Here is a 114,243-nt window from a genome sequence, read left to right as displayed (position 1 = left end):
ATCACGCCGTCGAAGAGGGACTGCACCTCCACGTCCAGACGCGCCGCCGCCTCGGCGGGAACGATCCGCCAGCCGGCGCCGTCGGGCTGGAGGCGCACCTCGGGCTGCTGGACGATCTCCCACGTCGGCAGCGACACGATGCGGTCCTGCAGGACGTAGCCGAAGGGGCATCCGGTGGGCTGGAGCACTTGTTGGCCGGCGCACCCTGTGAGGAACTCGTCCACGCGCTCCTGCACGACCGCGACGAACTCATCGGTGGCGGTGGCCTGCAGCTCCACCGGGATCTCGTGGAAGGGGATGTCGGAGAGCACCGCGATCCCCGGGGTCGCCGCGATCGCGGTGTCGACCGAGACCGAATAGACCCCGGGCGAGAACACGAGGAGGGGGAGGGGTGCGAGGGGGTCGGCATCTGCGCCGTCCGGGGAGACCTGCCGCTTGTCGATGCGGAAGCCGTTGACGTCGAAGCTCATCGATCCCTTGACCGTCAGCTCCATCACCGCCAGCGGGCTCGTCGCGAAGCGCCAGGTCGGGGCGAGGCCGATGGTGCCCTCGCGTTCCACGTCGAAGGTCGTGGAACCGGGGTAGGCGCCCGCGCGGTACTCGGCGGTGACGCGGTGGCGTCCGTCCTCGAGCTGCTCCTCCGAGACGACGGCGATGTCGGTGAGCGAACCCAGCGCGGCCGGGCGCAGGAGCGCCTCGTCCGAGGTCACCGGAAGCCCCGCGGCCTCGAGCTCGAGGGCGTCGACCGCGACGCCGGGGATCTGCAGCGCGTCGGCCGCGCGCCCGTCGGCGAGGAGGCCGAGGTACCGCTCCACGAACGCGGACGGGCTGTAGACCGCACGCTCGAGCACCGCCCAGCCCGCGACGGCCGCGCCGAGGACCACCACGAGCGCCACGCCGATCAGGCCCAGCTCGAGTCCGAGGCGCGGTCGACGACGCTCCCGGCCGCCCTGCGCGCTCTGGTCCACGAGTCCAGTCTAGGAAGCACGGGGCGATCCTCTCGTTAGCATGAGTCGGTGACCACGCCCGCCCTCTCCGCCGAGCAGGAGGCGCTGTTCCGTCTGATCGAGGACACGCGGGAGCACGTCTTCGTCACCGGCCGGGCGGGGACCGGCAAATCCACCCTCCTCCAGCACCTGGCGTGGAACACCTCCAAGCAGATCGCGATCTGCGCGCCGACGGGGGTGGCGGCGCTGAACGTCGAGGGCCAGACGATCCATTCGCTGTTCCGTCTGCCGATCGGTCTGATCGCGGGGAGCCCGATCGACCAGACCGATCCGACGCGACGCATCCTCAATGCGATCGACACCCTCGTGATCGACGAGATATCGATGGTCAACGCCGACCTCATGGACGCGATCGACCGGTCGCTCCGTCAGGCGCGCGGGCGCCGGGCCGAGCCCTTCGGCGGCGTGCAGATCGTCATGTTCGGCGACCCTTACCAGCTCGCGCCGGTGCCGCCGCGCGGCGACGAGATGCGATACGTCCGCGATCACTACCGCTCGTTCTGGTTCTTCGACGCGCGGGTCTGGGTGGGGGAGCGCGCGGCCGACGGCATCCTCGACATCGGATCTCACGGCGCCGCCCTCCACGTGCGGGAGCTCGTCGACATCCACCGGCAGAGCGATCCGGCGTTCAAGGCGATGCTGAACGCGGTCCGGTACGGGCGGGTGACGGCCGACATCGCGCAGATCCTCAATGACACCGGGGCGCGGACGCCCCCGGATCCGGCGGACGGCGAGCATCCGATCATCACCCTTGCCACGCGCAACGACATCGTGAATCAGATCAACCGGCGCCACCTCACCGAACTCGTCGGTCGCGAGCAGACGGCGACGGCCGACATCTCGGGCGACTTCGGGCGAGGGGATGCCGCCTATCCGGCCGACGTCGAGCTGAAGCTGAAGGTCGGCGCGCAGGTCATGTTCCTCCGCAACGACACCCAGGGGTTCGGCGGAGAGCCCCCGCGCTGGGTCAACGGCACGATCGGGACCGTCACCCGGATCGCCGGCGAATCGGTGCGCGTGGAGGTCGAGGGCGAGGAGTTCGACGTGGAGCCGGCGGTGTGGGAGAGGTTCCGCTACGCCTACGACCCCGGGTCGAAATCGCTCACGCGCGACATCGTGGCGGAGTTCACCCAGTTCCCGCTGCGCCTGGCGTGGGCCGTGACGATCCACAAGTCGCAGGGGAAGACCTACGAGCGGGCCGTGATCGACCTGGGGTCCGGCGCCTTCGCGCCCGGGCAGACCTATGTGGCGCTGTCGCGGCTCACCTCCCTCGACGGGCTCTACCTCTCCAGGCCGCTGCGTCCGAGCGACATCCGCGTCGACCCCGATGTGGCGCGATGGATGGCGGAGGCACGCTCCCGCGCCGCTTCCGAGCGCGGCTGAGCGCGTCTCAGGCGGGACGGGGGTTCAGGCGACCGCCACGGCTTTTGCGGCGGCGAGGTCGTCGAACAGGTCGGTGTTGAACTGATACGCCAGCAGCACCTCGTCGATCACCCGGGCCTGCTCGTCGGCGTCCCAGGGGGCGGCATCCAACTGCTCGCGATAGACCTCCTTGAAGGCCTTCGGGTCGGCGATGTCGTCGAAGACGTAGAAGCCGATGCCGTTGGTGTCGAAGCCGAAGCGGCGCGCCATGAGGCGGCCGATGAACTGACCGCCCGAGAGGTCGCCGAGGTAGCGCGTGTAGTGGTGCGCGACGAAGCCGCCCGGCCACGTCGTCCCGACCTGGGCGATGCGCTCGACGTACCGCTGGGTGGTGGGCAGCGGGGCGATCTGCCCGCGCCAGTCCGGGCCGAGGAGGTAGGCGAGGTCGGCCTCCAGGGCCGGGAGGCGCGTGAGCTTGTCGGTGATGAACGGTGCGGCGACCGGGTCGTCGCGCATGCGGTCTGCCGCGGCCTCGAGGGCCTCGTAGATGAACCAGTGCTGGGCGACGAGGGCGATGTAGTCCTCGCGGGTGCCCTCGCCCTTCATCAGGTCGGCCATGAAGCCGGCGTGCTCGCTCGTGGAGTGCGCGCCGCTGGAGCGCTCGCGCAGGGCGATGGAGAACGGAGTCGGGTCGCTCATGCGCCCCATCCTAGCGACTTAGGGTCACCTAACCTAGAGGCGATCGCCGGGCTGTCGATACCCGCCGCGCCCGGGAGGGTCAAGCGTCTTCTCCTGGGCGCGGCGGGCGGGTAGCGTCGCTGTCACCCGCGCCGGACGAGCCGGGAGAACGGATGCCGGGTGGACGAGCAGGCCGCACACGAGACGACCGCACAGGGTGAGCGCGCACTGAGCGAGGGAGCGCAGGGCGAGCAGGAGCCGATCGAGCACGACCCGGCGGAGATAAGCTACGACGAGCAGCGCTATCCCGCGCGTCCGCGCCGCCTCCGACCGCGCGATCAGATGCGCGGCGGGAGCCTCCGCCGCTTCGCGTCGGACCCGCGGACGGCCAACGGCACCAACCCCGCGTACGTCGAGTGGCTCGTGCGGCAGTCGATGCTGAAGGACGCCGACGTCCTCGGCCGCCAGCTGTCCGGCCAGCCGTCCATGTGGCGGAACCCCTACGCGCGCCCGGACGCCCGTCGCGCGATCGAGACCACCGACGTCTGGTTCACCGCGTACCCGATCTCGCTCATCACGCGGCCTGGGGAGTCCTTCCTCCAGGCGCTGGGCGAGGACGCCCTGTGGCGCACGTTCGAGCGCATCGGGATCACCGGCATCCACACCGGTCCGGTCAAGCGTGCCGGCGGCATCACGGACTGGCAGCAGACCCCGAGCGTCGACGGCCACTTCGACCGCATCAGCACGCAGATCGACCCGGAGTTCGGCGACGAGACGGCCTTCCGTCGCCTCGCCGACGTGGCCGAGTCGCACGGCGGAAGCGTCATCGACGACATCGTCCCGGGACACACCGGGAAGGGAGCCGACTTCCGTCTGGCCGAGATGGCCTATAAGGACTACCCGGGGATCTACCACATGGTGGAGATCCAGCCCGAGGACTGGAACCTCCTCCCCGACGTGCCGGAGGGGCGCGACTCGATCAACCTCGATGCCGAGCGCGAGCGCGAGCTGAGTGCGCGCGGCTACATCATCGGCGAGCTCCAGCGGGTCATCTTCTACACGCCGGGGGTGAAGGAGACGAACTGGAGCGCGACGGCGCCGGTCACCGGAACCGACGGTGTCGAGCGCCGGTGGGTGTACCTGCACTACTTCAAGGAGGGACAGCCCTCGATCAACTGGCTCGACCCCACGTTCGCCGGCATGCGTCTCGTGATCGGCGACGCGCTGCACTCGCTCGGCGACCTCGGGACGAGCGCGCTGCGACTCGACGCCAACGGCTTCCTCGGTGTGGAGAAGAGCGCGGAAGGACTCCCGGCCTGGTCGGAGGGGCATCCGCTCTCCCAGGCGGCGAACCACATCATCGCCGGCATGGTCCGCAAGGTCGGAGGCTTCACCTTCCAGGAGCTCAACCTCACGATGGAGGACATCCGCGACACCGCGGCGGTCGGCGCCGACCTGTCGTACGACTTCGTGACGCGGCCGGCCTACCACCACGCCCTCGCCACCGCCGACACGGAGTTCCTGCGGCTGGCGCTGACGACCTCGCTAGAGACCGGGGTCGAGCCCGCGCAGCTCGTGCACGGGATGCAGAACCACGACGAGCTGACCTACGAGCTCGTGCACTGGGCGACCACGCACCGCGACGACGTGTACCCGTTCCGGCACGGCGAGATCTCGGGGCACGACCTCGCCGCGCTCATCCGCGCGGAGCTCACCGAGGTGCTCACGGTCGCCGCCGACTACAACCTGCCCTTCACCCAGAACGGGATCGCCTGCACGACCGCGTCGCTCATCGCCGCGACCCAGGGGAAGCCCCGGCTGGAGGACATCACGGACGCCGATGTGCCCGGCATCCGTGATGCGCACCTGCTGCTGGCGAAGTACAACGCGTGGCAGCCGGGGGTCTTCGCTCTGTCGGGCTGGGACCTGACGGGTGCGCTGACGCTCCCCGCGGACGACGTGCGCTCCCTCATCGCCTCGGGGGACACGCGCTGGATCGAGCGGGGTGCGCACGATCTGCTCGACGTCGCACCGGAGGCGACGCGGTCGGCGGCCGGCATGCCGCGCGCGCGGTCGCTGTACGGGCCGCTCCCGACCCAGCTGAAGGATCCGCGGTCGTTCGCGAGCGGACTTCGATCTCTGCTGCGCGTGCGTCGCGAGCACGGGATCGCCACGGCGTCGCAGATCGATGTGCCGTCGGTCGGGCACCCGAGCATGCTCGTGCTGGTTCACCGCCTCGACGGAGGCGACCGGCGGATCGAGGATGCACCGCTCCAGCTGACGGTGCTGAACTTCTCCGGCGAGAGCATCGATGCGACGGTGCGGTCGGAGTGCCTCGTGCCGCGGAGCGGAGTGACGGATGCCGAGACCGGCGAAGCCGTGGCCCGTGTGGACGATCTGCAGAGCTTCCCGCTGCACCTGGGCCCGTACCAGGGGCGGTTCTTCCTCCTCGCCGACCCCGACCCCGAGGACGACGCGCACCCCGTGACCCGCACCATGCCGATCATCCCCCGGGCGGCCGGGTGACCTCGCGGGGAACGGTGCCGTTCGAGATCCGGACGGCACGGCTGGTGCTGGATCAGCCCCTGCCCGGCGACATCGACGACATCGCACGCTACTGCGTCGATCCGCTGTTCGAGGAGTACCTGTCGATCCCGTGGCCCTACCGCCGCGAGGACGCCGTCGGGTTCGTCGCGGAGTTCGTGCCGAAGGGCTGGCTGCGCGGCGAGGAGTGGACGTGGGCGATCCGCGAGTCCGTCGGCGGGCCCCTGCTCGGGGTCATCGGCGTGCGGATGCCGAGCGGCATGGTCGGCTTCTGGCTCGGCGCCCCGCACCGCGGGCGCGGCATCCTCCCGGAAGCGCTCGGCGCGGTCATCGACGAGGTCTTCGCCCGCGCGGACCTCGAGCGGATGCGGTGGGAGTGCGTGGTGGGCAACACCGCGTCGATGCGCGTGGCCGCCAAAGCCGGTTTCCGCTACACCGGCGAGCAGGACGGCATGATCCGCGCGCGCGACGGGGCGATCACCCGGGCGTGGACGGGGGAGCTCCTCCGCGGCGCGGACCGGGTGGAGAAGCCCGGGTGGCCTTCCGCGGGCTGAAGGGCGCCGCGCTATCCGGACGAGAGCCGCGCTGCTCAGTCGTGCGGGCGTGGCTCGATGCCCAGGCGCCGGCAGGACTCGTCGTAGAGCGCGACGATCTCGCGGCGGAGGTGCGGGCGCTCGCTGATCGGGGCGCCGGGCCACGGGACGGTGACGTCGATCTCGCGGCCGCCGACGAGCGTCGCCCGCCATGTGCCGGTGTCGCCGTCGAGGTCGGTCATGACCGATCCGACGATGTCGGCGGGCTCGATGTCCGCGGGCGCGTGGGCCCGGGCGATGAGAAGATTGTCGTCAGCGTGGTCGCCGTTCATGTGGCCGAGAACGCCCGCTCGCGCGGCGTCGTCGAAGCGATGACTCATCCCTCAACCATAGGGATCTCGGGCGGGTGTGTTTGAATGCAAGTCACGATCAGCTGGGGGTGAGGATGCACGGTCGATTCAGCGTGCGCCGGGGCGTCGTCGCGGCTGCGGCGGTCGTCGGCATGGTGCTGTCGCTCGCGGCCTGCACTCCCGATCGCAGCGTCTCGATCGATGTGCCGCCGCAGGTCGAGGGTGCATTCCCCGCGGAGACCCAGGAGCAGCTCGAGGCCGCTGTCGCGAACGCCATGTCGGCCGCCGGTGCATCCGGTGCGATCGTCGGCGTCTGGGCGCCGTGGAGCGGCTCGTGGGTGTCAGGGGTCGGCACGCAGACACCGGGCGGCGGAGGCGAGGTCACGACGGACATGCAGTTCGCCGCGGCGAAGTCGACGCGGTCGATGACCTGCGACATCCTGTATCAGATCGCCGACGAGGGGCTGGTCGACCTCGACGACTCCATCACCGAGTACGTCGCGGCTGTGCCCGACCTCGAGGGCATCACGCTGGATCAGCTGTGCGACGGAACGTCGGGCATCGGCTCGTACTCATCGCAGCTGCTGCGCATGTGGCTCGACAACCCCGACCGCCGCTGGGCGCCGCGCGAGCTGGCGGCCTTCGGCCTCGGCCAGGAGCGCACCGCCGAGCCCGGTGCGCAGTACCGCGATTCGGATGCCGGGTACCTCCTGCTGGGTCTCGCTCTCGAGCGCGCGACCGGGAAGAGCGCGGGGACGCTCGTCGAGGAGTACGTTGCCGACCCGCTGGACCTCACAGCAACCACCTTCGGTGCCCCGGACCCCGAGATCCCCGTTCTCACCGGGCTCTTCGCCCCGCAGGACGGAGATCGTCGGAACTGCCTCGACTCCCTCGACATCACTGATCTCTCCCGCACGACCGGCTTCACCGACGCCGGCGTGACGACCGACATCACCGACCTCGGACGCTATGCGCAGTCGCTCGCCACGAGCACCCTGGTCTCCGCCGAGGAGCGCCTGGAGGGCGCGCTGCCCGAGACCGGTTCGTCGCCTTCGTGGCTGACGATCGGAGGTGGCGTTTTCCAGGCCGGCTCCCTCATCGGCCAGCACGGTGTGTTCCCCGGGTACACCACTGCGGCGTACTCCGACCCCGAGTCCGGACTGACCGTCGCGCTCGTCCTCAACCAGTCCGCGGGCGGATCGGGCTTCGGTGCGCGACTGGCGTGGGAGCTCGCCGCGATCGCCTCGAAGGCTCCGGCGGCCGCCGGCCAGACGGCTCCCGCCGCCGGCCTCCCCTGGACGCCCGAGCAGTACCGCCAGGAGATCAGCGAGCGCGCAATCTGCGCCGAGCCCATCTCGTGATGCGGTGAGAGGGCCTCGGAGCGCCGCTCCCGCGGTCCTCTTCGTCGTCATCGGCCTGTCCTGCCAGGAGATCGGGGCCTCCCTCGCCGTCCTCCTCTTCCCCGAGGTCGGTCCGCTCGGCATGGTGATGCTGCGGTTGGTGTTCTCCGCCGCACTCCTCCTCGCCATCGCCCGGCCGGCCTTCCGCGGGTACGGCCGGCGGGACTGGCTCGCCGTGGCCGGGTTCGGTCTGGTCCTGGCGACCATGAACGGTCTGTTCTATCTCGCGCTGGAGCGCCTGCCGCTCGGGATCACCGTCACGATCGAGGTGCTGGGTCCGCTCGTGCTGTCGATCGTGGCGAGCAGGCGCGCGTCGGCGTGGCTGTGGGCGCTCTTGGCGCTCGTCGGAGTCGTCGCGCTCGCCGGCGGCGGCTGGGATCGTCTGGATCCGATCGGGGTCCTCTTCGCTCTGGGGGCCGCGGCCAGTTGGGCGTTCTACATCCTGGCGTCCGCGCGGGTGGGGAGAGCATTCCCGCGCCTCGACGGACTCGCGTGGGCGATGCTCGTCGGTGCGGCGATCGCGCTCCCCTTCGGCATCCTGGATGCCGGGTCCGCGCTGCTGCGGTGGGACCTCGTCGCGCTCGGTGCGGCGGTCGCGGTGCTGTCCTCGACCATCCCCTACGCGCTGGAGCTCGTCGCGCTCCGGCGTCTGCCGGCCGCCGCGTTCGCGATCCTCATGAGCCTCGCGCCGGCGACGGCCGCGCTCGCCGGCTTCGTGCTCCTCGGTCAGGAGCTGTCCCCCTGGGAGCTGGTGGGCATCGCCCTCGTCATCGGCGCCAGCATCGGTGCGGTGCGAGCCTCCGCCCGCGCGGCACGGGAGGCGGCCGAACCGCTGCCGTGAGCGCTGGCGGGGGTGCTGGAGCGCCGGCGCTGACGGGTCGGCCTCCGCGTACGCGCGGCCCGGCATCCGTGGGTCGGGGAGAATCGAGGGAGCGCGCGTCCCCCGGCGCGAGCGGATCGACGTGGAGGAGCACCATGAGCGACGTCCCCCAGACCCAGGCCCGACCGGACGAGAGTGTGCGGGCCCGCGAGTGGTCGTCGGACGAGATCGCCGGCGCGTTCGCGCGGCAGCGCCGGGCCTTCCTCGCCGAGGGGCCGCCGTCGCTCGCGGTGCGGCGTGACCGGCTCGACCGGCTCATTCTGCTGCTGACCGAGAACGCGCAGGAGTTCGGCGAGGCGATGGATGCGGACTTCGGCCACCGACCGGCGTCCGTCAGCACGCTGACCGACATCACCGGCATCCTGCTGGACATCGAGATCATCCGGCGCCGCCTCGGAGCCTGGTCGCGTCCGAAGCGGCCGCTCGCCGCGCTTCGCCCTTTCGGGCTCGCGGCGAAGGTCGAGCGCGTGCCGCTCGGTGTGGTCGGCGTCATCGGTCCCTGGAACTTCCCGCTCGGTCTCGTGGCGCAGCCGGCGGCGGCGGCCATCGCCGGGGGCAATCGCGTGATGGTGAAGTTCTCCGAGATCACGCCCCGCACCGGGGCTCTGTTCGCCGCCAAGGTCACCGAGTACTTCGGACCCGATGAGCTGATCGTCGTCACCGGCGGGTCCGCGGCGGGAGCGACGTTCAGCGGGCTCGCCTTCGACCACCTGTTCTTCACCGGGTCGCCCAAGGTCGGAGCGCTCGTCGCGGAGGCGGCGGGGAAGAACCTCGTGCCGGTGACGCTCGAGCTCGGCGGCAAGAACCCCGTCGTCGTCGCCGAGGGCGCGGACGTGGCCATCGCGGCCGAGAAGACGATGGCCGGGCGTCTCATGAACGGAGGGCAGGTCTGCCTGTGTCCGGAGGTGGTCTACGTGCCCGAACCGGTACAGGAGCAGTTCCTCGCGCGGGCGCTGCGCCGCGGGCGGGAGATCTGGGAGTCCGAGGACGGGCCGGTCTCGATCGTGAACGACGCGAACTTCGCACGCGTGAGCGCGCTGGTCGAGGATGCCCGCGCGAAGGGCGCCGAGGTGCACGAGGCCGTACCCGGTGCGATGCCGGATGCCGCGTCGCGCCGCATCCCTCCGGTCGTCGTCACGGGGGTGACGGCGGAGATGGACATCGACTCGGAGGAGATCTTCGGTCCGGTGCTGATGATGCGCACCTACCGGACGACGCGGGAGGTCGTCGAGGACGTCGCAGGGCGCCCGTCGCCGCTCGCGGCCTACTGGTTCGGGCCGCGCGGGGAGGACTTCGCCGAGTTCACCGCCCGGACGCGGTACGGAGGCATGACCGTCGACGACATCGCCCTGCATGTCGCGGTGCCGGGACTGCCCTTCGGCGGCGTCGGACAGAGCGGTTCGGGCGCGTACCACGGCCGCGCCGGCTTCGACACGTTCACCCACGCGCGCTCGACCGTGCGCACGCGGCTCGGCATCTCCATGGGGGAGGCGCTCAATCCGCCGTTCACGCAGAAGCGGGGGATCTCACCCGACCGGATGCTGGAGCGGGTGGCCCTGTCGGCGCGCCGTCGGGTGTCCGGGCGGGGGAGGAGCTGAGCACGCCAGCACCTTCGGTGCCATCGTGAGCCGTGGAGGGGATGACGGGAATCGAACCCGCGCTCTCAGCTTGGGAAGCTGATGTTCTGCCATTGAACTACATCCCCGACAGAGCGTCATCGGCGAACCGATGCAGCGCGTGGCAAGCATAACAGGGCGTCAGAACGGGGGTGGATCGCCCCCGCTCCCACACGTCGAGATCGACGTCGCGCGTCCGGCGGTGTCTCCACCCGGGAGTAACCTCGCCCGCATGCACCGCCTGAGCAGAGACGACGCACGCCGCCTCGCCGTGCGCGCGCAGCTGCTGGATGCCGAGCGCCCGGCCGACATTGTGGAGGTGGTCGAGCAGCTCGGGTCCATCAAGATCGATCCGACCGCGCTGATCGCCCCCGCCGAGCAGTTCCTGCCGTGGTCGCGCATCGGCTGGGCGTATGAGCCGGGGCACCTGCGAAAGGCGGTCGAATCCGATCGCACGATCTTCGAGTTCGACGGGTCCTTCCACGCCGCGAGCCTCCTTCCGGCGCTGGTGAGTCTCATGCGTCACCGCACCCTCCGATCCGCCGCCGCCCAGTACGTCGAGGCGAACGCCGCGTTCCGGCGCGACATCCTCGCCCGTCTCACCTCCGAAGGTCCGCTCACCGCCGCCGCCATCCCCGACACCAGCGTCGTCCAGGCGAACAACGAGAGCGGGTGGTACGGGTCGAATCAGGTGCCGCGGATGCTGGAGCTCCTGGCCGTGTGCGGCGAGGTCGCCGTCGCCGGGCGGCAGGGCCGACAGCGCGTGTGGGACGTCCCCGAGCGCGTGTGGCCGCGCGACCTCCCCGAGATCGCGCCCGACGAGGCCGAGCGGATCCTCGCCGAGCGGCGCCTGCAGGCGCACGGCATCGCGCGACAGAGATCGGCGTGGACGCGCGTCGGTGACGCCGGCGAACCCGCCGAGGTCGAGGGAAGCGGATGGAAGTGGCGGGTCGATCCGGCCGCGCTCGCCGCCCTCGACGACGATCCCGGCGGTCGCGCGGCGATCCTGAACCCCTACGACCGCGTGCTCTTCGACCGCCCACGCCTGGCGGAGCTGTTCGACTTCGCCTACATCTCCGAGCAGTTCAAGCCGAAGGCCGAGCGGCTGTACGGCGCCTTCGCGCATCCGATCCTGATCGGCGACCGCTTCGTCGGACTTCTCGACGCGCAGCTCGACAAGAAGAAGGAGAACCTCGTTGTGACCGCCGTCCACGAGCTCCTCCCGTTCGACGACGAGGAGCGCGCGATGGTGGATGCCGAGATCCGCGAGCTCGCCGACTGGCTCGGCGTAGGCTGGCCCCGTGCTGCTGAGTGATCGCGACATCCGCCTCGAAGTCGAGTCCGGGCGCATCGGCCTGTCCCCGTGGGATGCGCAGATGGTTCAGCCCTCGAGCGTGGACGTGCGGCTCGACCGCTACTTCCGGCTGTTCGACAACCACAAGTACCCCTTCATCGATCCCGCGCAGGATCAGCCGGACCTCACCCGGCTCATCGAGGTCGACCCGAGCGAGCCCTTCGTCCTGCATCCCGGCGAGTTCGCCCTCGGGTCCACCTTCGAGCAGGTGAGCCTCCCCGACGACGTCGCGGCGCGCCTGGAGGGCAAGTCCTCGCTCGGACGTCTCGGGCTCCTCACGCACTCGACCGCGGGCTTCATCGACCCGGGCTTCTCCGGGCACGTCACCCTCGAGCTCTCCAACGTCGCGACCCTCCCGATCACCCTCTGGCCGGGGATGAAGATCGGTCAGCTCTGCTTCTTCCGGCTCTCCTCTCCGGCCGAGAACCCCTACGGCTCCGGCCCCTACGGCAACCGCTATCAGGGCCAGCGCGGACCGACCGCCTCCCGCTCGGCGCAGAACTTCCACCGCACCGACGTCGGCGAGACGGATGCCGGATCCCGCGGGGCCTGAGACTGACGCCCCGCGCGAGTACTCAACCCGCGCTGACTAGTCAAGCCGTTGCTCGCGGCCGAGGCGAGGCGAAGGATGAGGGCATGCCCGCACTCTTCATCCTCATCATCGTCGTCGGTATCGTGCTCCTCCTCCTGGGTCTGTTCGTCGAGGCGGTGAAGTTCCTGCTGTGGCTCGGAATCGTGATCGTCGTCATCGGCGTCATCGCGTGGCTGCTGCGCTCGATCACGGGTCGCAATCGCGCGTAGACGGCCCCCGGCTACTCTGGTGCGGTGAGCAGCCAGACGCACGATCCGACGTCCGACATGCCCGCCGACCAATCGGCGGCTGCCGATCCATCCCCCGAGGGAGCAACGGCAGCCGATCTTGACGCCGACGTCGCCGACCCCGTCATCCCTGCCGAGGTCGCGACCTCCGGTCCCCGCGCCCGCGCCACCCCGTGGGTGATCTGGCCGGCTGCGATCGTCGTCGCGATCTTCAGCGCCTTCGCGATCAGCTTCCCGGCGGCCGCGGAGGCGGCGTTCGGCGCGATCCAGACGGTCGTGGTCAACACCTTCAGCTGGTACTACGTCCTCATCGCGGCGTTCTTCGTCGTGTTCGCGCTGTTCATCGGCTTCAGCCGCTACGGCGACATCAAACTCGGGCGGGATGACGAGGAGCCGGAGTTCTCCTTCCTCAGCTGGGTGTCTCTCCTCTTCGCCGCGGGCATGGGCATCGGCCTGGTCTTCTACGGCGTCAGCGAGCCGCTCAGCCACTACGTCGACCCGAAGCCCGGTGTCGAGGGCACCCCCGCTCAGCTCGCGCAGTTGGCGCTCACGCAGACCTACCTGCACTGGGGTGTGCACGCGTGGGCGATCTACGTCGTGGTGGGCCTCGCTCTCGCGTACGCGATCCACCGCCGCGGACGCCCCCTGTCGATCCGCTACGCCCTCGAGCCCCTCATCGGCCGCCGGGTCAAGGGCGGCTGGGGCAACACGATCGACACCGTGGCCCTCGTCGGCACGCTCTTCGGCGTCGCGACCTCCCTCGGCCTCGGTGTGCTCCAGATCGGTGCGGGCCTCAGCGCCGCGGGCATCATCGACGAACCCAGCCTCGTCGTCCACATCGCGATCATCACCGTCGTCACCGTGGCCGTGCTCGGCTCAGTGCTCTCGGGGCTCACCCGCGGCATGAAGTGGCTCTCCACCGCGAACCTGATCCTCGCCGGCATCCTGCTCCTCTTCATCCTCATCGCGGGCGACACGACCTACCTCCTGCGCGAGTGGGTGCAGTCGATCGGCGCCTACCTGCAGAACTTCATCGGCCTCAGCTTCTCGGTGAGCGCGTTCCAGGGGGAGGCGGGCCAGGAGTGGCAGGCCGCCTGGACGGCGTTCTACTGGGGCTGGTGGATCTCGTGGGCACCCTTCGTCGGGGTCTTCATCGCGCGCGTCAGCCGCGGGCGCACCGTCCGTCAGTTCGTCATGGGCGTCCTCATCGTCCCCACCCTCGTCGGCATCCTCTGGTTCGCCGTCCTCGGCGGATCGGCGATCAAGATCGAGATGGACCAGCCCGGGGCACCGACCCCCGGCGGCGAGGTGGATGTCGAGGGCAGCCTGTTCGAGCTGTTCACCTACCTCCCCGGCACGCTCGCGCTCACGATCGGGGCGATCGTCCTGGTGGCGATCTTCTTCGTCACCTCGGCCGACTCCGGCGCCCTCGTGATGGGCATGCTCGCCACGGGCGGCAACCCCGAGCCGTCGCGGCCGGTCCGCACGCTCTTCACCTTCGCCACGGCCATCCTCGCGGTCGCGCTGCTCATCGCCGGTGGGCTCAACGCGTTGCAGACCGCGGCGATCCTCATCGCCCTGCCGTTCAGCGTCGTGATGCTGCTGATGTGCTGGTCGACGATCATCGCCTTCCAGCGCGAGCGCAGGCTGTACGAGCGCGCACGTCGGCGGCAGTTCGTCGATGAGATCGGCGACCACTACGGCCTCGAGGTCGAGTCGCCGAACGAGTCGGGCCTGCGCTTCCCGTCGTGGCTGCGTCGGTCGCGGGCCCCGAAGTAGCGCTCAGTCCTTCAGGCGCTCCTGCGCGGCGCGCACGGGCAGAAGCATCACGAGGCCGAGCAGCAGCACCAGCACGATGCCCAGGATGCCGAAGGCCGCCGCGCCGCCAATGGTGACGAAGAGGGCGAACATCGTCGGGGCGAGGAACGACACGGCGCGGCCGGTGGTGGCGTAGAGTCCGAACACCTCGCCCTCCCGGCCCGGCGGGATGATGCGGGCGAGGAACGTACGCGATGCCGACTGCGCCGGCCCGACGAAGAGGGTGAGTGCGAGTCCGGCGGTCCAGAAGACGATCTGTCCGCCGTCCCGCAGGAAGAACACCAGGAGCCCGGAGATCACCAGTCCCGTGAGCGCCGCCACGATGACGGGCTTCGCGCCGAGCCGGTCATCGAGCGCGCCGACGGCGATCGTCGAGATTCCCGCGACGACGTTCGCCGCGATGGCGAAGATGATCACCTCGCCCGGCGAGAACCCGAAGACGGATGCCGCGAGCACGCCGCCGAACGTGAAGACGCCCGCGAGCCCGTCGCGGAAGACGGCGCTCGCGAGGAGGAACCAGACGGTCGGGCGCGACTCGCGCCAGAGGCGCGCGACATCGCGCCCGAGCCGCGCGTAGGACGCGAAGAATCCCACCTTCTCGCGGCGCGCACCGGCACCGCGGTACTCGGGCACGGCGAACAGGACCGGAATGGCGAACAGACCGAACCATGCGGCCGACACGATCATCGCGATACGCACCGGGAGGCCGTCCTCGTCGGGGACGCCGAAGAGGCCCTGGATGAAGCCGAAGTAGACGATGAGGAGCAGCACGATGCCGCCGATGTATCCCATGCCCCAGCCGAAGCCGCTGACCCGCCCGATCGAACGCGGCGTGGACACCTGCGAGAGCATCGCGTTGTAGTTGACTCCGGCGAACTCGAAGAACACGTTGCCCGCCGCGAGCAGGAAGAGGCCCAGCCAGAGGAAGGACGGGTCGGGGCGGACGAAGAACATCGCCGCGGTGAGCGCGACCACTAGGTAGGTGTTGACCGCCAGCCACAGTTTCCGGCGACCAGAGGTGTCCGAGCGCTGACCGGTGATCGGGGCGAGGAGCGCGATCAGCAGACCGGCCGCAGCAAGGGCCCAGCCGAGCTGAGCTTCGACGGTGCCCTCCGGCCCGAAACTCGAGCTGGTCAGGTAGACGGCGAAGACGAAGGTCGTCACCACGGCATTGAACGCCGCGGACCCCCAGTCCCACAGCGCCCAGGAGAAGACCTGCCTCCGCGGCACGGGGGTGTCGTCGAGGCCCTCGGTCTGCAGCGCCGCGGTCGACAGGATCGGCGTGTTCACGGAGGGCTGCTCACCGTCGGGCGCGGAGTGACTCATGTCGGCACGCTAGCGCGATCCGGTGAACGGGCGGTAGACCGTGGGCCCCGCGCGCGGATGCGGAGATGCGCACGATGACGGACCGGGTTGGCCCGCGGCATCCGTGATCCTGCACATCACCGTGATCCTGCACGGGGTGGCAACGCCCGTCGTGGTGCGCGCACCAGGTCAGCTGAAGTTGAGCCGACTCATATCAAGTTCATTTGACATGCCGAACGGGCGGGAGTAACGTTGAGCCATCGCGACTCAGGTTCCTCGGAAGAGGTCGGAGAACGCGAGCGGACTTCCATCAACCCGGACCCGTGGGTCCACACAGAAGGAGAGAAACACATGGCACGTGCTGTGGGCATCGACCTCGGAACGACGAACTCCGTCGTGAGCGTCCTCGAGGGTGGCGAGCCGAAGGTCATCGCCAACGCCGAAGGCTTCCGGACCACCCCCTCGGTGGTCGCCTTCACCAAGGACGGCGAGGTGCTCGTCGGCGAGACCGCCAAGCGCCAGGCCGTCACCAACGTCGACCGCACCGTCTCGAGTGTGAAGCGCCACATCGGCACCACCTGGGGCTTCGACGTCGACGGCAAGAAGTGGACGCCGCAGGAGATCTCCGCGCGCATCCTCCAGAAGCTCAAGCGCGACGCCGAGCAGTACCTCGGCGACACGGTGACGGATGCCGTCATCACCGTCCCCGCGTACTTCAACGACGCCGAGCGCCAGGCGACGAAGGAGGCCGGCGAGATCGCGGGCCTGAACGTCCTGCGCATCATCAACGAGCCCACCGCGGCCGCCCTCGCCTACGGTCTCGACCGCGGCAAGGAGGACGAGCTCATCCTCGTCTTCGACCTCGGTGGCGGCACGTTCGACGTCTCGCTGCTCGAGGTGGGCAAGGACGACGACTTCTCCACGATCCAGGTGCGCTCGACCTCGGGTGACAACCGCCTCGGCGGTGACGACTGGGACCAGCGCCTGGTGGACTACTTCATCAAGCAGTTCAAGGACACCACCGGTGTCGACGTCTCCGGTGACAAGATCGCGCTCCAGCGCCTGAAGGAAGCGGCCGAGCAGGCGAAGAAGGAGCTGTCCAGCTCCACCTCGACCTCGGTCAACCTCCCCTACCTGTCGCTGACCGACTCCGGCCCGGTCTCGCTGTCCGAGACCATCACCCGGGCGAAGTTCGAGGACCTCACCAAGGACCTCCTCGACCGCACCAAGAAGCCCTTCGAGGACGTCATCCGCGAAGCCGGCATCAAGGTCGGCGACATCGACCACGTCGTGCTCGTGGGTGGATCGACCCGCATGCCCGCCGTCGCCGAGCTCGTGAAGAAGGAAGCCGGCAAGGAGCCCAACAAGGGCGTGAACCCGGACGAGGTCGTCGCCGTCGGCGCCGCCCTCCAGGCCGGTGTCCTCAAGGGCGAGCGCAAGGACGTCCTCCTCATCGACGTCACCCCCCTGAGCCTCGGCATCGAGACCAAGGGCGGCATCATGACGAAGCTCATCGAGCGCAACACCGCCATCCCGACCAAGCGGAGCGAGACCTTCACCACCGCTGACGACAACCAGCCGTCGGTCGCGATCCAGGTCTTCCAGGGCGAGCGCGAGTTCACCCGCGACAACAAGCCGCTCGGGACGTTCGAGCTCACCGGCATCGCCCCCGCCCCCCGCGGCATCCCGCAGGTGGAGGTCACCTTCGACATCGACGCGAACGGCATCGTGCACGTCTCGGCGAAGGACAAGGGCACCGGCAAGGAGCAGTCGATGACGATCACCGGCGGTTCGTCGCTGCCGAAGGACGACATCGAGCGCATGGTCCGCGAGGCGGAGGAGCACGCCGCCGAGGACAAGAAGCGCCGCGAGGCCGCCGAGGTCCGCAACCAGGCCGAGACCCTGGCGTACTCGATCGACAAGCTCATCAAGGAGAACGAGGACAAGCTCCCCGCCGACGTCAAGGAGTCGGTCCAGGCCGACGTCGACGCGCTGAAGACCGCGCTCGCCGGTGACGACGACGACGCCGTGAAGACCGCGTTCGACACGCTCAACGCCTCGCAGGGCAAGATCGGCGAAGCCATCTACCAGGCCTCGCAGGCACAGGGCGAGCAGGCGGGCGACGCGCCGGCCGGCGAGTCCGCCGACGGCACCTCCTCCACCGCGGATGAGGATGTCGTGGACGCCGAGGTCGTGGACGACGAGGACGAGAAGAAGTAATCATGACGGACAAGGACTTCGACAACGAGGTCCCCGGCGGCGAGGACCCGGAAGCGCAGGCTTCCGGGTCCGACCCGCAGGTGGGCCGGAACGACGACGACACGGGCGCCACGAGCGTGCCGGGCGACCTCGATGGTGACGAGCTCACCGTCGATGACATCCTCGGCGCCGACCAGAACGTGGACGCCGCCGCGGAGGACGCGGTGCTCGCCGATCTCGAGTCGCAGCTGCTCGGCGACCTGAAGCGCCTGCAGGCCGAGTACGCCAACTACCGTCGGCGCACGGAGGACCAGCGGGAGATCGAGATCGCCCGCGCCAAGGGATCCGTCGCCAAGGGGCTCCTGCCCGTGCTCGACGACCTCGACCGCGCCGCCAAGCACGGCGACCTCACCGAGGGGACCCCCTTCGCTGCGATCGCCGAGAAGCTCCGGGGCGTCGCTGAGCGGATGGGACTTGAGACGTACGGTGCCGCCGGCGAGGTCTTCGACCCGCAGCAGCACGAGGCGATCTTCCAGGCGCCGACCCCCGGTGCGACCGAGGCGACGATTCTCGAGGTGGTCGAGATCGGCTACCGCCTGGGTTCCGTCGAACTGCGACCGGCCAAGGTCGTCGTCGCCGTTCCCGCGGAGTAGACCGGAGGATCCATGGCCAGTCAGGACTGGTTCGAGAAGGACTTCTACGCCACGCTCGGCGTGGCCAAGGATGTCACGGCATCCGACCTGAAGAAGACCTACCGCAAGCTCGCCCGCACGTACCACCCGGACTCCAACCAGGGGGATGCGAAGGCGGAGGCGAAGTTCAAGGAGATCAGCGAGGCGTACGCCGTGCTCTCCGACCCCGAGCAGCGCGAGGAGTACGACCAGATGCGCGCCATGGGGTCGGGCGCCCGCTTCACCGCGGGTGGCCAGGGCGCGGGGGGATTCGAGGACGTCTTCAGCCAGTTCGGTCAGGGCCGCGGCGGCGGTCGCTACCAGACGCAGGACTTCGAGGACATCTTCTCGATGTTCAACCAGGGCGGGTCGGGCTTCGGCTCGGGCCGGTTCGGGCAGTCCACGGGCGGGTTTCGCGGCTACGGGGGCCCCACCCGGGGCGCCGATGTGACCGCGCGCACGACGATCGACTTCGTCACCGCGACAAAGGGTGAGACCATCTCGCTGCAGGGCGAGGACGGCAAGCCGTTCAAGGTCAAGATCCCCGCGGGGGTCTCGGACGGTCAGAAGATCCGGCTCCGCGGCCGCGGCCGTCCGTCGCCGGACGGCGGCGAGAGCGGCGACGTCGTCGTCTCGGTCACCGTGCGACCGCACCCCGTCTTCACGCGCGACGGGCTGAACCTGCGGGTGACGGTGCCGGTGACCTTCACCGAGGCCGCCCTCGGCGCCACGATCGAGGTGCCGACGCTCGGTGGCGACCCGGTGAAGCTCCGCGTCGCGCCCGGTACCCCGTCAGGTCGGGTGCTGCGCGTCAAGGGGCGCGGGGTGGAAACCGCCAAGGGTCACGGCGACCTTCTCGCCGAGGTGCAGGTGGCGGTGCCCACTCACCTCGACGACCGTGCCCGCGAGGCTCTGGAGAAGTTCCACGAGCTCGAGCCGAAGGAGAACCCGCGCGCCGACCTCATGGCCAAGGCGCGCGGCTGAGATGACCGCTCCGCAGCAGGCGATCCGGCGAGAACAGGACGATTGTGCCGCGATCGTCCTGTTCTCGCCGGATCCCCTGTTCTGACCGATCCGACACGAAGGAGGCGGCGTGACCGACCACATCGACGACGAGGCCCCGATCTTCGCGATCGCCGTGGCCGCGGAGCTGTCGGGCATGCATCCGCAGACCCTCCGCCAGTACGATCGGCTCGGTCTCGTTGTCCCCGCACGCACGCAGGGCGGGTCGCGTCGGTACTCGCTCCGCCACGTGGAGCAGCTTCGCGAGGTCGCCCGTCTTTCCGCGGACGGCATGAGCCTTCCCGCGATCGCGCGCCTCATCTCGCTCGAGCAGCAGGTGCACGACCTGCGTCGCCGCGTCCGCGACCTCGAGCAGCAGCTCGACCGCGAGCGCCAGTCCCGCCCCGGTGCCCGCGTCTTCGCCGCCGGGCCGTCCGGGTCGGTGGTCACCCTCCGTCACGGCGCGCGGGTCCGCCGCGCCACCGAGCTCGTCGTGTGGCGCCCGCGCCCGGCGCCCCTCGAGGAGGACCCGCGCCGCGAGGGCTGAGCGGGTCAGGCCGCTCTGCGGTGCTTACGAAGCGTGACATTGTCTGCGTATTCTGTTAACAGTCGACAGGAGACGAAGATGACCCTCACGGTGCAACGCGCAGCGTCGCTCGGACAACAGATCGCGGATATCCTGCGTCGTCGCATCGTGCGCGGCGAATTGCAGCGGGGGGACAGGCTCACCGAGGAGGGTCTCGCCGAGGAGTTCCGCGTCAGCCGGGGCCCCGTGCGCGACGCCATCACGCAGCTCAGCTTCGAGAAGCTCGTCGAGGTGCACAAGCCCAGGGGCATCTACATCACCGGCCTCACCGATGACGATGTCGAGCAGCTGTACAGTCTGCGCGCCGCGTTGGAGCAACTGGCCGTGCAACGGGCCATGAGGGTGGTCGACGACACGCGATGGCGCACGGTGCGCGAAGCGGTGAGCAGGATGCTCGACGCTGCCGACCGCGGCGATCACCCCGACTTCCTCGCCGCCGACCTCGAGTTCCACTCGCAGATCTACCAGCTGTCCGACCATCCGCGTCTGGTGGCCGCGTGGGAGCAGTACCTGCCGACCTTCACGGCTCTGCTGGATGTGACCATCAATCACGACGAGGACCTGCACGACTCCGCCGCCGATCACGACCGGCTGTACTCGGTGATGCGGTCGGGAGACTTGAATGCGGCGTCCGCAGTGATGGCCGAGCATCTGGAGGGTGCGGCGGGACGCATGCGGGATGAGATAGCGGCACGTCAGCGCGCATAGTGTTGACTGTTAACAGTCAACACTGATACGGTCGGTTTCGTCGACAACAGGGTCGACCACGCACCCAGAGGAGCAACGATGCCCCGTTCGCGCATCTCACGCCTCGCCGGCACCACCGCCGCGATCGTCACCATCGCCGTTGCGTTGTCGGCCTGCACCAAGGTCGACGAGTCCGGCGACGCAGCGACGAGCTTCCCCGAGAAGGATCTTCGCCTGATCATCCAGGCCAATCCCGGCGGCGGTTCCGACCTGTCGTCGAGGGCGCTCGCCAACGAGCTCGAGGACATCCTCGGGGTCAGTGTCATTCCCGAGAACATGCCCGGAGCGGCTGGCGCGCTCGCCATGGAGTACGTCGCAGCACAGCCCGCCGATGGCTACGTGATCGGTTTCGCCCCGGTCGAGATCGCGATGCTGAACACGACCCAGGGTGCCGATGTGCTCCCCGAGAACTACTCCATGCTCGGGCAGATCATGCTTGCCCCCGGCGTCGTGACGGTCGGAGCGAACAGCGACATCCAGACGCTGGAGGATCTCGTGGCGTCGGCATCGGATGGCAGCGTCACTGTCGCGAACTCGGGCGCGGGTTCGATCTGGGAGGCGGCGACGCTCGGGCTCGCGGCAGAATCCGGCGGCTCGTTCACTCCCGTCCCCTACGACGGTGGCGCCACCGCCGTTTCCGCGGCGGCCTCCGGCGAGACAGACGCCGCGGTGTCCGGTCTCGGCGAGGCCCTGGCGCAGGGCGAGGCAGTGCGCATCCTCGCCGTGCTCAACGATGAGCGTCATCCTGACGCGCCCGACGTCCCCACGGCAGAAGAGGCGATCGGCGCCGACGTCATCTTCGGCGGATGGGGCGGCATCTACGCGCCCAAGGACCTCCCCGAGGACGTGAAGGCGACCCTCGAGTCCGCCGTCAAGGAAGCAGTGGAGTCCGAGTCCTACCAGGCGTTCCAGGAGGACGCCGGGAACCTCGTCGTCTACCGTGACTCGACGGAGTGGACGGCATTCGTCGATGAGCAGTTCGCGCTCTTCAAGGACCTGCTGGGCTGACCCCGCTTCGGGGGCCGGACCCGGCCCCCGAAGCACCTCCCCACGGCGGAAGAAGCGGAAGATGACTTCACCGGATTCCCGTGTCCCGGCGGCGGCTGATCCCGCCACGGGCATGCACGACGACCACGCACCTGCTCGGGCTTCCCGCCCCCTGGAGATCGCCTTCGCGTTGGTGGCCCTGGCCATCAGCGGCGGCTACCTCGCCTTGGCGACGAGGATCCCGCTTCGTCAGGAGGCGGCGGCGGGACAGATCGACGCACGATTCTGGCCCACCGTTCTGGGGGTGAGTGCAGTGGCGGTCGCCGTCGCGCTCCTCGTGATCGCGCTCCTGCGTCCACCGCTCTCGCGGGAGGACATCGAGGCGATTCAGCCGTACGGGGTGGCCCGCGTCGTCCTGACGAGCGCGTTGACCCTGCTGTACGTCGGCGCATGGACCGTGTCATCGGTCGTGTTGCTCGGATATCGCATCGAGCTGTTCCCGATCGCGACCGCTCTCTTCATGATCGCTCTCATGCTCGTCTACGGGCAGCGGAAGTGGCTCGGTCTCATCCTGTACCCGGCTCTCGTCACCGGATTCATCTATGTCCTGTTCGGAATGCTGCTGAGGGTCCCGCTATGAACGCACTCTTCGACGGGGTTGGAGCGCTTCTCGACGTCTCCGTCCTCCTGTACATGCTCATCGGGCTCGCGCTCGGGTTCCTCGTGGGCGCTTTCCCGGGGATCACCGCGACAATGGCTGTCGCCCTCGCTGCCGGCTTCACGATGACCCTCGAACCCGTGCAGGGCCTCGCGGTCCTGCTGACGATCTACGTCGCAGCGAACTTCGGCGACCGAGTGCCCGCGATCCTCGTGAACACCCCGGGGACACCCGCATCGATTGCGACCACCCTCGACGGGTACCCGATGGCGAAGCAAGGGCGTGCGGGCCTCGCGCTCACGATCTCGGCCATCGTGTCAGCGATCGGCATCCTCGCCTCCCTCGTTCTCTTCGCCGTCGCTGCCGTCCCCGTGGCCTCGTTCGCTCGGGACTACTTCAAATCCCCCGAGCTATTCGCGCTGGTCGTCTTCGGCATCGCGATCATGATCGGCATCTCGTCGAAGTCGATGCTCAAGGGCATCCTCGCGGGGTTGCTCGGGCTCATGCTGGGGACGGTCGGAACGTACGCGGCGACAGCGGATCAGCGGTTCACCTTCGGTGTCCTCGAGCTCGTCGAGGGATTCAACTTCATCGCAGTCATCATCGGGCTCTTCGGCATCGCCGAGCTGTTCGACCAGCTCTTGACGCACGCGCCGAGCAAAGTACGCCCGATCTCCAGCCTCGGTCGCTGGTGGCCCAACCGCGCAGAGATGCGACAGACCCGGCGCGCACTCGCCGTCTCGGGCGGAGTCGGCCTGGGTGTCGGTCTCGTACCGGCCGCCGGTGGCGACATCGCCGGTCTCATCGGCTGGGAGCGGGCTCGCAAGGTCTCCAAGAATCCCGATCAGTTCGGTAAGGGATCGATCGAGGGGATCACCGCGTCTGACACGGCCTCCAGCGCGACGCTCGGCGGCTCACTGACGACGACCATGGCCCTCGGCATCCCGGGGGACTCGGTGATGGCGGTGATGATCGGCTCGATGATCATCTGGGGCATCACCCCGGGCCCCACCCTGTTCTCGCAGCGACCCGATCTCGTCGTCTCGATCACGGGGATCATGCTGATCGCCACCGTGTTCGCGCTTGCGCTCAGCCTCGTGCGGATGCGTGGAATGGTGAAGCTCCTCGACGTCCCGCGGCCGTACCTATGGAGCGGCATCCTCGTCTTCTGCATCATCGGCACCTACGCAACCTCCAACAGCCTGTCGACGGTGATCACGATGCTCGTCTTCGGCGTGATCGGTCTCCTCCTCAAGCGCCTCTCGGTGCCGGCGGGGCCTGTCGTGCTGGGGTTGCTCCTGGGGCCGCTCGCTGAAGAGAACCTCTCGCGCACCCTCGCGATCCTGCCGACGCGACCGTTCTTCGAGGTCGTGAGCCCGATCGCGATCGCGCTGCTCATCCTCGCGGTCCTGTCGATCGTGGTTCCAGTCATCAGAAAGGCCCGGACCGGGACGAAGGGATCGTTCGCCGACTCGATCCTGGACGACGCCACCGTGGCTGACATCGAGGAGAAGCATCGCGTGTTCGACGCCATGCCCGACCCCAAGACCGGGATCGTGCGCACGTACGAAGGCGACGAGGTTCCCTCGCCTCGCCGCACGAATAAGGAGAAGAAGAAGTGATCCGTCGTGACATCGTCACAGCCATCCCGACGAGCTTCCGCCGCGACGGCTCCCTCGACGCCGAAGGGACGGCGGAGATCTTCCGGTACGTCGCCGCGTCCGGAAACGAGGGCGCCTTCGTCCTCGGCACCACCGGGGAGTTCCCCGCCATCGATGACGCGGAGTTCACTGAGATCACCAAGGCGGCGATGGATCACCTCGCTCCTCATATGCGTGTCATCGTGCACGTGGGTCAGCCGAGCTCCTATGAGGCGGTGCGCCGCGTCGAGGTCGCGCGCGAACTCGGCGCGACCGAGTTCGCGGCTCTCACCCCGTACTACCTCTCCGTATCGGAGGACGCCGTGTATGACTACTTCGTCGCGATATCGGAGGCCGTGGGCACCGGAGATCTCTACGTGTACATCTACCCGAAGCGCAGCGGCATCGCCGTGAGCCCCGCGCTGCTGGGTCGTCTCGCCCAGCTGCCCAACGTCGTCGGAGCCAAGATCAGCGAGATGTCGCTGGAGGACATCGCCGCATATCGCGAAGTCGTTCCGCAGGAGTTCATCATCTACACCGGTGCGGACAAAGACCTCATCGCAGCAGGAGCGGTCGGCGCGCACGGGGTGGTCTCCGGCGTGTCCTCCGTCCTCCCACGCCCGTTCCGTGCCCTCGCCGCTGCGGCGGCGACCGGATCCGCCGAGGAGGTCGCCGCTGCTCAGAGCGCTGTCGACGATGTCGTCGCCGTCATCGGAGGCGACATGGCTCGAATGAAGGCGGCGTACCGAATCATGCGCATCGCCGACGGCGTCTGCCGAATGGCGTTGACGGAGCCCGACGCGAGGGCCATGCAGGAGATCGAGCGTGTCGTCGCCGAGTACCGCTGAGGTGAGCTCCCCCGCGGTAGTCGTGCTGGGCAGCGCGAACATGGACCTCGTCATCCGGCAGACCCGGGCCGCGCGTCCAGGCGAGACCGTCTTCGGCAAGAGCTTCGGCTCGGGAGCAGGCGGGAAGGGCCTCAATCAGGCTGTCGCTGCCGCCCGCGCAGGGGCGAGCGTCGGGCTTCTCGCAGCTGTCGGCGACGATGACTTCGGAGTGCGCCTGCGGACATTCCTCGCAGAGCAGGATGTCGACACCCGCGGGGTGTCGGTGGTGACGGAAGCGACGGGCGTCGCGTCCATCACGGTCACGGACGACGGCGAGAACTCCATCGTGGTCGTTGCAGGGGCGAACGCGGCGTCCGAGCTGAGTGAAGAGGATCGAGCGGCGATCGCCCGCGCGACCTACCTGGTCGTACAACTCGAGCGCCCGATCCGACTCGTGGAGGAGGCGCTGAAGGTCGCCCGTGCTCATGGCGTCGCGACCGTCTTGACACCGGCTCCTGTCGTCGAGGGCGTGCGAGACCTTATCGAGCTCTGCGACATCCTGATCGCCAACGAGATCGAGGCGGTGTCGCTCGCGGCTACGGACGATCCGCACGTTGCCGCGCAGATTCTGAGTCGGGAAGCCGGTCGCGTGGTCGTCACCCTCGGCGCACGCGGCGCGCTTCTCGCGCAGGATGGGGTGATCGCCCGGGAGATCCGCGCAGTCGCCGTGGACGTGGTCGACACGACCGGCGCGGGCGATACGTTCGCAGGAGTCCTCGTCGCGATGCTCGCTGAAGGTCGTGACTTCGGCGACGCTATGGATGCGGCGACACGCGCCGGCGCTCTCGCCGTCACCCGCGAGGGAGCAGCCGCCTCGATGCCGCTGCGCGCCGAGTTCGACGGAGCACCGGCACCGATCCAGACCGATCGATGAGCGCCCCCGTCACCCTGGGCGTCGATATCGGCACGTCCAGCAGCAAGGGTGTCCTCGTCGACGGGGCCGGGCGGGTCATCGCGTCGGTGAGCGTCCGCCATGCTGTCGAACGTCCCCGCCCTGGTTGGGTCGAGATGGAGGGGCTGACGTGGTGGGCGGAGTTCGTCGAGCTCGTACACCGGCTTATGGAGCACCCCGCGTCTACTGGGCGTGAGATCGCCGCCGTCGGCGTCAGCGGTATGGGACCATGTGTCCTCTTGACCGATGCGAGGAACCGCCCCGTTCGACCGGCCATCCTCTACGGAGTGGACACGCGTGCCGCCGCGCAGATCGACCGGCTCACGGACGAGATCGGCGAAGACGAGATCGTGCGCGTCGGCGGATCCCGCCTGAGCTCTCAGGCTGCCGGCCCGAAGATCAGCTGGATCGCCGAAGAAGAGCCGCAGGTCTACGCGCGGGCTCGAAGACTCTTCATGCCCGCGTCCTGGCTGGCCCATCAGCTCACCGGTGCATATGTGCTCGACCATCAATCGGCCAGCCAGACCACGCCGCTCTACGACGTGGAGGCCGAGGGTTGGCATGACGGGATGTGGGCTCGCTATGCGCCCGGCATCGAGCAGCCCGAGCTGCGGTGGTCGGGCGAGACCGCCGGGGTGGTCAGCCCTGAGGCATCCGAGCAGACCGGCATCCCCGCCGGGACCCCGGTGATCACCGGGACGATCGATGCCTGGACGGAAGCAGTGAGCGTCGGAGGGCACGGCGAGGGCGACCTCATGCTGATGTACGGAACGACGTTGTTCCTCATCGCGACCGGCCCGGTCGCTCTGCGCACCCCGTCGATGTGGACGACCGCAGGAGCATTCCCCGGTACCCGGAACCTCGCCGGAGGACTTGCCGCGTCGGGTGCCCTGACCGATTGGGTGAAGGACCTCACCGCATCCGACTACGCGCGCCTCCTCGCGGAAGCGCAGGCCTCAGGTATCGGTGCTCGAGGTCTCCTGATGCTGCCCTACTTCTCCGGCGAGCGGACGCCGATTCTCGATCCCGACGCTCGAGGTGTGGTCGCCGGTCTCACTCTCGACCATGGCCGAGGCGACCTGTATCGCGCGGCGCTGGAGGCGACGGCGTTCGGTGTGCGACACAACGTCGAGACGATGCGCGCCGCGGGTGCCGACATCCGCCGCGTCGTCGCTGTCGGCGGCGGGACGCAGGCTCGGCTCTGGCTACAGATCGTCTCGGACGTGACGGGTCTCATTCAGGAGATCCCGACCGTCACGCTCGGAGCAAGCTACGGTGCCGCCTTCCTCGCCGCGGGCGTGGTTGCGTCCGAGAGCGGGCGTCCGCCCTGCATCGACGCATGGAACCCGACGGCTCAGAAGATCATCCCGGATCCGGCTTCCCGTTCCGCCTATGACGAGCTGTACGCGATGTACCTCGACCTCTACCCCGCCACAAGGCACATCACCCACGCCCTCGCTGCCCGCCAGCGCGGCTCCGCCCCGATCCGTCTGGAGACACCATGAGCTACACCTTCCCCGCCGTCGCCGAACGTCCCGTCAGCGACCCGAGGACCGCATACCTCATCGCTTCGGGCGATCTGCGCGAGTCTGCCAACGTGGCGGGCTGGCCCACACAGGTCGAACTCGAGTCAGCGGTCACCGCAGTCCTGGTCGAACTCGGCTGGCGGGTCATCCGCGCGAACGATGTCGACCCGGAGACGGGCCATGGCTTCATCTCGAGTCAGCGGATGGGACTCGAGGTGTTCAAGAACATCCCCGACGATGCCCCGTTGATCGTCGCTGAGGCGGTATGGCAGTACTCGCATCATGTCCTTGCAGGTCTGCGCACCCACCGCGGTCCGATCCTCACGGTCGCGAACTTCGCTGGGGAATGGCCGGGGTTGGTGGGCCTCCTCGGACTCAACGCGGGTCTGACGAAGATGGGCAAGGGCTACTCCACCCTCTGGTCTGTCGACTTCACCGACGAGTGGTTCAGGAGCGGCCTGCGCGAATGGACCGAGACCGGGCGCATCCGCCACGACGCGTCGCATGTGCGTGCGCTTCCTCCCCTGCCGGACACCGCCGAGGTCGCGCTCGGCCAGGCCCTCGGCGATCAGATGCTCCGGGACAAGGCGATCATCGGGGTGTTCGATGAGGGCTGCATGGGAATGTACAACGCGATCTTCGACGACGAACTCCTCAACGCGACCGGTATCTACAAGGAGCGCCTCTCTCAGTCGGCCCTGTACGCCGAGATGCTCACGGTGACCGACCCGGAGGCGGACGCCGCGCACGACTGGCTGATCGACCGTGGCATGACTTTCGTCTACGGGAGTGATTCCGCCACCGAACTGACGCGTGACCAGGTCCAGTGGCAGCTCAAGATGTACATCGCCGCCCTCCGGATCGCCGACGACTTCGGCCTGGATGCCGTCGGCATCCAGTACCAGCAGGGGCTGAAGGATCTCGTGCCGGCATCCGACCTCGCCGAAGGCATCCTCAACTCCACGGAGCGCCCTCCCGTCTTCTCCCGCGACGGGCGGCGCGAGCTCTTCGCGGGCCGCGCGTTTCCGCACTTCAATGAGGCGGACGAGGGTGTGGCCGTCGATGCCTTGGTCACCGACAGAGTGTGGACGGCGATGGGTCTCGTCCCCGACAACACGTTGCACGACGTGCGATGGGGGGAGCAGTACGGGGACGATTTCGTCTGGGTCTACGAAATCTCCGGTTCGGTGCCCGCGTCCCACCTGGGCGGCTGGGACAAGGCGGAGGGGTGGCGTCAAGGTCACGTGTTCTTCCCCGCCGGCGGGGCGACGATCAACGGCGTCAGCATGCCGGGGGAAGTCGTGCTGTCGCGCGTCTTCATCGCCGATGGCATCCTGCAGGCTGATGTGTTCCGTGCTTCCGTCATCGAACTCCCGGAAGAGGAGACACAGCGTCGCAAGCAGGCGACGAACCCGGAGTGGCCCATCGCTCACGTGGTTCTGCACGACGTGAGTCGCGACCAATTCATGGCGCGACACAAGGCGAACCACGTCCAGATGGTCTACGCCCCCAGCGCAGACCTCGCTGACCGGGCCCTTCTTGCCAAGGCGGCGATGTTCGACCGGATGGGGATCGTGGTGAATGTGGTCGGCCGGGTCTCGATCTTGGAGGAGGACCCGCGCCGCGAGGGCTGACCTCACCTTCCTTCCCCGCCGCCGTCATCACGGTTAGGTCACGAAAAGTCGCGCGGATGTCGTGCTCTCGACAGTCCATGCGGCAGAAACGACCGATCGTGCATCGACCGCGGTCGGCGACCCGCGTCCGTGGAAATCTCGTGTCGTCTCCCGCGAACGTACGGCGTGCGATCGCATCGCGATCCGGCACTTACGGGGAGACGGGGCCCCAGTGTCGGGGCTCGCGCTCGAGCGCAACTACGCGCGCGGGTGTTGTCGATGAGGAAGGGATTGGCCAAAGATGGCCCTGCCAAAGAAAGGCATCGCAACGATCACGGCGGTCGGCGTTGCGGTCACACTCACGGGATGCACGTTCGGATCCGAGAGCGCAGAAAGCGCGGACTACACCACGCGTGAGGCGTCGGACGGCACGACGGACTTCGTCGTGGTGTCCAACCCCGGTGGCGGCGCAACACTCTCCTACGCCGCTGACGGACCGATCGAACTGGTCGAGGTGGACGACAACGGTTCGACCCTCGCCTTCAAGGATTTCAACGGAAACGGCGAGCTCGACGACTTCGAGGACTGGCGACTCGACGCGAGCGAGCGTGCGGCTGCCTATGCCGAGACCCTCTCTGCCGAGCAGATCTCGGGGCTGATGCTGTTCAGCTCCCACGAGCGTTCGCCGGGAGACGGGCTCACCGACGCCCAGAAGACCTATCTCGAAGATTCCCACCTGCGGAACGTGCTGAACGCCGGCGGTTCCGACGTCGAAGAGAACGTCACGTGGGTCAACGAGGTCCAGGCGCACGTCGAGACTCTGACGAGTGCGGATGCGCCCTATATCCCGGCGAACTTCTCCTCGGACCCTCGGTCGGAGGCTCAGTCGGGCTCGAGCTATACGGGTGAGTCGACCGGAGTCTCGCTCTGGCCGTCGGTCCTGGGGCTCGCCTCCACCTTCTCGCCGGAGACGATCGAGGAGTTCGGTCGCGTCGCTTCGCAGGAGTACCGCGCGCTCGGCATCTCCAACGCCCTCAGCCCGCAGATCGACCTCGCCACCGAGCCCCGATGGCTCCGCGTCTCGGGCACCCTCGGGGAGAATGCCGAGCTCGCCCAGTCCCTCGCGGCAGCGTATGTCGAAGGATTCCAGAGCACCTACAGCGAGGACGGGGAGAACCTCGGCTGGGGCCTGGACTCGGTGCCCACGACCATCAAGCACGCGCCGGGCGACGGCGCTGGCGAGGGCGGCCGCGAATCGCACACGAACGTCGGCAAGTACGCCGTCTTCCCGGGCGGCAACCTCGACGAGCACGCCTCAGTGTTCGCGGCCGCCAAGGACTCCCTCGGCATGATGACCAACTACTCGATCGTGCTGGATGCCGACGGCAACCCCGTTCTCGGCGACGAGCCCGTCGGCACGGCCTACAACGGCGACGCGTTGTCGTACATCCGCGATGATCTCGGTTTCACCGGTGCCATCGTGACCGACTGGGGGGTCATGGTCGGCTCGAACGACCCGGAGGCCTTCATCGCGACCGCGTGGGGCGCGGAGGACATGGAGCCCGTCGAGCGCTACTTCGCCGTGCTGAACAACGGCGTGGACATGTTCGGCGGTGTCAACGACGCCACGAACATCCTCGCGGCCTACGACCTGTGGCAGGAGCGCTTCGAGGCAGGCGAGCTAGAGATCGATGCGGACACGCGGTGGACGGAATCCGGTGCGCGGATCCTCACTGCCTACTTCGCACCGGGCCTGTTCGACAGCCCGTTCGTCGATCTCGATCGGTCTCTCGAGGTCGTCGGCAGCGATGCGAACGTAGAGGCGGGTTTCGCCGCGCAGCTCGACTCGGTCGTCATGCTGAAGAACGACGGTGTCATCGCGGCGGATGCCGACTGGTCCGACAAGACCGTTTACATCCCGCACACCTTCGATCTCGGTCACGCGGGCCTGTTCGGTCCGCCCGCCTACACGGAGGGCGCGACGCTCAACCTCGAGGTCGCGGAGGAGTTCTTCGGCACGGTCGTCACCGACACCGTCGAGTACGACGACGAGGGCAAGGTCATCTCGATGACGGCACCCGACCTTTCGGACGTCGACGGTGTGTTCGTCGGTCTGCGTTCACCCAACAACGGGGAGCCCTTCTCGGCGGCGGGCGTGGATGCGGAAACCGGCGAGTGGTACCCGTTCTCGCTCCAGTGGGCGCCGTACACCGCTGACGGTGAGAACGTGCGGATCACCTCCATCGGCGGCGACATGATGGCGGACGGAAGCAAGGAGAACCGCTCCTATGTCGGGAACACGTCCCGCATCTCGAATGCCGCGGACATCGACGCGTTCAACCGCGCGATCACCGCGATCGCGGATGCCGGCGTCGACATCCCGGTGATCACCGTCGTCAAGGCGAACAACCCGGTCGTTCCGGCCGAGTTCGAGGCGCAGTCGGATGCGGTGCTGGTCGGATTCGGCGTCAGTGATCAGGCCACCCTCACCGTCGCGACCGGCGGCTACGAGCCCCAGGGACGCCTGCCGATCGGATTCCCGATCGACATGGATGCCGTGGAGGCTCAGCAGGAGGACGTCGGCGAGGACATGACGACCTACGTCGACGCGGCAGGAAACGACTGGAAGTTCGGCTTCGGGCTGAACTACGCGGGATCGATCGCCGAGTAGGGCGAGACGGCCACCGGACGCCTCGTGCGTCCGGTGGTCCGGAGGCCTCAGAGGCGCATGGTCGCCCCTGAGAAGAAGGAACAGAGGAGCAGAGAAATGAACAGCAGCAAGATCCGCGCCGGCGTGCTGGCAAGCGTCGTCTTCCTCACGGGAGCGTTCGGGCTCGCCGGATGCTCGAGCGACGGCGGCCCGACCTCGGACGGTGCCGGTACCGCCCAGTCGGCGACCAGTGATGTCGCCACGGACCTGGAAACCGCCCGTCAGGCCGTCGAAGACGCCCTTGCCGAGAACCCGGACTGGTCGCAGGTCATGCTCGCTGGGGATGTGACGCAGCCCACCCAGAAGTACGGGCTCCTCGTGATGCCGTTCGTGAAGTCCGATGCGGCTGAGAAGGTCACCGGAACGGTCACCATCGATGACGGACGCTACGTGATCGAGGCCGAGTCGGCTGCGTCGGGTGAGACCTGGCAGATCGATCAGGACGGCGCCATCTCGCAGGTCTCCGACTGATCGATGTCCCGCGCCGGTCGTTTCGCTCGCCCGGCGCGGGACCTTCCCTCCCGGCCGAATCGCATCCCCCAAGGAATCACACCGTGAAGACAGGACCCTCCCCGGACGGAGCCGCCGTCAAGGCGCCGATGTCCAACAAGAAGTACCTGGCGATCTGGATCCCGATCCTCGCTGTCGTCGTCATCCTGACCGTTGTGGTCAATCTCGCGCTGAACATCGCCGGCGGGTGGGTTGCATCCCAGCTCGGCTCCGGCACCTACACCTTCACCAACTCCGAGGAATCGGAGGGTTGGGACACCACGTACTACTCCGCGGACTACGACGACATTGACGCCGTCAACGCGGCCGCGGTGGACCTCGTCGAGGACATCGGCGAAGGCGGGATCGTGCTCGCCAAGAACGAGGGCGCGGCTCTGCCGCTCGCCGCGGGGTCGGCTGTCACGATGATGGGGCGAGCGGCAGCGGATCCTGTCTTCGGCGGCTCGGGCTCCGGCTCGGTCGACACGAACTCCGCCGTCAATGCGCGTCAGGGGCTCGAGAACGCGGGACTGCGGGTCAATGATGCGGTCTACAGCGTGATCGCGGGGTTCGCCGCGGAGAACCCGCGGGGCTACATCGAGATGGACCGTCCTGACATCTCGACGTACGACATCGGCGAGCTCCCGGCCGCGCAGTACGCGACCCAGGCCGACTCCTTCAGCGAGTTCGACGACGCGGCAGTGGTGGTGATCGGCCGCCCGGGAGGCGAGGGCGGTGACCTGACGCAGGACATGTCGGGATGGGACGACAACGCACAGCCGGGACAGCACCAGCTCGAGCTCAACCAGGACGAGCGTGAACTCCTCGAACTGACGAAGGAGAACTTCGAGACCGTCGTCGTCGTCGTCAACGCCTCGACGACCCTCGAGCTCGGCGACCTCCAGCGCGACCCCGGCATTGACGCGATCCTCCTCGCCGGCTCGCCCGGTGCCAGCGCCTTCAACGCTCTGGGCAGCATTCTCGTCGGAGACGTCAATCCGTCCGGTCGCACCGTCGACCTCTGGGCGGCGGACTTCACCGCCGACCCGACCTTCGCGAACTTCGGGTCCTTCCAGTACACGAATCTCGCTCCGTCGTATCCGGTCCCGGTCACGGAGTCGGCCACGTCGAACGCAGACGTCACCGACGAGGCGACCTTCGTGGACTACGCCGAAGGCATCTACTTCGGCTACCGCTACTACGAGACCGCGGCGGCGGAGGGGTTCATCGACTACGACGAGGCCGTGGTCTACCCCTTCGGCTACGGGCTGAGCTACACCGATTTCACCTGGTCGATCGTCGACACCGTTGCCGGTGATGTCGACGGCACGATCGCCGTCACCGTCGAGGTGGCCAACACGGGGGGCGTCGCCGGCCGGGACGTCGTGCAGCTGTATTACTCCGCGCCGTACACGCGTGGCGGCATCGAGAAGGCCTCGGTGGTCCTCGGCGGGTTCGCCAAGACGGGGGTCATCGAGCCCGGCGCGAGCGAAGCCGTGACCATCGAGATCGCCGTCGAGGACATGGCGTCCTACGACTACCTGGATGCGCGGGCCTACGTCCTCGAGGCGGGGGAGTACCAGATCACCGCGCGGACGAACTCTCACACGGTCGCTCCCGGGACCGAACCCTTCGTCTACCCCGTGACGGAGGACGTCGTCTACTCCGGTGACGATCACCGCGCATCGGATCTCATCGAGACGACCAATCAGTTCGACGACGTGTCCGATCGGTTCACCACCGAGGGGGAGTCGGGCAAGGTTCCGGTGTTCTCCCGCGACGACTTCGCGGGGACCTTCCCCACGGCGCCGACCGGCGATCTGCTGGTCGCGGACGAGGCGGTCGCGGCCGCGTTCGAGCCGTGGGACCACGAAGCCGCGGCGGCCGAGTTCGACGGAGAGATGCCCGCGACCGGTGCCGGGACGGACCTCTCGCTGATCGACATGCGCGGTCTCGCGAAAGACGACCCCCAGTGGCAGGAGCTGCTCGACTCGATGTCGGTCGCGGACATGTCTGCGATGCTTCTGAACGGCGCCTACCAGACCGCCGCGATCGGATCCATCGGAAAGCCGCAGACGTTGGAGCCGGACGGCCCGGCGGGGTTCTCGTCCTTCATCAACTCCTCCATCAACGGCACCGCCTACCCCTCCCAGGTCCTCATCGCGCAGACGTGGGACGTGGAGCTCGGCGCGCTGATGGGCGTGATGCTCGGCAACGAGGCGATCTTCAAGAACATCAACGGCTGGTACGCCCCGGCGGTCAACTTGCACCGGTCGCCCTTCGGCGGGCGCAACTTCGAGTACTACTCGGAGGACCCGGTGCTCTCGGGCGCGATGCTCACGGCAGTGGCGAACGGCGTCGGCACCAAGGGCGTCTACACCCTCATCAAGCACTACGCGATGAACGAACAGGAGACCAATCGGGTCAACAACGGCATCGCGACGTGGGCCACCGAGCAGACCATCCGAGAGATCTACCTGAAGCCCTTCGAGATGGGCGTGAAGAACATCACCATGGATGTCGGCTACCTCGCGGACGACGCGGGGACCCGCGCGGAGACCACCATCGGCGCTGCCGGAATGATGAGCTCGTTCAACCGGATCGGCGCGGTGTGGGCCGGAGGTTCGGTCCCGCTGATGGACACCGTTCTCCGCGGCGAGTGGGGATTCGAGGGCTTCGCCATCACCGACTTCAATCTCTACCCCTACATGAACCCGAACGAGGGCATCCATGCGGGGTCGGATCTGATGCTGACCTTCCAGCCGTCGAAGTCGTTCAACGACACATCCTCGGCCAAGGCTGTCACGGATATCCGCACGGCAACCCACAACATCCTCTTCGCAGTCGCCAACTCCAACGCCATGAACGGTCTTGCCCCGGGTGCCACCGTCGCCTACACGCCGCCGGCATGGGTGGTGTGGCAGTACATCATCACCGGCGTCGTGGCTCTGCTCGTGCTGGGCGCGATCGTCATGATCACGCTCCGCGTCCGCCGCCACGCGCGCGCACGGGCGGCCTCCTGACCGTGGGTGCCGGGTCGGACGTCTGCTCGCCCACCCGGCACCCACACCTCCCCTTCGAGAAAGATCCCCTGTGAACGACACCCGCGCGATCGTCGCCGAGCTGAGCCTGCTGGAGAAGGCCGCTCTCCTCAGCGGCGCGAACACCTGGCAGACCCGTGCCGTCGAACGGCTCGGTCTCCCGCCTGTCTGGCTCGCGGACGGACCGCATGGCGTGCGCAAGCAGGCGGGATCCGCCGACCACCTCGGGATCAACGGCTCCGAACCGGCCACGTGCTTCCCGACGGCCGCCACGGTGGCCGGCAGCTGGGATGAAGACCTCGCGGGGGAGATCGGTGCGGCGCTCGGGGCGGAGGCGGCCGCGCAGGGCGTGGGTGTCCTTCTCGGGCCCGGCCTGAACATCAAGCGCAGCCCATTGGGCGGGCGCAGCTTCGAGTACTTCTCCGAGGACCCTGAGCTCTCGGGGCGGCTCGCCGCCGCATACGTGCGCGGCATCCAGTCCGCCGGGGTCGCCGCCACGCCGAAGCACTTCGCAGCGAACAGCCAGGAGCTGCGCCGGATGGTCAGCGACTCGGTGGTAGACGAACGGACGCTGCGTGAGATCTATCTGACGGCGTTCGAGATCGTCGTCCGGGAGTCGGACCCGTGGGCGATCATGTCGTCCTACAACCTCGTCAACGGTGTGTACGCCCACGAGAATCCGCATCTCCTCAAGGACGTCCTCCGGGACGAGTGGGGCTTCGACGGCGCGGTGATCTCCGACTGGGGCGGCAGCAACGACGCGGTCGCGGCGGTGGCGGCCGGCGGGACGCTCGAGATGCCGTCCCCCGGCTTCGACTCGGCGCGGGAGATCATCGCCGCGGTGGAGTCGGGCCGTCTGCCGCTCGAGGATCTTGATGCGCGCGTGGGCGAGGTCATCGAGCTGGTCCGCCGTGTCGGCGGGGCGACCCGGGCCGTGGCCGACGAGGCCGCGCATCACGCCCTCGCGCGCCGGGCGGCCGGCGAGTCGACCGTCCTCCTGCGCAACGAGGGCGCGATCCTGCCGATGCGCGCGGGGACGAGCGTGGCGGTGATCGGTGCATTCGCCACCGTGCCTCGCTACCAGGGGGCGGGATCCTCCCTCGTCAACGCGACGCGGGTGACCACGCTGTCCGCGGCACTCGAGGCCACGGATCTGTCGGTCGTCGGGGTCGTGGACGGCTTCCGGCGAGACGGAGGCAGCGACCCGGCGCTCGTCGAGGAGGCCGTCGCGTTGGCGAGGACGGCCGAGACCGCGGTTCTGATGCTCGGGTTGCCTGAGATCGCCGAGTCCGAGGGCATGGATCGCGCGTCCCTGGCGTTGCCGCGGGCTCAGGTGGAGCTCCTGCGCGCTGTCCATGCCGTCAATCCCCGCACCGTCGTCGTGCTGAGCGCCGGTGGAGTGGTCGAGACCCCGTGGGTCAGCCACACCGCCGCTCTCGTTCACGCCTACCTCGGGGGCCAAGCGGGCGGCGAAGCAGTGGCCGATGTGCTCACGGGCGCGACGGAGCCGGGAGGTCGCCTGGCCGAGACGATGCCGATCTCCCTCGCAGACACGCCCGCCGACGGTTCCTTCCCCAGCACCGCACGCACAGCGGAGTACCGCGAAGGGCTCATGGTGGGGTACCGCTGGTACGAGACCGCAGAGATTCAGGTCGCCTTCCCCTTCGGCTTCGGGCTCGGCTACACGACCTTCTCACTGTCGGATCTCGTCGTCGACGAGCACGGTGCGAGCGTGACCGTGACGAACACCGGCGGTCGAGCCGGCAGTGAGGTCGTCCAGATGTACGTGGGGCGCCGCGATGCGAGTGGAGTCGTCCGCCCGATCCGCGAGCTCAAGGGCTACGCGAAAGTGCGCCTTGCACCCGGATCGTCCACCCGGGTGAGGCTGCCGTTCGGAGCGCGCACCTTCCGCTTCTTCGACGTCGGCAGCGACAGCTGGCGTGAGGAGCGCGGGACGTACGAGATCGCCGTCGGGCGCAACGTACGGGACCTGCCTCTGCGTGCGATGATCGAGCGGGATGGGGTGGTGCTTCCCCTGCTCGATGCCCCGGACCGGCCCGCGAAGCTTCGCGAAGTCGACGACCGGGCATTCACTCGGCTGCTCGGGCGCACGCTTCCGCCGTCCGGCTGGGGCGACGGGCCGCTCGGAGAGAACGATCCGATGGATCGTCTCGCGGGTGCCCGCAGTCCTCTCGCCCGTTTCGGCTTCCGCCTCCTCGACGGGCGTAGACGGAAAGCGGAGGCGTCGGGCGATCCGGATCTGAACATCCTGTTCCTGCTGAACGGACCGTTCCGGGTGATCCACAAGATGAGCGGAGGCCTGGCGGGCCGCCGGCTGACCGCGGCCGTCCTCACGCTGGTGAACGGCCACACGCTGCGCGGCCTCGGAGGCGTCATCGGCGCCTTCTTCGCCGGCCGCCGGGACGAGAGAGCGACGAAGCGGGCGTTCGAGGCCGCCGTCACGAAGAGGAGCGTCTGATGTTCGCGTCGATCAAGAGTTGGTGGGCGGGCTTCCAGTCACGGCATCCGGAGCTCTCGAAGTTCACGATGTTCCTCCTCCTGTCCAACGGGGTGACGGTCCTGCAGCTCGCGCTGATGCCGCTGTTCCGCTGGGGTTTCGCCACCTTCACCGACCTCACGGACGTCGGCTTCCAGGTGCTGCCCGTAGGGTCGAACATCGACGGCAGCCAGTACTACATGTTCGACTACGCCGCGGGTCCTCTCCCCGGAGGTGGCGGTGGTCTCGCCTACTTCCTGGCCGTCCAGATCACCCTGCTCATCGCCCAGGTGCTCAACTTCTTCCTGCAGCGGAACATCACCTTCAAGTCGAACACCTCGATCTGGGTGGCGGCGATGTGGTACACGATCGCGTACATCGTGATCACCTTCATCGCCGCTGCTGCCCAGGGCTTCTACAAGGCTCCGATCTACGAGTTCTTCATGGATACGCTGGGGTGGGGGTCCACCGGATCGGTGGTCGCCGACGTCATCACCATGATCATCAACTCCGCAATCTCGTTCTGGGTGTTCTACCCCATCTTCAAGGTCATCTTCCGGCAGGTGCCGGTCTCTGTGGAGGTCGCCGACGACACGGTCGACAGCGCGTCGCGGTGACCGCGCCCGCGCAGACGGGTGGGGCGACACCCCTGCTCAGCCTCGTCGTCCCGGCCTACAACGCGCAGGCGTACTTGGACCGCGCGCTCACCGGACTGCCCGCGATCGCCGGCGTCGAGGTGATCGTCGTCGACGACGGCTCGACCGACGGCACAGGCACGATCGCCGATCGGTGGGCCACCCGGCACCCGGAAGCGGTGCGTGTCATCCACCAGCGCAACCGCGGGCACGGCGGGGCGATCAACGCGGGGCTCGCCGACGCGCGAGGAACCTACGTGAAGATTCTCGATGCCGACGACTGGCTCGACCACTCGGCGCTGCGCGCCCTCTTGCGCGATCTGCGTGCGCTTCGGGCATCCGGCGACGAGGTGGATGCGTACTTCACCGATTTCGTCCACGAGCGGTCGGGGAAGACACCGCGCGTCGCGCGGTTCGACACCGTCTTCCCGTCCGGGCGAACGTTCACCTGGGACGAGACCGAGCGGTTCGGGCGACGCCACGTGCTGATGATGCACGCGATCGTGTACCGCACCGCTCTTCTGCGTCGATGCGGCCTCGTGCTGCCCGAGCACACGTTCTACGTCGACAACCTGTTCGTCGTGGAGCCGCTCGCGCACGTGCGTCGCATGCGCTACCTCCCGGTTCCGCTGTACCGGTACTTCATAGGGCGGGAGGGACAGTCGGTCGCCCCCGAGGTCATGGTGCGTCGCGTCGACCAGCAGCTCCGGGTCACCCGCCTCGCGATCGCCGCCTTGCCGCCGCACGAGTCCGCCGCTCGCGGTGAGGTGCCGGCGCAGCTGTACCGCGCGCTTCTGCACCACGTCGAGGGGGTGTGCGCCGTCACCAGTGCCACCCTTGCGCGCGGGGGGACGCACGCGCACATGGAGCAGCGTCATCGCTTCTGGCGAGACGTGCGATCGCAGAGCCCGTGGCTGTACACCCGCATGCGTCGGACCCTCATCGGCACCACGAGCAATCTGCCGGGGCAGGCGGGGCGCCGCGCGACGACGCTGGCTTATCATGTCGCTCGCAGAGTCGTCGGGTTCAGTTGACCGCGGGAGGTGAATCGATGATCCGTGTCGGAATCGTGGAAGACGACACCACGGCCATCGAGCGTCTGCTCTCTCACGTCGATCGGTTCCAGCGCAGCCACGATGAGACGTTCCACGTGGGTGCCTTCCGCGACGGTGCGGATGTCCTCGCCGACTATCGTCCGGACTGGGACGTCCTCCTCCTCGACGTGCAGATGCCGAGGGTCGATGGGATGACTGCGGCGCGACGCATCCGCGAGGTCGACTCCGAGGTGATCATCGTCTTCATCACCGCATCGCCCCACTACGCCGTCAGCGGGTACGAGGTCGGCGCGCTCAGCTATCTGCTCAAGCCGGTGTCGTACGCCTCCTTCGAACAGGAGATGACCCGCATCCTCTCCCGTTTGCGCCGCCGTCCCCGGAGGGAGCTGCTGTTCGCGGCCACCGGTGGCGGTCACCACCGCATCGCGCTGGACGACATCCGCTACATCGAGTCCGTCCGGCACCGCGTCGACGTCCACACGCTCGACGAGACCTTCAGCATCGCCACCACGCTGAAGTCGATGGAGGCGCAGCTCGAGGGCGGTGACTTCCTGCGGTGTCACAACGGGCTGCTGGTCAACCTCCGGCACGTGACCGGCATCGAGGGCAACGACTGTCGCGTGCGCGGTGGCACGCGTCTGCCGATCAGCAGGCCGCGGAAGAAGGAATTCCTCGCAGCGCTCGCCGAACATGTCGGGGCGCGCGGGATCGCATCGTGAACGATGTCACCGGTCCGGTCCTCGCTGAGATCCCCCGACATCTGACCGCGCTCGCCGAATGGGGCGCGTGCGTGGTCTACATCCTCATGGCGCGCCGCCGATTCGGCGTGGCGGCGACGGTGTCGATCTGCGCGCTCGGCCTGATCGTGATCGTCGGTATCCAGATCGGTGCGGGACAGCTGCCGATCGCATGGTGGATCCCCGGCATGCTGGCGGCGGCGGCGGCGATGTACGTCTTCGGCTACCTCGCCATCGACACCTCGGCCCGTGGCGCCGGCTTCATCGCAGCGCGCACGTTCGTCCTCGCAGAACTCGCGGCGTCCGCCTACTGGCAGATCGATCGCTTCTACGCCGGCCGGCTCCGCGAAGATGTGCAGACCCTCGGCGCGCTGCTGGTGTACGCGGCCATCTTCGCGGTCGTTCTCTTCGCCGAGCGCCGACAGTTCGTCAGCCGCGCGCGCTTCGACGTCAGCGGGTCGCAGCTGGTGGGGGCCGTCGCGATCTGCGTTGCCACGTTCGGGATCTCGAATCTCAGCTTCGTCAGCTCCGACACCCCCTTCAGCGGTCGCTTCGGCACGGAGATCCTCTACATCCGCACCCTCGTCGACCTCTGCGGATACATCGCCCTGCACGTCCAACTGCGCGTGCATCAGGAGGCGATGGCACGACGGGACGCGGAAGCGATGGCCCAGCTGCTCCGGAGCCAGCACGATCAGTACGAGATCACCCGACGGTCGATCGACGAGGTGAACCGAAAGCACCACGACATGAAGCATCATCTGGACGCGATCCGATCCGAGCAGGACGCCTCGACGCGCTCACGCATGCTCGACGATCTCGAGGATTCCATCCGACGCTACGGGGCGGTCGTGCGCACAGGGAATCATGTCCTCGACGCGATCGTCACGGCGAAACTGGCACGCGCGGGCGAACGCGGGATCGAGGTCTCGGTCGTCGCGGACGGGGCATTGCTCGATTTTATGCGCCCGCTGGAACTCACCTCGCTGGTGGGCAACGCATTGGACAACGCGATCGAGGGCGCCTCCACCCTTCCCCAGGATCAACCGCGCATGATCAAGCTCGCCGTCTTCGCGCAGGACGACTTCACCATGGTGTGCGTGGAGAACACCTTCGACGGCCTCGTCATCCGCAACGGCGACCGCATCGTCACCCGACAGCGCGGGCAGGGGCACGGGTACGGACTGCGCAACATCGAAACCGCCGCCCACGCGTACAGCGGGGCTCTGTCGGTCACATCCGACGATCGCTGGTTCTCTCTTCGGGTCCTCTTCCCGGCATCCGCGGAAGCGGGGATGGCGGTGGCGGAGGCGCGCGTGTGAGTCTGCGACGACAGATGATCGGTCTGGGATGACAGGTTGCGTGAGGGGCGAGCTCGGGAGCGAGCAAGGCTGATCTGCTGAGCAGATGTCACGACTTCTCCGACGATGGGTGGCTTTCGAGCACGCGCGGCCGACCCTCGCCCAGCTGATCCTGTTCACGACGCTGAACGTCGCCGTCACCGTGCTTCAGCTGATCCTCATGCCCCTCGCGAAGGCGCTCTTCGGCCTCACCGGTCTCGTGAACATCGACTTCCGCGCGTTCCCCATCGGGCCCGGGTTCCACATCTTCGACTACACAGCGGGACCGCTGCCGGAGGGGGGTGGTGGTCTCGCCTACTTCCTCGCCGTGCAGCTCACGCTTGCGGTCGCCCAAGTGGTCAACTTCTTCGCGCAACGCAATCTCACGTTCAAGTCCGACACGAATCCCTGGTGGGCCGCCCTCTGGTACACGCTCGCGTACGTCGTCATCACTTTCGGCGCGGCGGCGCTGCAGAGTGTGTACAAGGCGCCGATCTACGAGCTCTTCATCGTGACGTGGGGTCTCGGGGCGACGGGCGAGGCGATGGCTGACGTCGTCACGATGCTCATCAACGCTCTCATCTCGTGCGCGGTGTTCTTCCCGATCTTCAAGCTCATCTTCCGGCGCACCGCCGAGGTGCCGCCGGCGGAGTCACCGATGCGGCTGGCCGCCTGAGGACCCGCGCCGCGAGGGCTGAGCCGGTCAGGCGACGCCGCGGTGGCGGCGGAAGAGCTCCCAGTCGGCGTGGGAGAGGGCGGCGTAGGCGTGCGACCACTCCAGGAGCGCCTCGCCCGCCACGCGGCCGCCGCCGACGTAGCCCGACACCATCGCCGCGGTCGGCGACTGGCCGTGGGCGCGTGCGAGGGTCGCCGCGCAGGCCTGGGCGTACCAGACGAACGAGCTGTCCTCGAGGGTGTCGGTGTCGAAGCCGCCCTTCTTGTCGTGGAACTGGCGCACGTAGAACGACCGCTCCGACTCGATGTCCGAGGGGATGCCGGAGAGGTGGCCGAGGAAGGGATCCGACACCGCCTGCAGCACGCGCTGCATCGCCACGACCCGGCCCCCGTCGCGGAACCGCTCGATGTACCGGGAGACCCCGGACGGCTGTTCCGCACCGCCGTACTGGACCAGCACGCTCGGGCCCGCCTCCTTCGCCTGCAGGATCAGGGCGTTGCCGTCGCCGTCCTCGAGGGCGATCAGGTAGCACCGCGTGCCGACGCTCCCCACCCCCACGACCCGCCGGATGACGTCGGCGATGGCGTACTTCTGCAGCAGGACGCGGATGTCGACGTTCGCCGATGCCAGGTAGGCGCTGAAGAACGCCAGGGCGTTCCGCTCGATCGCGGGTTCCACGTGCGTCATGGTCGGCGGCTGCTCGACGAATGTCAGCCGACCGCTCTCGGCGCGGACGGTGAGCTTCCGCGCCGCTCGCGCGGAGGTGCGCCGGTCCGCGTCCTTCACCGCGGCCTGGATCGCTGCCCGTGTCTCGGCGTCGACCGCGCGCTCGGCGGCGACGGCGTCGAAATGGTCGTAGTAGCGCTTCAGGGGACTCCGCTGCACCCCGGCGCGCAGCGACCGGGCGTAGGTGCGTACCGCGCCGAGGGCGGCATCCGTCACCGCCTGCTCATCGCGGGACGTGGATGCCCCGGCGATCACGATGCTCGCCACGAGACGCTTCAGGTCCCACTCGAACGGTGCCCACGCCGACTCGTCGAAATCGTTCAGATCGAACACCAGCGTCCGCTGCGGGGACGCGAAGAGGCCGAAGTTCGCCACGTGCGCATCGCCGCACGACCCGACCGACAGGGCCGCGCCAGGGGACGGGGACCGCGCGAGATCGGCGGCCATGAGCGCGGCCGTCCCCCGGTAGAACGCGAACGGGCTCTCCGCCATCCGCGCGGTACGGATCGGGACGAGCTCGGCCACGCGCGAGGCGTCCTGCGCGTCGAGGATGGCCATCGGGTCGCGCGACCCGCCGGGGAGCTCCGCGAGCCGCTCGCGCGGCATCTCGGTGCGGGCCGCGCGACCCGCGTCCAGCTGCTCCGCCAGTGACGAAGGGGCGACCCATGCGTCGGCGACGGGGCTGGGGCGTTCGGGTGTCATGGGGTCAGTGTGGCACCGCGCACCACCGGGGCGACACGGTGCGCGGGGTGATCCCGAGGGTGAAATCCCCGGTCCCGGCCGCGGCGGTGGATACTCTGGCGACGTGACGCAACCCCCCACCGGAACGGATGCCGCGCCCCGACGCGGCATGACCCTCGAACGGTGGCACGACATCACCTCCTGGCCGCTGATCGTGGCGTCGCTGCTGTTCATCGTCGCCTACTCGTGGCTGGTGATCGCGAATCTGCAGGGAACCCCGTACCTCGTCGCCCGCCTCGTGATGGGCGCCACGTGGGTGATCTTCGTCGTCGACTACCTCGTGCGCCTCGCGATCGCGAAGCCGCGCGGCGTATGGTTCCGGCACCACATCTTCGACCTGCTGGTCGTCAGTGTGCCGGCGCTGAGGCCGCTCCGCCTGCTGAAGGCGCTGACGCTCGTCCACGTGCTGCAGCGGACGGCCGGCACGGCGCTGCGCAGCCGCATCGCGATCTACGGCATCGGCGCCGCCCTCGTGCTCATCTGGATCGCCGCGCTCGCCGTCCTCGAGGCCGAGCGCGGTGCTCCGGGCGCGAACATCGAGAACTTCGGGGATGCCGTCTGGTGGGCGTTCGTGACGATCACCACCGTCGGGTACGGCGACTTCTACCCGGTGACCGGGTGGGGGCGCTTCGTCGCCGTGCTGCTCATGCTCGGTGGCGTGGCCGTGGTCGGTGTGGTCACCGCGACGCTCGCCTCGTGGGTGCTCGAGCGCGCCGCGCAGGGACACGAGGATCAGGAGCCCGCGACCCGCGCGCAGTTCCGCCTCATCGCCGAGAAGATCGACGAGCTCCGCGGGGTTCCGCCGGTGGATCGCCCGCCCGGGCCCGACGGTGCGGCATCGGACTGACGTCGGCGCCCAGCCGTCCGATCAGGGGGTGACGATCGCGAAGTCCGGGTCGCCCCGGTCGAGGACCGTCAACAGTTTCTCCAGGGCGCCGCGGTCGCCGTCCAGCTCAAGGCCTGCGCTGTCGAGGTCTCCCGCGGCCAGCAGCAGCAGGCGCGGATGAGTCGTGCGGATGGTGAGGTCGACCGGACCATCGCCGTCCTCGGCGTAAACGAGGACGCCGTTGCGCAGCGTCACCCGGAACGACCGATCGAGATCGGTCAGCTCCAGTCCCAGCGCGAGGTCGAGATCCCACGCCCGTGGACCGTTCACGCGGATGGCGACCGCGTCCAGGAGCATCTCCGGAGGAAGCTGAGCGACGATCGTCGGCGAGTTCGCCGACGTCGGCGTGCCGAACGTCCCGTGTCGGATTTCCGTGGCGCCCGAGAGGAAGAAGTTCCGCCACGTGCCGTTCTCGGAGCCGTAGGCGAGCTGCTCGAGAGTGTCGGCGTACAGATCGCGCGCGGCGACGTGGTGTTCGTCGGCGAACACCGCGTGATCCAGCAGCGTCGCCGCCCAGCGGAAGTCCCCGTCCTCGAACGCCGTCCGGGCGAGCTCCACGACCCGATCCACCCCGCCCATCGCCGCCACGTACCTCTCCGCCTGCGCGGCCGGCGGGTGCGGCCACAGTCGTGCGGGATTGCCGTCGAACCATCCCAGGTAGCGCTGCGCGATCGCCTTGACGTTGTGGCTCACGGACCCGTAGTAGCCGTGCGTGTGCCACGCGTTCACCAGGGCCGGCGGCAGGGGAAAGTCCTCCGCCGCTTCCGCGCCGGTGTATCCGGAGTTGAGGAGGCGCAGCGTCTGATCGTGCAGGTAGCCGTAGAGGTCGCGCTGGAGGGAGAGGAATTCCGTGACCTCCTCGCAGCCCCAGGTCGGCCAGTGGTGCGACGCGAACAGGACGTCCGTGCGGGGGCCGAACCGGGCGATCGCCTCGGTGAGGTACTTCGACCACACGTGAGGGTCCCGGACAACCGCTCCGCGAAGGGTGAGGAGGTTGTGCAGCGTGTGGGTCGCATTCTCGGCCATGCACAGGGCGCGGTGCTTCGGGAAGTAGAAGTGCATCTCGGACGGCGCCTCCGTCCCCGGTGCCATCTGGAACTCGATCTCGACGCCGTCGAAGGCGTGCGTCTCGCCGGTTTCGCGGATCAGCAGCGTCGGCACGATGACCCCCGCGCCGCCGGTCGACGTCGTCTGACCGAGTCCCGCGCCCACCTGCCCGTGCGGGCCGCGTTCGAGCGCCGCGCCGTACATGTAGCCGGCGCGTCTGCTCATCGCGGTCCCGGCGTAGATGTTCTCGGCGATGGCGTGCTCGAGGAACCCGTCGGGTGCGACGACCGTCACGCGGCCGGCGTCGACCTCGTTCTGGGAGACGATCCCGAGCACCCCGCCGAAGTGATCGACGTGGCTGTGCGTGTAGATCACTGCGACGATCGGCCGCTCGCCGCGGTGCTCCCGGTACAGCGCGAGGCCGGCGGCGGCCGTCTCCTCGGAGATCAGCGGATCGATGACGACGATCCCGGTGTCGCCCTCGACGATCGTCATGTTCGACAGGTCGAAGCCGCGGAGCTGGTAGATCCCCCCGGTGACCTCGAACAGTCCGGCCCTGGTCACCAGCTGTGACTGGCGCCACAGGCTGGGGTGCACCGTCTCCGGCGCCTCGCCCGCGAGGAAGGCGTACGTGCCGTTGTCCCACACGATGTCGCCGGATGCCGAGCGCACGCTGCCCGACGAGGGCTCGGCGATGAAGCCGCGCTCGGCATCCGTGAAGTCCCGCGTATCGGCGAAGGGGAACGTCTCCCGCGCCGCGGCGTGCTGCGCGCGAATGGCGGCGGACGCCGGCTTGCCGGTCATGTGTCGACCCCTTCGATCGGTTCAGCCGAGGAGCTTGGCCTTCGCCGCGGCGAACTCGGCGTCGGTGAGCACACCCGCCTCCTTCAGCGCGCCGAGCTTCTGGAGCTCGGCGACGAGGTCGACGCCCGCCGCGGCGGGTGCCGGTGCCGCAGCGGGCGCGGACGCCTGCGCGGCCTGCGCCTGAGCGACGGCCTGGGCTGCGGCCTGCTCCATCGCGATCTGCTGCTGCTGCGCCTCGTACGCCTGCTGCTGCTGGCTGTCGTACGCCTTCTGCTGCTGGCGCCGCTGCATGCCGCCCGAGACGGCGCTGGCCGTCCCCGCGACCACCGCCGTGCGGGCCGCGAGCCCGATGAGCCCGGGGCGTCCCATTCGCCCGATCATGATGCGTCCTCCTCGTCGTCGACGTTCGCCGTCAGGAAGGCGTTGACGATCGGCGCCGGGATCGACTCCCGCGCGATGACCGCCCCGCCCGCGTCGTACAGGGCCGACGCAAAGGCCTTTGCCCACAGAAGCTCCACTACGAGGATGGCCGCCGAGGTGCCGGGCGCGACGTTCGCCGCGAGCTCCTCGATGTCGTCGATCCCCGCGAGTCCGGCCAGGTCGAGGGACGGCACGCCGCCGTCGTCCGTCGTGTCGGACAGCTCCAGGACCTCCAGCTCGCCCTCCGGCGAGCGACGCGCGTACACCAGGTCCAGCACGTTGACGGTGCCGGCGGCGACGAGATCGTCGATCGCCTGGAGGATCGCCGGCCCCGGCCGGTCGCCGTCGAAGGTGACGGCGTAGAACTCGATGGGTCCGTAGTCGAAAGTGGTCATGTCCGCTCCTTCGTGGTCATGCTCAGGCGAGGGCCTTGGCCTTGAGGGCGTCGAACTCCGCTTGCGTGATGGTACCGGCATCCAGGAGTGCCTTCGCCTTGGCGATGTCGTCGCTCGGGCTGGAGGTCCCGGCGGCACTGCGGATGTAGTCCGCCTGCTGCTGACGGATCTCCGCGGCCTGTGCGATCGAGCGCTGCTGCATGCCGCGTCCACGGGCGATCAGGTAGACCAGGGCCGTGAGGAACGGGATGAAGATCAGGAACAGGATCCACACCGCCTTCCACCCGCCGGCCAGGGAGTGGTCGCGGAAGATGTCCGCGATGATCGAGAACACCACCATCAGATAGGCGGCGAACACGAAAATCCAGAAGAACCACGCGATGAAGCTCCAGAGGTCCATGACTTCCCTCTCTCGGGGCGGACCGGGTCGTCCACCGTTGATCGGAATCTACGTCGCGGGCGCGCGAGGGGCGTCACCCCGCCGGGGTGAGACTCATCCGGATCAGTTGAGTGCCGACGTCAGCCGGGCGAGGCCGTCGAGAAAGGTGGCGTGGCGCGGCTCGCGGCGCCACTGCTCCGCCGTCAGCTCGCGTCCGGCATCCCGGTAGTCCTGCTCGACGCGGCGCATCTCGTCGACGAAGCCGCGTCCGCGCACGAGCAGCGAGACCTCCATGTTCAGGCTCAGCGATCGGATGTCCATGTTGCTCGAGCCGATCACCGCGACGTCGTCGTCGACGGAGAGGTGCTTGGCGTGGAGGATGAACGGCGCGGGATAGAGGAAGATCCGCACGCCCGCCTCCAGGAGGATCCCGTAGTACGAACGCTGAGCGTGGTACACCAGCCCCTGATCGCCGATCTCGGAGACGAACAGCTGGACGTCGAGGCCCCGCAGGCTCGCGGACGTGATGGCGTAGACCATCGCCTCGTCCGGGACGAAGTAGGGGCTCGTGATGATCACCCGCTCCGTCGCCCCGTGGATGAGGCCGAGGAAGAGGCGGAGGTTGTTCTCGGTCGTGTACGCGGGCCCGCTCGGTACGACCTGGCACACCAGGGCATCGGGGCCGTCGGTGCAGTCGACCTCTGCCGCCGGCACGTGATCGGAGCGGACGTCCTCGCCGGTCTCGATCAGCCAGTCCGCGAGGAACACCGTGTTCGCGGCGGCGACCGCGGGACCGGTGAGGCGGGTGACGAGCTCCTGCCACTGGAGTCCGCGCGCGATGTTCTTCGGCGAATCGTAGGAGCGGTCGATCAGGTTCTGCGAGCCCAGGAAGGCGACCCGGCCGTCCACCACGACGATCTTCCGGTGATTGCGCAGGTCCGGGCGCTGGAACTGCCCCCGCAGCGGACGCACCGGCAGCATCCACGCCCACTGCACGCCGATCCGGTCGAGCTCCGCGAGCATCTCCTTCGTCCCCGCGACGCGGCGGGTGGCCACGTGGTCGGCGAGCAGGCGCACGCGCACCCCGCGGGCGACGGCGCGCTCCATCGCGGCGAAGAAGCCGCGCGTGGTCTCGTCCCATCCGACGATGAAGAACTCCACGTGAACGAAACGCGTCGCCGCATCGATCTCGGCGGCCATCGCGTCGATCGACCCGCGGTAGTCGGCGAGGAGGCTCGCGCTGTTGCCACCGGTCGGGGGGAGGGAGGTCAGGGCCGTGTTCTGCTCGACGATCCGCGCGAACCACCGGGGGAAGGATGCCGTCATCGACGCCGATACCGCGGGGGCGGCGTCCCGGATCATCGCGTCGATGCGCGCCTGCTCGTTCCGGCGTCGTGCGGGGAGCCGGAACGACCCGATCAGGAGGAACAGCAGGATCCCGACCAGCGGGAACAGGAGGATGGCCAGCAGCCAGGCCATCGCCGCGGTCGGCTTGCGGCCCCGCGGGATCACGATGAGCGCCGTCACGACGACGACGCCGTGGACGAGGAGCGCGACCGGCCACGCGAGGGCAGGGTCGAAGAAGTCCGACACGGGGTCCTTCCCTATGGTGCGGGCCGGCGATTCACGGAGACGACTTCGACGTGGAGGTCGTCGAGGAGGCGGAGGAGACCGATCAGCGCCGCCTGGTCGACGACCGTTCCGGACACCGAGGTCGTCCCGTCGCCGCGCTCGGCGACGTCGAAGCCGTCCAGCGCCCCCACCAGTGCGGGGCCGAGCGTTCCGCGCACGACGACGTCCACCACGTGGGGGGCCATGGGCCGCTCCTTCCCGCCGGGAGGCGCGCGCGAAGCGCGGGTACGGATATCGCAACGATGCCCGGCCCGCCCTCGATCGGCCGTCACCCGTGTGGGATGATTCCCCCACGAGCAAGGGGAACTCGGAAGGCTCACGATGCCCGATTCGCATCCTGCCCCTCCGCACGCGGTGGACCGACCCGCGCTGCGGAGACGCCTCGACGTGGGCGCGCGATCGCCGCTGACGCTGCTGATCGCCCCGGCGGGATCGGGCAAGACGGTGCTGCTCGCGCAGTGGGTGCACAGCCGCCCGGACCTGAGCGTGGCCTGGTACCACTTCACCGCCGCGGATGCCGATCCCGCCCACTTCGCTCAGCGGTTCGTCGCGGGTCTCGGGGCCAGGCACCCGGCGCTCGCCGACCTCGCCGCCCCGCTCGGCGAGGCGCGGGGAGGACTCGGCGTCGGGCTCATCGACTCGCTCATCGTGGCGCTGACGGAGTACGACGGGGAGATCGTGCTGGTCTTCGACGACCTGCACCTGCTGCCCGGCCGCGAGATCGCCGATGACCTGTGGCGGCTGGCGGAGCGGCTGCCGCCCCACGCGCACATGATCGTCTCGTCGCGGGTCGACCCCGGCCACCGCTGGAGCGCCCATCGGCTCACCCACGCGCTCGTGGAGATCCGTCAGGCCGACCTCGCCCTCGACGACGCAGAGACCGCGCGGGTGCTGGGCGCCATCGCCGGGGAGGCGGTGTCGGCCGAGGCGGTGCGGGCGATCCGCGCGCGGACCGAGGGATGGGCCGCGGGCATCCAGCTCGCCGGCCTGAGCCTGCGCTTCCGGGGCGGAGCCGATCCGGACGCGCTCGCGGACGCGTTCGCGGAGAGCGACCGACTCGTCGTCGACTACCTCTCCGAGGAGGTGCTGGCCGCCCTCCCCGACGATCGGCGGCGCGCGCTGCTGTGCCTGTCGGTCGTGGACGAGCTCACCGGTCCCCTCGCCACAGCCCTGTGCGGCAACGCCGGAGGGGCGGACGACGACGTCGAGGGTTCGGGCGCGGGGGAGGAGCTGCTCCGTTCGCTCGTGCGCGAGTCGCTCTTCGTCGCGCCGGTCGAGGGTTCTCCCGGCAGCTACCGCTTCCACCACCTCATCCGCGACGTCCTGCGCTACCGACTGCGCGCCGAGGATCCGCGGGCCGAGGGCATCCTGCTCGGGCGAGCCGCGGACTGGTTCATCGCCGAGGGAGACAGCACCACCGCGATCGATCTGCTCCTGCGAGCCCGCTCGTGGGACCGCGCGCTCGCCCTGATCCTCGGTCGCGGACGGGAGGTCTACGAGCGCGGTCACGCCGCGACGCTGGCGAGATGGCTCGCCGCGGTACCGGCGGACGTCCGTCGCCGCAGCGCGCACGCAGAAGCGCTGTACGCGGTGAGTCTCGGCATGTCGAGCAACGCGGCCGAGGCTGAAGCGGTGGCCCGTTCGCTGCTCCTGGACGGAGCGGATGCCGGAGTGGAGCTGGTGCTGCGCGCCTACATCGCCGCGGCCGTGCAGTTCCGCCCACACCCGGAGCTCTACCTCGGCGAAGCGCGCCGTGCCCTGGAGATGCTGGACGAGCAGCCGGATCGCGTCACGCCGCCGCTCATGGGGCTCGGGCACCCGACGCTGCTGCGGACCCTCGCGCTCGTCGCCGGCGGGCGGGCGCTGTTCTTCCTGGGGCGGTTCGGCGAGGCGCGCACCTGGCTGCGCCGTGCGGCCGCATCACCCGGTGGCCAGTACCCGCCGTATCGCGTGCACACGCTGGGCTCGCTCGCGCTGCTGGAGGCGATCGCCGGCAACCTGCGCCTCGCGGAGGATCTCGCCGACGAGGCCCTGTCGCTGGCCGCCGACACGGACCTGCTCGCCCATCCCGCGCCGGCCGACGCCTATCTCGGGCGCGCGGTCGTCGCCGTCCAGCGTGGCGAACCGGAGCAGGGTGCGCTGGTGTGGGAGGAGGGCATGCGCCGGGCCGAGGCGAACCGGCGGAACTCCCTGGCCTGGGTGGGGTACGCCGTGGGCCGCCTGGTGGATCTGGACTCCACCGTCGACCGGGTTGCTCCCGAGGGGGTGCCCGTCCCCCTGGCACGGACCATCATGGACGTCGTCCGGTACCGCCTCGCGCGGGAGGCGGGCGAGCCGTTCGCGGCGATCCCGCGTCAGGCCCGCTGGTCCTCCCTGGCGTTCGAGGAAGTGGCCGCGCTCCTGGCGCGTGGCCACGTCTCCGCCGCCCGCGCGCGCCTGGACGATCTCGCGATCGACACGGGGACAGCCGAGCCGACGGCGGTGGTGGAGTACGAGCTGTGCCGCGCGTGGGCCGCGGCCGAGGCGGGACGGGTCGCCCCGGCCCAGGAGCACCTGCGCGCCGCACTCGCCATCGGCGAGCGGGAGGGGCTCGTGCACGGATTCCTGCGGGCGGGTCCGGCGGTCGTCGCGCTCGTCGCCGGGCTGCCCGGCAGCCCCGGCCCCTTCCGTCGTCGCGTGCTGGAGCGGGCGCGCCGGTCCGAGACGCGCGGCGAGGGTCTTCTCGCCGAGCCGCTCACCTCCCGCGAACTGGAGCTGCTGGCCTACCTTCCGACCCGGCTGACGAACGTCGAGCTCGCCCAGCGCTGCTATGTGTCGGTGAACACGATCAAGACCCACGTCTCGCACATCTACCGCAAGCTCGGCGTGCAGGGCCGCAGCGCCGCCGTCGCCCGCGCGGTGGAGCTGGGGCTTCTCCCCGAGGCTGCGGTCGAACTGCATCCGGCCGCGCGCTGAGGCTCAGGCCGGATCGATCCGCAGCATCCCGGGCGTCTCGCCCGCGGGAAGGTCGTCGACGACGCGGAGCGTGCGCACCAGGTCGTCGACGGCGGAGACGAAGATCCCGAACCGCTCGCGGTCCGGCGACATCGCCGAGACCGTCACGAGATGCGTGCCGGTGTCCCACGTGTACGTCGCCGTCGGCGAGCCGCGCCGTTCCGGGTCCATCGGGGACGCCGCGCCGAACGGCAGCTCGAGCTTCTCGCCGGTGCCGAGGTGGGGGCTCCGGAAGTCCTCGGTGTCGTCGAACTCCATGGGCATCATCGCCCGCGCCGCCCGCACCTGGGGGGTGGCCTCCTGGAGCTGTGCGATGACCACACCCAGCTCGGGGTCGGCCTTCCACACCCACGCGAGCATCCGCCCCGCCATCCGTCGCATCAGGAGGGGTGCGGCCTGGCTCGCCGCCCACGCGGCTACCGAGCTCCCCGGACGATCGGTCGCGCCCATCGCCGAGTTCGCCTGGGTGAGCAGCATCCGGATCGCCGCCTTGCGGTGACGCCGGCCGCGGAACCCGAAGGAACCGGTCACCGGGACCCACAGGGTCGTATCGGCGTGCGCGTCGAGTCGGGACATCGCCCCAGCCTAAACGGCGAGTCTGAACCCCTCCGGTACAGTGGGACCGCGCCTCAGCCATCCCCCGAGCGCCCCGCCGCACAGACAGGCCCCGCACCCGTGACCGACCCTGCGACGACCGACGACACCGCCGCCTCCGCGCGCCCGCTGAAGATCCTGATCGGCGCCGACACCTTCCTTCCGCACGTCAACGGAGCCGCCCGATTCGCCGAGCGGCTCGCGGCGGGCCTCGTCGCACGCGGCCACGACGTGCACGTGATGGCTCCGAGCGACGGCCACCGCAATCACGGCACCCGCACCGAGGTGATCGAGGGGCAGCCGATGACGATGCACCGGCTCCCGTCGTACCGCTACCTCCCGCACGACTGGCTGACCTTCGTGCTGCCGTGGCGCTCGAAGCACTATGCGCGGAAGGTGCTCGACTCCGTCCAGCCGGATGTCGTGCACATCCAGTCGCACATCGTCATCGGGCGGGGTCTGGCCCGAGAGGCGCGCAAGCGCCGCATCCCGGTCATCGCGACCAATCACGTCATGCCCGAGAACATCCTCGACTTCACGCTGCTGCCCGATGCGCTGAACCGCGTCGTCGTGAAGCTCGCGTGGGCCGACGCGCAGCGGACGTTCGCGATGACGCGCGCCGTGACCACGCCGACCCGGAACGCCGCGACCTTCCTCGAGGAGACGATCGAGGTCTCCTCGGTCATCCCGATCAGCTGCGGGATCGACGCCGCGCAGTACACCGCCGATCTCGGTCCGCGTGACGCGAACCGACTCGTCTTCGTCGGGCGCCTCACCACCGAGAAGCAGATCGACGTCGTCCTCCGCGCGATCGCGGCGCTCGACCCCGCGCTCGCGGTCAGCTTCGACGTCGTCGGCAACGGGGATCAGCGGCGCAACCTCGAGCAGCTGGCGGCGGAGCTCGGCATCGCCGACCGCGTGCGGTTCCACGGTCACACCACCGACGAGGAGCTCCGCGGATTCCTCACCCACGCCTCGGCATTCGTCATCGCCTCGATCGCCGAGCTGCAGTCCATCGCCACGATGGAGGCGATGGCATCGGGCCTCCCCGTCGTCGCCGCCGACGCGGTGGCCCTCCCGCACCTCGTCCACGACGGCGAGAACGGCTACCTCTTCCGTCCTGGCGACGTGGACGATCTCGCGGCGAAGCTCACGGCGGTGCTCACGCTGAGCGTGGACGAGCGCGAGCGCATGCAGAAGGCCTCCCTCGACGGGGTGAAGGTCCACGACATCCGACGCACGCTCGAGACCTTCGAGGCGCTGTATCGCGACGAGCCCCTGCCGGTCTAGGCGTACCCCGTGCACGTCGTGTTCTTCGGCGACCAGCACGTCGAATCCTTCGGCGGGGCGCAGGTCTCGATGCGTCTCCAGCGGCGGTTCCTGGAGCGGGCCGGCCACACCGTGACCGTCGTCGCCCCGCGCATGCACGGTCCGCGCGGTCGCGCGATCGCCCCCGATGCCGCGGTGATCGACCTGCCGTCGATCCCGATCACGGTCGACCGAGAGTACTCGCTCGCGTGGCCGGGGCGCCGCACGGATGCGTGGCTCGACCGCGCGATGACGCGCCGGCCGCCGGTCGACCTCGTGCACGTGCAGGCCGACTTCTGGGGGGCCTTCATCGGGCACCGCTTCGCCGAGCGGCACGGGCTCCCCGTCGTCCAGACCCTGCACAACCGGGTCGACGTCGGCATCGAGGCGACGACGCCTTTCCCGGGGGCGGTGCTTCGGGTTCTGAACGCGTGGGAACGTCGCGCGCTGAGGGGGTGGGAGCGACGCGCCGTCGGCGCTCTCCCGCGCGGGCGCGACGGATGGGCCTACCTCCGCCGCCTCGCCCTGCAGTCGGATGCCGTCACCGCGCCGTCCGCGCACTTCGCCCGACGGCTCGAAACCCATGGCGTCGCTCCGCGGGTCGACGTGATCTGGAACGGGATCGACGATGACGTGCTGGACGCCGCCCTCGCCGACGACTCTGCGCCCTCGCCCGCGTCGGATGCTGCTCCCGTGCTCGTCTGGATGGGGCGGATGAGCCCGGAGAAGCGCCTGCTGCCCTTCCTCGAGGCCGTCGCGCGGTCGGGCATCCGCGCCCGCGTGGAGGTCCTCGGCGGCGGCGGTCAGCGCCGCGCGGCGGAGCGGCTCGTCGCGCGGCTCGAGCCCGCGGCATCCGTCGTCTTCGCCGGTCGGCGCCCCTACGGCGAGTCGCTCGCCCGCCTGCGTGCAGCCGACGCGCTCGTGCAGACCTCCATCGGGTTCGAGACGCAGGGCATGACCCCGTTCGAGGCGGCGGCGCTCGGCACGCCCTCGATCGTGAGCGACCCCGACATCGCCCGCGAGCTCGGCAGCGGATTCTGGGCCGTCGGCGGGGGAATGGACGCCGCACCCGACGCGGCGGACTCCTCGATCGAGGCCCTCGCGCGCACCCTCCGCGCGGCGGTCGCCGACATCCGCGCCGGCCGGTCGGTTGCGGTCGACCCGACGGTGCGCGAACGCTTCCGCCAGAGCTCTCGCACGGCGGCGATGGTCGAGGTCTACGAGCGCGTTCTGCGCGGCTGACGCGGGCCACGCCCCGGCGGGGTCACGGGACGCGGGACCAGTCGGTGGGGATGCGCCGGTAGCCGTCGTTGCGGAGGGCGCGCATCGTCCCGACGACGCCGGCCACGGCGAGGGCGACGAGAACAGCGAGGAGGATGAGCAGGATCATGGCAGAAAAGCTACGCGCCGCCTGTTTCCGCCACGAGTGGCAGAAATGCCTTTGCGCGGAGGAATACTGCCAGACCGCTATCGGGAATAGAGTGCGGGGATGAGCGAGGATCAGCGCCGACCACGTCGGTTCCGGCCGTTCCGCGGACGCACCCGGACGCCCGCCGCCCCGGCGATGCCCGTACCCCCATCGCCGCCTCCGCCCCCCGCGCTGTCACCCAGCCTGCGGGTCCTCCTGGGCCTCGCCGCAGCGGTGATCGTCCTCGCCGGCCTCTTCGTCGCGCGCGAGATCGTGGGACCGCTCGTCCTCGCGGCGGTGATCGTCATCATCTGCCACCCGGTGCGGCATCCGCTCGAGAGACTCGGGTGGCCCCGCTGGGCCGCCACGACCGGTGTCATCGTCGTCGCCTACCTCATCCTCGGCGCGCTCGGGTGGCTGCTGTACTTCGCCGGCGTCCAGTTCGTGCGGCTCGTGACCGACTTCGCCGACGAGCTCCAGGCCACGGCGCAGTCGGTCATCTCCTGGCTCAGCACCGCGGGGCTGGACGAGCAGGCATCGGATGCCGCGGCCTCGCTGCTGCAGCCCTCGACGATCCTGTCGTTCGTGACGTCCCTCAGCGGCACGGCGATCGGCGTGCTGACCGCCCTGTTCTTCGTGGTCGCCTACGTGATCTTCATGGCCGCGGACGGCGCCCGCTACGGGCACGCGCAGCGGGCCTTCGGCGGGACGGCCGGCGCGCCGCTCCGCCGTTTCCACCGATTCAACGTCGGAGTCCGCCGCTACTACGTCGTCAACGCCAGCTTCGGTGCGGTGGTCGCGATCATCGACGGCCTCGCGCTGTGGGCCCTCGGCGTCCCCGCGCCGGCGGTGTGGGCGATCCTCGCGTTCGTGACCAACTTCATCCCGAACATCGGGTTCGTGATCGGTCTCGTCCCGCCCGCGCTCCTCGCGCTCGTGGTCGGCGGGTGGCCGCTGGCGCTCGCGGTGGTGGCGATCTACTGCGTCGTCAACGTCACGCTGCAGGTGCTCATCCAGCCGAAGTTCGTCAGCGACGCGGTGAGCCTGAGCCTCACCCTGAGCTTCTTCTCCGTGATCTTCTGGACGTTCATCATCGGACCGCTCGGGGCGATCCTCTCCATCCCGCTCACCCTCGCGGTCCGCGCGCTCGTCCTGGAGGGCGACCCGGGATCGCTGTGGCTGCGCTGGCTCTCCGGCGACACCGTCACGTCGCGGTCCGACATCTCCCGCCCGCGCCGCCTATAGCCCTTCCCGGGTGATGCGGATCGAGGCGGTCGGGATCAGGCTGACCGCATGGATCCGCTCGAGGTCGACCGCACCCATCTGCCCATCCGCGATGCGGAGTTCACCGGGACGCTCGGCCGCACGCTCGACGTCTCCGTCCCCGACTGGGGGATCGTGAACGACGTGCAGCCGCCGCCGGGCGCACCGAACGTCCTCGTCGTCCTCATCGACGACGCCGGATACGGGCAGGCGTCGACCTTCGGCGGGCCGATCGCGACGCCGCACATGACGCGCCTGGCCGAGGAGGGCCTGCGGTACACGGGGCTCCACACCGCCGCCCTCTGCTCGCCCACCCGTGCGGCGCTGCTGACGGGGCGCAATCACCACCGTGTCGGCTTCGGATCGATCGGCGAGCTCGCCGGACCCTTCCCCGGATACTCCGGCGTCGTGCCGAAGGATTGCGCCCCCTTCCCGAAGATCCTGCAGCAGAACGGCTACTCCACCGCGGCGATCGGCAAGTGGCACCTGACGCCGAGCCGCGCCCAGGGGCCCGCGGGACCCTTCGACCGCTGGCCGAGCGGCTGGGGCTTCGACTACTTCTGGGGATTCCTCTCGGGGGAGTCCGGCCAGTACGACCCGATGATCTACGAGAACGACGCCGTCGACCAGGCGTACGGAGGCCCGACCGATCGGGACTTCTATCTGCCCGACGCGCTCACCGACCGCGCGATCGCCTGGCTGCACGGCACCCGTGCCCACAAGGCCGACAAGCCGTGGTTCATGTACTACTCGACCGGGTGCGCGCACGCGCCGCACCACGTCCCCGAGGAATGGTCGGCGCCGTACCGGGGGATGTTCGACGACGGATGGGACGCGTATCGCGAGCGCACCTTCGCCCGGCAGAAGGAGCTCGGCGTCGTCCCCCTCGACGCCGAGCTGACCCCGCGCGACGACGCGTTCCCCGCGTGGGATTCGCTGAGCGCGGAGGAGCAGCGCCTCTACGCCCGGCAGATGGAGGTGTACGCGGGCTACCAGGCGAACGCCGATCACAACGTCGGGCGCCTGTTCGCCGAGATCGAGCGCATGGGGGAGTGGGACGACACCCTCGTGATCTACATCTGGGGCGACAACGGGGCATCCCTGGAGGGGACGCTCACCGGGTCGTTCAACGAGCTGACGATGCAGAACGGCATCCCGCTCAGCGGAGACCAGCAGCGCGCGCTCATCGACGCGCACGGGGGGCTCGACGCGTGGGGCGGACCCGATACGGCACCGCACTGCTCGGCCGCGTGGGCGTGGGCGGGGAACACGCCGTTCCGCTGGGGCAAGCAGGTCGCCTCCCATCTCGGCGGCACCCGCAATCCCATGGTCGTCCGGTGGCCGGCGCGGATCGCGGATGCCGGGGCGGTGCGTCCGCAGTTCGCGCACGTCAACGACATCGGGCCGACCGTGCTGGAGGTCGCCGGGATCCCGCAGCCGGAGACGGTGGACGGCATCGCGCAGGCGCCCATGGACGGAGCGAGCTTCGCGGCGTCCTTCGCCGCGAGCGACGCGCCGGAGCATCACCGGCAGCAGTACTTCGAGATCTACGGCAACCGCGGGATGTACCGGGACGGATGGTGGGCGGCCTGCATGCTGCCGCGCATCCCGTGGGATGCGACGCCCGACACCATCCGCCGGTTCGCGCCCGGGGCGTTCGATCCGGATGCGCTCGAGTGGGAGCTGTTCCACCTCCCGTCCGACTTCTCGCAGGCGCGGAACGTCGCCGCCGAGCATCCGGAGCTCGTCGCCGAGCTCGCCGAGCTGTGGTGGAGTGAGGCCGATCGGAACCGGGTGCTGCCGCTCCTCGGCGGGATGTCGGCGTTCTTCGGCATCGTGCCGCCGCTGCGCGAGCAGACCCGGTGGACGTACTGGGGCGCGGACGTGCAGAACTTCCCGGCCGGGATCATGCCGCCGATCATGAACCGCTCGTACTCGATCAGCGCCGAGCTGGACGTGCCGGAGGGTGGCGCGGACGGCGTGATCCTGGCCGCCTTCGACCACCTCGGGGGCTTCAGCCTGTTCGTCGACGGCGGTGTGCTCCGCCACACCTACAGCTTCATGGGTGTGGAGGTGTACCGGCAGGAGGCCGACCGGCCGCTGCCCGCGGGGGAGGTCACCGTGCGACTGGACTTCGACGCGGATGCCGCCGTGATGGCGCCACCGGGCACCGTGACGCTGTGGGTCGACGGGGAGCGCGTCGGTGCGGGCCGTCTCGCGCACACCGTGCCGATCATGTTCAACGGCTACTCGGGGATGGACATCGGGCGGGACAACGGCGAGGTCGTCGATCCCGTCTACGCCGATCGCGCCCCGTTCGCCTTCGCCGGGACGATTCACCGCGTGGATGTCGACGTGCGGCCCCCCGGCGGCGCCGACGAGGCGGCGGCCCTGCACCATGCGGAGGTCGCGGGGCAGCACGCGCGGCACATCGAGTCGTGACCGGGGTCGGGATCAGAGGTCGCGGGCGCAGCGGAACCCGATGTGCGACATCGCGGTGTCCTCGGCCTGCGGCGAGCGCGCCGCGGGGCGGAAGCGCAGGCAGTACTCCGGGCTGCAGAGGTGCGAGCCGCCCTTGAGCACGCGGCGGGGGATCGACGAGCCCGGTTCCGGGCTGGCGGCGGCGAGCAGGTTCGTGCGCCGTCCGGCGTCGACCGGTCGGTCCGACAGCCGCAGATGCCGCGGTGCGTAGTAGTCGCTCGTCCACTCCCACACGTTGCCGATCAGGTCGAACACCCCGAATCCGTTCGCCGGATACGACCCGACCGGGGCGGTGTCGCCACCGTGGGGTCCGCGCGCGTCGTAAGGGAATCGGCCGATCCACGTGTGCGCCTGCGCGACACCGCCCGGGAAAGGAGCGTCGCCCCACGCGTAGTCGGAACCCGCCTGTCCGCCGCGCGCGGCGTACTCGTGCTCGGCCTCGGTGGGCAGGCGTGCGCCCGCCCAGTCGGCGTACGCCGCGGCATCCGGGAACGCGACCTGGACCACCGGATGCCGCATCCGCTCGTGGATGCCCGATCCGGGTCCGCGGGGATGCCGCCAGGACGCCCCGGGCTGCCACCGCCACCACCCGCGCCAGTCCGACAGGTCGACCGGTCCCGGCGTCGGGGTGAACACCATGGATCCGGGCGCGCGCTCGTCCGGCGAGAGGTGCGGGAACGCCGCCGCGTCGAGGGGACGCTCGGCGACGGTGACGTACCCGGTGTCGGCGACGAACGCGGCGAAGTCTGCGTTGGTCACCGGGTAGCGGTCGATCTCGAACGCTGCGACGGACCGCTCGTGCACGGGCCGCTCGTCGGGGTAGAAGGATTCCGAGCCCATCGGAAACGTCCCTGCGGGGAGGCGGACCCTGTCCGGGTGCGGCCGGGCGGCGGACATGGGCTCAGGGTACCGGTGGACACGATCGGATGGCAGGATGAGATCCTGTCGTTCGAATCCTGCCATCGACCTGATCGGGGAGCGCCGTGGAGACCGTCGCCGTCATCGTCCAGGACGGCTTCGCGCCGTTCGAGTTCGGCCTCGCCTGCGAGGCGTTCGGCCTCGACCGCACGGACGACGGCATTCCGAACTTCGACTTCCGGATCGTCGCGACCGAACCGGGCCTCGTGCGCAGCAACATGTCGTTCTCGATCACGGTCGAGCACGACCTCGCCTTCGCCGACGAGGCCGATCTCGTCGTGGTCACCCCGGTGCCCCGCTCGAGCTGGGGCGTGCTCGATCCGCGTGTGGCCGCGGTGATCCGTCGCGCCGTCGACCGGGACGCGTGGGTGCTGAGCGTCTGCAGCGGGTCGTTCGTGCTCGCGGCATCCGGTGTCCTCGACGGGCGTCGCGCGACGACGCACTGGAGGTACGCCGCGACGATGGCGGAGATGTACCCCGAGATCTCCGTCGACCCCGACGTGCTCTACGTGCAGGACGGGCGCGTCATCACCAGCGCGGGAACCGCGGCCGGTCTCGACGCGTGCCTCCATCTCCTCCGGCAGGAGCTCGGCCCGGAGGCGACGAACCAGATCGCGCGGCGCATGGTGGTGCCGCCGCAGCGCGACGGCGGACAGGCGCAGTTCATCGCCCATCCGCTGCCCGTCGCCGCCTCGCACTCGCTCGCACCCGTCGCGGACTGGATGGTGGAGAACCTCGACCGCGACCTGTCGGTCGACCAGCTCGCGGCGCGCGCTCACATGTCGGCCCGCACGTTCGCCCGCCGGTTCAAGGCCGACTTCGGCGCGACGCCTGCGGCGTGGCTGGGGCGGCAGCGGATCCTCCACGCCCAGCGTCTGCTCGAGCGCACCGATTGGGGCCTGGATCGCATCGCGGACGAGTGCGGCTTCGGCTCGGCCGCGGTGCTGCGGCAGAACTTCGCCCGCACACTCGGCACCACCCCGACCGCGTACCGCGCGCGCTTCGCCTGTGTCGAGGAGGAATCGTCGCTCTCCATTGCCGGCTGAGAGACCCGGTGCTAAAGTTGAGTCAGCGCGACTCAACTTTGGGTCGGCAGAGACTTCAGGAGAACACATGAACGCCACGCAGATGCCCGGGCAGGAGGAATCGCAGAGCGCCCTCGAGCAGTTCGGGATCAACCTCACCGACCGCGCACGCGCGGGCAAGCTCGACCCCGTCATCGGTCGGGACAGCGAGATCCGGCGGGTCAGCCAGGTGCTCACCCGCCGCACGAAGAACAACCCCGTCCTCATCGGCGAACCCGGCGTCGGCAAGACCGCCGTGGTCGAGGGCCTCGCCCAGCGCATCGTCGCGGGCGACGTCGCCGAGTCGCTCAAAGACAAGGAGCTCGTCACCCTCGACATCTCCGCGCTCGTCGCCGGTGCGATGTATCGCGGTCAGTTCGAGGAGCGGCTCAAGAGCGTCCTCAAGGAGATCACCGAGTCCGACGGCAAGATCATCACCTTCATCGACGAGCTGCACGTCCTCATGGGCGCCGGTGGCGGGGAGGGGTCGGTCGCGGCATCCAACATGCTCAAGCCCATGCTCGCCCGCGGCGAGCTGCGCCTCATCGGGGCGACGACCCTCAACGAGTACCGCGAATTCATCGAGAAGGACGCCGCGCTCGAGCGCCGTTTCCAGCAGGTCTACGTCGGCGAGCCGAGCGTCGAGGACACCGTCGCGATCCTCCGCGGTCTCAAGGAGCGCTACGAGGCGCACCACAAGGTCGCCATCGCGGATGCCGCCCTCGTCGCCGCGGCATCCCTCTCGCACCGCTACATCCCGAGCCGTCAGCTGCCGGACAAGGCCATCGACCTCATCGACGAAGCCGCCTCGCGCCTGCGCATGGAGATCGACTCGGCGCCGCTGGAGATCGACGAGCTGCGCCGTCACGTCGATCGGCTGAAGCTCGAGGAGCTCGCGCTGAAGAAGGAGAAGGACGACGCCTCCAAGGAGCGCCTGTCGACGCTGCGCGAAACGCTCGGCGGCGAGCAGAAGCGCCTTGACGAGCTCCAGGCGCGCTGGGAGCGCGAGCGGGCGTCCCTCAACCGCGTCGGCGACCTGAAGACGCAGTTGGACGCTGCCCGCATGGAGGCCGAGCGCGCCCAGCGCGAAGGCAACCTCGAGAAGGCCTCGCGGCTGCTGTACGCCGAGATCCCGGCGCTCGAGCGTCAGCTCGTCGTCGCCGAGCGCGAGGAGCCGACCGGCGAGCGCATGGTCAACGACCAGGTCACCGACGAGGACATCGCCGCCGTGATCGCCGCGTGGACCGGCATCCCCGTCGGGCGGCTCCTGCTGGGCGAGACGGAGAAGCTGCTCCACCTCGAGACCGAGCTCGGCAAGCGCCTCATCGGGCAGAAGGACGCCGTGAAGGCCGTCGCGGACGCCGTCCGCCGCTCCCGCGCGGGCATCAGCGACCCGAACCGCCCCACCGGGTCGTTCCTCTTCCTCGGCCCCACCGGTGTCGGCAAGACCGAGCTCGCCAAGGCGCTCGCGGAGTTCCTCTTCGACGACGAGCACGCCATGGTGCGCATCGACATGTCGGAGTACGGCGAGAAGCACTCCGTCTCGCGCCTGGTCGGGGCCCCTCCCGGGTACATCGGCTACGAGCAGGGCGGTCAGCTCACCGAGGCCGTGCGGCGGCGCCCCTACTCGGTCGTGCTCCTGGACGAGGTCGAGAAGGCCCATCCGGAGGTCTTCGACGTCCTCCTGCAGGTCATGGACGACGGGCGCCTCACCGACGGGCAGGGCCGGACGGTCGACTTCACCAACGTCATCCTGATCCTGACCTCCAACCTCGGCTCGCCGATCCTGATCGACCCGACGCTGTCGATGGACGTCAAACGCGATCAGGTGCAGGCGCTCGTGCGGCAGGCGTTCAAGCCCGAGTTCGTCAATCGGCTCGATGACATCGTCATCTTCCAGGCGCTCACCGAGGACGACCTCGCCCAGATCGTCGAGCTCACGGTCGACGCCCTGCAGCGTCGGTTGAAGGACCGGCGCTTGACGCTGGCGGTGACCCCGGACGCGCGGGCGTGGCTCGCCGAGCGCGGGTACGACCCCGTGTTCGGTGCGCGGCCGCTGCGTCGCCTCATCCAGTCCGAGATCCAGGACCGCCTCGCCATGGCGCTCCTCTCGGGCGGGGTGCGCGACGGCGACGTCGTGCGGGTGGACGTCGACGCATCGGGGGCACAGCTCGCACTGTCGAGCGACGGCCCGGCGGTTCCGGCAGGCGCGCCCTCCGCGGACGACGAGGTCATCGAAGCGGAACTGCTCGACGACTGAGCTGATCGCCGTCGCGGCCGAGGCGGGTACCGTCGTCTCATGCTGTTGCGCGGGCTCTGGGGCTCCACCCACCCCGGGCCGACCCTCGTCGTCACGGTGCTCGCCGTCGCCCTGGGGGTCGCCGCGGGTCTGGATGCCGCACGACTCGTGCTGCTCGGGGCCGCGGTCTTCGCCGGTCAGGTGTCGGTCGGCATCTCGAACGATGCGATCGACGCGGCGCGCGATCGTGCCGTCGGACGCACCGACAAGCCGATCGCATCGGGCGAGGTCTCCGAGCGCGCCGCGTGGACGGCGGCGTTCGGTGCGCTCGGACTCGCGCTGGCGCTGTCGATCCCACTCGGCGCGGGCATGCTGGCAGCCCACGCCGTCGCTCTCGCCTCGGCGTGGGCGTACAACGCGGGGCTGAAAGCCACCCCGTTCTCGCTTCTCCCGTTCGTCGTGAGCTTCGGGCTCTTCCCGTCGTTCGCGAGCCTGTCGGTGCCGGGCGGCACGCTCGCTCCCGTCTGGGTGAGCGTCGCCGGCGCCGCCCTGGGCGCGGCCGTCCACCTCACCAACGTGCTCCCCGACCTCGACGACGACGCGCGCACCGGCATCCGTGGGCTCCCCCACCGGCTCGGTGCCCGCGCATCGACGGTGCTGGCGGCCGCCGGCATCCTCATCGGGGCCACCGCGGTCCTCGTCGGGCCGGTCCTCGCGGGCGTCGAGCCGGCCATCCCGATCGTGGCCTGGGCGTTCTTCGCCGCGGTCGCCGTCGTCGCCGTCGTCGCCGTCGTGCTCGCGCTGACGCGGAGCCCGCGCCGGGTTCTGTTCCGCCTCACGATGCTCGCGGCTCTCCTCCTCGCCGTGCAGCTCGTCGTCGCCGGCTGAGCGGGTCCGGCGTCGCGGGCTCAGGCGTCCCGATCGAACCCCATGGCGTAGGCGTGGGCGAAGGTCCGGCCGGCGGCGGGTCCGAGCATCGTCCGCACCGCCGCGCGGCGGAGCGCATCGGCGCGCGGACCGAGCGGGCGTCCGAGCGCGGTGTTGAGCGCGGCGAGGCGCGCCGCGTGCCGTGCGGAGGCGACGCGGCGCTGCTCCCAGCGGACGAGACCCGCATCGGGCGCCGCGCCGGAGCGCACCCACGAGGTCAGGAGAGGTGCGAGGGTCGCGGCATCCAGCAGTCCGAGGTTCATGCCCTGCCCGCCGATCGGACTCACCTCGTGCGCGGCGTCGCCGACGACGAGGAGGCGCCCGCGGCGGAGCGCCGGGGCGATGACGCGCCGCACGCCGAAGGCGGTCGCGGTGGTGATCGACGCCGCGGCCTCCGGCTCGCCGCGGCGCGCGACGGCGTCGCGCAGACGCTCGGCGCGGGCGGTATCGGTGTCGTCTGGCCCGTCGGTGGCGCCGGTGTCCTCGGGTCCGCGGGGGTCGTCGGCGGGCGCGGTCCGATCCCACGCCACGTACCGGCGGATGCCGCCCGGCAGGGGGAACGACTCCATCACGCCGTCGCGATCGAGGTGCACCCGTGCGGTCGCGGGATCGTCGCCGGCCGGGGCGGCGGCATCCGTCATCAGATAGCGGTCCCGGTACTCGCGGCGATCGAGGGCATCCGGACGGTAGACGAGGTCGCGCCCCCACGCGCCGGAGGCGACGACGACGATCGGCGCGGCGAACTCCGTGGGGCGACCGCCGATCCCGGCCCGCACGCGCACGTGGTCCGGTCGCGGATCGAGCGCCATCACGTGGGCTCCGCGCAGGGGCTCCGGCGCGCGGGCGGCGAGGATCCGCTCGGTGTGGGCCTGCGGCAGGGTCGCGACGAACGGGAACCGCGCGCGGAGTCGGTCGAACCGGACCGTGCCGAGGAGCGTCCCACCCGCGCGCGCCTCGCCGCGATCGACGCGGACCGCGCCGGCCAGGAGCTCGTCGGTGAGGCCCGCCTGTTCGAGCGCGGCGAGGATCGGTGCGTGCAGGCCGATCGCGCGGGTGCCGTCGCCGGCGACCGGGCGACGCTCGTAGATCTCGACGTCGACGTCGTTCCGCGCGAGAAGGCCCGCGAGCAGCATGCCGACAGGGCCGGCGCCCACCACGAGGACATCAGGCATCGAGGTCTCCTTCGGATCGGTGTCCCGTCCGGAACCCCGGTCGGCTCTCGGCGAGGAGGCGGAAGGGCGCCGGGGCGCCGACGCGCCATGTCCCCGGGTTCTCGGCGCCCAGGATCCGCTGCAGCTCGTCGGGCGTGTGGCTGCGGCGGATCGAGCGGAGACCGTCGGTGCGGAGGAACGTGCCGCGCTGGAGCGGTGTGATGCCGACGGCGTAGAGGCCGTAGGCGAGACGGCTCCGCGCGATGTCGCCGTGGAGGACGAGTCCGGTGCTGAGGGCGCGCGAGTCGGCGGTGAAGGACGCGAGGGCTGCGGCATCCAGGTGGTGCAGGACGTGATTCGACACCACGAGGTCGAAGCGCTCACCGGCGGCGAGGAGGTCGGCACTGTCCGCGCGCGTGAAGCGGACGGTCCCGGGAGCCTCGCGTTCCGAGGCGACCTCGATCGCCCGGGCGTCCGGATCGGCGCCGACCCACTCGACGGGCAGCCCGTCGCGGGTGGCCATCCGGGCGAGGCGCACGACGACGTCCCCACCGCCGCAGCCGAGGTCGAGCACCCGTGCGGGGCGCGCGAGTCCGGCGAGGAACGGGCGGATGCGGCGGGCGTAGACGCCGCCCCATCCCGAGACGAGCCGGTTGACGGTGTCGAAGCGGCGGAGGGTCGCCCGGAGGCGCTCCGGGTCGCACGCGGGGTCGTCCATGAGCTCGCGCACCGCCGTGTCGCGTTCGCCGAGCCCTCGGCGGATCGCGGGCGCAGGGGGCGAGGGAGGAGGGGTCACGGCAACGCGGGCCATGCCTCGGGGCCGGAGGTGCCCGCCGGGTACTCGTCCAGCGGCACGGCGTCGCGGCGCCACGCGTCGATCACGGGCTGCACGATGCGCCAGCAGTGCTCGGCCGCGTCGCCGCGGACGGCGAGAACCGCGTCGCCGTCGAGGATGTTGCCGATGACCTCTGTGTAGGCGCGCAGGGCCCCGGTGCCGAGATCCGTCGACATCGTCGCCCGCTCCAGGGCGAACGGGCTGTCGCCCCCGTTGACGTTCAGCTCGAGCGACATCGCGTCCGGGCCGAGCGAGAACCGCAGCACCGAGGGCGCCGTCGATCCCGAGAATCCGTCGGGCAGGTGGCGCACGGGGCGGAAGGTGAGGACGATCTCGCGCGTCGGGCGCCCGAGCGCCTTCCCCGATCGAAGCGTGAAGGGCACCCCGGCCCAGCGCTCCGTGCGGACCTCGAACGTCACCTCCGCGAGCGTCTCCGTCTGCCGTGCCGGGTCGACTCCCGGCTGGTCGGCGTACGCCGGCATCCGCTCTCCGCCCGCCGTTCCCGCGACGTAGCGCGCCCGCCGTGACGCGCGCGCCGGGTCGTCGCCCTGCACGTGGGTCGCGCGGAGCACCGCGGTGGTGTTGGCGCGGAAGTCCGCTTCGTGCAGCGTCGCCGGGGGCTCCATCGCCACGAGGGCGAGCACCTGCAGGAGGTGGCTCTGGATCATGTCGGCGAGCGCCCCCGCTTTGTCGTAGTAGCCGGCGCGACCCTCCAGCCCCAGCGACTCGTCGTATCGGATCACGACCGACTCGACGTGCTCGGCGTGCCAGACCGGCTCCAGGGCGCGATTGGCGAACCGCACGCCGAGAAGGTTCAGCACCATGGAGCGGCCGAGGAAGTGGTCGATGCGGAAGATCTGATGCTCGGGGACGAGGGCTGCGAGCGTCGCGTTGAGCGAACGCGCGCCCTCCTCGTCGGACCCGAACGGCTTCTCCAGCGCCAGGATCGTCTCGGCGGGGATGTCGTCGGGGGTGAGGGCCTCGCACGCCGCCTGGGCGATCGCCGGCGCGACGGCGAAGTACAGGATGCGGCGGCCGGAGGTGCGGGCGAAGAGCGTGCGCAGATCGTCGGCGTCGGTGATGTCGATCCGCACGTAGTCGGCCTCGGCCGCGACCGCGAGGGCGTGCGCACTCGCGGAGGGGCCGAAGGCCTCGCCGACGCGGGCGCGCCAGGCCGCGGTGTCGACGTCGTCGATGCCGGCGCCGACGAGCCGGAGGCTCCGATCGGGTTCGTCGTCCAGCAGCTGCCCGAGCGCGGGGAGGAGCAGGCGTGAGGAGAGGTCTCCCGTCGCCCCGAGGATGATGAGCGTGGAGGACGTCATCGGCCCACCGTCGCGGTCACGGTCAGTTCCCGCGCGGCGGCGGTGTCGGGATCGTGGGCGGGGCGTGTGCCCCGGACGGTCAGGAGCGCCGATTCGACGGAGAGGCCGGGGCCGAAGGCCAGCCCCGCGATCGAGGCGTCCGTCGGGAGGTCTGGGTCGTGGAGCAGCTCGCGGAGGATGAACATCACCGTCGCGCTCGACATGTTGCCGTACCGCCGCAGGATGTCCCGGGAGGCGGCGAGGGCGGAGGGATCGAGCTCGAGCCCGCTCTCGACGCGATCGAGGATGCTGCGACCGCCCGGGTGCACGGCCCACGCGTCGGGCTGCGCGTCGCCGAGGAAGGCATCGACGGCGGCGCGGATCTCACGGCCGATGATGCGCGGGACCTCGGCGGTGAGGATCATCTCGAATCCGTCGTCGCCGATCGTCCACGCCATGTCGCTCTCGCCGTCGTCGGTGAGGGTGGTGGCGAAGCGCTCGAGGTCCAGGCCTGGCCGGTCACCGGCATCCGCCGTGATGACCGCCGCCGCCGATCCGTCGCCGAACACCGACGAGGAGACGATCTGATCGGGCGTGGAGTTCGGGCGGACGTGCAGGCTGCACAGCTCGGTGCAGACGACGAGCACGACGGCGTCCGGCCGGGCGGCGCAGAAGCGCTCGGCGGCGCGGAGGGCGGGGAAGGCCGCGGCGCATCCGATGAAGCCGAGGTGGTAGCGCTCGGTCGACGCGGAGAGCCCGAGGTCGCGGACGAGGCGGAAGTCGGGGCCGGGCGCGAAGCATCCGGTACACGAGACCGTCACGACGTGCGTGATCTCGGATGCCGTGACACCCGCGTCGGCGAGCGCCGCCTCCGCCGCGCGGCGCGAGAGGTCGGGCGCGTGGCGGATGTACTCGGCGTTCCGGAGGGCGGTGCCGGGAGCGCGGAGCACGCCCTGGTCGTCCACGAAGAGGCCGGAGGCCCCGGGCTCGCCGAGCTCGGGGATGACCGTGTGGCGGCGATCGATCTGCGCGGCGTCGAAGGTCGCGCGGATGAGGCGCTGGGTCAGACGGTCGGCGCCCGGCTGCGCGGCGAAGAAGTCGCGGATGTGCTCCTGGCGGATCGTCGTCGGCGGAGTCGCGGTGCCGATCGACAGGATGCGTGCGGTCATGCTTCACGATAAGCCGTCGACCCCGTCGGGCGCGCGGGCCTTGCGTCATCCGTCGCGCCTGCTATGGCGGCGTGCGCGGGGCGCCCCCGTACCGGACTCCTCCGATCCGCACGCGAAACGGCATCGGGGGCCGATTCTGTGCAGAATCGGCCCCCGAGGGAGGAGTTCGGCGCGCGCGGCGGCGGGCCCTGCGCCCCGGTCAGCGGGAGAGCGCCTCGCGGAGCTTGACGCGCGCGCCCATGCGGAGAAGGGAGTTCTGGTAGATCTTCGCGCCGACGACGATGGCCGCGATGCAGGTGGCGACGAGGATCGCCAGCGACAGCAGCGGCTCCCACCACTGGGTGTCGCCGAGGAAGATCCGCATCGGCATGCCGACCGGGGCCGAGAACGGCACGTACGACATGATCCCGAGCACGAGAGGGTTGTCGAAGAAGAAGATCACCAGAAAGTAGGGCGCCATCACCAGCATGGTGAGCGGCGTCGTGGTCGACCCGATGTCCTCCTGCCGCGACACCATCGACGCCGCGGCGGCGAAGAGCGAGGCCAGCAGCACGAACCCGAAGAGGAAGAACACCCCGAACCAGGCGATCGGCGCTCCGAGGCCCTGCAGGAGGGCGGTCTGTCCGGTCACGGTGAGGCCCACCACCGCGATCGCGGCGAGGATGAAGATCTGCCCCATCGCGAGGATCGTGTTCCCGATGACCTTCCCGGCCAGCAGCGCCCGTACCGGGACCGCCGAGATGAGCAGCTCGACCACGCGGGTCTGCTTCTCCTCCACGACGCTCTGCGCGATCGTCCCGCCGAACATCGACGCGGCGAAGAGGAAGACCACGCCGAAGCCGATGGCGGCGATGAACCCGAGGGCGGCCACCCCGTCCTGCGGCTGCAGCAGCTCCACGGTCGGCACCTGCGCGAACTGCATCAGCAGGGTCGAGGACACGCTCTCGTCGCCGAGCACGGAGAATCCGACCGGGGAGGCGGGGTCGGCGAGGATCGCCACGTCGACGTCTCCGGCGCGGACGAGGTCCTCGGCCTCCCCGCGTGAGGCGACCTGGGTGAGCTCGAGGTTCGGCACCTGCTCGACGTAGCGCGCCGAGTCGGAGGTGACCGCGACCGGGGTGTCGCTGGAGGACCCGGCGGCGAAGCCGGCCCAGATGACGCCGGCGAGGGAGACGAGCATGAGGATCGCCGACGAGATGACGAAGGCCTTGCTGCGCAGCTTCGACCCGATCTCGCGTTCGGCGACGAGCCACACGCTCTGCGCGGTGGTGGGGGCGGCGGGGGTGGCGGTGCTCATCGGATGACCTCCTTGAAGATCTGCGCGAGGGACGGATGCTGCGGCGCGAAGCTCGCGACGTCGCCGCGGGAGAGGGCCTCGCGCAGCACCCGCTGGGCGGCTTCGTCGCTGTCGGCGTCGAAGACGGCGTAGCCGCCGTCGAAGTCGAGCACCTCCACGCCCGGCTGATCGCGCAGCCACCCCGCATCGCCCGCGGAGACGAGCTCGAAGCGGCGACTCGCGTGCTGGGCGCGGAGCTCCTCGCGCTCGCCGGCCGCGCGGATCGTGCCTCCGGCGATGATCACGAGCTCGTCGCACAGGCGCTCGACGACGTCGAGCTGGTGAGAGGAGAAGAGAACGGAGGTCCCCTGGGCCGCGCGGTCCTGGAGGACCCCGGCGACGACGTCGACAGCGAGGGGATCCAGGCCCGAGAACGGCTCGTCCAGGATGAGCACCTCGGGGTCGTGCACGAGGGCGGCGGCGATCTGCGCGCGCTGCTGGTTGCCCAGCGAGAGGGTCTCGACGTTGTCGCCCAGGCGCTCGCCGAGTCCGAGCTGCTCGAGCAGCGCGCGGCCGCGGGCCTCGGCATCCGTCTTGGTGAAACCGTGCAGGCGTGCGAGGTAGACGATGTGCTCGAGCACCTTCATCTTCGGGTAGAGCCCGCGCTCCTCGGGCATGTAGCCGAAGCGGCGACGGTCGGCGGCGGTGACGTCGGCGCCGTCCAGGGTGACCGATCCGCCGTCCTTGCCGAGCACGCCGAGCACGATGCGCATGGTCGTGGTCTTGCCCGCGCCGTTGCCGCCGACGAAGCCGGTGAGCCGGCCGGGCTGGACGGCGAAGGACACGTCGTCGAGCACTCGGCGACTGCCGTAGTTCTTGGTGACGCCCGATAGCTGCAGCATCTTCTCCTCCTGAGCTCTGGTTCCGCCGGGTTCGGCGGGCATGATTCCACGCTAGGGATGCCGGTCGGTGCGCGCCTCCGCCCGCCGGGGGAGATCCGTTCTCCACCGGGGAGGGGAGAAGATCGCATTCACGGGAATAGATGCGTCGGGGGTGCGGTTCGAGCCTCGTGGAACGTCCACGGTGGTCACCGCCGTGGACGTCGTTCGTTTTCCGAGCAAGGAGTATCCATGAGCGACCGCACCATCGGCTACATCGTCGGCAGCATCTCGTCGACCTCCATCAACCGGCGCCTCGCGAAGGCGCTCGAGCGCCTCGCGCCCGCGGGCACCACCCTGGTGGAGATCCCGATCAAGGACCTGCCGTTCTACTCGCCCGACCACGACGCCGACTACCCGGCCGTGGCGACGGAGTTTAAGAACGCGATCGACGAGGTCGACGGTGTCATCATCGTCACGCCCGAGTACAGCCGCTCGATCCCCGGCGTGCTGAAGAACGCACTCGACTGGGCCGCGCGTCCGTGGGGCCAGGGATCGTTCGACGGCAAGCCCACCGCCGTCATCGGCACCTCGCAGGGCGGTATCGCCACGGCCGCCGCGCAGCAGCACCTGAAGGCGATCCTCAGCCACTACAACGCCCCGACGCTCGGCCAGCCCGAAGGCTACGTGCAGACCACGCCGGGCCTGTTCACGGATGCCGGTGAGATCACCGACGACCAGACGGCGGAGTTCCTGGTGTCGTACCTCGAGGCCTTCGGCGCGCTCGTCGACCGCTACACGCGCGTTCCCGCGTCGGCCTGACCTCACCGACGGATCCCCCCGGATCCCCATCGATGCTCGGGGCGCGTCAGACCAGGCCGTGACGGTGGGCGTAGACCACCGCGGCGACCCGGTCCCGCGCCCCGAGCTTCTGCAGCACGTTGGAGACGTGGGTCTTCACCGTCGCCTCGCCGATGTAGAGCCGCTGCGCGATCTCGGCGTTGCTGAGCGCCTGGCCGACGAGGGCGAGCACCTCCCGCTCGCGCTCCGTGAGATCGGGCACCACGGCGGGTGGGGCGTTCGTGGCGGGGGGCCTCGAGGCGGTCGCCGGCGGGCGCGCCGAGTCCTCCGGTTCGGAGGTGAGCGCCGGAGCGAAGCGTGCGATCACCCGCCGGGTCACCTCCGGCGCGAGCAGTGCGTCGCCGGCCGCGGCGACCCGGACGGCGGTGACCAGATCGTCGGGGTCCGCGTTCTTCAGCAGGAAGCCGCTCGCCCCCGCCTGCAGGGCCTGGAACAGGTAGTCGTCGCGATCGAAGGTCGTCACGATCACGACCGCGGTGTCGAGGCTCTCGTCGGCGACGATGCGGCGTGTCCCCTCGATCCCGTCGACGCCGGGCATCTGCACGTCCATGCACACGACGTCGGGGCGGAGAACGGATGCCGAGGCTGCGGCATCCGCACCGTTGGCGGCCTCGCCCACCACCTCGATGCCGGCCGCCTCGAGGATCATGCGGAATCCGGTGCGGACGACGGCATGGTCGTCCGCCAGCAGGACCCGCAGCGGGGCGGTGTCGGCGGGAGGAGCAGCGGCGGTCACGAGGTCACCTCGGCGGAGTCGGGGGCGGTGTCGGGGGTCCCGGGTGCGGGGACGGGGGCGGTGTCGGCTGCGGTCGTCGCGACCACGGGGATGCGTGCCCGGACGAGGAAGCCGCCGCGGGCGCGCGGTCCCGCCTCGAGTGTGCCGCCCGATGCCGCGGCGCGCTCGCGCATGCCGAGGAGCCCGAGGCCCGGGCGCACCTCGACCGGGGTGCGCCCGGTGCTGGTCACCTCGATCTCGACATCCGCCGGCAGATAGCGCACGCGCACCTCGGCGGTGGCGCCCGGCCCGCTGTGGCGTCGCGCGTTCGTCAATGCCTCCTGCGTGATCCGGTAGAGGTTGACCTGGGCCGTCTCCGGGACGGGGCGCGGGTCGCCGATCCGCTCGATCGTGGTGGGGAGCCCGTGGGCCGCGGCGTGGGCGACGAGGTCGTCGAGGGCGTCCAGGCGGAGGATCGACCCGTCGAGGGTGTCGCCGGCGTCCTCCGTGTCGGCATCCGTGGTCCGAAGGGTCTCGAGGAGGTGGCGGAGTTCGGTGAGCGCCTCCCGTGCCTCGGCCTCGACCTGACGCAGGGCGCCGCGCGCGGCATCCGGATCCCGGTCGAGCACGGCGCGGGCCGCACCCGCCTGCACACCCATCGCCGAGACGTGGTGGGCGACGACGTCGTGGAGCTCGCGCGCGATGCGCACGCGGTCGAGGGCGACCGCCTGCGCGGCGGTGCGCTCGCGCTCGCGCTCGAGCTCGAGCGTTCGGAAGGTGAGGACCCGCCGCTCGATCGCCGCGGCATATGCCCGATCGCCCATGTAGTACGCGCCGCCGAAGAACGCGATGTTGACGAGGAACTGGATGAGCATGAACGACAGCCAGGGCGAGAGGATCCCCTCGCGCGAGAGCCCGTCGTCGCTCGGATCGATGGCGGACTGGAACGTCGTGACCATCAGCCACACGAACATCCCGACGATGATCCCCGAGCGGACGAAGAGGGCTCGGCGGCGGTTGTCCACCCACGCGCCCACGGTGTACATCGAGATGAAGATGGCGATGTTGCCGACGTAGACCTCGGGGATGCGAGCGCTGATCCCGACGAAGAACACCACGGCGATGACGATCGCGACGATCTCGGGGTACATGCGCCGGAGGGCGAGGGGAACGGTGAGGCCGGCGGCGTAGAGCAGGACCCAGTGCATCGCGGGCGGGTCGACGCCGTAGATGCCGGATGCTGCGCTGAGTGCCGTGCTGACGATCGCCGAGATCAGGAGCACGGCGGCGAGCAGGGCGTCCGCGCGCACGTCCCGGATGGTTGCCGGCTCACGCCCGATCGGCGGCTCGAGAAGGGGTCCAGGCATCCCTCCACGGTACGGGGGAGGAAGGATGCGGACATCCCCCGTGAGACGGATGCGGGACGGTGCGCGGGTGACGCACGCTGGGGGTGCATCGTTCACCGGAAGGAGCCGAGATGGCATCGTTCGAGAAGCTGCTGTGGGGAGACAACACGGACCCCCGGCGCGAGCTGGCCGAGATCTTCCCCGGCGACACCGGCTCGGCCGTGGTTCGCGCGCGGGAGTGGGCGCTCGGCGTCCTCGCGGATGCGGGAGTCGATGCGTCCGATGAGCTGCGGGCCATCCGCACGCTGCGAGAGGCCGAACCGCGGCTGTCGCTGAAGCCCGCCCGTTATCTGGCGGCTCAGCTGCGGAGCTGAGAAGCCCGCGACGGAGGGCGGTGTCCTGCTACGGTGCGGCTGTGAGCGAAACGGATGCCGCCACCTTCGAGCGTCGCCGCCGCGACGTCCCGATCGGCGTGGTCATGGTCGGCATGTCGCTCGTCGTGTGGTGGCCCGCGTTCACCCTCGGAGTGTGGGACGACATCTTCTACACGCAGATCCTGGCGCTGTGGGCGGCGTCGACGGCGGCGTTCGTCTTCGTCCTCGTGGAGCGGCGGCCGGTCGGCATCCGGCTGCTGCGCGCGTTCCTCCTGCTGCTGCCGACGGCGCTCATCATCCTCATGTTCCTCATCAGCGATGAGGAGGAGAACGTCTTCATCGTGCTGCTCGACGTCGCGGCGCTCCTCGCGGTGCTGATCGGTCTGCCGTTCACCCTGTGGGTGCTGGTCCGCATCGTCTGGCCGGACTTCGCCCACGAGATGAGTGCGGGGACGAAGTGGCTGATCACCGCGGTGGTGCTCGGCGTCGCGATCGTCGCCTTCGTCCTCGGCACCCTGCACCCGTACTTCCTCACCTGCGAGGACTTCACGATCGCAGGGAACATGCCGCCGGAAGGGTGCACGCCCGCGCCCGAGGAGTAGCGCGGAAGGGCACCGGCTCCTCAGATCACCAGATCATCGGGCGGTCGTCGTCATCCGGACCGTCGAGATCGAGGTCCACGACGACCGGGACGTGGTCGCTCGGTCCGTCGCCCTTGCGCTCGTTCCGGTGGATGGACGCACCGGTGACGGCGTCCGCGAAGGCGTCCGATCCGAGGATGAAGTCGATGCGCAGCCCCTGGTTGCGGGGGAATCGGAGCTGCTTGTAATCCCAGTAGGTGAATCCCTCGGGGACGAGCGGGCGGACGACGTCCTGGAGCCCCGCGGCCTCGAGCGCGGCGAAGGCCTCCCGCTCGACCGGCGAGACGTGCGTGGAGAAGCCGGGGACGATCGTCGGGTCGCCGTTGTCGGCATCCGTCGGAGCGATGTTGAAGTCGCCGACGAGCGCGAGAGGCGTCGAGGGGGACGCGGCGAGGGTGTCGCGCGTGAACTGCTCGAGCGCGCTCAGCCAGTGCAGCTTGTAGGTGAAATGCGGGTCTTCGAGGGCGCGGCCGTTCGGGACGTACAGGCTCCACACGTCGACCCCGCCGACCCGCGCACCGATCGCGCGGGCCTCCTGCGGGGCATCCGGTCCTTCGTGGCCCTTCGCGAAGCCGGGCATGCCCGGGAAGGACGTCCGGACGTCTTCGAGCGGTTCGCGGCTCGCGATCGCGACGCCGTTCCACTGGGAGAAGCCGTGGGCCTCGACGTGGTACCCCGCCTCTTCGAACCTCTCGAACGGGAACTGCTCGACCTTGCACTTGATCTCCTGCATCGCCAGGACGTCGATGCTCTCGCGGACGGCGAAGTCGACGATGCGGTCGACGCGGGCGCGGATGGAGTTGACGTTCCAGGTGGCCAGACGCATGGATTCAAGAATAGGCGGGCGCGGGGACGGCCCCGGCGGGATGAGCGCGTCGACGGCGGGCCGCCCTCATAGACTGCAGGGGTGACCGTCGCCTCCACGCCCGAGCTCGAAGCCGACCGCCAGAACCTCATCGCCCTGATCACAGACGAAGCGGTCTTCCACGGGGACTTCACCCTCTCCAGCGGCAAGAAGGCCACGTACTACGTGGACATGCGCAGACTCACCCTGGACCACCGCGCCGCCCCCGCGATCGGCCGTATCATGCTCGACCTGATCGGCGAGCTCGACGGGATCGTCGCGGTCGGCGGACTCACGCTCGGTGCAGACCCGATCGCCAACGCGGTGCTGCACGAATCGGTGCGCGCCGGTTCCCCTCTCGACGCGTTCGTCGTGCGCAAGGAGCCCAAGGACCACGGCCGCGGTCGTCAGATCGAGGGAGCGGATGTCGCGGGCAAGCGCGTCGTCGTCGTCGAGGACACCTCCACCACCGGACAGTCGGCACTGAAGGCCGTCGAGGTCCTGCGCCGCGAGGGTGCGGAGCCCGTCGCCGTCGCCGTCATCGTCGACAGGAAGACCGGCGCGCAGGCCGCGGTCGAGGCCGCGGGGCTGCGGTGGCTCGCCGCGATCGACCTCGACGACCTGGGACTCGCACCGCAGTAGCGGTTCGGGCGGGTCGGGCGGGTCGGGCGGGTCACTTCTCGCGGTTGCGGATGTAGCTCCACACGAACACCATGAGGGTGCCGAGGATGGCCACCCCCGTGATGCCGAACAGCAGGTTCTGTTCCAGCTCGCTGATCATTGCGGTCTCTTTCCGTCGGCGGCATCCGCAACGATACGGGCGATCCGGGCCGCGCGCGTTTCCGGACGCCGGGCGGCGTCGACCGCGCCGATGCCGAACTTCCGGCTCGAGGGCGGGAACGCGTCCCATGCCGCGCGTGCGGCGGCGTTCGCGTCGAGGGCGACGGCGAGGTCGTCGGGCTCGCGCAGCGCCTCGGCGTTGTCGAGGATCGTCCACGACCCGTTCGCCTTCGCGACCTCGATCGCGCGGATGCCGGCGGGAGCGAGGAGCCCGGCGGCCTCGAGCTCGATCAGGCGGGCCTTGTTGGTCGCCGCCCAGCCGCTGGACGGTCGACGCGGCGCGAACCACAGGCCGCCGATGCGCTCGTCGAACGTGCGGACGGGGCCGTCGATCCAGCCGAAGCACAGGGCCTGACGGATCGCGTCCTCGTAGGCCACGACGACGATGTCGCTGCCCGGGCGGGCGCGAACGAGCCACGCGCCGCGCGAGGTGGCGTGGTGGGTCTCGAGCCACGCGCGCCAGGACGCGGCATCCGTCGCGTGGATCCGTTCTCCGTCGTCGAGCGCGCCCATGCCGCGACTCTACCGAGGGCCTCCGACGCGCGGCCGTGCTCGGGCCCGGGTGCGCGCAACTCCTCAGATCCGGCGTGCTCGGGGGCGTGGATTGGGGTTGCGGGCGGTTTCGGCCCCGGATCGGAGGAGTTCGGCCCGCCTGACGCGCGGGCCGTGGCAGCGCGGGTCGGATGCCTCGACGTCCAGGGTCGTGCCCTGCCGCCGTACCGAACTCCTCAGATCCGGCGTGCTCGGGGGCGTGAGGTGGTGTTTCGGGCGGTTTCGGCCCTGGATCGGAGGAGTTCGGTAGGACGGGGCCGGGAAACCGGTCGGTTCCCACCCCGGGTCAGATGCCCTCCGGCATCTCCGACTCGAGTGGCTCGGGCGGGAGGAGGTCGGCGACCGAGTCGAGGATCTCGTCCGGCCGGAAGGGGTAGCGCTCGATCTCGGCCGGGTCGCTGATGCCGGTGAGCACCAGCACCGTGTGCAGGCCCGCTTCGATTCCGGCGACGATGTCGGTGTCCATCCGGTCGCCGATCATGCCCGTGGTCTCAGAGTGCGCGCCGATCCGGTTCAGAGCCGAGCGGAACATCATGGGGTTCGGCTTGCCGACGACGTACGGCTCCATGCCCGTCGCCTTCGTGATGAGCGCCGTGATCGCCCCGGTCGCGGGGAGGACACCCTCGGTCGAGGGTCCGGTGGCGTCGGGGTTCGTCGCGATGAACCGCGCCCCGCCCCGGATGAACCGGATCGCCTTCGTGATCGCCTCGAAGGAGTAGTTGCGCGTCTCCCCGACCACGACGTAATCGGGATCGGTCTCGGTCATGATGAATCCCGCCTCGTGCAGCGCGGTCGTCAGCCCCGCCTCGCCGATGACGAAGGCGGTGCCGCCGGGCATCTGGCTCTGCAGGAAGTCCGCGGTCGCGAGGGCCGAGGTCCAGATCGACGCCTCCGGCACCACGAGTCCCGACGCACGCAGCCGGGCCGACAGGTCGCGCGGGGTGAAGATCGAGTTGTTCGTCAGCACCAGGAACGGCACCCCCTGATCCCGCCAGTTCTGCAGGAGTTCGGATGCCCCGGGGACGGGCGTGTTCTCATGGACGAGCACGCCGTCCATGTCGGTGAGCCAGCATTCGATATCGCTGCGGGTCCGCATGGTGCTCAGCCTACGGGCCTCGAGGCGTAGGGTCGGAGCGTGGCGCGAGACGAATGGGACCCCCGGAAGCTCCCGGACCTGTCTGCCCGCACGTATCTGATCACCGGCGCGAACGCCGGTCTCGGCTTCTTCGCCGGCGAGCAGCTCTTCCGCGCCGGCGCGCGCGTGATCTTCACCGGCCGGAATCCGAATCGCCTCGCCGCGGCGCGGGCGGCCGTCCGCCGACGGACTCCGGATGCCGATCCCGAGCGCGCCGACACCCTCCTCCTCGACACGAGCAACCTCGGCTCGATCCGTTCGGCCGCCGCCAGCGTGCGCGGTCGCGGCCCGCTGTCGGGGCTGCTGCTGAACGCCGGCATCGTCCACCCGCCGAAGACGCGCGAGACGACGATGGACGGGCACGAGGTCGTCCTCGCCACCAACGTCCTCGGGCACTTCGCCCTCGCCGGTGAGCTCCTCGTCCGCCTCGCCGAAGCGCGCGGGCGCATGGTCTGGGTGGGCAGCATGTCGACGTCCCTCACCCCGTACGACCCGGTGGATCCGCAGCTCACGACCGACTACTCGCCCTGGCGCGCGTACGTCCAGTCGAAGGTCGCGTGCACCGCGCTCGGGTTCGAGGCGGACCGGCGCCTCCGTGCCGCGGACGTCCCCGTCTCGAGCGTCGTCGCCCACCCCGGATACTCCACGAGCGGACGCACGCCGGGCATCGTCGGCGTCAACGCCCCCAGCCGCTTCACCCGTTTCGCCGACAACCTCCAGGCCCCCATCACCCAGTCCAAGGAGCACGGGGCGTGGTCGCTCGTGCGGGCGCTCGTCGATCCCGGCATCGAGGGCGGGGAGTTCTGGGGTCCGCGCACGGTCGCCCGCGGCGAGCCGCGCCGACAGAAGGCATCGCGCATCACCCGGGATCCCGAGGTCGCCGAGCGCCTGTGGGACCTCGGCGAGTCGGCGACCGGCGTGCGATGGCCGATGGCCGCGGCGGCGGCCGTTCCCGCGGCCGACGGCGCCGGCGGCCCGGAGCGTGCCGCGTGACCCGCCGGATCGCACGTGGCGCGCTGGTGGCGCTCCTCGCCCTCGCCGGGGCGATGCACTTCACCTGGGGGCGTCGCGGGTTCCGCCTCGCCGTTCCGGATGCCGTGCCCCGCGCCACCGGTTTGTCCAAGGATCAGATCGTCCTGTGGTCCGGGGCGGTGGAGCTCGGCCTCGCGGCCGCGCTCGCCGGTGCCGGCGCCGGTGCCCGCACCGGGGGTTCGGCATCCGCTCTCCGTCGCGTCGGGACGATGGTCGCGGTGTTCTTCGTCGCGGTGTTCCCCGGGAACATCCACCACTGGCGGAGCGGCCGTTCGGTGCCGGGCCTCGACACCGACGCGAAGCGGTTCGGGAGGCTGTTCCTGCAGCCGGTGCTGGTGGCGTGGGCGCTGTGGTCCACGCGCGGGTCCGCCCGCTGCTGACGGCGCGGAACTACGCGCTCAGCCAGATCCCGGATGCCGCGCCCTCGGGGAGCGCGACCTCGGACTCGCCGATGCGGACCCGGGCGGCGTCCCGCACCGTCGCGCGGGTGCCGACGTGCATGCCGACGGCCTCGACCGCGCGCAGGAGCTCCGGGTCGCGGTCGCTGACCCGCAGGATCTCGCCCTCGTGGCCGGGCGCGGCGTCGGCCAGGAGCACGAACGGTGCGCGATCGACCTCGCCGTCGGCGTCGGGGATCGCGTCGCCGTGCGGGTCGAACCGCGGATGTCCGAGGAGGGCGTCGATGCCGTCGAGCAGCCGATCGCTCACGGCGTGCTCGAGCACTTCGGCTTCGTCGTGCACCTCGTCCCACGCGTAACCGAACTCCCGCACGAGCCACGTCTCGATGAGTCGGTGGCGGCGGATGATGGATGCCGCCCGCCGGCGCCCGGCATCCGTCAGCGTGATCGGTCCGTACGGCCGGTGCGAGACGAGGTGCTGGGCGGCGAGCTTGCGGACCATCTCGGTGACGCTCGACGGCGCGAGGCCGAGCACGGCGGCGAGCTGGGACGGCGTGATGGGGTCGGTCTGCCACTCGGTGTGGTGGTAGATCGTCTTCAGGTAGTCGTCGACGGCAGGGGAGGCCACGGTACTCAGGGTAGTCGGGGTGCCCGAGCGGGCTCGGTGCGGGTTCTCCTCCCGCGCGCGCGCCGTCGCCGCACGATCCGCGTCAGGAGACCGTGGCGGGGCGAGAAGAGGTACGCGAGGGCGAAGAGACCGCCGAGGACCAGCACGATCGTGCCGCCGGGGGACGCGTCGAGGAAGTACGAGAGGTAGATGCCGACGATCGCGCTCACCGCGGCGACGGTCGGGGCGATCCAGAGCATGCGCCCGAACCGGTCGGTGAGGAGGTACGCCGTGGCGCCCGGCGTGATCACGAGCGCGACGACGAGGATCACCCCGACCGCCTGCAGGGCGACGACCACCGTGACCGCCAGCGCGGTCAGCAGCACCGCGCCGAGGACGCGCGGGCTGAGCCCGATCGTGCGGGCGTGGGCGGGATCGAAGGCGTAGAGGACGAGGTCGCGGCGCTTCAGCAGCAGAACCGCCATCGTCAGTGCTCCCAGGACCGCGACCTGGACGAGCTCGGCGGTACCGACTCCGAGGAGGCTCCCGAAGAGGATGTGGCTGAGGTCGGTCTGGCTGGGGAAGACGGAGATCAGCACGATCCCGAGCGCGAACAGCGAGGTGAACACGACGCCGATCGCGGCATCCTCCTTCACGCGTCCGGTCGCGCGCACACCGCCGATGAGGACCACGGCGAGGAGTGCGAATACGAGTGCCCCGAGCGCGAAAGGCGTGCCCACGAGGTAGGCGATCACGACACCCGGGAGGACGGCGTGGGCGACCGCGTCTCCCATCAGCGACCAGCCGATGAGCACGAGCCAGCAGCTCAGGATGCCGCAGACCACCGCCGCGATCAGGGTGACGGCGAAGGCCCGCTGCATGAAGACGAACTGCAGCGGCTCGAGGAGGTCGATCGGGGTCATCGCGGGAGACCTCCGGTGTCGATCGTGCCGGTGTCGTTCGCGTCGGTGTCGTTCGTGCCGGTCTCGTTCGCGTCGCCTCGGTCGAGGACGTCGACGCCGAAGGCGCGGACGAGGTTGTCCGGGCGGAGGACCTCCGCGGGAGACCCGTGGACGATGACGCGGCGGGCGAGGAGCACCGCTTCGTCGCAGAGGTCGGCGAGGCCGACGAGGTCATGGGTCGACACGACGACCGACCGGCCTTCGGCGGCGAGTTCGCGGAAGAGGGCCGTGAGCGACTGCTGGGTGCGGGTGTCGACACCCGCGAACGGCTCGTCGAGGAGCAGGATGCGGGCATCCTGGGCGAGCGCGCGGGCGACGAAGGCGCGTTTGCGCTGCCCGCCGGAGAGGCGCCCGATCTGCCGGTCGGCGAGGTCGCCGAGCCCGACGCGGTCGAGGGCGTGCGCGACCGCGTCGCGGTCGGCGCGGCGGGGGCGGCGCGTGGGGCCGAGGAACCCGTAGCGCCCCATCATCACGACGTCCCCGACGCTGACCGGGAAGGCCCAGTCGACGTCCTCGGCCTGTGGAACGTACCCGACGGTTCCGCGGCGGCGGGCGCGGGCGGGCGGGTCCCCGTCGATGCGGATGCCGCCGGAATCGGGGCGGACGACCCCCATCACCGCTTTCAGCAACGTGGACTTGCCCGAGCCGTTGATGCCGACCAGGCCGCACACGGTGCCCCAGGGGACGGTCACGTCGACGTCGAGGAGCGCCGGCGTCTCGCCGTAGGCGACGGAGAGGCCCAGGACCTCGATCGCGGACGTCTGATTCATCGGGTTTCTCCCGTGAGGCCGGCGACGATGACGTCGATGTCGTGCTCGATGAGGTCGAGGTAGGTCGGCACCGGACCGTCGGGTTCGGACAGCGAGTCGACGTACAGGGTGCCGCCGTACGCGGCATCCGTCTCCTCGGTCACGCGCAGCATGGCCTCGTTCGACACCGTCGACTCGCAGAAGACGGCGGGCACACCGCGCTCGCGGACGTACTCGATGACGTCGCCGGTGCTGCGCGGCGTGGCCTGCTGCTCGGCGTTGACCGGCCACAGATAGGCCTCGCCCAGCCCCGCATCGCGCGCGAGGTACGAGAACGCGCCCTCGCACGTGACGAGCGCCCGCTGAGAGGCCGGAACCGCGGCGACGGCGGCGGTGAGTTCGGCATCCAGTCGCTCGAGCTCGGCCGTGTACGCGTCGGCGTTCGCGGCGTACGCGTCGGCGTGGGCGGGATCGAGGTCGGCGAAGGCGGCGGCGATGTTCTCCACGTAGATCGCGGCGGAGCGCGGCGACATCCACGCGTGGGGGTTCACACGACCGGCGGCTTCGCCGCCCGCGATCGCCACGGTTTCGACGCCCTCGCTCGCCACGACGGTGGGGACGTCGAGGTCCCGCGTGAAGGCGGCGAACCAGGCCTCGAGTCCGAGTCCGTTGTCGACGATGAGGTCGGCGTTCTGCGCGCGCCGGACGTCGCCCGGCGTCGGCTCGTACCCGTGGATCTCGGAACCGATCTTCGTCAGCGACTGCACGACGAGATGCTCGCCCGCGACGTTCTGGGCGATGTCCTGCAGGACGGTGAACGTCGTCAGGACGACGGGCCGATCGTCGACCGCGGAGGTGGGGGGTGGGGACGCCGGCGTGGGGGAGGTACAGCCGGCGAGCAGGGTGCCGAGCGCGAGCGCGGCGGCGGTCGTCGCCCCTCTGGCTCGTCCGGAATTTTTCGGCACACCGAAATCATACGAATTTTTCGGTAGGCCGAAAAGTGACGATGGTGGTGTCAGCGGCATCCCGGTCTCGCGCGTACCGAACTCCTCATATCCGGAGCCCCGAATGTCCGCGGCGGTGGTTTACGCAGGTGCGGTGGCCGAATCTGAGGAGTTCGGTACGGGGTAATCGCCCGTTGAGGGCCGCGCCGGCGATGTCGGAGGTTCGGGGTAGACAGGACGGATGCCGAAGACCACCGCGCCGCTGATGCGCGTCACCCGCATCTATGCGGAGGACGCCGCTCTCGAGCTGCCGCGCGGGCAGGAGATCGTCGGGAGATGGCCGGACGCGGAGGTCGTTCCGATCGCGTCGCACTGGCAGATCCCCGAAGTCCACGGCGACGAGACCAACGTCTCCCGGTGGGTGCGGATCAAGACCGAAGCCCTCGTCCTGGGCGTGAAGAAGACCGTCGTCACCCGGCCGAACGGTCGATCGGCCGACTTCATCGCGCCCTCGACGGCGAACGGCTGCACCATGGCGTGCGCGTACTGCTATGTGCCGCGGCGGAAGGGCTACAGCAACCCGGTCACCGTCTTCGCCAACATCGACCAGATCACGCGCCACGTCGCGCGGCACGTGGCGAAGCAGGGCCCGAAGACCTCGCCGAACCAGTGCGACCCGGAAGCCTGGGTCTATGACATCGGCGAGAACAGCGATTGCTCCGTCGACGCGATGCTCAGCGAGAACGTCCGTGACCTGTGCGATCTGTTCCGGATGACGCCGACCGCGAAGGCTTCGTTCGCGACCAAGTTCGTGAACCGCGACCTCCTCGACTGGGACCCCGCGGGGCGGGTCCGCGTGCGATTCTCGCTGATGCCGCACGCGGTAGCGAAGGTCACCGACATCCGCACCTCGCCGATGAGCGAGCGGATCGCCGCCATCAACGACTTCGTCGACGCGGGCTACGAGGTGCACGTCAACTTCTCGCCCGTCATCCTCACCCCCGGCTGGGTCGAGGAGTGGACCGCGCTCTTCGAGGAGCTCGACGCCTCCCTGCACGCCCGCGCCAAGGCGCAGCTCGCGTGCGAGGTGATCTTCCTCACCCACAACGAACAGCTGCACGACGTGAACCTCGGCTGGCACCCGAAGGCCGAAGAACTCCTCTGGACGCCCGAGAACCAGGAGCCGAAGCTTTCCCAGAACGGCGCCGTCAACGTGCGGTACCGCTACGGACTCAAGAGCGTCGCCGTCGCGCAGCTCGAGGCCCTCATTGCGGCGAAGCTGCCGTACTGCCGCGTCCGCTACGCCTTCTGACTTCCGCCGTCGGCGGGCGTTGCTCACGTCCGCCGCGTACTCAACTCCTCAGATCTGCGGAGGAAGTGGCCCCTAGGACCGGGGTTTCGGGGTTCTGCGTGCCGGATCGGAGGAGTTCGGCCCTGCGCACGCCGTATGCGTTCGGTCCCGGTCCCGGTCCCGGGTTCGGGGCGGATCCGCCTGCAGCGTCGGGTCGGGACGGGATATGGGCCGGTTTCACGGCGAGTCCTTGCCAGCAGGCGGCCTTCGACACGTACCGAACTCCTCGAATCTGGCGTGTGCAGGTCAGGAGGGGGCCGGTTCCGGGGGGATCGGGACCGAATCTGAGGAGTTCGGCACGGCGCTGGGCGCGCACGCAGGGCAGAGGGCTCGGGCTTGGACGGGCCGCAGGGGGGGCGGGGAGGGGGATCGGGTGGGCCGAAATCCTCAGATCCGTGGCGGAGGAGGTCGGAGCGGCCGGATTCTGCGCTAGTGCCGCCGGATCGGAGGAGTTCGGTACGCGAGGCTGCCCCGGGCTGCCCCGGGCCGCCCCGGGCCGCCCCGGGCCGGGCCGGGCCGGGCCCGTGACCCCCGGACGGATGCCGTGACTCAGGCGTAGTGCGCGGCGAGGCGGCGGAGACCCTCGTCGATCGACACGGTGGGTGCCCAGTCGAGGGCCGCACGGGTCTCGCGCTGGTCGAACCAGTGCGCGGTCGACAGCTGTTCGGCGAGGAACCGCGTCATCGGCGGCTCGTCCTCGCCCGGACGAAGAGCCCACACCCGCTCGATGAGCGACCCCGCACCGCGTCCGACCGCGGCGGGGATGCTCCACCGTGGCGGGCGCACGCCCGCGGCGCGGCACATGCCCGCGAGGAGGTCGCCGACGGGCCGCGGTTCGCCGTTGGTGAGGACGAAGGCGCGGCCGTGCGCGGCGTCCGCGCGATGCAGCGCTGCGACGATGCCGGAGGCGGCGTTGTCGACGTAGGTCGAATCGATCAGCGCCGTGCCGCCGTTCAGAAGCGGCAGGCGCCCGCGGCGGGCGCGATCGATGATGCGCTCGACGAGCTGGGTGTCGCCCGGTCCCCACACCAGGTGCGGGCGGATCGCGGTGACCGGCATCGCCGCGCTGTCGCGCTCCAGTGCGATGAGCTCGGCCTCGGCCTTCGTGCGCGCGTACGAACCGTGCGCGTCGGCGGGCGAGGCGGGCTCGGCGCCGACCCCGGCGAGAGCCGACCCGGCGTGCGCGACCGACGGCGACGAGACGTACACGAATCGAGAGACCCCCGCCGCCTGCGCGGCATCGAGCAGCCCGGCCGTCGCATCGACGTTCACCGCGCGGAAGTCGGCGTCATCTCCCGCGAGCGACACCTTCGCCGCCAGGTGCACGACGCCCTCGACGCCGTCGACCGCACGCTCGCGCACGCCCGGGTCGGTGACGGAGCCCAGGATGTCGGTGGCACCGGCGACCCCGGACGGGCGGCGCTGCAGCGTCCGCACCTCGTGCCCCTGCGCGACGAGCTCGGCGGCGACGGCGCGGCCGAGGAAGCCCGATGTTCCCGTGGCGAGGACGATCACGGCGCCACCGGACGCTCTCCGGCGAGCACGCGCTCGGCCCACTGCGACAGACGGGTGCGGTCGATCTTGGAGTTGTGACGGATGTCGGTCGGCAGCGCCGGAACGGCGAGCACCGCGGCGATCGGCGTCGCGGTCGCCGCGCGCACCGCCTCCGTCACCGCGGGATCGGCGAGCCCCGGGCGGGACACCGAAGGAATCGTCTCGACGACGGCGACGGCCTGACGCAGCCGGTGCGGGCCGACGCCCACGACGGCCGCGCGGCGCACGGCGTCGACGCGCTCGATCTGCTGCTCCGGTCCGACCGGGGCGAGGGGACCGTCGGCGGTGACGATGACGTGCGGCAGGCGCCCTTCGATCCACAGGCGCCCCGACGCGTCGAGGTGTCCGATGTCTCCGGTGCGGTGCCAGCGGGAGCCGTCGTCCGGAACCTCGCGGATCGCCGCGCGATCGGTCAGGTACAGGCGGTCGTAGTGGTCTTTCAGGTGCGGCGCACTGATGAGCACCTCGCCGAGAACCCCCGGCTCTTCTCCCGGGACGCCGGTCGCGCGACCGTCGGCGTCGAGGGCGCTGATCCGGACGCGGTTCGCCCCGATCGGCGCGCCGACGAGCACGCCGGAGTCGGCGGCATCCGCGGATCCGGGATCCGTGGATCCGGTCTCGGCTGCGTCGGCGGCCTCCGCGGCGGCGGCGATCTCGGCGAGTGTGACGTCGGTGACCAGCAGACACTCGGTCATGCCGTACGGGGTGTGCGCAGTCGCGTTCGGCATCAGCGCGCCGATGGCGGTCAGCAGCGGCGCTCCGACCGGGGCGCCGGTGGAGAGGAAGGCCTCGACCCGCGCGAGCGCGTCGCGGTCGGCCGCGGTGAGGACGTCGGCGGTCGCGACGACGTTGAGCACCGCAGCGGGGGAGAGGAAGACCATCCGCGCGTCGGACGCCCGCACGGCGGCCGCAACGGATGCCGCGGTGAGGGTGCGGGGAGCCGAGACGTCCATGTCGGGCGTCGCCGACCGCGTGCCGAGGGCGGGTCCGAGGAGCGCGAACGGCGCGAACCCGGTGACGAGGCCGGTGTCGGCGGTGACCCCGAAGTGCGCGGCGAGCACGTCGCGGAGCGCCGCGAGCTGGCCGTGCGTGTACGCGACGCCCTTGGCCGGTCCGGTCGATCCGGAGGTGAAGAGGATCGCGGCGGGGTCGTCGGCGCCCGGCTCGTCCGGCAGATCGGACTGCGCGCCCAGAGCGGCGACATCGGCGAGGCAGGTCGCGACGCCGAGGGCCGCGGCGGTGGGGCGCGGGAGGCGTGGGGCGGAGATCCGCAGGCCGGGCCAGCCGAGCACGCGCGCGGCGGTGAGCCCGGGGAGCTCGCCGATGATCACGTCCGGCCAGGCGCCGCGGACGGCGCGCGTGAGTCCCTTGACGCCGAGGCCGGCGTCGGCGACGACCACGACCGCGCCGATCCGGAGACACGCGTAGACGATCGCCGACAGGGTCGGGCCCGGGGGGACGAGGAGCGACACCCGGTCGCCGCGCTGCACGCCCATCGCCGAGAGGCCCGCGGCGATCTGCCGGACGCGCTCGTTCAGCTGCCGCCAGCTGACCTGGAGGGGCGAGGCGTCGGTGTCCGTGCCCGCACCCGTCCGCGTCATGTCGATCACGGCGGTGGCGTCGTCGTCGGCGCGCGCCTCGAGGGCGCGGAAGATCGGCGCGAACGCTTCGGGCTCGGCCGCGGAGGCCCCGGATGCGGGTGCTGCCGGGGCTCCGGCCGCCGAGGATGCGGCATCCGTTCCCGAACGCGCGCCGGGACGCGCCTCGGGACGCCCGCCGCGCCGTTCGCCCAGCCGTTCCCCGAGCCACGCGAACAGCGCGTCGGCGAAGGGGCGTTCCTCGGCGATCATGTGGCCGGCGCCCTCGAAGCGGTGGACGTCGGCGTGCGGCAGACGCGTGACGAGGTCGTCGAGGTAGCGGTCACCGAAGATCGGGTCGCGCGGGCCCCACAGCATGAGTGCCGGAACGGTGAGGGCCGCGACCCCCGCGGCGATGCGCTCGAGTTCGGCGAAGCTCTCGTGCCGGTCGTCGACGGGGATGTCGGCGACGAAGCCGCCGATGCCGTCACGACGATCGGCCGAGGCGTAGGGCGCGCGGTACGCGTCGCGGACCGCCGGATCGAGCGCGGGCGAGGCGAGGGAGAGCGTCGTGTCGAGGAAGGCGGTCGTGCGCACGGTCGAGGCCGCGAGGACGCCGCGCGCGCCGGCGAGGCGGAGGGGTGCCGGGATCGGCACGCCGCGGGGGTGGTGGATCGCGGTGTTGAGCATCATGACGCCCGCGAGCTGCTCGGGGTGGTCCACTGCCCAGCCGAGCGAGACGACCCCGCCCCAGTCGTGGCCGAGGGTCACGACGTCGCCCTCGAGCGCGAGCGCGTCGGTCAGGGCGCCGAGATCCTGCACGCGCTGCGCGAGCGGACGACGGATGCCGGTCCGTTCGGAGTAGCCCATCTCGAGCTGGTCCACCGCGACGACGCGCCACGCGGGGGCACCCGCACGGGCCGCCTCGACGGAACCCGACACCACGCTCCGCCACAGGTACGACCAGGTCGGGTTTCCGTGGACCGCGAGGATCGTCCCGATCGGCGTGAGGCCGAGATCGTCGAGCGCGGGCTGCGAGTCCAGGAGGTGCCAGGAGCAGGCGGTGCCGGCATCCGTTCCGCGTCCGGGAACGGAGACGACGCGGGAGAGGCGGGGATCGAGTCCGGGAAGCCCCGGCGGCGGGACCTGCGCGCGACCGTTCCGGACCGGCGGGCCGGCCGCCGCGGGAGAGGTCACCAGGCCAGTTCCATCATCGCCGTGTTGAGGCCCGAGCCGACGCCCATGAGCAGCACCCGATCGCCCCGCTTGAGGGTCTTTTGCTCCTCGACGAGGGTGATCGGAATCGACGCGGGGCCGACGTTGCCGAGCGTGGGGAAGGTGGTGGGCACGCGCGAGCGGTCGAGCTTGGCCGCCTTCACGATCGCGTTCGTGTGGACGGAGGAGACCTGGTGGGTGATGTAGCGGTCCATCGTGGACCAGTTCCACTCGGGCGCCGCCTCCTTCCAGGCCGATACGACGAGGTCGAGTCCGCCCTTCAGCAGCGCCTTCGCGTCGGTGAACATGCCGTCGACGCTGCCGACGCAGAGCTCGTGGAACTGCGTCGCCGCGCGGGTCACGCCGCCGAGGATCCGGTGGCCCTCGGGATGCTCGTCGGCCCGGCCGAGGACGGCGGCGGCCGAACCGGAACCGAGGGTCAGCGAGGCGAACTCGCTCATGAACCCGTCGCGGTCGGCATCCGAGTGCACGAGGCGGTTGATGGTGTTGACCTGGATCTCGTCGGCATCCTCGCCGTTGACGACGATCGCGTAGCGGATCTGGCCCGATTCGATCATGCTGGCGGCCAGGCTCATGCCGTTGACGAAGCCGAGACAGGCGTTGGCGACGTCGAAGTTGATGGCGGATGTCGGCAACCCGAGGCCGTGGTGCAGGCGCACGGCGACCGAGGGCTCGAGGTGCTTGCGGGTCACCGAGGTGTTGATGAGGAGGCCGACCTCGCTCGGGTCGACGCCCGCCTCGGCCAGGGCGCGGGTGCCGGCGTCGATCGTCGCCTCATCGGTCGCCTCGCCGTCGGCCCAATTTCGGCGCTCGACGACGCCGGCGACGCGCTGGAGGAGTCCCGGCCGGAGCTTCAGGCGCGCGAGGGCGCCCTCGAGGCGCTGCTCGATGTCGGCGGACGTGGTCACCCGAGAGGGGAGCACGCTCGCGACCGACAACAGAGAGACGTTGTCGAAGCGCGTCGTCGCATTACCGGCCACGAAACCTCCGTCACGGACGTACGCGCCCGCGTCGCCCAAAGCCTTGATTTTACGCGTCCCGCATAGCCTCATGGGCATATGCGGGTGTGGGGTATGCTCCGCGGCCGCGCCGGGGGTCGCGGGGCGGCTCTGCGGATACGCTGATCCGATGACCGACGCCCAGCCCGCGGAGGGCGCCGAGCCCGCACCGGAGCCCGCGCACGAGGTGGGTGTCGGGCCCTGGCCGGGCGGGCCGGACGCGTGGCCGGGGGACGAGTCGTACGACCGCGAGCTGCTCGCGGCCGGCGACCGGCGCAACGTCGAGGACCGCTACCGCTACTGGACGATGGAGGCCATCGTCGCCGATCTCGACGAGCGGCGGCATCCGTTCCACGTGGCGATCGAGAACTGGCAGCACGACATGAACATCGGCTCGATCGTGCGGAGCGCCAACGCGTTCCTCGCCGCCGAGGTGCACATCATCGGGCGCCGTCGCTGGAACCGGCGCGGCGCGATGGTCACCGACCGCTATCAGCACGTCCGGCACCACGAGGACGTCGCCGCGTTCACCGCGTGGGCGACGGATGCCGGCATCCCCGTGATCGCAGTCGACAACGTCGAGGGGTCTGTGCCCGTCGACCGGGCGGAGCTTCCGGAGCGGTGCGTGCTGCTCTTCGGTCAGGAGGGGCCGGGCCTGTCGGCGGAGGCGGTGGCCGCCGCGTCCGGTGTCGTGGAGATCACGCAGTACGGCTCGACCCGCTCGATCAACGCCAGCGCCGCCGCCGCGGTGGTCATGTACGAGTGGTGCCGCCGCTGGGCGTGACCCCGCGCTGCGCCCGTGAGCGCCGTCGCGTCGCCCTCGCGCGCCGTCGCGCGCGGTTCGGTGGCGCCCTTGCGTGGGTGTCGACCCCGCGCACCCGCAGGTAGGCGCCACCGAGCGCGAAGGGGCCTGCCCCCACCCGGGGGAGAACCGAGCGCGCGGGGTCAGTAGTGCGCGCCGAACCCGACGGAGCCCTCGGCGTCACCGAGGTCGGCGGCTTCTGATCCGCCGAAGAGGACGCGTGAGATCCCGCTCGTGGAGGCGAGGAGGTCATCGAGCGCCTGCACGAGGTCGTCGTCGGTGACGCTCCGCTCGTCGAGAGTCGCGCGCAGCACCGCGCGGCGCATCAACTCCTTCGCGAAGGACGCTGTCGACCCCTCCGCGCGGTCGGCGCACGCGTCGACGATCTGGGGCGAGAGGGGCAGGGCCTCGGCGTACAGGCGGAAAAGACGACGGCGCGCCGCGGCATCCGGCAGTGGGATCTCCACGGCCAGGTCGACCCGACCGGGGCGGGCCGCCAGAGCGGGCTCGAGGGCGTCCGCTCGGTTCGTGGTGAGGATGAAGGCGACATCCGCATCGCCGTCGAGTCCGTCCAACGCGTCGAGGACCTCGAACAGCAGAGGCTGGATGCCGTAGGCATCGCGCGAGGCGGCGACGAGATCGACATCCTCGAGTACCACGATCGCGGGCGTCATCGTTCGCGCCAGGCGGGTGGCCTCACCTACGAGGCCGAGGGCGCCACCCTGGAGGAGCACGACCGTCGCATCCGGAGTCTCGCTGAGGAGGTGCCGCACCGTGAGTGTCTTGCCCGTGCCCGGCGGGCCATAGAGCAGGACGCCGCGCTTGAGGTGCTGACCGTGGGCTGCGAGCTGCGCGCCTTGCCGCGAGATGCCGACGACGTGGCCGTGGATGCGCTCGCGTACCCCGTCCGGCAGGATCAGGGCGTCGGCGGGGACGTGCGGGCGCGGCACGAACGTCAGGCGCCCGAGGCTGTTGCCGTACTCGTCGCGGGTGAACGTCACGACGTTCCCGCGCACGACGCTGCGCTCCGTCATCAACCGGCGGACCTCTGCGACGAAGGATGCCGCGGTGGCGGTGTCGACGGCGACGATCTCCAGCGACCCGGCCTCGCGTCCGAACTGCGGGGCGGGGCCGCGCTGGAGGACCGCGAGCGGAGCGCCATCGATGCGCAGCAGGCGCAGGGCGAACGACACGGTCTGGCGGGTGGTGTCGGGTCCGGTCGCCGCCGAGGTGTACTCGACGGGGCCCCCGAGGGAGTAGTTCGTGTGGGCGCTGCGGAGCATGCCGGCGAGGTCGTCGTGCAGCCGGTTCATCCCGGCCACGCCGAGGGTCTCGGCATCTGGATCCGCGCGAGCGATCTCGTCGATCGCGAGGCCGGCGTCGACGAGGCGGTGGGGGCGGATGGTCTCCGAGGTGATGGGCAGACCGCTCGGATCGACGCCGAGGTGCGCCGCGACGCGGGCGCCGAGGCCGGTCAGCTCGGGTTCGCGATCGTCCGGGAGTGCCATGAGGCGGTGCATGAGGCGACCGAGCTGGCGCATCAGGGCCGCGTCGTCGTGCGATGCGCTGTCGTCAGGGGCGTTCACCCGCCCCACCGTAGTCCGGCGCCGTGCGAGACCGCGCCGTTCGGTGGCGTCTTCGCGTGGGTGTGGGCCCCGCGCACCCGCAGATAGGCGCCACCGAACGGGGTGGGCCGGGTAACCGAAGCCGCGCCCGCGCTCAGACGCCGGCGACGGCCCACGCCTGGCCGCGCACGCGGACGCCGAGCGTCGCGAGGCGGGCGAGCATGTAGACGCCGAAGAACGCGGCGCCGAGCCACGCGAGGCCGACGGCGCCCGCGGGCGCGAAGGCGGCGACGAGCGCGAGCGCAGGGAGGAACGGCGCGAGGGTCAGCACCCCCGCGGCGGCGAGGTAGCGCACGTCGCCGGCGCCGATCAGCACGCCGTCGAGCACGAAGACGATCCCGCAGATCGGCTGGGCGATCGCGAGGATCAGCAGCGCGGGCTGGATCAGCGCCGCGAGCTCGGCATCCCCGGTGAAGAGCAGCCCCATCACCCCCGACAGCGCCGCGATCAGACCCCCGACGATCACCCCGAACCACGCGCCCCACGCCAGCGTGCGCCCCAGCACCCGGTGCGCGAACGGCACGTCGCCGGCACCGAGCGCCTTGCCGATCAGCGCTTGAGCGGCGATCGCGAGCGCGTCGAGGGCGAAAGCAGCGGCGGAGAAGATCGTGAACGCCACCTGCCAGCCCGCGAGCTCCTCCGTCCCGAGACCGGTCGCGACCGCCACCGTCGCGAGCAGCGCGACCCGCAGCGACACCGTCCGCACGAACAGCCACCCGCCCGAGCGGGCCGACCCCGACACGCCCTCCCGACGCGGGCGGACGGATGCCTCGTGCCGACGTGCCAGCCGCCCGATCACCACGACGTAGGCCCCGACCATCGCCCACTGCGCGACGACCGTGCCGACGGCGGAACCGGCGATGCCCCACCCGAAGCCGTAGATGAAGAGGGCGTTGAGCAGGGCGTTCCCGGCGAATCCGAGCCCGGCGATCCAGAGCGGGGTCACCGTGTCCTGCATGCCGCGGAGGAGTCCGGTCGCGGCGAACACGACGAGCATCGCGGGAAGACCCCACATCGAGATGCCGAGGTAGATCCGGGCCTGCTCGGCCACGGCATCCGTCGCTCCGAACGCCCCGACGAGTGCGGGGGTGAGCAGCGATCCGCCGAGCGCGAGCACCCCGCCGAGCCCGAGCGCGAGCCACATGCCGTCGATCCCGACCGAGACCGCGCGGCCCGGGTCGCCCGCGCCGAACCGCCGCGCGACGGCCGGCGTCGTCGAGTACGCGAGGAAGACCATCAGTCCGACGATCGTCTGCAGCACCGCCGACGCGATGCCGAGTCCCGCGAGCGGTTCGACGCCGAGGTGACCGACCATCGCGGCGTCGACGATGAGGAAGAGCGGTTCGGCGATGAGCGAGCCGAGCGCGGGCACGGCGAGCGCGAGGATCGAGCGATTGAGGGTCGTCGGACTCGAGGGCGAGGCGGCGGAAGATCCCACCCGCCGAGCCTACGCCGTGGTGCGGACACGACCTCCCGCGGGAGTACGCCCCGGTGCGCGTGCGCCCCTAGCCTGGGCCTATGTCCGATCCGTCGCGCTCCCGTGCGCCGTGGTGGGCGGCTCCGGATCCCGCCGGATGGCGGGTCATCCTGCCCGCGGCGGTCGTCCTCATCGTCAACCTCGGATCGCTCCTCGGCGGCCTCCCCCGCGACGGGTTCCGGCGGCTCCTCCGCGGCGACATCCCCGGTCCCGAGGGCGAGTTCGTCCTCGCCCTGCTCTTCGCCGTCGGGTCCGCCGCCGTGCTGCTCGCGGCCCGGGCGGCTCCCGGGCCGGTCGTCGCGGGCATCACCCTCCTCTCGACCGTCGACATCGCCGTCTCGGATGACGACGTACGGCTCCCCGCCCTCGCCCTCGCCGTCGCCGTCGTCTCGGCGGTCGTGCGCGATGCACGCGCGTGGGCTCTGGCGTCGGTCGTCGCCGCACTCCTCGCGGTCGTGCTCCTCTCGCCCGTGATCGACGATCCCCCGACGGTCGGGCAGATCGCGTGGACCGTGGTCCTGCTGGCAGCGGCATTCGGCGCCGGCGAACTCCTCCGGACGGCGCGCGAGCGCCGCACCCGCGACGCCGAGGCGGAGGAGCGCCGCCAGGGCACGGCGATGCGCACCGAGCGCGAACGTCTCGCTCGCGAGCTGCACGACGTGCTCGCCCACTCGCTCAGTCAGATCTCGGTGCAGGCGGGCGTCGGGCTCCACCTCTCAGACCCCGACAAACCGGAGGCGCTGGCTCGCGCGCGGGAGGCTCTTGCGAACGTGCGAGAGGTGAGCGGAGCGGCGCTCGCCGACGTCCGCGGCGTCATCGGCGCGCTGCGGGCTCCCGGCGACGCGCCGCTGACCCCGGACAACGGCCTGTCGCGCATACCGGACCTCCTCCGCGTCGTCCGCGACGCCGGAATCGAACCGGCCCTCGACCTCGACGCGACCGACGATGTCCCGCGCAGCGTCCAGGCCGCCGCGTACCGCATCGTGCAGGAGGCGCTCACCAACGTCGCGCGGCACGCGCGGGCCCGATCGGTCGCCGTGCGGATCTCCGCGCTCGCCCGCGTGCTCACCATCGACGTCATCGACGACGGCGTCGGCGCGGGTGCGACGCCGCGCACCGGCGGACTCGGCCTCGCCGGAATGTCGGAGCGCGCGCAGCTCGCGGGCGGCTCCCTCAGTGCGGGGCCGCGCGCCGGCGGCGGATGGGCGGTCCGCGCCGTACTCCCCTTCGAGCGGCCGGGCAGCGCATGATCCGTGTCATCGTCGCCGACGACCAGCAGCTCATCCGCGCAGGTTTCCGCGCACTCCTCGACGCCGAGCCCGACATCGACGTCGTCGCCGAGGCATCCACCGGCGGCGAGACGGTCGAGCTCGTCCGCAGGCATCGTCCCGACGTCGTCCTCATGGACATCCGGATGCCGGGCGGCGACGGACTCGAGGCCACCGAGCGCATCCGCGCCGACCCGTCGCTCGGATCGACGAAGGTCGTCGTGGTCACCACGTTCGAGCTCGACGAGTACGTCACCCGCGCCCTCCGCGCCGGTGCGGTCGGGTTCCTGGTGAAGGATGCCGAGCCGACCGATCTCATCCGCGCCGTCCGCGTGGCCCACGAGGGCGAGGCGCTGCTGAGTCCCTCGATCGCGCGCCGGGTCATCGAGGGCGTCGAACTGCGCCCACGCCGGACGGAGCTGGTGGCGGGTCTCACCGACCGGGAGCGCGGCATCCTCTCCTATGTCGGACGAGGGCTCACGAACGCCGAGATCGGCGACGCGCTCTTCCTCAGCCCGCTGACGGTGAAGACGCACGTGTCGCGCATGATGGGCAAGCTCGGCGCCCGGGACCGTGTGCGGCTGGTCATCGTCGCCTACGAGGCCGGTTTGGTCGACCCCGATCACCTCCCGCGGGAGTAGTCGCCGACTCCCTGGGGCCGACGACGGGTCCGCTCGCGACGGCGAGCATCGAGGGGTGCGGTGGAACAGCTGCCGCCGGAAAGGACATCATGCCCCCGCTGCCCCGCCTCGACCGCGACCTGTTCGACCTCGGCCCCGGCCTCATCGGCGACGTCTTCGGCGCGCTGTTCGGTCTTGCGCTCCTCGCGCTCGCCGTGGTCGCCGTCATCTGGTTGGTGCGCCGTCTCCGCACGTCCGACACGACCGCGGTGCCCGCGGCCGCCCCCGCCGTCGCGACGAGCTCCGCGCGCGGCATCCTCGATGAGCGATTCGCGCGCGGGGAGATCGACGACGACGAGTACGCCCGCCGTCGTTCCGCGCTCGACGGTCGCTGAGCATCCCCGAAGAGGTCACGAAGAGGACTCCTCGTCGAGGGTCATCGGTCATGCGAGGTGCTTATCCTGGGACGCATGACCGATGCCCTCCGCTCCGGCCTCGCGCTGGATGAACTCAGCGCCGAGATCCGCCCCCAGGACGACCTGTACCGCTACGTCAACGGCTCGTGGCTCGAGCGGACGGAGATCCCCGACGACAAGGCCCGCTGGGGGTCGTTCCACCTCATCGCCGAGCAGGCGGAGAAGGACGTCCACGCGATCATCGAGGAGTCGGTCAGCGCCGACCCCGGCACCGAGCCGCGGAAGATCGGCGACCTCTTCACCAGCTTCATGGACACCGAGCGCATCGAGAAGCTCGGCGCCGATCCGCTGCGTCCGCTCCTCGCCCGCATCGACGCGGTCTCCTCGATCGAGGAGCTCCTGGTGCTCCTCGGCGAGTTCGAGCGCGAGGGCGTCGGCGGACTCCTCGGCCTCTACATCGAGGCCGACCCGGGCGACCCGCAGCGCTACGTCCCCTTCGTCGCGCAGTCGGGGCTCTCGCTCCCCGACGAGAGCTACTACCGCCTCGAGAACTTCACCGAGCTCCGCCGCGTGTTCGAGGGGCACGTCCAGCGGATGCTGGATCTCGCCGGAGTTCCGGATGCCGAGGCTGCGGCCGCGCGCATCCTCGCTTTCGAGACGGAGGTCGCCACCCACCACTGGGACAACGTGCGCAGCCGCGACGCGGTCGCCACCTACAACCTCCTCGGCTGGGACGACCTCGTCGCCCGCGCCGGTGTCGACCTCGCACCCTGGCGCGACGCGCTGGCCCCCGGGCGCGCGGAGGCGTTCGCCGAGGTCGTCGTTTCGCAGCCGAGCTTCGTTGAGGCGCTCGCCGGCATCCTCGTCCCCGAGCGCCTGGCGGTGCTGAAGGACTGGCTGCGCTTCCGCGTCATCCGCTCGTGGGCGTCGCTGCTGTCGGAGGACTTCGTCGCCGAGAACTTCGCGTTCTCGGGCACGCAGCTCTCCGGCGTCCCGCAGCTGCGCGAGCGCTGGAAGCGCGGCGTGAGCTTCGTCGAGGCGGCCATGGGTGAAGCGGTCGGCAAGGTCTACGTCGACCGGCACTTCCCGCCGGCCGCGAAGGACGCGATGGACGAGCTCGTCGCGAACCTCATCGAGGCGTACCGCCGGAGCATCACCGACCTCGAGTGGATGAGCCCCGCCACCCGAGAGCGCGCTCTGGAGAAGCTCGACGCGTTCACCCCGAAGATCGGCTACCCGAAGAAGTGGCGCGACTACTCCGGGCTCACCGTCGACGCCGGCGACCTCGTCGGCAACGCCCTCCGCGCCCACGTGCTCGAGCACGACCGTCAGCTGGCGAAGATCGGTCAGCCGATCGACCGCGACGAGTGGCTCATGACCCCGCAGACGGTCAATGCCTACTACCACCCGCTGTACAACGAGATCGTCTTCCCGGCCGCCATCCTGCAGTACCCGTTCTTCGAGGCGGATCGCGATGCCGCGGCCAACTACGGGGGCATCGGCGCGGTCATCGGTCACGAGATCGGCCACGGGTTCGACGACCAGGGGAGCCGCTACGACGGCACCGGTGCGCTCAACGACTGGTGGACCGCCGAGGATCGCGCGGCGTTCGAGGAGCGCACCGCGAACCTCATCGCCCAGTACGACGCGCTCTCTCCGGTCGGCCTCGGCGAGGAGCACACGGTCAACGGGTCGCTCACGATCGGCGAGAACATCGGCGACCTCGGCGGCCTCGGCATCGCTCTGAAGGCGTACGCCCTGCACCTCGAGAAGGCGGACGAGCCGGCCGACGGCGGTGAGATCGACGGGTTCACCGGCATCCAGCGGCTCCTGCTGAGCTGGGCGCAGATCTGGCAGCAGAAGGGCCGGGATGCCGAGACCATCCGCCTGCTGACGATCGACCCGCACTCGCCGAACGAGTTCCGCTGCAACCAGATCGTGCGGAACATCGATGCGTTCTACGATGCCTTCAGTCTCACCGAGAGCGACGCGCTGTGGCTTCCGGCCGACCAGCGCGTGACGATCTGGTGATTCCGGGCGGAACCCGAACCGCCTGACCGCGAACCCCAGGAAGGACGCGCGCGCGTGGCCACCGAACCCCGAAAGGATGCCGCGCCGCTGCGGAGTGCCCGCAAGCGCACCGAGCGCCGGCTCCCGCGCCGGGCGGCGGTCGGGCGGCGGTCCTTCGCGCCGTCGATGAAGGCGCTGGAGGCGGTCGCGGCGTCGGGGGCGAAGGTCGCGGTGCACGTGGCCGATCTCGACCGCGGGGATGTGGTGCTGGAGGGCGACGATCACCTGACCCTGCCGGTGGCGGGGCTCGGGGTCGTTCCGCTGCTGATCGACGTGGCGGCCGGGTTCACCACCGGCGCCCTCGACCCGCTGGAGATCGTCGACCGCGGGGGAGAGGATGCCGCACCCGGCGGCGGGATCTGGCGTCACCTGAAGGCGCCCGCGCTGCCGCTCACCGATCTCGCGGTGCTCGCCGCCGCGGCGGGGGACGCGCTGGCCGCGAACATCCTGCTGGAGCGGGTCGGTCTTCCCGCGGTCCGCACGCGCATCGAGGCGCTGGGCCTGCGCCGTACGGCGCTGATGGACCGTTTCCGCGACGACCGGGGCCCCGATGACGCACCGCACGTCGCGCTCGCCTCGGCGCGTGAGCTCGCCGAGCTGTTCGCCGCGCTCGTGAACTCGTCCGCGGTCTCTCCGGCGGTGAGCGTGCAGGTCGCCGAGTGGCTGAGCCTCAATCAGGACCTCTCCCTCGTGGGGTCCGCCACCGGCCTCGATCCCTTCGCGCACGATGACGACGCGCACGGGCTTCTCTTCGTGAACAAGACCGGTCGGGATGTCGGCATCCGTGCCGAGGCGGGCGTCCTCGGTGGGCCCCGCGCCGGCGTCGCCTACGCCCTCATCGTCTGCTTCGACGACCTCTCGATCGCCCACCGCCTCCGCGCCCACGAGGCGTTCCGCATCCTCGGCACGGACATCATGGAGTACGTCTTCTAGAGGTCGCGCGGGCCGGACAATCGGGCCCGCGGCGTGTGCGCGGGCGGGAACTGTTAATCGAACTTTCATTGACGCGCGTCACATGTACTTCTATCGTGTGTCGCGTGCGGCGACGACGCCGTATCTCACCGACGACGACGTCGAAAGGTTCTGACCTATGAGATCTGCACGAGCGCGCCTGTGGGCGTGTACGACCACGGCGGTGGCACTGGTCGCCGCCGTCCTCACCCCGATGGCGGCGAGTGCCGCACCCGAGAACGTCACCGTCGAGGTGCTTTCGGGGCGGGCCGACAGCGTCTCCGGCGGTGACGCGCTCATCGGCATCTCCGGCGCCTCCGGCGACGTCCGCGTCACGGCGGCCGGCCTGGATGTGACCGACGCCTTCGCCCCGCTCGGCGGCCGCCTCGTCGGCGAGGTCACCGGTCTGCCGAACGGTGTGAGCGCGATCACCGTGGTTTCCGGCGCCGGCGCCGAAATAGGCAGTGTCGAGGTGGAGAACCACCCGATCACGGGTCCGGTGTTCTCCGGGCCGCAGCATCCGATGTACTGCACCGCGTCCGGCGCCCCGTGGAACCTCGGCGCCGTGGACGAGGACTGCCACATCGAATCCGCCGTCGTGTCGTACCGCTACCGCACCACGGGCGGGCAGTTCGCCGATTACCCGACGGACGGATCCACGCCCGCGGATGTCGCGACCACGACGATCCTCGGTGGCGACACCGTGCCCTACGTCATCCGCATCGAGCGCGGCACGATCAACCGTGCGGTGTACGAGACGGCGATGCTGCACCAGCCGTCCGAGGCCGAGCCCACCCCGTTCGCGAGCCCGGCGGGCTGGAACGGACGCCTCGCCTACACGTTCGGCGGCGCCTGCGGCGTCGGCTACTGGCAGGGGTCGTCGACCGGCGGGGTGCAGAACGACCTGCTCCTCAGCCGCGGGTACGCCGTGGCGTCGGCGACGTTCAACGTCTACGCCCAGAACTGCAACGACGTCACGAGCGCCGAGACGGCGATGATGGTCAAGGAGCACGTCGTCGAGCAGCTCGGACCCGTCACCTACACGGTGGGGTCCGGGGGATCGGCAGGGACGATGCAGCAGCTGCTGCTGTCGAACAACTACCCCGGCATCCTCGACGGTGTCCTCGGTGAGATCGGCTACCCCGACGAGCGCTCCACCACCATCGGCGGTCACGACTGCCGCGGTCTGCTGGGCTACTGGAACTCGCCCGCCGGAGCCGGCTGGACCGATGCGCAGAAGCTCGCCGTGACCGGACACGCCACAACCGGGACGTGCTTCGGCTTCACCTTCTTCGACGGAGTCGACGACCCCAATCGCGGGTGCAACGCGGCCGTTCCGGTCGCCGACCGCTGGTCGCCGTCGAACCCCGACGGCCTCCGCTGCACGATCGCCGACATGGTCAAGAACGTCTACGGCACCGACGATCAGGGCCGCGGCCTCCGCGTCGAACCCGACAACGTCGGGCTGCAGTACGGCCTGAACGCCCTCGAGGAAGGGGTGATCACCGCCGAGCAGTTCCTCTCGCTCAATGAGAACATCGGCGGCATCGATGTCGACGGCGCGCGCACCGCCGAGCGGTCCGAGGCGAGCGTCGCCGCGATCGAGCGGGCTTTCGCGACCGGACGCGTGAACATGATGACCGGTGGACTCGAGACGATCCCCGTCATCGAGATCCGCAACTACACCGACCCGACCGGCGACTTCCACGAGCGGTACCGATCGGCGATCATCCGGGAGCGGATGCTGGATGCGTGGGGCAACGCCGACACCCACGTCAACTGGACCGGCCCGAACGACAACACCGCGACGGCGGCGATGCGAGCCCAGGCGCTCACGCAGCTCGAAGCGTGGCTGGACGCGATCGTCGCGGCCGGCGGACCGGGAGACCGCGCCCGCACGGTCGACGCGCGCCCCGCGGGGCTCGGCGACGGATGCTTCGACGCCCAGGGCGGGTTCATCACCGAGGTGCTCGACTACGACGACCCCACCACCGCGTGCAACACGCTGTACCCGTACCACTCGCAGCCGCGGGCGGAGGCGGGTCTGCCGCTGTCGGCGGAGGTGCTCAAGTGCGAGCTGACCGCACCGGTGCGTGAGGACTACCCGGAGATGACGGATGCCGAATGGGATCGCCTCACCGCTCTCTTCGACACCGGCGTCTGCGATTTCACCCAGCCGAGCCAGGGCTACACGGAACTCGAGGGAACGTGGCTGGACTTCGGCGTCACCGAACCCGCCGCGCTCGACGGAGTCGCCATCGCCGGCCGCGCCGCGCCCGGCGTCGAGCTGTCCGCCGAGGGCTCGTCGTCGACCGAGGGTGCGGTGCTGTCGTACCAGTGGTTCGCCGACGGCCGGCCGATCGACGGTGCGACCGGATCGACCTACGTCGTCGACCCGGCGATCGCCGATGCCGCGCTGACCGTGCGGGTGACGGCATCCGCCGCGGGCTTCGTCGACCGGAGCATCGTGTCCGACCCCGCCTCGCGGGCGATGCAGGCCACGGTCCCGATCATCGAGGGGACGCCGGTGGTCGGTGAGACCCTGCGGGCCGTGCCGGGCGCCTGGTCCGAGGGCGCGACGCTGACCTACCAGTGGTACGTCGGAGATCGCGCCATCCGAGGCGCGAACACGGCGACCCTGAAGGTGTCGGCGGCGTACCTGCGCCAGCCGCTCAGCGTCGAGGTGACCGGCACGCTCGCCGGCGTCGACACGGTGACGTTGCGATCGGAGCCGACGCTGAAGACCGCGCTCGCCACCGAAGGGTTCGTCGTGGGCCTCCCGTGGGTGGGGAGTCGGCTGACCGCGGTCGCCGGGGTGTGGACTCCGCGCACCGATCTGTCGTACCAGTGGCTGCGGAACGGCGAGCCGATCGCCGGCGCGACGGGACGTCAGTACACACTGACCCGCAGTGACCGGGGCTCGACGATCTCGGTCGCCGTCACTGGGACGCTTGAGGGCTACCCGACCATCACGCTCGAGTCGCGGAATGGGGTCCGCCTGCGCTGAGCTGCGGCATCCGTCCCCAGGGGGTCACGTCGATTCGGACGTGACCCCCTCTGCGTGGACGGGGCCCCGGGTAGGGTGAAGCGGATGAGTCGGAAGACCGAGACCGAGGAGACGCGCGCGGTTCAGACGCTCGGCGCGGCGGTCCGCGATGCCCGGCGCCGTCTGGGCCTCAGCGTGCAGGCCCTGTCGGAGAAGGCCGGGGTCAGCTTCGGTCTCGTCAGCCAGCTCGAGCGCGGGATGGGCAATCCGTCCCTGCAGTCGATCCACCGCCTCGCTGGGGCGCTCGGCGTTCCGGCCGGACAGCTCCTGGACGAGCCGGCGGGAGAGCTCGCCGTCGTCCCGGCCGGTCAAGGGCATCGGATGCCGCCGATCGCCGACATCCCCGCGGATCAGCAGTCGGTGCGAGAGCTCCTGACCCCGCGCGGGGAGTCGATGCTGCAGCTCATCCGCTCGACCCTGCCCCCGGGGTTCAGCAACGAGAGCCGTCCGTTCCGCCACATCGGCACCGAGACGGTGACGGTCGAATCCGGCGTTCTGATCGTCGCGCAGGGCGAGCGTCGCGTACGCCTGGAGGCGGGCGATACCGTCACGTACGGCTGCTCGGAGGCGCACTGGTGGGCCAACGGCCACGACGCCGAGACCGTGGTCCTCGGGGCGGTCACGCCCTTCGAGCGGTGAGCGGCCGCGTCTACCGGGCGGTGACGGTGCCGCGGAGATCCGCGGCACGCAGCTCGACGAGCCGGGCGAGGTCGTCCAGCGGATCGGCGTGATCGTCCACGCGGAGGTCCACCGTGGCGTCGCCCTCCTCCGCTCCGGCGACGAGCACGGCGGCGCTCTGCCTGCCGCGCACGTCGCCGCCGGCAGACTCGCCCGCGGCGAGGACGGCGACGAGCACGGCGGCGAACCGTGCCGCGGCGTCGGGGGAGCCGGCGTCGAACCCGCGGAGGGGTGCGAGCGCGTCCCGCATCGCGTCGAGCACCTCGGGTCCGGCGAGCAGGTTCCCGGCGACGATCGCGTCCTCGAGTACGAGGTGCCCGGTCCACGGCGTGGTTTCCGCGCCGGTGTGTGCGGCTCCCGCGCCGCGCGCGGGGAGAAGCAGCGCCTGGCGGAGCGGCGCCCCGGCATCCCACTCCGGGATCCGGCCGATCGCTGCGGCGGCGCCCGATCCGGCATCCGTCGCGTCGAGGAGAAGTCCCCGCAGTGCGCGATTGGTCCACGCCTGGCTCGCGACCGCGCCGACCCCGGGACGCACGTCCGGAACGGCGTTGCCGACGGCGAGCGAGCGGCTCGCCGTGGCTGCGCCGAGGAGGCCGGACTGCGGATGCCGGGCCAGGACGGTGAAGGTCATTGTGTCCTCTCGCGGGGGTGGAGCCGATTGTGAAGATTCTGTTTCGAGATGGCCGGAGGCTTGTCCCGTCCCCTCATGGTGGCACATACTGATCGAATCATCATCAAAATGATGCTCTCCGCGATGATGTTCCGTCCGACGACCCGATAGGCACACCATGAACAAGCGCACCGCACTCGGCGCGGCATCCCTCGTCGCCGCGCTCACGCTCGCCGGCTGCTCCGCCGGTGAGAGCGTCGACATCGACGGCGCCGAGGGCGTCGACGGCGACGTCCTCATCGCCGCGATCGGTGGCGAGCCCGACCAGCTCGACCCGCAGCGCACCAGCTCGTACTTCGCGTTCGAGGTGCTGGAGAACGTCTTCGACACCCTCGTCGCCCCCGACGAGAACCTCGAGATGCAGCCCGCGCTCGCCGAGAGCTGGGAGGTCAGCGACGACCAGCTCACGTGGACCTTCGACCTCCGCGACGACGTCACCTTCCACGACGGGTCGGAGTTCACCAGCGAGGACGTCGTCTACTCCTACCGCCGCATCATCGACGAGGAGCTCGCCAACGCCTGGAAGTTCGCGGCGATCACCGACATCACGGCCCCGGACGACGACACCGTCGTCATCACCGTCGCCCAGCCCACCCCGAACCTGCTGAGCAACCTCGGCGGCTTCAAGGGCATGGCGATCGTGCAGCAGGAGAACGTCGAATCCGGCGACATCACCACCGCCCCCGTCGGCACCGGTCCGTTCTCCGTGACCGGATACTCGTCGGGTGACCGCATCACCCTCGCGGCGAACCCCGACTACTGGGGTGGCGCCCCCGAGCTGGGCGGCGTCGAGTTCCGCTTCATCTCCGAGCCCGCCACGGCCCTCGCGGCCCTCCGCGCCGGCGACATCCACTGGACCGACGTCGTCCCGCCCCAGCAGGTGAGCGAGCTCGAGTCGGACGACACCGTCCAGATCGGCCTCACCCCCTCCAGCGACTACTGGTACCTCGCCCTCAACGAGGCGCGCGAGCCGTGGAGCGACGTCCGCGTACGCCAGGCCCTCGCCTACGCGATCGACCGCGACGCGATCGTTCAGGCCGTCAGCTACGGCACCGCGGCGCTCAACCAGCTCGCCATCCCGGAGCAGAGCGTCTGGTACACCGCCTACGACGAGTACTCCACCGACCTCGACGCCGCCCAGGCCCTGCTGGACGAGGCCGGCTTCACCGGTGGCACGCTCGACCTGCTCGCGACCTCGGACTACCCCGAGACCGTCACCGCCGCACAGATCATCGCCTCGAACCTCGAGCCGCTGGGGATCGACGTCGAGATCCGTCAGCCCGACTTCTCCACGTGGCTCGACGAGCAGAACACCGGCAACTTCGACATGCTCATGATGGGCTGGCTCGGCAACATCGACCCCGACGACTTCTACTACTCGCAGCACCACACCGATGGTGCGAGCAACGCGCAGGGGTACTCCAACGCCGAGGTCGACGCGCTGCTCGACGCCGGACGCATCGAGACCGACCCGGAGGCCCGCAAGGACCTCTACGCCCAGGCGGCGACGATCATCGCGGACGAGGCCAGCTACATCTACCTCTACAACCCGTCGGTCATCCAGGTCTGGTCGCCGGACGTGACCGGCTACACCACGCGCGCCGACCGCGCGATCCGCTTCGACGAGGCGTCGCTGGCCGGCTGAGCCGCGACATCCCGCGCCTCGCCGAAGAGCCCCCCGCAGCCTACGAGACCCGACGAGAGCAGACGACATGAGAATGAGACCCGCACGCATCGCGCGGTTCCTCGGCGTGCGTCTGCTCTCGTCGGCGATCGTGCTGCTCGGGGTGATGATCGTGGTGTTCGCCCTCATCCAGCTCGTCCCCGGCGACCCCGTGCGTCTCGCGCTCGGCACCCGCTACACGCCGGAGGCCTACGAGGCGCTGCGTGCGGCATCCGGACTCGACCGCCCGCTGTGGGAGCAGTTCTTCGGGTATCTCGGAAGCGCCTTCACCGGTGACCTCGGGGTGAGCTTCCGCAACGGCCAGCCCGTGACGATCACCCTCCTCGACCGGCTCCCCGCCACGATCTCGCTCGCGCTGGTGGGGCTCGTCATCGCGATCATCCTCTCGGTGCCCGCCGGCATCTACTCGGCGCTTCGCGAAGGACGCCTGAGCGATGTGATCGTGCGGCTCACCAGCCAGTTCGGCGTCTCGATCCCCGACTTCTGGCTCGGGATGCTGCTCATCTCGCTGTTCTCGGTCACCCTCGGCCTCCTCCCCGCGAGCGGGTACGTCGCCTTCGGCGCCGACCCGGCGGGGTGGCTGAGGCAGGTGCTCCTCCCCGGCCTCACCGTCGGCCTCGTCGCGGGCGCGATCATGACCCGCTACATCCGCGCCGCCGTCATCGACGTCGCCTCCTCCGGGTACGTCCGCACCGCGGTGTCGAAGGGCCTCCCGCGCCACATCGTGACGTTCCGCCACATCGTGCGGGGCGCCCTCGTCCCGGTGCTCACGATCGCCGGCATCCAGCTCGCGACGATCCTCGGTGGCGTCGTCGTCGTCGAGGTCGTCTTCGCCTGGCCCGGCCTCGGCCGTCTCGTCTACGAAGCCGTCGCCGCGCGCGACTACCCGCTCATCCAGGGCGCCGTGCTGCTCGTGGCGGTGATGTTCATCGTCGTGAACCTCATCGTCGACGTCCTCTACGCCATCGCCGACCCGAGGATCCGCGTCTCATGAGCGTCGACCAGCTGAGTCCGCCCCCCGCCGCCGCCGCGAGCGGTCGCACGCCCGCGTGGCGCCTGCTCCTGGCGAACCCCGTGACCGTCACGAGCGCCGCGGTGCTACTCGTCATCATCGTCGCGTCGGTGTTCTCCGGCATCCTCGCCCCCTACGGCATCAACGACATCGACGTCGCCCGTGCCCTCCAGGCACCGAGCGCCGCGCACTGGTTCGGCACCGACGAACTCGGCCGCGACGTGTTCTCGCGCGTGCTGGTCGCGGGCTCGACATCGCTGTCGATCGCCGTGGTCGCCGTGCTCTTCGCCCTCGTCCTGGGCCTCGCCATCGGCGCGGTCGCCGGCTACCGCGGCGGATGGGCGGATGCCGCGCTCATGCGCGTCGTCGACGTCATGTTCGCCTTCCCCGTGCTGCTGCTGGCGCTGGCGATCGTGGCGATATTCCAGCCCGGGCAACTCACGACGATGATCGCCATCGGCGTCGTCTACACCCCGATCTTCGCCCGCGTCGCCCGCGCCAGCGCCCTGTCGGTGCGGACCTCGCCGTTCGTGCAGGTCTCTCAGACGATGGGGACGCCCGGGTGGTCGATCCTCTTCCGCCACGTCCTGCCGAACATCTCGGGTCCCATCGTCGTGCAGACTTCCCTCTCGCTGGCGTTCGCGATCCTGTCGGAGGCGGCGCTGTCGTTCCTCGGTCTCGGCATCCAGCCGCCCGCCCCGTCGTGGGGCGGCATGCTCTTCACCGCGCAGGGCTTCCTCGGGCAGGCGTGGTGGATGAGCGTCTTCCCGGGAGCTGCGATCTTCGTCACGGCCCTGGCGTTCAACCTCGTCGGCGACGGCCTGCGCGACGTGCTCGATCCCCGGCAGCGGAGCCTCATCGAGGCGAGGAGGGCGCGATGAACACGAACGTGCTGAGCGTGCGCGACCTCGGGGTCTCGATCGGACCGCGCGAGATCGTCCACGGCATCGACTTCGACGTCGCCGACGGGCAGACCCTCGGCATCGTCGGCGAGTCCGGGTCGGGCAAGACGATGTCGGTCCTCGCCGCGACCGGGCTGATCGATGCCCCCGGTGCACGCGTGTCGGGGTCGAGTGTGCTCGCGGCGGTGCCCGGGGCGAGGGGCCGGGCGGATGCCGCGGCCTCCGGCATCGAACTCGTCGGCGCCTCGGACCGGACCCTCCGCAGCGTCCACGGCGACCGCATCGGGTTCGTCTTCCAGGACCCCTCGACCTCGCTCAACCCGTTCCTCACCATCGGTCGCCAGATCACCGAGTCGCTCGAGGTGCATCGGCGCCTGAGCGGCACGGCGGCGCGCACGCGCGCGATCGACCTCCTCGAGGCGGTCGGCCTGCCGAACCCCGACGAGCGGGTCGACGCGTATCCGCACCAGTTCTCCGGCGGTCAGCGCCAGCGCGCGATGATCGCGATCGCGCTCGCCTGCGATCCGGCGCTCTTGATCGCCGACGAGCCGACCACCGCGCTCGACGTGACCACGCAGGCGCAGATCCTCGAGCTCGTCCGCGACCTGCAGCGCGAGCGCGGCACCGCGGTGGTGTGGATCAGCCACGACCTCGGCGTCATCGGGCAGGTGGCCGACGACGTCCTCGTCCTCCGGGACGGCACCGCGCTCGAGCAGCGACCCGCGGGCGATCTCTACGCCGACCCGCAGCACGACTACACCCGGGAGCTCCTGCGCGCCCGGCCCCGGATCGTCGCCGGCGCGGGACCCGCCGCGCCCGCGGCATCCGCTCCTCTGCTGGAGGTGCAGGGACTCGACGTGTCCTTCACGATCTCGACCCCGACCGGGCATCGGAGCATCCATGCCGTCGACGACGTCTCGTTCACGGTCGATCGCGGGACGACGCTCGCGCTCGTGGGCGAGTCCGGTTCGGGCAAGTCGACGATCGCGGGTGCCCTCACCGGGCTCGTCGCGCCCCGGGCGGGGACGGCGACGCTCGCCGGAGCGGACGTCCTGCGCGCGTCGCGGCGCGACCGGCGGCGGATCGCCATGGTGTTCCAGGATCCCTTCGCCTCGCTCGATCCGCGCCGGAGCGTCGGCGACGCGATCGCGGAGCCCCTGCGGGTGCACCGGCTCGTCCCCGGTGGAGGGCGCGGGCGCGAGAGGCGCGTGGCGGAGCTCCTCGATCTCGTCGGGTTGCCGGGCGCGTTCGCGACCCGGTTCCCGCACGAGCTCTCCGGCGGTCAGCGCCAGCGGATCTCGATCGCGCGGGCCCTGGCCCTCGAGCCGGAGCTGATCATCCTCGACGAGGCGACCGCGTCGCTCGACGTCTCCGTGCAGGCGCACGTGCTCGACCTCCTCCGGCGCCTGCAGCGCGAGCAGGACCTCACCTACCTCTTCATCGCGCACGACCTCGCGATCGTGCAGGAGATGAGCCACGCCGTGGTGGTCCTGAAGGAGGGGAAGGCCGTCGAGGCGGCATCCTCCGCGGAGCTCTTCGCGAACCCGCGCGAGGACTACACCCGGCGTCTCCTGGACGCGGTGCCGCCCGAGGTTCCCCGCGCCGCGCGCACCGGCGAGGGCTGACGCCGCTCGCCCGGGCCGGGCGGTGATCGGCGCCGTCCGCCTAGAAGACGATCGTGTGGTTCCCGTGACGGATGACGCGGTCCTGGGCGTGCCACAGCACCGCGCGGGAGAGCACCTGGCGCTCGACATCCGCTCCTCGGCGGGCGAGCTCCGCCGCCGAGTCGGCGTGCGTGACCCGGACCGTGTCCTGCTCGATGATCGGGCCCTCGTCGAGGTCGGACGTGACGTAGTGGCTGGTCGCGCCGATGAGCTTGACGCCGCGTTCCTTGGCCTTGCGGTACGGCTCGGCGCCGATGAAGGCGGGGAGGAACGAGTGGTGGATGTTGATCACCGGCACCCCGAGCTCGCGGAGGAAGTCGCCGGAGAGGATCTGCATGTAGCGCGCGAGGACGACGAAGTCGACGTTCCCCTGCAGCAGCTCGAGGATCTTCGCCTCGGATGCGCTCTTGTCGGGGCCCTTCACCGACGGCACGTGGAAGAACGGCACGCCGAAGGAGCGGACGTCTTCGGCCGACGTCGTGTGGTTGGAGATGACCATCGGCACGGTCACCGGAAGATCGCCGCGGCGGTGGCGCCACAGCAGATCGAGGAGGCAGTGGTCCTGCTGCGAGGCGAGGATCGCCATGCGCTTGGGCACCGACTGGTCGGTGACCGACCACTGCAGATCGAACCCGTCGCCGAGGGTGCGGGCGAGGTCGGCCTCGATCTCGGGGAGCGCGGCGGTGAGGTTCGTGCGGTGGAACACCACGCGCTGGAAGTAGTCGCCGCCGACCGGGTCGTCGGAGTACTGATCGAACGCCACGATGTTGCCGTCGTGCCGGGTGATCAGCGCCGAGACGGCCGCGACGATGCCGGGGCGGTCGGTGCCGTGGACGATGAGGCAGGCGTGGTCGGGTGCGAGGTGCGGGAGGTGCGCGGCCATTGTTCGATTCTGCCAGTCCCTCCTCGCGCCGCCGCACCCGGTCCCCCGGTGCCTCGCGGTCAGGGGGCGGGGGTGAGGACGTGGCGATCGCGGCCGGCGGCGACGCCGATCGCCATCTGCGCGAGGAGGACGGCGAGAAGGATGCCGAGCGAGAGCAGCCAGCCGCCGGTGAGCGCGTACGCGAGGCCGAAGGCGACGGGGCCGGCCGCGGCGATGATGTAGCCGACCGACTGCGCCATCCCCGACAGGGCGGCGGACTGGTCGTGATCGCGCGCCCGATCGGCCATGAGCGTGAGCGCCATGGAGAGCGACGCACCCGAGGACAGGCCGATCAGCACGATCCACAGAGACAGGGCGGCGGGCTGGAGCATGAGCCCGATCACCCCGACCACGGCGAGCACGGGGAGGAGGGCGGGCACCCACCGGCGGATCGATCCGCGCAGGACGAGCGGGAGCGCCAGCGAGCTGAGGATCGACACGAGCTGATACACCATGACGTCCACACCCGCCGTGACCGGCGAGCGACCGAGCGAGGTAGAGATCGCCGCGAGCCACGTCAGCGTCATGTAGAACAGCGTGGCCTGGACCCCCATGTACCCGGCCACCGCCCACGCGACACGGTCGGTCCAGATTCCGGTTCGCCCCGGCATCCGTGCCGGACGGATGCCGCGACCCGGCTCGTTGCGCCGGGACCACGCCCACGCGCCCGCTGCGACGGGAAGGGCGGCGAGGCCCGTGATCGCCAAGGCGAGGCGCCAGTCGCCGGGGCTCGGCGACGCATTCGCCACGGGGACCGCGACGCCCGAGGCGATCGCGCCCGCGCCGCCGAGGAGCGCGGTGTACAGCGCCATCAGGGCGGGGACGCGGGCGGGTGCATCGCGCTTGATCACCGCCGGCATCAGCACGTTCGTGAGGGCCAGGGCGACGCCGATGAGGACGGTTCCGACCCACAGCGCGGCCACAGGCCCCGGGAGCGAGCGGACCACGGTGCCGATCGCCAGGAGGGCGAGCGCGCCGAGGACGGTCGCCGACATTCCGAACCGTCGGCTGATCGCGAGGGCGACGGGCGAGACGAGCGCCCAGACGAGCAGCGGAACGGCCCCGAGGAATCCCAGGGTCGCGGCGGTCAGCCCGGTATCCGCGCCGATCTGCTCGAGGAGCGGTCCGACCGCGGTGATCGTCGGACGCATGTTGATCGCCACAAGGCACACCGTGGTGACCAGCGCCCACGTCGCGGGGCGAGGCGCGAGGTCGCCCGACGCGCTCGGCGCACCGCTCACCGGCCGAGCCGGTCGACCAGGTCGAGCCCGCGGCGCGCCCACGTGATCTCTCCCCGTGCGCGGTCGACGAGACCCTCGTACGCGAAGCGCTTGTAGGCGATCGTGCGCTCGCGGTCCTCTTCCGCCGTGACCGCGAGACGCCGCACCAGCATGGGATTCTCCACGGCGTCGATCCGCTCGATCTCCCGCTCCCACTGCGCCAGCTCCGCCTCCCACTGCGCGATGTGCGCACGGAGGAAGCGACGCGCGGACTCGGCATCCGTCGTCTCGAGATAGGCCGCGCGGAGGTGGGCGGGGTCGCGGACGCGCTGGTAGTCGAGGGGGCCGCGCATCCAGTCGAGGAAGGCGCGGTCTCCGGCATCCGTCACGTGGTAGACGCGGCGGGTGCCCAGGCGTCCGCGGGTCTGCTCCTCGGGCTCGATGAGCCCCTCCGACGCCATCTTGCGCAGCTCGGGGTAGATCTGGGAGTCAGGGGCATGCCAGACGTGCCCGACCGACTGCGAGAACTGCTTCTGCAGGTCGTAGCCCGACAGGGGGCCGACGCGCAGCAGCGCCAGCAGCGCGTATCGCAGGCTCATCGCTCTCCTCCCGTCCCCACCGTACCGATCCCGCCGTCCTCCCCGATCGACGGAGGACGGCGGAATCGAGGGGGTCAGGCGGTGTACCCCGTGCGCCAGCCGCCGTGGTAGGTCTGGCGGGCGACGGTCGAGTAGGGCACGGGGCTCACGACGGCGCGCACCTCGAGCTGGCGGTGGGGCTCCACCGACGCCTTGGACGTGCCGCCGTTCGGCTCGCCCCAGACGACCGTGACCTCGGCGCCCTCGGGCACGTCGGGGGCAACGGTCGCCAGCGACAGGGCGCGCTTCTCGTTCGCGCTGTAGCCGGTGAACATCGAGAAGCCGACGACGCTGCCGCCGGCATCCGTCACCGCGTCGTAGTTGGCCGAGCCGTAGTTCGCCAGCGGCAGGTCGAAGAACTTGTAGCTGTCGTTCTCGGTGTCGAACAGCGAGGCGAAGATCTTCGTGACGTCCTCCGCGTTCCACGCGAGCGTGACCTTGCGGCGCTGCGTGGCCGGGTCGACCTTCTCCAGCGCGTCGCGGCCGATGAAGTCGTGGTCGAACTTCACGAACGAGCCGTAGCCGAGCTCCCACGGGGTCAGGTAATAGTCGGAGATGTCGTCGGAGACGAACGAGCCCGCGAGCGTGCCGGTCGCCTCGTAGCTGTCGACGCCGAGCCACTCGCGGTAGGCCCGCTCGGCCTCTCCGTCGTAGATCGCCGGCAGCGGCGAGGGGATCCACCCCGACTCGAGCGTGTTCGAGGGGTACGCGCGCGACCCCACCGGGACGAGCCCGAACTCCGCTCCCGCCTCGACGATGAGGTCGCGGATGCGGTGGTGATCGGCGTAGGGTCCCCAGATCTCCAGACCCGGCGCGCCCGCCATGCCGTGGCGGAGGGTGCGGACGTTCATGTCGGCGATGCGCATAGTCGACATGTTGAAGAAGCCGAGCTTCTCCAGCGGTCCGCCGTTCAGCTTCTCGATGACGTCCCACGCCTTCGGGCCCTGGATCTGGAAGCGGTAGTACTTCCGCGAGACCGCGTCGCCGTAGGGGCGGGAGGGGGAGCGACGGTCGACCTCGATGTCGAGGTTCTGATAGCCGCCCGTCTCGCCGTGGAACATCAGCCAGTTCGACGCCGGCGCGCGACCGACGTAGACGTACTCGTCCTCGGCCTCGCGGAACAGGATGCCGTCGCCGATGACGTGCCCGGAGGCGGTGGTCGGCACGTACTGCTTCGCCTTGTTCACCGCGAAGTTCGCCACCGAGTTGATCGCGGTGTCGGAGATCAGCCGGATCGCGTCCGAGCCGCGGAGGAAGACGTTGTCCATGTGGTGGGACTGGTCGTACAGCACCGCGGTCTCGCGCCACGCGCGCTGCTCCTTGATCCAGTTCTGGAAGTCGGCGGGGACGACGGGGTAGATGTACGAGCCGATGGGCGAGTTGCGGAGCAGCTCGACGGCGTTGCGCTGATCCAGCAGCTGCTGAAGGTTGTCGGCCATGAGGGGAACCTCTCTGTTCGGGGTGTGGCGGTGTCTGTTCGGGGAAGACCGGGTCCGGCCGAGTCAGGCGAAGACGATCGTGTGGTTGCCGTGACGGATGACGCGATCCTCGGCGTGCCACTGCACGGCCCGGGAGAGCACGGCGCGTTCGACGTACGCGCCCCGGACCTGGAGGTCGGCGGCGCTCATGGCGTGGTCGACGCGGGCGATGTCCTGCTCGATGATCGGCCCCTCGTCGAGATCCTTCGTGACGTAGTGGCTCGTCGCGCCGATCATCTTCACGCCCCGCTCGCGGGCCTTGCGGTACGGGGCTGCGCCGACGAAGGCCGGGAGGAAGGAGTGGTGGATGTTGATCACCGGCACCGCGACGCGGTCGAGGAAGTCCTCGGAGAGGATCTGCATGTATCGCGCCAGGACGACGAAGTCGACGTTGCCGGCCAGCAGCTCGACGATCCGGGCTTCGGCGTCGCTCTTGTCCAGCCCCTGCGAGGGGACGTGGAAGAAGGGGATGCCGAACGAGCGGACGTCTTCGGCGATGCGGGTGTGGTTGCTGATGACCATGGGGATCGTCACGGGGAGCTCGCCGCGGCGGTGGCGCCACAGCAGCTCGAGCACGCAGTGATCGGAGGTCGACGCGAGGATCGCCATCCGCTTCGGGACCGATTGGTCCGACAGCGACCACGCCAGCCCGAGCCCGCCCACGGTCTCGGCGAGATCCGCCTCGATCGCGGGCATCGCGGCGGCGAGGTCGGGGCGGTGGAAGACGACGCGCTGGAAGAACGCGCCGCCGTTCGCGTCGTCGGAGTACTGATCCAGCGCGACGATGTTGCCCCTCTGACGGCTGACCAGCGCGGAGACCGCCGCGACGATCCCGGGCTGGTCGGGACCGTGGACGATCAGGCACGCGTGATCGCGCAGGGCGTCGGTGTGAAGGGTCATGGGCGCCCCCTCACGATCCGGGGGCCGCGGACTGGGAGGCGGAGTACTGCTGTACCCATTCCGCCGTGGCGAGCAGTCCCCCGAACGTGTAGAAGTGCAGCTTCACGTCGCCGGACGCCGGTCGCTCCGCCAGCATCGCCGACAGGTCGGAGACGAACCGGTCGGGGCCGGCGGTGCCGATGAGGTTGGTGAGGGAGAAGCCGTACTTCTTCACGATCATCGCGTTCGCACCGACGCCGAAGCGCCGGGCGAACCCGATGAGCCGCTTGATGCCGGCGGGGCCCGGCGTGCCGATCCGGATCTGCGCGTCGATGCCGCGGGCGCGCACCTCCTCGATCCAGGCGGTGACGGGGTCGGTGTCGAACGCGAACTGCGTAAGAATCACGGCATCCAG

100 protein-coding genes and 1 tRNA gene (2 of these 101 cut by a window edge) are annotated in these 114,243 nt (G+C 70.4%); 59 read left to right on the top strand and 42 right to left on the bottom strand.

Annotation, left to right across the window (positions count from 1 at the left end):
• Positions 1 to 968, bottom strand: partial view of a hypothetical protein gene (locus tag ABXJ56_RS06130; protein ID WP_353998826.1) — the 5' portion only. The gene continues 97 nt to the left of window position 1, outside the view; the window shows 968 of its 1,065 coding nt (coding positions 1–968); its start codon is at positions 966 to 968; its stop codon lies off the left edge, out of view.
• A 48-nt stretch (positions 969 to 1,016) separates the two neighbouring features.
• Here ABXJ56_RS06130 and ABXJ56_RS06125 point away from each other — a divergent pair, with 48 nt between their 5' ends.
• Positions 1,017 to 2,390 (top strand): ATP-dependent DNA helicase, encoded by a 1,374-nt coding sequence (locus tag ABXJ56_RS06125; RefSeq protein ID WP_353998825.1) that lies wholly within the window; start codon positions 1,017 to 1,019, stop codon positions 2,388 to 2,390.
• Between the two features lie 24 nt (positions 2,391 to 2,414).
• Here the strand turns inward: ABXJ56_RS06125 and ABXJ56_RS06120 are convergent, their stop codons facing one another.
• A complete protein-coding gene (locus ABXJ56_RS06120; RefSeq protein WP_353998824.1) occupies positions 2,415 to 3,068 on the bottom strand; it encodes a heme oxygenase (biliverdin-producing) in 654 nt (217 codons plus the stop codon).
• Between the two features lie 159 nt (positions 3,069 to 3,227).
• Here ABXJ56_RS06120 and treS point away from each other — a divergent pair, with 159 nt between their 5' ends.
• Both treS and ABXJ56_RS06110 read left to right on the top strand, forming a co-directional pair.
• A complete protein-coding gene (gene treS, locus ABXJ56_RS06115) occupies positions 3,228 to 5,573 on the top strand; it encodes a maltose alpha-D-glucosyltransferase (protein WP_435404959.1) in 2,346 nt (781 codons plus the stop codon).
• Between the two features lie 14 nt (positions 5,574 to 5,587).
• Positions 5,588 to 6,145, top strand: a complete 558-nt coding sequence (locus ABXJ56_RS06110; protein ID WP_353998823.1) for a GNAT family N-acetyltransferase — start codon at positions 5,588 to 5,590, stop codon at positions 6,143 to 6,145.
• Positions 6,146 to 6,180: 35 nt separating this feature from the next.
• On the opposite strand, the gene ABXJ56_RS06105 is transcribed toward ABXJ56_RS06110, so the two are convergent.
• Positions 6,181 to 6,504 carry a DUF2470 domain-containing protein gene (locus tag ABXJ56_RS06105; protein ID WP_353998822.1) on the bottom strand — a complete coding sequence of 108 codons (324 nt, stop codon included), beginning with the start codon at positions 6,502 to 6,504 and terminating at the stop codon, positions 6,181 to 6,183.
• 65 nt (positions 6,505 to 6,569) lie between these two features.
• Here ABXJ56_RS06105 and ABXJ56_RS06100 point away from each other — a divergent pair, with 65 nt between their 5' ends.
• The 3 genes from ABXJ56_RS06100 to ABXJ56_RS06090 all read left to right on the top strand — a co-directional run bounded on the left by ABXJ56_RS06100 (position 6,570) and on the right by ABXJ56_RS06090 (position 10,352).
• Positions 6,570 to 7,835 (top strand): serine hydrolase domain-containing protein, encoded by a 1,266-nt coding sequence (locus tag ABXJ56_RS06100; RefSeq protein WP_353998821.1) that lies wholly within the window; start codon positions 6,570 to 6,572, stop codon positions 7,833 to 7,835.
• Positions 7,836 to 7,839: 4 nt separating this feature from the next.
• Positions 7,840 to 8,715, top strand: coding sequence for an EamA family transporter (locus ABXJ56_RS06095; RefSeq protein WP_353998820.1), 876 nt, complete (start codon positions 7,840 to 7,842; stop codon positions 8,713 to 8,715).
• A gap of 134 nt (positions 8,716 to 8,849) precedes the next feature.
• Positions 8,850 to 10,352 (top strand): aldehyde dehydrogenase family protein, encoded by a 1,503-nt coding sequence (locus ABXJ56_RS06090; RefSeq protein WP_353998819.1) that lies wholly within the window; start codon positions 8,850 to 8,852, stop codon positions 10,350 to 10,352.
• Positions 10,353 to 10,385: 33 nt separating this feature from the next.
• On the opposite strand, the gene ABXJ56_RS06085 is transcribed toward ABXJ56_RS06090, so the two are convergent.
• Positions 10,386 to 10,459: transfer RNA gene (locus ABXJ56_RS06085), tRNA-Gly, on the bottom strand.
• A gap of 143 nt (positions 10,460 to 10,602) precedes the next feature.
• Between ABXJ56_RS06085 and ABXJ56_RS06080 the strand changes: the two genes are divergently transcribed.
• The 4 genes from ABXJ56_RS06080 to ABXJ56_RS06065 all read left to right on the top strand — a co-directional run bounded on the left by ABXJ56_RS06080 (position 10,603) and on the right by ABXJ56_RS06065 (position 14,322).
• On the top strand, positions 10,603 to 11,685 hold the full coding sequence (locus tag ABXJ56_RS06080) for a DNA glycosylase AlkZ-like family protein (protein WP_353998818.1): 1,083 nt from the start codon (positions 10,603 to 10,605) through the stop codon (positions 11,683 to 11,685).
• Complete coding sequence (dcd, locus tag ABXJ56_RS06075; protein WP_353998817.1) at positions 11,672 to 12,277, top strand: dCTP deaminase; 606 nt, start codon at positions 11,672 to 11,674, stop codon at positions 12,275 to 12,277. The genes ABXJ56_RS06080 and dcd overlap by 14 nt, the downstream gene beginning before the upstream one ends.
• An 83-nt stretch (positions 12,278 to 12,360) precedes the next feature.
• Positions 12,361 to 12,525: a hypothetical protein gene (locus tag ABXJ56_RS06070; RefSeq protein WP_353998816.1), complete on the top strand. Its 165-nt coding sequence runs from the start codon at positions 12,361 to 12,363 to the stop codon at positions 12,523 to 12,525.
• A 57-nt stretch (positions 12,526 to 12,582) separates the two neighbouring features.
• Positions 12,583 to 14,322, top strand: a complete 1,740-nt coding sequence (locus ABXJ56_RS06065; protein ID WP_353999974.1) for a BCCT family transporter — start codon at positions 12,583 to 12,585, stop codon at positions 14,320 to 14,322.
• A 3-nt stretch (positions 14,323 to 14,325) separates the two neighbouring features.
• Here ABXJ56_RS06065 and ABXJ56_RS06060 read toward each other — a convergent pair whose 3' ends face one another.
• Positions 14,326 to 15,687 carry an MFS transporter gene (locus tag ABXJ56_RS06060; protein WP_353998815.1) on the bottom strand — a complete coding sequence of 454 codons (1,362 nt, stop codon included), beginning with the start codon at positions 15,685 to 15,687 and terminating at the stop codon, positions 14,326 to 14,328.
• A 330-nt stretch (positions 15,688 to 16,017) separates the two neighbouring features.
• Here ABXJ56_RS06060 and dnaK point away from each other — a divergent pair, with 330 nt between their 5' ends.
• From dnaK to ABXJ56_RS05955, 21 genes are all read left to right on the top strand, one after another.
• A complete protein-coding gene (gene dnaK, locus ABXJ56_RS06055) occupies positions 16,018 to 17,886 on the top strand; it encodes a molecular chaperone DnaK (RefSeq protein ID WP_353998814.1) in 1,869 nt (622 codons plus the stop codon).
• Between the two features lie 2 nt (positions 17,887 to 17,888).
• Complete coding sequence (locus ABXJ56_RS06050) at positions 17,889 to 18,518, top strand: nucleotide exchange factor GrpE (RefSeq protein WP_353998813.1); 630 nt, start codon at positions 17,889 to 17,891, stop codon at positions 18,516 to 18,518.
• Positions 18,519 to 18,530: 12 nt separating this feature from the next.
• Entirely contained in the window at positions 18,531 to 19,520 is a 990-nt protein-coding gene (locus tag ABXJ56_RS06045) for a DnaJ C-terminal domain-containing protein (protein WP_353998812.1), read from the top strand.
• Between the two features lie 109 nt (positions 19,521 to 19,629).
• The gene (locus ABXJ56_RS06040; protein WP_353998811.1) at positions 19,630 to 20,085 is read left to right on the top strand and encodes a heat shock protein transcriptional repressor HspR; all 456 of its coding nucleotides are present in this window, start codon (positions 19,630 to 19,632) and stop codon (positions 20,083 to 20,085) included.
• 78 nt (positions 20,086 to 20,163) lie between these two features.
• Positions 20,164 to 20,832, top strand: a complete 669-nt coding sequence (locus ABXJ56_RS06035) for a GntR family transcriptional regulator (RefSeq protein ID WP_353998810.1) — start codon at positions 20,164 to 20,166, stop codon at positions 20,830 to 20,832.
• A gap of 78 nt (positions 20,833 to 20,910) precedes the next feature.
• The gene (locus tag ABXJ56_RS06030; RefSeq protein ID WP_353998809.1) at positions 20,911 to 21,879 is read left to right on the top strand and encodes a tripartite tricarboxylate transporter substrate binding protein; all 969 of its coding nucleotides are present in this window, start codon (positions 20,911 to 20,913) and stop codon (positions 21,877 to 21,879) included.
• A 61-nt stretch (positions 21,880 to 21,940) separates the two neighbouring features.
• On the top strand, positions 21,941 to 22,498 hold the full coding sequence (locus tag ABXJ56_RS06025) for a tripartite tricarboxylate transporter TctB family protein (RefSeq protein ID WP_353998808.1): 558 nt from the start codon (positions 21,941 to 21,943) through the stop codon (positions 22,496 to 22,498).
• Positions 22,495 to 24,138, top strand: a complete 1,644-nt coding sequence (locus tag ABXJ56_RS06020; protein ID WP_353998807.1) for a tripartite tricarboxylate transporter permease — start codon at positions 22,495 to 22,497, stop codon at positions 24,136 to 24,138. Before ABXJ56_RS06025 ends, ABXJ56_RS06020 begins: the two co-directional genes overlap by 4 nt.
• Positions 24,135 to 25,004, top strand: coding sequence for a dihydrodipicolinate synthase family protein (locus tag ABXJ56_RS06015; protein ID WP_353998806.1), 870 nt, complete (start codon positions 24,135 to 24,137; stop codon positions 25,002 to 25,004). Before ABXJ56_RS06020 ends, ABXJ56_RS06015 begins: the two co-directional genes overlap by 4 nt.
• A complete protein-coding gene (locus ABXJ56_RS06010; RefSeq protein ID WP_353998805.1) occupies positions 24,982 to 25,917 on the top strand; it encodes a ribokinase in 936 nt (311 codons plus the stop codon). The genes ABXJ56_RS06015 and ABXJ56_RS06010 overlap by 23 nt, the downstream gene beginning before the upstream one ends.
• Entirely contained in the window at positions 25,914 to 27,440 is a 1,527-nt protein-coding gene (locus tag ABXJ56_RS06005; protein WP_353998804.1) for an FGGY-family carbohydrate kinase, read from the top strand. The genes ABXJ56_RS06010 and ABXJ56_RS06005 overlap by 4 nt, the downstream gene beginning before the upstream one ends.
• Positions 27,437 to 29,095 (top strand): fucose isomerase, encoded by a 1,659-nt coding sequence (locus tag ABXJ56_RS06000; RefSeq protein WP_353998803.1) that lies wholly within the window; start codon positions 27,437 to 27,439, stop codon positions 29,093 to 29,095. The genes ABXJ56_RS06005 and ABXJ56_RS06000 overlap by 4 nt, the downstream gene beginning before the upstream one ends.
• 280 nt (positions 29,096 to 29,375) lie before the next feature.
• Positions 29,376 to 31,745, top strand: a complete 2,370-nt coding sequence (locus tag ABXJ56_RS05995) for a glycoside hydrolase family 3 N-terminal domain-containing protein (RefSeq protein ID WP_353998802.1) — start codon at positions 29,376 to 29,378, stop codon at positions 31,743 to 31,745.
• 96 nt (positions 31,746 to 31,841) lie between these two features.
• Positions 31,842 to 32,255: a hypothetical protein gene (locus ABXJ56_RS05990; protein WP_353998801.1), complete on the top strand. Its 414-nt coding sequence runs from the start codon at positions 31,842 to 31,844 to the stop codon at positions 32,253 to 32,255.
• Between the two features lie 83 nt (positions 32,256 to 32,338).
• The gene (locus ABXJ56_RS05985; RefSeq protein WP_353998800.1) at positions 32,339 to 35,296 is read left to right on the top strand and encodes a glycoside hydrolase family 3 protein; all 2,958 of its coding nucleotides are present in this window, start codon (positions 32,339 to 32,341) and stop codon (positions 35,294 to 35,296) included.
• Between the two features lie 70 nt (positions 35,297 to 35,366).
• Positions 35,367 to 37,793 carry a glycoside hydrolase family 3 C-terminal domain-containing protein gene (locus ABXJ56_RS05980; RefSeq protein ID WP_353998799.1) on the top strand — a complete coding sequence of 809 codons (2,427 nt, stop codon included), beginning with the start codon at positions 35,367 to 35,369 and terminating at the stop codon, positions 37,791 to 37,793.
• Positions 37,793 to 38,428, top strand: a complete 636-nt coding sequence (locus ABXJ56_RS05975) for a hypothetical protein (RefSeq protein WP_353998798.1) — start codon at positions 37,793 to 37,795, stop codon at positions 38,426 to 38,428. Before ABXJ56_RS05980 ends, ABXJ56_RS05975 begins: the two co-directional genes overlap by 1 nt.
• The gene (locus ABXJ56_RS05970; protein ID WP_353998797.1) at positions 38,425 to 39,480 is read left to right on the top strand and encodes a glycosyltransferase family 2 protein; all 1,056 of its coding nucleotides are present in this window, start codon (positions 38,425 to 38,427) and stop codon (positions 39,478 to 39,480) included. The genes ABXJ56_RS05975 and ABXJ56_RS05970 overlap by 4 nt, the downstream gene beginning before the upstream one ends.
• Before the next feature lie 17 nt (positions 39,481 to 39,497).
• Positions 39,498 to 40,220: a LytR/AlgR family response regulator transcription factor gene (locus ABXJ56_RS05965; RefSeq protein WP_353998796.1), complete on the top strand. Its 723-nt coding sequence runs from the start codon at positions 39,498 to 39,500 to the stop codon at positions 40,218 to 40,220.
• Positions 40,217 to 41,560 (top strand): GHKL domain-containing protein, encoded by a 1,344-nt coding sequence (locus tag ABXJ56_RS05960; protein WP_353998795.1) that lies wholly within the window; start codon positions 40,217 to 40,219, stop codon positions 41,558 to 41,560. Before ABXJ56_RS05965 ends, ABXJ56_RS05960 begins: the two co-directional genes overlap by 4 nt.
• Before the next feature lie 109 nt (positions 41,561 to 41,669).
• On the top strand, positions 41,670 to 42,254 hold the full coding sequence (locus ABXJ56_RS05955; RefSeq protein ID WP_353998794.1) for a hypothetical protein: 585 nt from the start codon (positions 41,670 to 41,672) through the stop codon (positions 42,252 to 42,254).
• Between the two features lie 27 nt (positions 42,255 to 42,281).
• Here the strand turns inward: ABXJ56_RS05955 and ABXJ56_RS05950 are convergent, their stop codons facing one another.
• Positions 42,282 to 43,682: a DUF2252 domain-containing protein gene (locus tag ABXJ56_RS05950; protein WP_353998793.1), complete on the bottom strand. Its 1,401-nt coding sequence runs from the start codon at positions 43,680 to 43,682 to the stop codon at positions 42,282 to 42,284.
• A 103-nt stretch (positions 43,683 to 43,785) separates the two neighbouring features.
• Here ABXJ56_RS05950 and ABXJ56_RS05945 point away from each other — a divergent pair, with 103 nt between their 5' ends.
• Entirely contained in the window at positions 43,786 to 44,568 is a 783-nt protein-coding gene (locus tag ABXJ56_RS05945; RefSeq protein WP_353998792.1) for a potassium channel family protein, read from the top strand.
• 21 nt (positions 44,569 to 44,589) lie between these two features.
• On the opposite strand, the gene ABXJ56_RS05940 is transcribed toward ABXJ56_RS05945, so the two are convergent.
• The 6 genes from ABXJ56_RS05940 to ABXJ56_RS05915 all read right to left on the bottom strand — a co-directional run bounded on the left by ABXJ56_RS05940 (position 44,590) and on the right by ABXJ56_RS05915 (position 49,469).
• Complete coding sequence (locus tag ABXJ56_RS05940; protein WP_353998791.1) at positions 44,590 to 46,458, bottom strand: alkyl/aryl-sulfatase; 1,869 nt, start codon at positions 46,456 to 46,458, stop codon at positions 44,590 to 44,592.
• A 21-nt stretch (positions 46,459 to 46,479) separates the two neighbouring features.
• Positions 46,480 to 46,827: an SHOCT domain-containing protein gene (locus tag ABXJ56_RS05935; protein ID WP_353998790.1), complete on the bottom strand. Its 348-nt coding sequence runs from the start codon at positions 46,825 to 46,827 to the stop codon at positions 46,480 to 46,482.
• 8 nt (positions 46,828 to 46,835) lie between these two features.
• Positions 46,836 to 47,273 carry a DUF6325 family protein gene (locus ABXJ56_RS05930; protein WP_353998789.1) on the bottom strand — a complete coding sequence of 146 codons (438 nt, stop codon included), beginning with the start codon at positions 47,271 to 47,273 and terminating at the stop codon, positions 46,836 to 46,838.
• Positions 47,274 to 47,295: 22 nt separating this feature from the next.
• Entirely contained in the window at positions 47,296 to 47,673 is a 378-nt protein-coding gene (locus ABXJ56_RS05925) for an SHOCT domain-containing protein (RefSeq protein WP_353998788.1), read from the bottom strand.
• 102 nt (positions 47,674 to 47,775) lie between these two features.
• A complete protein-coding gene (gene cls / locus ABXJ56_RS05920) occupies positions 47,776 to 49,245 on the bottom strand; it encodes a cardiolipin synthase (protein ID WP_353998787.1) in 1,470 nt (489 codons plus the stop codon).
• 11 nt (positions 49,246 to 49,256) lie between these two features.
• The gene (locus ABXJ56_RS05915) at positions 49,257 to 49,469 is read right to left on the bottom strand and encodes a hypothetical protein (RefSeq protein ID WP_353998786.1); all 213 of its coding nucleotides are present in this window, start codon (positions 49,467 to 49,469) and stop codon (positions 49,257 to 49,259) included.
• 136 nt (positions 49,470 to 49,605) lie between these two features.
• On the opposite strand from ABXJ56_RS05915, the gene ABXJ56_RS05910 reads away from it, so the two are divergent.
• On the top strand, positions 49,606 to 52,239 hold the full coding sequence (locus ABXJ56_RS05910) for a LuxR C-terminal-related transcriptional regulator (RefSeq protein WP_353998785.1): 2,634 nt from the start codon (positions 49,606 to 49,608) through the stop codon (positions 52,237 to 52,239).
• A gap of 3 nt (positions 52,240 to 52,242) precedes the next feature.
• On the opposite strand, the gene ABXJ56_RS05905 is transcribed toward ABXJ56_RS05910, so the two are convergent.
• Entirely contained in the window at positions 52,243 to 52,854 is a 612-nt protein-coding gene (locus tag ABXJ56_RS05905) for a hypothetical protein (RefSeq protein ID WP_353998784.1), read from the bottom strand.
• Positions 52,855 to 52,953: 99 nt separating this feature from the next.
• On the opposite strand from ABXJ56_RS05905, the gene ABXJ56_RS05900 reads away from it, so the two are divergent.
• Both ABXJ56_RS05900 and ABXJ56_RS05895 read left to right on the top strand, forming a co-directional pair.
• Positions 52,954 to 54,162 (top strand): glycosyltransferase, encoded by a 1,209-nt coding sequence (locus ABXJ56_RS05900; RefSeq protein WP_353998783.1) that lies wholly within the window; start codon positions 52,954 to 52,956, stop codon positions 54,160 to 54,162.
• 9 nt (positions 54,163 to 54,171) lie between these two features.
• Positions 54,172 to 55,422, top strand: coding sequence for a glycosyltransferase (locus ABXJ56_RS05895; protein ID WP_353998782.1), 1,251 nt, complete (start codon positions 54,172 to 54,174; stop codon positions 55,420 to 55,422).
• A 22-nt stretch (positions 55,423 to 55,444) separates the two neighbouring features.
• Here ABXJ56_RS05895 and ABXJ56_RS05890 read toward each other — a convergent pair whose 3' ends face one another.
• Entirely contained in the window at positions 55,445 to 55,570 is a 126-nt protein-coding gene (locus ABXJ56_RS05890) for a hypothetical protein (protein ID WP_353998781.1), read from the bottom strand.
• A gap of 99 nt (positions 55,571 to 55,669) precedes the next feature.
• Here ABXJ56_RS05890 and ABXJ56_RS05885 point away from each other — a divergent pair, with 99 nt between their 5' ends.
• Positions 55,670 to 56,833, top strand: coding sequence for an AI-2E family transporter (locus ABXJ56_RS05885; RefSeq protein WP_353998780.1), 1,164 nt, complete (start codon positions 55,670 to 55,672; stop codon positions 56,831 to 56,833).
• Positions 56,834 to 56,881: 48 nt separating this feature from the next.
• Positions 56,882 to 59,293, top strand: a complete 2,412-nt coding sequence (locus ABXJ56_RS05880) for an arylsulfatase (protein ID WP_353998779.1) — start codon at positions 56,882 to 56,884, stop codon at positions 59,291 to 59,293.
• A gap of 12 nt (positions 59,294 to 59,305) precedes the next feature.
• On the opposite strand, the gene ABXJ56_RS05875 is transcribed toward ABXJ56_RS05880, so the two are convergent.
• Positions 59,306 to 60,229, bottom strand: a complete 924-nt coding sequence (locus tag ABXJ56_RS05875; RefSeq protein ID WP_353998778.1) for a formylglycine-generating enzyme family protein — start codon at positions 60,227 to 60,229, stop codon at positions 59,306 to 59,308.
• A gap of 86 nt (positions 60,230 to 60,315) precedes the next feature.
• Between ABXJ56_RS05875 and ABXJ56_RS05870 the strand changes: the two genes are divergently transcribed.
• From ABXJ56_RS05870 to ABXJ56_RS05860, 3 genes are all read left to right on the top strand, one after another.
• Entirely contained in the window at positions 60,316 to 61,296 is a 981-nt protein-coding gene (locus ABXJ56_RS05870; RefSeq protein WP_353998777.1) for a GlxA family transcriptional regulator, read from the top strand.
• Positions 61,297 to 61,363: 67 nt separating this feature from the next.
• The gene (locus ABXJ56_RS05865; protein WP_353998776.1) at positions 61,364 to 63,574 is read left to right on the top strand and encodes an ATP-dependent Clp protease ATP-binding subunit; all 2,211 of its coding nucleotides are present in this window, start codon (positions 61,364 to 61,366) and stop codon (positions 63,572 to 63,574) included.
• A gap of 39 nt (positions 63,575 to 63,613) precedes the next feature.
• The gene (locus ABXJ56_RS05860; RefSeq protein ID WP_353998775.1) at positions 63,614 to 64,441 is read left to right on the top strand and encodes a UbiA family prenyltransferase; all 828 of its coding nucleotides are present in this window, start codon (positions 63,614 to 63,616) and stop codon (positions 64,439 to 64,441) included.
• Between the two features lie 20 nt (positions 64,442 to 64,461).
• Here ABXJ56_RS05860 and ABXJ56_RS05855 read toward each other — a convergent pair whose 3' ends face one another.
• From ABXJ56_RS05855 to ABXJ56_RS05830, 6 genes are all read right to left on the bottom strand, one after another.
• Positions 64,462 to 65,652: an FAD-dependent oxidoreductase gene (locus tag ABXJ56_RS05855; protein WP_353998774.1), complete on the bottom strand. Its 1,191-nt coding sequence runs from the start codon at positions 65,650 to 65,652 to the stop codon at positions 64,462 to 64,464.
• On the bottom strand, positions 65,645 to 66,427 hold the full coding sequence (locus tag ABXJ56_RS05850) for a methyltransferase domain-containing protein (RefSeq protein WP_353998773.1): 783 nt from the start codon (positions 66,425 to 66,427) through the stop codon (positions 65,645 to 65,647). The genes ABXJ56_RS05855 and ABXJ56_RS05850 overlap by 8 nt, the downstream gene beginning before the upstream one ends.
• Positions 66,424 to 67,788 (bottom strand): glucose-6-phosphate dehydrogenase, encoded by a 1,365-nt coding sequence (locus tag ABXJ56_RS05845; protein ID WP_353998772.1) that lies wholly within the window; start codon positions 67,786 to 67,788, stop codon positions 66,424 to 66,426. Before ABXJ56_RS05845 ends, ABXJ56_RS05850 begins: the two co-directional genes overlap by 4 nt.
• Entirely contained in the window at positions 67,785 to 68,936 is a 1,152-nt protein-coding gene (locus tag ABXJ56_RS05840; RefSeq protein WP_353998771.1) for a type III polyketide synthase, read from the bottom strand. The genes ABXJ56_RS05845 and ABXJ56_RS05840 overlap by 4 nt, the downstream gene beginning before the upstream one ends.
• A 199-nt stretch (positions 68,937 to 69,135) precedes the next feature.
• Positions 69,136 to 70,233 (bottom strand): ABC transporter permease, encoded by a 1,098-nt coding sequence (locus ABXJ56_RS05835; RefSeq protein WP_353998770.1) that lies wholly within the window; start codon positions 70,231 to 70,233, stop codon positions 69,136 to 69,138.
• Positions 70,230 to 71,114 carry an ABC transporter ATP-binding protein gene (locus tag ABXJ56_RS05830; protein WP_353999973.1) on the bottom strand — a complete coding sequence of 295 codons (885 nt, stop codon included), beginning with the start codon at positions 71,112 to 71,114 and terminating at the stop codon, positions 70,230 to 70,232. Before ABXJ56_RS05830 ends, ABXJ56_RS05835 begins: the two co-directional genes overlap by 4 nt.
• Before the next feature lie 228 nt (positions 71,115 to 71,342).
• On the opposite strand from ABXJ56_RS05830, the gene ABXJ56_RS05825 reads away from it, so the two are divergent.
• Positions 71,343 to 71,912, top strand: coding sequence for an NADPH-dependent FMN reductase (locus ABXJ56_RS05825; protein ID WP_353998769.1), 570 nt, complete (start codon positions 71,343 to 71,345; stop codon positions 71,910 to 71,912).
• A 46-nt stretch (positions 71,913 to 71,958) separates the two neighbouring features.
• Here ABXJ56_RS05825 and ABXJ56_RS05820 read toward each other — a convergent pair whose 3' ends face one another.
• Positions 71,959 to 72,600, bottom strand: coding sequence for a response regulator (locus tag ABXJ56_RS05820; RefSeq protein ID WP_435404987.1), 642 nt, complete (start codon positions 72,598 to 72,600; stop codon positions 71,959 to 71,961).
• A gap of 83 nt (positions 72,601 to 72,683) precedes the next feature.
• Positions 72,684 to 74,033 carry a sensor histidine kinase gene (locus ABXJ56_RS05815; protein ID WP_353998767.1) on the bottom strand — a complete coding sequence of 450 codons (1,350 nt, stop codon included), beginning with the start codon at positions 74,031 to 74,033 and terminating at the stop codon, positions 72,684 to 72,686.
• Positions 74,034 to 74,143: 110 nt separating this feature from the next.
• Between ABXJ56_RS05815 and ABXJ56_RS05810 the strand changes: the two genes are divergently transcribed.
• The gene (locus ABXJ56_RS05810; RefSeq protein ID WP_353998766.1) at positions 74,144 to 74,386 is read left to right on the top strand and encodes a hypothetical protein; all 243 of its coding nucleotides are present in this window, start codon (positions 74,144 to 74,146) and stop codon (positions 74,384 to 74,386) included.
• Between the two features lie 41 nt (positions 74,387 to 74,427).
• Entirely contained in the window at positions 74,428 to 74,988 is a 561-nt protein-coding gene (locus ABXJ56_RS05805) for a hypothetical protein (RefSeq protein ID WP_353998765.1), read from the top strand.
• A 25-nt stretch (positions 74,989 to 75,013) separates the two neighbouring features.
• On the opposite strand, the gene ABXJ56_RS05800 is transcribed toward ABXJ56_RS05805, so the two are convergent.
• On the bottom strand, positions 75,014 to 75,853 hold the full coding sequence (locus ABXJ56_RS05800; RefSeq protein ID WP_353998764.1) for an exodeoxyribonuclease III: 840 nt from the start codon (positions 75,851 to 75,853) through the stop codon (positions 75,014 to 75,016).
• 81 nt (positions 75,854 to 75,934) lie between these two features.
• On the opposite strand from ABXJ56_RS05800, the gene pyrE reads away from it, so the two are divergent.
• Positions 75,935 to 76,513, top strand: a complete 579-nt coding sequence (gene pyrE / locus ABXJ56_RS05795) for an orotate phosphoribosyltransferase (protein WP_353998763.1) — start codon at positions 75,935 to 75,937, stop codon at positions 76,511 to 76,513.
• A gap of 135 nt (positions 76,514 to 76,648) precedes the next feature.
• Here pyrE and ABXJ56_RS05790 read toward each other — a convergent pair whose 3' ends face one another.
• Together ABXJ56_RS05790 and ABXJ56_RS05785 are read right to left on the bottom strand one after the other, a co-directional pair.
• Positions 76,649 to 77,224 (bottom strand): YdeI/OmpD-associated family protein, encoded by a 576-nt coding sequence (locus ABXJ56_RS05790; protein ID WP_353998762.1) that lies wholly within the window; start codon positions 77,222 to 77,224, stop codon positions 76,649 to 76,651.
• Positions 77,225 to 77,549: 325 nt separating this feature from the next.
• On the bottom strand, positions 77,550 to 78,359 hold the full coding sequence (locus ABXJ56_RS05785) for an HAD-IIA family hydrolase (RefSeq protein WP_353998761.1): 810 nt from the start codon (positions 78,357 to 78,359) through the stop codon (positions 77,550 to 77,552).
• 39 nt (positions 78,360 to 78,398) lie between these two features.
• On the opposite strand from ABXJ56_RS05785, the gene ABXJ56_RS05780 reads away from it, so the two are divergent.
• Both ABXJ56_RS05780 and ABXJ56_RS05775 read left to right on the top strand, forming a co-directional pair.
• Positions 78,399 to 79,391, top strand: a complete 993-nt coding sequence (locus tag ABXJ56_RS05780; protein ID WP_353998760.1) for an SDR family NAD(P)-dependent oxidoreductase — start codon at positions 78,399 to 78,401, stop codon at positions 79,389 to 79,391.
• Positions 79,388 to 79,810 carry a DoxX family protein gene (locus ABXJ56_RS05775; RefSeq protein WP_435404958.1) on the top strand — a complete coding sequence of 141 codons (423 nt, stop codon included), beginning with the start codon at positions 79,388 to 79,390 and terminating at the stop codon, positions 79,808 to 79,810. The genes ABXJ56_RS05780 and ABXJ56_RS05775 overlap by 4 nt, the downstream gene beginning before the upstream one ends.
• A gap of 10 nt (positions 79,811 to 79,820) precedes the next feature.
• Here the strand turns inward: ABXJ56_RS05775 and ABXJ56_RS05770 are convergent, their stop codons facing one another.
• The 4 genes from ABXJ56_RS05770 to ABXJ56_RS05755 are packed head-to-tail and all read right to left on the bottom strand — an operon-like array spanning position 79,821 to position 83,111.
• Positions 79,821 to 80,456: a metal-dependent transcriptional regulator gene (locus ABXJ56_RS05770; protein WP_353998759.1), complete on the bottom strand. Its 636-nt coding sequence runs from the start codon at positions 80,454 to 80,456 to the stop codon at positions 79,821 to 79,823.
• Between the two features lie 5 nt (positions 80,457 to 80,461).
• Positions 80,462 to 81,358, bottom strand: a complete 897-nt coding sequence (locus ABXJ56_RS05765) for a metal ABC transporter permease (protein ID WP_353998758.1) — start codon at positions 81,356 to 81,358, stop codon at positions 80,462 to 80,464.
• Positions 81,355 to 82,167, bottom strand: a complete 813-nt coding sequence (locus ABXJ56_RS05760; protein ID WP_353998757.1) for a metal ABC transporter ATP-binding protein — start codon at positions 82,165 to 82,167, stop codon at positions 81,355 to 81,357. The genes ABXJ56_RS05765 and ABXJ56_RS05760 overlap by 4 nt, the downstream gene beginning before the upstream one ends.
• A complete protein-coding gene (locus tag ABXJ56_RS05755) occupies positions 82,164 to 83,111 on the bottom strand; it encodes a metal ABC transporter substrate-binding protein (RefSeq protein WP_435404957.1) in 948 nt (315 codons plus the stop codon). The genes ABXJ56_RS05760 and ABXJ56_RS05755 overlap by 4 nt, the downstream gene beginning before the upstream one ends.
• Before the next feature lie 220 nt (positions 83,112 to 83,331).
• Here ABXJ56_RS05755 and ABXJ56_RS05750 point away from each other — a divergent pair, with 220 nt between their 5' ends.
• The gene (locus tag ABXJ56_RS05750) at positions 83,332 to 84,402 is read left to right on the top strand and encodes a spore photoproduct lyase family protein (RefSeq protein WP_353998756.1); all 1,071 of its coding nucleotides are present in this window, start codon (positions 83,332 to 83,334) and stop codon (positions 84,400 to 84,402) included.
• 588 nt (positions 84,403 to 84,990) lie between these two features.
• On the opposite strand, the gene ABXJ56_RS05745 is transcribed toward ABXJ56_RS05750, so the two are convergent.
• The 3 genes from ABXJ56_RS05745 to ABXJ56_RS05735 are packed head-to-tail and all read right to left on the bottom strand — an operon-like array spanning position 84,991 to position 89,788.
• Complete coding sequence (locus tag ABXJ56_RS05745; protein WP_353998755.1) at positions 84,991 to 85,956, bottom strand: NAD-dependent epimerase/dehydratase family protein; 966 nt, start codon at positions 85,954 to 85,956, stop codon at positions 84,991 to 84,993.
• Complete coding sequence (locus ABXJ56_RS05740; protein ID WP_435404986.1) at positions 85,953 to 88,772, bottom strand: alpha/beta fold hydrolase; 2,820 nt, start codon at positions 88,770 to 88,772, stop codon at positions 85,953 to 85,955. Before ABXJ56_RS05740 ends, ABXJ56_RS05745 begins: the two co-directional genes overlap by 4 nt.
• Positions 88,766 to 89,788, bottom strand: a complete 1,023-nt coding sequence (locus ABXJ56_RS05735) for a 3-oxoacyl-ACP synthase III (RefSeq protein ID WP_353998753.1) — start codon at positions 89,786 to 89,788, stop codon at positions 88,766 to 88,768. Before ABXJ56_RS05735 ends, ABXJ56_RS05740 begins: the two co-directional genes overlap by 7 nt.
• A gap of 148 nt (positions 89,789 to 89,936) precedes the next feature.
• Between ABXJ56_RS05735 and ABXJ56_RS05730 the strand changes: the two genes are divergently transcribed.
• Positions 89,937 to 90,590 (top strand): TrmH family RNA methyltransferase, encoded by a 654-nt coding sequence (locus ABXJ56_RS05730; RefSeq protein ID WP_353998752.1) that lies wholly within the window; start codon positions 89,937 to 89,939, stop codon positions 90,588 to 90,590.
• Between the two features lie 161 nt (positions 90,591 to 90,751).
• On the opposite strand, the gene ABXJ56_RS05725 is transcribed toward ABXJ56_RS05730, so the two are convergent.
• Complete coding sequence (locus ABXJ56_RS05725; protein WP_353998751.1) at positions 90,752 to 92,194, bottom strand: AAA family ATPase; 1,443 nt, start codon at positions 92,192 to 92,194, stop codon at positions 90,752 to 90,754.
• A gap of 133 nt (positions 92,195 to 92,327) precedes the next feature.
• The gene (locus ABXJ56_RS05720) at positions 92,328 to 93,671 is read right to left on the bottom strand and encodes an MATE family efflux transporter (protein ID WP_353998750.1); all 1,344 of its coding nucleotides are present in this window, start codon (positions 93,669 to 93,671) and stop codon (positions 92,328 to 92,330) included.
• A gap of 80 nt (positions 93,672 to 93,751) precedes the next feature.
• On the opposite strand from ABXJ56_RS05720, the gene ABXJ56_RS05715 reads away from it, so the two are divergent.
• From ABXJ56_RS05715 to ABXJ56_RS05685, 7 genes are all read left to right on the top strand, one after another.
• The gene (locus tag ABXJ56_RS05715; protein WP_353998749.1) at positions 93,752 to 94,960 is read left to right on the top strand and encodes a sensor histidine kinase; all 1,209 of its coding nucleotides are present in this window, start codon (positions 93,752 to 93,754) and stop codon (positions 94,958 to 94,960) included.
• Entirely contained in the window at positions 94,957 to 95,619 is a 663-nt protein-coding gene (locus ABXJ56_RS05710) for a response regulator transcription factor (RefSeq protein ID WP_353998748.1), read from the top strand. The genes ABXJ56_RS05715 and ABXJ56_RS05710 overlap by 4 nt, the downstream gene beginning before the upstream one ends.
• A gap of 89 nt (positions 95,620 to 95,708) precedes the next feature.
• Positions 95,709 to 95,993 (top strand): SHOCT domain-containing protein, encoded by a 285-nt coding sequence (locus ABXJ56_RS05705; RefSeq protein WP_353998747.1) that lies wholly within the window; start codon positions 95,709 to 95,711, stop codon positions 95,991 to 95,993.
• Between the two features lie 75 nt (positions 95,994 to 96,068).
• Positions 96,069 to 98,045, top strand: coding sequence for a M13 family metallopeptidase (locus tag ABXJ56_RS05700; protein ID WP_353998746.1), 1,977 nt, complete (start codon positions 96,069 to 96,071; stop codon positions 98,043 to 98,045).
• A gap of 54 nt (positions 98,046 to 98,099) precedes the next feature.
• Positions 98,100 to 99,017, top strand: coding sequence for a serine hydrolase (locus ABXJ56_RS05695; protein ID WP_353998745.1), 918 nt, complete (start codon positions 98,100 to 98,102; stop codon positions 99,015 to 99,017).
• A 157-nt stretch (positions 99,018 to 99,174) separates the two neighbouring features.
• On the top strand, positions 99,175 to 102,042 hold the full coding sequence (locus ABXJ56_RS05690) for a DUF6351 family protein (protein ID WP_353998744.1): 2,868 nt from the start codon (positions 99,175 to 99,177) through the stop codon (positions 102,040 to 102,042).
• An 84-nt stretch (positions 102,043 to 102,126) separates the two neighbouring features.
• Positions 102,127 to 102,720, top strand: a complete 594-nt coding sequence (locus tag ABXJ56_RS05685) for a helix-turn-helix domain-containing protein (RefSeq protein WP_353998743.1) — start codon at positions 102,127 to 102,129, stop codon at positions 102,718 to 102,720.
• A gap of 10 nt (positions 102,721 to 102,730) precedes the next feature.
• Here the strand turns inward: ABXJ56_RS05685 and ABXJ56_RS05680 are convergent, their stop codons facing one another.
• Positions 102,731 to 103,390: a DUF1028 domain-containing protein gene (locus ABXJ56_RS05680; RefSeq protein WP_353998742.1), complete on the bottom strand. Its 660-nt coding sequence runs from the start codon at positions 103,388 to 103,390 to the stop codon at positions 102,731 to 102,733.
• Between the two features lie 157 nt (positions 103,391 to 103,547).
• On the opposite strand from ABXJ56_RS05680, the gene ABXJ56_RS05675 reads away from it, so the two are divergent.
• From ABXJ56_RS05675 to ABXJ56_RS05660, 4 genes are all read left to right on the top strand, one after another.
• Positions 103,548 to 105,074, top strand: coding sequence for an ABC transporter substrate-binding protein (locus ABXJ56_RS05675; RefSeq protein ID WP_353998741.1), 1,527 nt, complete (start codon positions 103,548 to 103,550; stop codon positions 105,072 to 105,074).
• Between the two features lie 73 nt (positions 105,075 to 105,147).
• A complete protein-coding gene (locus tag ABXJ56_RS05670) occupies positions 105,148 to 106,107 on the top strand; it encodes an ABC transporter permease (protein ID WP_353998740.1) in 960 nt (319 codons plus the stop codon).
• Complete coding sequence (locus ABXJ56_RS05665; RefSeq protein WP_353998739.1) at positions 106,104 to 107,006, top strand: ABC transporter permease; 903 nt, start codon at positions 106,104 to 106,106, stop codon at positions 107,004 to 107,006. Before ABXJ56_RS05670 ends, ABXJ56_RS05665 begins: the two co-directional genes overlap by 4 nt.
• Entirely contained in the window at positions 107,003 to 108,652 is a 1,650-nt protein-coding gene (locus ABXJ56_RS05660; RefSeq protein WP_353998738.1) for an ABC transporter ATP-binding protein, read from the top strand. Before ABXJ56_RS05665 ends, ABXJ56_RS05660 begins: the two co-directional genes overlap by 4 nt.
• A 40-nt stretch (positions 108,653 to 108,692) precedes the next feature.
• Here the strand turns inward: ABXJ56_RS05660 and purU (ABXJ56_RS05655) are convergent, their stop codons facing one another.
• From purU (ABXJ56_RS05655) to ABXJ56_RS05630, 6 genes are all read right to left on the bottom strand, one after another.
• Complete coding sequence (gene purU / locus ABXJ56_RS05655) at positions 108,693 to 109,574, bottom strand: formyltetrahydrofolate deformylase (RefSeq protein WP_353998737.1); 882 nt, start codon at positions 109,572 to 109,574, stop codon at positions 108,693 to 108,695.
• Positions 109,575 to 109,633: 59 nt separating this feature from the next.
• Positions 109,634 to 110,854, bottom strand: coding sequence for an MFS transporter (locus ABXJ56_RS05650; RefSeq protein WP_353998736.1), 1,221 nt, complete (start codon positions 110,852 to 110,854; stop codon positions 109,634 to 109,636).
• Complete coding sequence (locus ABXJ56_RS05645; RefSeq protein WP_353998735.1) at positions 110,851 to 111,432, bottom strand: PadR family transcriptional regulator; 582 nt, start codon at positions 111,430 to 111,432, stop codon at positions 110,851 to 110,853. Before ABXJ56_RS05645 ends, ABXJ56_RS05650 begins: the two co-directional genes overlap by 4 nt.
• A 74-nt stretch (positions 111,433 to 111,506) precedes the next feature.
• Entirely contained in the window at positions 111,507 to 112,910 is a 1,404-nt protein-coding gene (ligM, locus tag ABXJ56_RS05640) for a vanillate/3-O-methylgallate O-demethylase (protein ID WP_353998734.1), read from the bottom strand.
• A 63-nt stretch (positions 112,911 to 112,973) separates the two neighbouring features.
• Positions 112,974 to 113,849, bottom strand: a complete 876-nt coding sequence (purU, locus tag ABXJ56_RS05635; protein WP_353998733.1) for a formyltetrahydrofolate deformylase — start codon at positions 113,847 to 113,849, stop codon at positions 112,974 to 112,976.
• 10 nt (positions 113,850 to 113,859) lie between these two features.
• Positions 113,860 to 114,243 carry the final stretch of a methylenetetrahydrofolate reductase gene (locus ABXJ56_RS05630; protein WP_353999970.1) on the bottom strand. It continues 438 nt past the right edge of the window, so the window shows 384 of its 822 coding nt (coding positions 439–822); the start codon falls outside the window, past its right edge — the gene reads right to left on this strand; its stop codon occupies positions 113,860 to 113,862.

It is taken from the genome of Microbacterium aurantiacum (genome assembly GCF_040532595.1).
In the GTDB taxonomy this organism is placed as follows: Bacteria; Actinomycetota; Actinomycetes; order Actinomycetales; family Microbacteriaceae; genus Microbacterium; species Microbacterium chocolatum_B.
This window is presented reverse-complemented; position numbering and strand designations above follow the sequence as displayed.

Bases quoted from the DNA above. Each gene is read 5' to 3' on its own strand.
- ABXJ56_RS05680 (WP_353998742.1), bottom strand. From the start codon at position 103,390: ATGACCTTCACCGTCCTGGCCCGGCATCCGCAGTCCGGCCTCCTCGGC.
- ABXJ56_RS05855 (WP_353998774.1), bottom strand. From the start codon at position 65,652: ATGCCTGATGTCCTCGTGGTGGGCGCCGGCCCTGTCGGCATGCTGCTC.
- ABXJ56_RS06000 (WP_353998803.1), top strand. From the start codon at position 27,437: ATGAGCTACACCTTCCCCGCCGTCGCCGAACGTCCCGTCAGCGACCCG.
- ABXJ56_RS05905 (WP_353998784.1), bottom strand. From the start codon at position 52,854: ATGTCCCGACTCGACGCGCACGCCGATACGACCCTGTGGGTCCCGGTG.
- ligM (WP_353998734.1), bottom strand. From the start codon at position 112,910: ATGGCCGACAACCTTCAGCAGCTGCTGGATCAGCGCAACGCCGTCGAG.
- ABXJ56_RS05810 (WP_353998766.1), top strand. From the start codon at position 74,144: ATGGCATCGTTCGAGAAGCTGCTGTGGGGAGACAACACGGACCCCCGG.
- ABXJ56_RS05690 (WP_353998744.1), top strand. From the start codon at position 99,175: ATGAGATCTGCACGAGCGCGCCTGTGGGCGTGTACGACCACGGCGGTG.
- ABXJ56_RS05965 (WP_353998796.1), top strand. From the start codon at position 39,498: ATGATCCGTGTCGGAATCGTGGAAGACGACACCACGGCCATCGAGCGT.
- ABXJ56_RS05915 (WP_353998786.1), bottom strand. From the start codon at position 49,469: ATGGCCCCCCACGTGGTGGACGTCGTCGTGCGCGGAACGCTCGGCCCC.
- ABXJ56_RS05865 (WP_353998776.1), top strand. From the start codon at position 61,364: ATGAACGCCACGCAGATGCCCGGGCAGGAGGAATCGCAGAGCGCCCTC.
- ABXJ56_RS06060 (WP_353998815.1), bottom strand. From the start codon at position 15,687: ATGAGTCACTCCGCGCCCGACGGTGAGCAGCCCTCCGTGAACACGCCG.
- ABXJ56_RS05840 (WP_353998771.1), bottom strand. From the start codon at position 68,936: ATGACCGCACGCATCCTGTCGATCGGCACCGCGACTCCGCCGACGACG.
- ABXJ56_RS05700 (WP_353998746.1), top strand. From the start codon at position 96,069: ATGACCGATGCCCTCCGCTCCGGCCTCGCGCTGGATGAACTCAGCGCC.
- ABXJ56_RS05820 (WP_435404987.1), bottom strand. From the start codon at position 72,600: ATGATCCTCGAGGCGGCCGGCATCGAGGTGGTGGGCGAGGCCGCCAAC.
- ABXJ56_RS06020 (WP_353998807.1), top strand. From the start codon at position 22,495: ATGAACGCACTCTTCGACGGGGTTGGAGCGCTTCTCGACGTCTCCGTC.
- ABXJ56_RS06035 (WP_353998810.1), top strand. From the start codon at position 20,164: ATGACCCTCACGGTGCAACGCGCAGCGTCGCTCGGACAACAGATCGCG.
- ABXJ56_RS05940 (WP_353998791.1), bottom strand. From the start codon at position 46,458: ATGACCGGCAAGCCGGCGTCCGCCGCCATTCGCGCGCAGCACGCCGCG.
- ABXJ56_RS06080 (WP_353998818.1), top strand. From the start codon at position 10,603: ATGCACCGCCTGAGCAGAGACGACGCACGCCGCCTCGCCGTGCGCGCG.
- ABXJ56_RS05665 (WP_353998739.1), top strand. From the start codon at position 106,104: ATGAGCGTCGACCAGCTGAGTCCGCCCCCCGCCGCCGCCGCGAGCGGT.
- ABXJ56_RS05705 (WP_353998747.1), top strand. From the start codon at position 95,709: ATGCCCCCGCTGCCCCGCCTCGACCGCGACCTGTTCGACCTCGGCCCC.
- ABXJ56_RS05880 (WP_353998779.1), top strand. From the start codon at position 56,882: ATGGATCCGCTCGAGGTCGACCGCACCCATCTGCCCATCCGCGATGCG.
- ABXJ56_RS05765 (WP_353998758.1), bottom strand. From the start codon at position 81,358: ATGACCCCGATCGACCTCCTCGAGCCGCTGCAGTTCGTCTTCATGCAG.
- ABXJ56_RS06120 (WP_353998824.1), bottom strand. From the start codon at position 3,068: ATGAGCGACCCGACTCCGTTCTCCATCGCCCTGCGCGAGCGCTCCAGC.
- ABXJ56_RS05830 (WP_353999973.1), bottom strand. From the start codon at position 71,114: ATGCTGCAGCTATCGGGCGTCACCAAGAACTACGGCAGTCGCCGAGTG.
- ABXJ56_RS06100 (WP_353998821.1), top strand. From the start codon at position 6,570: ATGCACGGTCGATTCAGCGTGCGCCGGGGCGTCGTCGCGGCTGCGGCG.
- ABXJ56_RS05995 (WP_353998802.1), top strand. From the start codon at position 29,376: ATGGCCCTGCCAAAGAAAGGCATCGCAACGATCACGGCGGTCGGCGTT.
- ABXJ56_RS05925 (WP_353998788.1), bottom strand. From the start codon at position 47,673: ATGGACCTCTGGAGCTTCATCGCGTGGTTCTTCTGGATTTTCGTGTTC.
- ABXJ56_RS05710 (WP_353998748.1), top strand. From the start codon at position 94,957: ATGATCCGTGTCATCGTCGCCGACGACCAGCAGCTCATCCGCGCAGGT.
- ABXJ56_RS05885 (WP_353998780.1), top strand. From the start codon at position 55,670: ATGAGCGAGGATCAGCGCCGACCACGTCGGTTCCGGCCGTTCCGCGGA.
- ABXJ56_RS05715 (WP_353998749.1), top strand. From the start codon at position 93,752: ATGTCCGATCCGTCGCGCTCCCGTGCGCCGTGGTGGGCGGCTCCGGAT.
- ABXJ56_RS05890 (WP_353998781.1), bottom strand. From the start codon at position 55,570: ATGATCCTGCTCATCCTCCTCGCTGTTCTCGTCGCCCTCGCCGTGGCC.
- ABXJ56_RS05990 (WP_353998801.1), top strand. From the start codon at position 31,842: ATGAACAGCAGCAAGATCCGCGCCGGCGTGCTGGCAAGCGTCGTCTTC.
- ABXJ56_RS05750 (WP_353998756.1), top strand. From the start codon at position 83,332: ATGCCGAAGACCACCGCGCCGCTGATGCGCGTCACCCGCATCTATGCG.
- ABXJ56_RS05835 (WP_353998770.1), bottom strand. From the start codon at position 70,233: ATGAGCACCGCCACCCCCGCCGCCCCCACCACCGCGCAGAGCGTGTGG.
- ABXJ56_RS06050 (WP_353998813.1), top strand. From the start codon at position 17,889: ATGACGGACAAGGACTTCGACAACGAGGTCCCCGGCGGCGAGGACCCG.
- ABXJ56_RS06005 (WP_353998804.1), top strand. From the start codon at position 25,914: ATGAGCGCCCCCGTCACCCTGGGCGTCGATATCGGCACGTCCAGCAGC.
- ABXJ56_RS05950 (WP_353998793.1), bottom strand. From the start codon at position 43,682: ATGACACCCGAACGCCCCAGCCCCGTCGCCGACGCATGGGTCGCCCCT.
- purU (WP_353998737.1), bottom strand. From the start codon at position 109,574: ATGGCCGCGCACCTCCCGCACCTCGCACCCGACCACGCCTGCCTCATC.
- ABXJ56_RS05910 (WP_353998785.1), top strand. From the start codon at position 49,606: ATGCCCGATTCGCATCCTGCCCCTCCGCACGCGGTGGACCGACCCGCG.
- ABXJ56_RS05935 (WP_353998790.1), bottom strand. From the start codon at position 46,827: ATGGGACGCCCCGGGCTCATCGGGCTCGCGGCCCGCACGGCGGTGGTC.
- ABXJ56_RS05760 (WP_353998757.1), bottom strand. From the start codon at position 82,167: ATGAATCAGACGTCCGCGATCGAGGTCCTGGGCCTCTCCGTCGCCTAC.
- ABXJ56_RS05930 (WP_353998789.1), bottom strand. From the start codon at position 47,273: ATGACCACTTTCGACTACGGACCCATCGAGTTCTACGCCGTCACCTTC.
- purU (WP_353998733.1), bottom strand. From the start codon at position 113,849: ATGACCCTTCACACCGACGCCCTGCGCGATCACGCGTGCCTGATCGTC.
- ABXJ56_RS05685 (WP_353998743.1), top strand. From the start codon at position 102,127: ATGAGTCGGAAGACCGAGACCGAGGAGACGCGCGCGGTTCAGACGCTC.
- ABXJ56_RS05860 (WP_353998775.1), top strand. From the start codon at position 63,614: ATGCTGTTGCGCGGGCTCTGGGGCTCCACCCACCCCGGGCCGACCCTC.
- ABXJ56_RS05790 (WP_353998762.1), bottom strand. From the start codon at position 77,224: ATGGGCGCGCTCGACGACGGAGAACGGATCCACGCGACGGATGCCGCG.
- ABXJ56_RS05975 (WP_353998798.1), top strand. From the start codon at position 37,793: ATGTTCGCGTCGATCAAGAGTTGGTGGGCGGGCTTCCAGTCACGGCAT.
- ABXJ56_RS06070 (WP_353998816.1), top strand. From the start codon at position 12,361: ATGCCCGCACTCTTCATCCTCATCATCGTCGTCGGTATCGTGCTCCTC.
- ABXJ56_RS05660 (WP_353998738.1), top strand. From the start codon at position 107,003: ATGAACACGAACGTGCTGAGCGTGCGCGACCTCGGGGTCTCGATCGGA.
- ABXJ56_RS06105 (WP_353998822.1), bottom strand. From the start codon at position 6,504: ATGAGTCATCGCTTCGACGACGCCGCGCGAGCGGGCGTTCTCGGCCAC.
- ABXJ56_RS05645 (WP_353998735.1), bottom strand. From the start codon at position 111,432: ATGAGCCTGCGATACGCGCTGCTGGCGCTGCTGCGCGTCGGCCCCCTG.
- ABXJ56_RS05825 (WP_353998769.1), top strand. From the start codon at position 71,343: ATGAGCGACCGCACCATCGGCTACATCGTCGGCAGCATCTCGTCGACC.
- dnaK (WP_353998814.1), top strand. From the start codon at position 16,018: ATGGCACGTGCTGTGGGCATCGACCTCGGAACGACGAACTCCGTCGTG.
- ABXJ56_RS05875 (WP_353998778.1), bottom strand. From the start codon at position 60,229: ATGTCCGCCGCCCGGCCGCACCCGGACAGGGTCCGCCTCCCCGCAGGG.
- ABXJ56_RS05670 (WP_353998740.1), top strand. From the start codon at position 105,148: ATGAGACCCGCACGCATCGCGCGGTTCCTCGGCGTGCGTCTGCTCTCG.
- ABXJ56_RS06065 (WP_353999974.1), top strand. From the start codon at position 12,583: ATGCCCGCCGACCAATCGGCGGCTGCCGATCCATCCCCCGAGGGAGCA.
- ABXJ56_RS05800 (WP_353998764.1), bottom strand. From the start codon at position 75,853: ATGCGTCTGGCCACCTGGAACGTCAACTCCATCCGCGCCCGCGTCGAC.
- ABXJ56_RS05785 (WP_353998761.1), bottom strand. From the start codon at position 78,359: ATGCGGACCCGCAGCGATATCGAATGCTGGCTCACCGACATGGACGGC.
- ABXJ56_RS06030 (WP_353998809.1), top strand. From the start codon at position 20,911: ATGCCCCGTTCGCGCATCTCACGCCTCGCCGGCACCACCGCCGCGATC.
- ABXJ56_RS06090 (WP_353998819.1), top strand. From the start codon at position 8,850: ATGAGCGACGTCCCCCAGACCCAGGCCCGACCGGACGAGAGTGTGCGG.
- ABXJ56_RS06025 (WP_353998808.1), top strand. From the start codon at position 21,941: ATGACTTCACCGGATTCCCGTGTCCCGGCGGCGGCTGATCCCGCCACG.
- ABXJ56_RS05675 (WP_353998741.1), top strand. From the start codon at position 103,548: ATGAACAAGCGCACCGCACTCGGCGCGGCATCCCTCGTCGCCGCGCTC.
- ABXJ56_RS06045 (WP_353998812.1), top strand. From the start codon at position 18,531: ATGGCCAGTCAGGACTGGTTCGAGAAGGACTTCTACGCCACGCTCGGC.
- ABXJ56_RS05845 (WP_353998772.1), bottom strand. From the start codon at position 67,788: ATGACGTCCTCCACGCTCATCATCCTCGGGGCGACGGGAGACCTCTCC.
- ABXJ56_RS05730 (WP_353998752.1), top strand. From the start codon at position 89,937: ATGACCGACGCCCAGCCCGCGGAGGGCGCCGAGCCCGCACCGGAGCCC.
- ABXJ56_RS05815 (WP_353998767.1), bottom strand. From the start codon at position 74,033: ATGCCTGGACCCCTTCTCGAGCCGCCGATCGGGCGTGAGCCGGCAACC.